The 114,022-nt window shown below is 62.9% G+C and carries 107 protein-coding genes, 5 tRNA genes and 1 riboswitch (1 of these 113 cut by a window edge); of the genes, 32 read left to right on the top strand and 80 right to left on the bottom strand.

Features of this window, described 5'->3' with window-relative positions; genetic code table 11:
- The 4 genes from FQ668_RS07745 to FQ668_RS07730 all read left to right on the top strand — a co-directional run.
- Positions 1-738, top strand: the 3' portion of a protein-coding gene (locus tag FQ668_RS07745; protein ID WP_014592066.1) for an MFS transporter. Its footprint begins 603 nt before the window's first position; only the last 738 of its 1,341 coding nucleotides appear in the window; the start codon falls outside the window, past its left edge; the stop codon is at positions 736-738.
- Between the two features lie 220 nt (positions 739-958).
- On the top strand, positions 959-1,669 hold the full coding sequence (locus tag FQ668_RS07740; RefSeq protein WP_019436772.1) for a fumarylacetoacetate hydrolase family protein: 711 nt from the start codon (positions 959-961) through the stop codon (positions 1,667-1,669).
- Positions 1,670-1,687: 18 nt separating this feature from the next.
- A complete protein-coding gene (locus tag FQ668_RS07735) occupies positions 1,688-2,446 on the top strand; it encodes an SDR family oxidoreductase (RefSeq protein ID WP_019436771.1) in 759 nt (252 codons plus the stop codon).
- A gap of 24 nt (positions 2,447-2,470) precedes the next feature.
- Positions 2,471-3,421, top strand: coding sequence for a 2-hydroxyacid dehydrogenase (locus FQ668_RS07730; RefSeq protein ID WP_014592069.1), 951 nt, complete (start codon positions 2,471-2,473; stop codon positions 3,419-3,421).
- Between the two features lie 127 nt (positions 3,422-3,548).
- On the opposite strand, the gene nirD is transcribed toward FQ668_RS07730, so the two are convergent.
- The 3 genes from nirD to FQ668_RS07715 all read right to left on the bottom strand — a co-directional run bounded on the left by nirD (position 3,549) and on the right by FQ668_RS07715 (position 10,769).
- Positions 3,549-3,911 (bottom strand): nitrite reductase small subunit NirD, encoded by a 363-nt coding sequence (gene nirD, locus FQ668_RS07725; protein WP_014592070.1) that lies wholly within the window; start codon positions 3,909-3,911, stop codon positions 3,549-3,551.
- A complete protein-coding gene (nirB, locus tag FQ668_RS07720) occupies positions 3,911-6,463 on the bottom strand; it encodes a nitrite reductase large subunit NirB (protein ID WP_014592071.1) in 2,553 nt (850 codons plus the stop codon). The genes nirD and nirB overlap by 1 nt, the downstream gene beginning before the upstream one ends.
- A 280-nt stretch (positions 6,464-6,743) precedes the next feature.
- Positions 6,744-10,769 carry a bifunctional nitrate reductase/sulfite reductase flavoprotein subunit alpha gene (locus tag FQ668_RS07715; protein WP_019436770.1) on the bottom strand — a complete coding sequence of 1,342 codons (4,026 nt, stop codon included), beginning with the start codon at positions 10,767-10,769 and terminating at the stop codon, positions 6,744-6,746.
- Positions 10,770-11,036: 267 nt separating this feature from the next.
- On the opposite strand from FQ668_RS07715, the gene map reads away from it, so the two are divergent.
- Entirely contained in the window at positions 11,037-11,885 is an 849-nt protein-coding gene (gene map, locus FQ668_RS07710; RefSeq protein ID WP_014592073.1) for a type I methionyl aminopeptidase, read from the top strand.
- A 191-nt stretch (positions 11,886-12,076) separates the two neighbouring features.
- Here map and FQ668_RS07705 read toward each other — a convergent pair.
- From FQ668_RS07705 to FQ668_RS07685, 5 genes are all read right to left on the bottom strand, one after another.
- A tRNA-Asp gene (locus FQ668_RS07705) sits at positions 12,077-12,153 on the bottom strand.
- A gap of 13 nt (positions 12,154-12,166) precedes the next feature.
- A tRNA-Val gene (locus tag FQ668_RS07700) sits at positions 12,167-12,242 on the bottom strand.
- Between the two features lie 170 nt (positions 12,243-12,412).
- A tRNA-Asp gene (locus FQ668_RS07695) sits at positions 12,413-12,489 on the bottom strand.
- A gap of 4 nt (positions 12,490-12,493) precedes the next feature.
- Positions 12,494-12,567: transfer RNA gene (locus tag FQ668_RS07690), tRNA-Asp, on the bottom strand.
- A gap of 13 nt (positions 12,568-12,580) precedes the next feature.
- Positions 12,581-12,656, bottom strand: a tRNA-Val gene (locus FQ668_RS07685).
- 217 nt (positions 12,657-12,873) lie between these two features.
- Here FQ668_RS07685 and rdgC point away from each other — a divergent pair.
- Both rdgC and sugE read left to right on the top strand, forming a co-directional pair.
- The gene (rdgC, locus tag FQ668_RS07680; RefSeq protein WP_003252510.1) at positions 12,874-13,794 is read left to right on the top strand and encodes a recombination-associated protein RdgC; all 921 of its coding nucleotides are present in this window, start codon (positions 12,874-12,876) and stop codon (positions 13,792-13,794) included.
- 313 nt (positions 13,795-14,107) lie between these two features.
- Entirely contained in the window at positions 14,108-14,425 is a 318-nt protein-coding gene (gene sugE, locus FQ668_RS07675) for a quaternary ammonium compound efflux SMR transporter SugE (protein WP_010952753.1), read from the top strand.
- A 3-nt stretch (positions 14,426-14,428) separates the two neighbouring features.
- On the opposite strand, the gene FQ668_RS07670 is transcribed toward sugE, so the two are convergent.
- The 4 genes from FQ668_RS07670 to FQ668_RS07655 form a co-directional block, all read right to left on the bottom strand.
- Positions 14,429-16,306, bottom strand: a complete 1,878-nt coding sequence (locus tag FQ668_RS07670) for an MFS transporter (protein WP_019436769.1) — start codon at positions 16,304-16,306, stop codon at positions 14,429-14,431.
- 157 nt (positions 16,307-16,463) lie between these two features.
- The gene (locus tag FQ668_RS07665; RefSeq protein ID WP_144179954.1) at positions 16,464-17,297 is read right to left on the bottom strand and encodes an amidohydrolase; all 834 of its coding nucleotides are present in this window, start codon (positions 17,295-17,297) and stop codon (positions 16,464-16,466) included.
- A 24-nt stretch (positions 17,298-17,321) separates the two neighbouring features.
- The gene (locus tag FQ668_RS07660; protein ID WP_019436767.1) at positions 17,322-18,596 is read right to left on the bottom strand and encodes an MFS transporter; all 1,275 of its coding nucleotides are present in this window, start codon (positions 18,594-18,596) and stop codon (positions 17,322-17,324) included.
- 94 nt (positions 18,597-18,690) lie between these two features.
- Positions 18,691-19,422: a GntR family transcriptional regulator gene (locus FQ668_RS07655; RefSeq protein WP_014592076.1), complete on the bottom strand. Its 732-nt coding sequence runs from the start codon at positions 19,420-19,422 to the stop codon at positions 18,691-18,693.
- A gap of 231 nt (positions 19,423-19,653) precedes the next feature.
- On the opposite strand from FQ668_RS07655, the gene FQ668_RS07650 reads away from it, so the two are divergent.
- On the top strand, positions 19,654-20,832 hold the full coding sequence (locus tag FQ668_RS07650) for an MFS transporter (protein WP_010952748.1): 1,179 nt from the start codon (positions 19,654-19,656) through the stop codon (positions 20,830-20,832).
- A gap of 126 nt (positions 20,833-20,958) precedes the next feature.
- A complete protein-coding gene (locus tag FQ668_RS07645) occupies positions 20,959-24,438 on the top strand; it encodes a PAS domain-containing hybrid sensor histidine kinase/response regulator (protein ID WP_019436766.1) in 3,480 nt (1,159 codons plus the stop codon).
- Here FQ668_RS07645 and rmuC read toward each other — a convergent pair.
- Together rmuC and FQ668_RS07635 are read right to left on the bottom strand one after the other, a co-directional pair.
- On the bottom strand, positions 24,410-25,783 hold the full coding sequence (rmuC, locus tag FQ668_RS07640) for a DNA recombination protein RmuC (protein WP_162470269.1): 1,374 nt from the start codon (positions 25,781-25,783) through the stop codon (positions 24,410-24,412). The two genes, FQ668_RS07645 and rmuC, sit on opposite strands and share 29 nt — an antisense overlap.
- A 410-nt stretch (positions 25,784-26,193) precedes the next feature.
- Positions 26,194-26,613 carry a tetratricopeptide repeat protein gene (locus FQ668_RS07635; RefSeq protein WP_019436764.1) on the bottom strand — a complete coding sequence of 140 codons (420 nt, stop codon included), beginning with the start codon at positions 26,611-26,613 and terminating at the stop codon, positions 26,194-26,196.
- Positions 26,614-27,563: 950 nt separating this feature from the next.
- Between FQ668_RS07635 and FQ668_RS07630 the strand changes: the two genes are divergently transcribed.
- The 3 genes from FQ668_RS07630 (at position 27,564) to FQ668_RS07620 (ending at position 29,947) form a co-directional block, all read left to right on the top strand.
- Positions 27,564-27,788 carry a hypothetical protein gene (locus FQ668_RS07630; RefSeq protein WP_010952743.1) on the top strand — a complete coding sequence of 75 codons (225 nt, stop codon included), beginning with the start codon at positions 27,564-27,566 and terminating at the stop codon, positions 27,786-27,788.
- A 234-nt stretch (positions 27,789-28,022) separates the two neighbouring features.
- Complete coding sequence (locus FQ668_RS07625) at positions 28,023-28,520, top strand: hypothetical protein (RefSeq protein ID WP_144179967.1); 498 nt, start codon at positions 28,023-28,025, stop codon at positions 28,518-28,520.
- 146 nt (positions 28,521-28,666) lie between these two features.
- Positions 28,667-29,947, top strand: coding sequence for an OmpP1/FadL family transporter (locus tag FQ668_RS07620; RefSeq protein ID WP_014592083.1), 1,281 nt, complete (start codon positions 28,667-28,669; stop codon positions 29,945-29,947).
- A gap of 42 nt (positions 29,948-29,989) precedes the next feature.
- On the opposite strand, the gene FQ668_RS07615 is transcribed toward FQ668_RS07620, so the two are convergent.
- The gene (locus tag FQ668_RS07615; protein WP_014592084.1) at positions 29,990-30,919 is read right to left on the bottom strand and encodes a LysR family transcriptional regulator; all 930 of its coding nucleotides are present in this window, start codon (positions 30,917-30,919) and stop codon (positions 29,990-29,992) included.
- 114 nt (positions 30,920-31,033) lie between these two features.
- On the opposite strand from FQ668_RS07615, the gene FQ668_RS07610 reads away from it, so the two are divergent.
- On the top strand, positions 31,034-31,294 hold the full coding sequence (locus tag FQ668_RS07610; RefSeq protein ID WP_014592085.1) for a DUF2798 domain-containing protein: 261 nt from the start codon (positions 31,034-31,036) through the stop codon (positions 31,292-31,294).
- Positions 31,295-31,437: 143 nt separating this feature from the next.
- Here the strand turns inward: FQ668_RS07610 and FQ668_RS07605 are convergent, their stop codons facing one another.
- The 20 genes from FQ668_RS07605 to FQ668_RS07515 form a co-directional block, all read right to left on the bottom strand.
- Positions 31,438-31,989, bottom strand: a complete 552-nt coding sequence (locus FQ668_RS07605; protein WP_014592086.1) for a glutathione peroxidase — start codon at positions 31,987-31,989, stop codon at positions 31,438-31,440.
- Between the two features lie 46 nt (positions 31,990-32,035).
- Entirely contained in the window at positions 32,036-32,158 is a 123-nt protein-coding gene (locus tag FQ668_RS28960) for a hypothetical protein (protein ID WP_010952738.1), read from the bottom strand.
- Positions 32,155-33,348 (bottom strand): MFS transporter, encoded by a 1,194-nt coding sequence (locus FQ668_RS07600; RefSeq protein WP_172830959.1) that lies wholly within the window; start codon positions 33,346-33,348, stop codon positions 32,155-32,157. The genes FQ668_RS28960 and FQ668_RS07600 overlap by 4 nt, the downstream gene beginning before the upstream one ends.
- A 71-nt stretch (positions 33,349-33,419) precedes the next feature.
- Positions 33,420-33,824, bottom strand: a complete 405-nt coding sequence (locus FQ668_RS07595; protein ID WP_014592088.1) for a MarR family winged helix-turn-helix transcriptional regulator — start codon at positions 33,822-33,824, stop codon at positions 33,420-33,422.
- A 62-nt stretch (positions 33,825-33,886) separates the two neighbouring features.
- Positions 33,887-35,002, bottom strand: coding sequence for a glycoside hydrolase family 5 protein (locus tag FQ668_RS07590; RefSeq protein ID WP_019436762.1), 1,116 nt, complete (start codon positions 35,000-35,002; stop codon positions 33,887-33,889).
- A gap of 226 nt (positions 35,003-35,228) precedes the next feature.
- Positions 35,229-35,951 (bottom strand): adenosylcobinamide-GDP ribazoletransferase, encoded by a 723-nt coding sequence (locus FQ668_RS07585; protein WP_019436761.1) that lies wholly within the window; start codon positions 35,949-35,951, stop codon positions 35,229-35,231.
- A gap of 1 nt (position 35,952) precedes the next feature.
- The gene (locus FQ668_RS07580) at positions 35,953-36,519 is read right to left on the bottom strand and encodes a histidine phosphatase family protein (protein ID WP_019436760.1); all 567 of its coding nucleotides are present in this window, start codon (positions 36,517-36,519) and stop codon (positions 35,953-35,955) included.
- Entirely contained in the window at positions 36,516-37,571 is a 1,056-nt protein-coding gene (gene cobT / locus FQ668_RS07575; protein ID WP_019436759.1) for a nicotinate-nucleotide--dimethylbenzimidazole phosphoribosyltransferase, read from the bottom strand. The genes FQ668_RS07580 and cobT overlap by 4 nt, the downstream gene beginning before the upstream one ends.
- The gene (gene cobU / locus FQ668_RS07570; protein WP_014592093.1) at positions 37,568-38,089 is read right to left on the bottom strand and encodes a bifunctional adenosylcobinamide kinase/adenosylcobinamide-phosphate guanylyltransferase; all 522 of its coding nucleotides are present in this window, start codon (positions 38,087-38,089) and stop codon (positions 37,568-37,570) included. Before cobU ends, cobT begins: the two co-directional genes overlap by 4 nt.
- Position 38,090: 1 nt before the next feature.
- Positions 38,091-39,545, bottom strand: coding sequence for a cobyric acid synthase (locus FQ668_RS07565; protein ID WP_019436757.1), 1,455 nt, complete (start codon positions 39,543-39,545; stop codon positions 38,091-38,093).
- Entirely contained in the window at positions 39,542-40,537 is a 996-nt protein-coding gene (gene cobD, locus FQ668_RS07560) for a threonine-phosphate decarboxylase CobD (RefSeq protein ID WP_019436756.1), read from the bottom strand. The genes FQ668_RS07565 and cobD overlap by 4 nt, the downstream gene beginning before the upstream one ends.
- Complete coding sequence (cbiB, locus tag FQ668_RS07555) at positions 40,530-41,438, bottom strand: adenosylcobinamide-phosphate synthase CbiB (RefSeq protein WP_019436755.1); 909 nt, start codon at positions 41,436-41,438, stop codon at positions 40,530-40,532. The genes cobD and cbiB overlap by 8 nt, the downstream gene beginning before the upstream one ends.
- Positions 41,435-42,085, bottom strand: coding sequence for a 5,6-dimethylbenzimidazole synthase (gene bluB, locus FQ668_RS07550; RefSeq protein WP_019436754.1), 651 nt, complete (start codon positions 42,083-42,085; stop codon positions 41,435-41,437). The genes cbiB and bluB overlap by 4 nt, the downstream gene beginning before the upstream one ends.
- A complete protein-coding gene (locus FQ668_RS07545; protein WP_010952727.1) occupies positions 42,082-43,377 on the bottom strand; it encodes a cobyrinate a,c-diamide synthase in 1,296 nt (431 codons plus the stop codon). Before FQ668_RS07545 ends, bluB begins: the two co-directional genes overlap by 4 nt.
- Positions 43,374-43,985: a cob(I)yrinic acid a,c-diamide adenosyltransferase gene (gene cobO, locus FQ668_RS07540; RefSeq protein WP_003252448.1), complete on the bottom strand. Its 612-nt coding sequence runs from the start codon at positions 43,983-43,985 to the stop codon at positions 43,374-43,376. The genes FQ668_RS07545 and cobO overlap by 4 nt, the downstream gene beginning before the upstream one ends.
- A 119-nt stretch (positions 43,986-44,104) precedes the next feature.
- Positions 44,105-44,326, bottom strand: a riboswitch (cobalamin riboswitch).
- 122 nt (positions 44,327-44,448) lie between these two features.
- Positions 44,449-44,982, bottom strand: a complete 534-nt coding sequence (locus FQ668_RS07535; protein WP_014592098.1) for a C40 family peptidase — start codon at positions 44,980-44,982, stop codon at positions 44,449-44,451.
- Positions 44,983-45,122: 140 nt separating this feature from the next.
- Positions 45,123-45,761: a C40 family peptidase gene (locus FQ668_RS07530; protein ID WP_003252444.1), complete on the bottom strand. Its 639-nt coding sequence runs from the start codon at positions 45,759-45,761 to the stop codon at positions 45,123-45,125.
- 127 nt (positions 45,762-45,888) lie between these two features.
- Positions 45,889-46,596, bottom strand: coding sequence for a DnaA regulatory inactivator Hda (hda, locus tag FQ668_RS07525; RefSeq protein ID WP_003252443.1), 708 nt, complete (start codon positions 46,594-46,596; stop codon positions 45,889-45,891).
- A 168-nt stretch (positions 46,597-46,764) separates the two neighbouring features.
- On the bottom strand, positions 46,765-47,838 hold the full coding sequence (locus FQ668_RS07520) for an AI-2E family transporter (protein WP_019436753.1): 1,074 nt from the start codon (positions 47,836-47,838) through the stop codon (positions 46,765-46,767).
- A gap of 12 nt (positions 47,839-47,850) precedes the next feature.
- Entirely contained in the window at positions 47,851-48,918 is a 1,068-nt protein-coding gene (locus FQ668_RS07515; RefSeq protein ID WP_014592101.1) for a DUF2066 domain-containing protein, read from the bottom strand.
- A 320-nt stretch (positions 48,919-49,238) separates the two neighbouring features.
- On the opposite strand from FQ668_RS07515, the gene purM reads away from it, so the two are divergent.
- The 4 genes from purM to FQ668_RS07495 all read left to right on the top strand — a co-directional run bounded on the left by purM (position 49,239) and on the right by FQ668_RS07495 (position 52,053).
- A complete protein-coding gene (gene purM, locus FQ668_RS07510) occupies positions 49,239-50,297 on the top strand; it encodes a phosphoribosylformylglycinamidine cyclo-ligase (protein ID WP_003252437.1) in 1,059 nt (352 codons plus the stop codon).
- Positions 50,297-50,950, top strand: a complete 654-nt coding sequence (gene purN / locus FQ668_RS07505; protein WP_019436751.1) for a phosphoribosylglycinamide formyltransferase — start codon at positions 50,297-50,299, stop codon at positions 50,948-50,950. Before purM ends, purN begins: the two co-directional genes overlap by 1 nt.
- 8 nt (positions 50,951-50,958) lie before the next feature.
- Positions 50,959-51,669, top strand: a complete 711-nt coding sequence (locus FQ668_RS07500; protein WP_010952720.1) for a DUF3108 domain-containing protein — start codon at positions 50,959-50,961, stop codon at positions 51,667-51,669.
- A 201-nt stretch (positions 51,670-51,870) separates the two neighbouring features.
- The gene (locus tag FQ668_RS07495) at positions 51,871-52,053 is read left to right on the top strand and encodes a hypothetical protein (protein WP_003252431.1); all 183 of its coding nucleotides are present in this window, start codon (positions 51,871-51,873) and stop codon (positions 52,051-52,053) included.
- A gap of 100 nt (positions 52,054-52,153) precedes the next feature.
- On the opposite strand, the gene FQ668_RS07490 is transcribed toward FQ668_RS07495, so the two are convergent.
- From FQ668_RS07490 to FQ668_RS07445, 10 genes are all read right to left on the bottom strand, one after another.
- Positions 52,154-54,412: a GMC oxidoreductase gene (locus FQ668_RS07490; RefSeq protein ID WP_014592104.1), complete on the bottom strand. Its 2,259-nt coding sequence runs from the start codon at positions 54,410-54,412 to the stop codon at positions 52,154-52,156.
- Positions 54,409-54,900: a sorbitol dehydrogenase gene (locus tag FQ668_RS07485; protein WP_014592105.1), complete on the bottom strand. Its 492-nt coding sequence runs from the start codon at positions 54,898-54,900 to the stop codon at positions 54,409-54,411. Before FQ668_RS07485 ends, FQ668_RS07490 begins: the two co-directional genes overlap by 4 nt.
- A 4-nt stretch (positions 54,901-54,904) precedes the next feature.
- Complete coding sequence (locus FQ668_RS07480; RefSeq protein WP_019436750.1) at positions 54,905-56,245, bottom strand: hypothetical protein; 1,341 nt, start codon at positions 56,243-56,245, stop codon at positions 54,905-54,907.
- 310 nt (positions 56,246-56,555) lie between these two features.
- A complete protein-coding gene (locus FQ668_RS07475) occupies positions 56,556-57,095 on the bottom strand; it encodes a DUF2058 domain-containing protein (protein WP_003252424.1) in 540 nt (179 codons plus the stop codon).
- A gap of 26 nt (positions 57,096-57,121) precedes the next feature.
- Positions 57,122-57,955, bottom strand: coding sequence for a nucleoside triphosphate pyrophosphohydrolase (gene mazG, locus FQ668_RS07470; RefSeq protein WP_014592107.1), 834 nt, complete (start codon positions 57,953-57,955; stop codon positions 57,122-57,124).
- A 123-nt stretch (positions 57,956-58,078) separates the two neighbouring features.
- Entirely contained in the window at positions 58,079-60,319 is a 2,241-nt protein-coding gene (gene relA / locus FQ668_RS07465) for a GTP diphosphokinase (protein ID WP_019436749.1), read from the bottom strand.
- 96 nt (positions 60,320-60,415) lie between these two features.
- Complete coding sequence (gene rlmD, locus FQ668_RS07460; protein WP_019436748.1) at positions 60,416-61,774, bottom strand: 23S rRNA (uracil(1939)-C(5))-methyltransferase RlmD; 1,359 nt, start codon at positions 61,772-61,774, stop codon at positions 60,416-60,418.
- A complete protein-coding gene (gene cysM, locus FQ668_RS07455) occupies positions 61,775-62,674 on the bottom strand; it encodes a cysteine synthase CysM (RefSeq protein ID WP_014592110.1) in 900 nt (299 codons plus the stop codon).
- 141 nt (positions 62,675-62,815) lie between these two features.
- Complete coding sequence (locus FQ668_RS07450; RefSeq protein ID WP_014592111.1) at positions 62,816-64,207, bottom strand: cell wall metabolism sensor histidine kinase WalK; 1,392 nt, start codon at positions 64,205-64,207, stop codon at positions 62,816-62,818.
- Between the two features lie 3 nt (positions 64,208-64,210).
- The gene (locus FQ668_RS07445) at positions 64,211-64,930 is read right to left on the bottom strand and encodes a response regulator transcription factor (RefSeq protein ID WP_019436936.1); all 720 of its coding nucleotides are present in this window, start codon (positions 64,928-64,930) and stop codon (positions 64,211-64,213) included.
- A gap of 193 nt (positions 64,931-65,123) precedes the next feature.
- Between FQ668_RS07445 and FQ668_RS07440 the strand changes: the two genes are divergently transcribed.
- The 4 genes from FQ668_RS07440 (at position 65,124) to FQ668_RS07425 (ending at position 69,813) form a co-directional block, all read left to right on the top strand.
- Complete coding sequence (locus tag FQ668_RS07440; RefSeq protein WP_014592113.1) at positions 65,124-67,877, top strand: response regulator; 2,754 nt, start codon at positions 65,124-65,126, stop codon at positions 67,875-67,877.
- Positions 67,878-67,953: 76 nt separating this feature from the next.
- Positions 67,954-68,943 carry a 2-hydroxyacid dehydrogenase gene (locus FQ668_RS07435; protein ID WP_014592114.1) on the top strand — a complete coding sequence of 330 codons (990 nt, stop codon included), beginning with the start codon at positions 67,954-67,956 and terminating at the stop codon, positions 68,941-68,943.
- A gap of 31 nt (positions 68,944-68,974) precedes the next feature.
- A complete protein-coding gene (locus FQ668_RS07430) occupies positions 68,975-69,412 on the top strand; it encodes a hypothetical protein (protein WP_014592115.1) in 438 nt (145 codons plus the stop codon).
- Positions 69,409-69,813 (top strand): META domain-containing protein, encoded by a 405-nt coding sequence (locus FQ668_RS07425; RefSeq protein ID WP_014592116.1) that lies wholly within the window; start codon positions 69,409-69,411, stop codon positions 69,811-69,813. The genes FQ668_RS07430 and FQ668_RS07425 overlap by 4 nt, the downstream gene beginning before the upstream one ends.
- A 117-nt stretch (positions 69,814-69,930) precedes the next feature.
- Here FQ668_RS07425 and FQ668_RS07420 read toward each other — a convergent pair whose 3' ends face one another.
- Positions 69,931-70,395 carry a peroxiredoxin family protein gene (locus FQ668_RS07420; RefSeq protein ID WP_010952706.1) on the bottom strand — a complete coding sequence of 155 codons (465 nt, stop codon included), beginning with the start codon at positions 70,393-70,395 and terminating at the stop codon, positions 69,931-69,933.
- 85 nt (positions 70,396-70,480) lie between these two features.
- On the opposite strand from FQ668_RS07420, the gene arsC reads away from it, so the two are divergent.
- The 3 genes from arsC to FQ668_RS07405 are packed head-to-tail and all read left to right on the top strand — an operon-like array spanning position 70,481 to position 71,842.
- On the top strand, positions 70,481-70,834 hold the full coding sequence (gene arsC, locus FQ668_RS07415; protein ID WP_014592117.1) for an arsenate reductase (glutaredoxin): 354 nt from the start codon (positions 70,481-70,483) through the stop codon (positions 70,832-70,834).
- A complete protein-coding gene (wrbA, locus tag FQ668_RS07410; RefSeq protein ID WP_014592118.1) occupies positions 70,831-71,436 on the top strand; it encodes an NAD(P)H:quinone oxidoreductase in 606 nt (201 codons plus the stop codon). Before arsC ends, wrbA begins: the two co-directional genes overlap by 4 nt.
- Positions 71,429-71,842, top strand: coding sequence for a DUF2069 domain-containing protein (locus FQ668_RS07405; protein ID WP_014592119.1), 414 nt, complete (start codon positions 71,429-71,431; stop codon positions 71,840-71,842). Before wrbA ends, FQ668_RS07405 begins: the two co-directional genes overlap by 8 nt.
- Positions 71,843-71,945: 103 nt before the next feature.
- Here the strand turns inward: FQ668_RS07405 and FQ668_RS07400 are convergent, their stop codons facing one another.
- Entirely contained in the window at positions 71,946-72,617 is a 672-nt protein-coding gene (locus FQ668_RS07400) for a DNA-3-methyladenine glycosylase I (protein ID WP_014592120.1), read from the bottom strand.
- A gap of 4 nt (positions 72,618-72,621) precedes the next feature.
- A complete protein-coding gene (gene ttcA / locus FQ668_RS07395) occupies positions 72,622-73,446 on the bottom strand; it encodes a tRNA 2-thiocytidine(32) synthetase TtcA (protein ID WP_014592121.1) in 825 nt (274 codons plus the stop codon).
- 263 nt (positions 73,447-73,709) lie between these two features.
- Between ttcA and FQ668_RS07390 the strand changes: the two genes are divergently transcribed.
- Positions 73,710-74,309 (top strand): Yip1 family protein, encoded by a 600-nt coding sequence (locus tag FQ668_RS07390; protein ID WP_003252385.1) that lies wholly within the window; start codon positions 73,710-73,712, stop codon positions 74,307-74,309.
- A gap of 131 nt (positions 74,310-74,440) precedes the next feature.
- Positions 74,441-74,935: a SprT family zinc-dependent metalloprotease gene (locus FQ668_RS07385; RefSeq protein WP_003252383.1), complete on the top strand. Its 495-nt coding sequence runs from the start codon at positions 74,441-74,443 to the stop codon at positions 74,933-74,935.
- Between the two features lie 186 nt (positions 74,936-75,121).
- Here FQ668_RS07385 and fpr read toward each other — a convergent pair whose 3' ends face one another.
- Positions 75,122-75,901, bottom strand: coding sequence for a ferredoxin-NADP reductase (gene fpr, locus FQ668_RS07380; protein WP_003252381.1), 780 nt, complete (start codon positions 75,899-75,901; stop codon positions 75,122-75,124).
- A gap of 117 nt (positions 75,902-76,018) precedes the next feature.
- Between fpr and finR the strand changes: the two genes are divergently transcribed.
- Positions 76,019-76,945 (top strand): LysR family transcriptional regulator FinR, encoded by a 927-nt coding sequence (gene finR / locus FQ668_RS07375; protein ID WP_003252379.1) that lies wholly within the window; start codon positions 76,019-76,021, stop codon positions 76,943-76,945.
- Here finR and FQ668_RS07370 read toward each other — a convergent pair.
- The 3 genes from FQ668_RS07370 to FQ668_RS07360 form a co-directional block, all read right to left on the bottom strand.
- Complete coding sequence (locus tag FQ668_RS07370; protein ID WP_010952700.1) at positions 76,942-77,307, bottom strand: diacylglycerol kinase; 366 nt, start codon at positions 77,305-77,307, stop codon at positions 76,942-76,944. The genes finR and FQ668_RS07370 overlap by 4 nt on opposite strands.
- 73 nt (positions 77,308-77,380) lie before the next feature.
- The gene (erdR, locus tag FQ668_RS07365) at positions 77,381-78,031 is read right to left on the bottom strand and encodes a response regulator transcription factor ErdR (protein ID WP_010952699.1); all 651 of its coding nucleotides are present in this window, start codon (positions 78,029-78,031) and stop codon (positions 77,381-77,383) included.
- Between the two features lie 179 nt (positions 78,032-78,210).
- Positions 78,211-78,921, bottom strand: coding sequence for a tRNA-uridine aminocarboxypropyltransferase (locus FQ668_RS07360; protein WP_004574842.1), 711 nt, complete (start codon positions 78,919-78,921; stop codon positions 78,211-78,213).
- 216 nt (positions 78,922-79,137) lie between these two features.
- Here FQ668_RS07360 and FQ668_RS07350 point away from each other — a divergent pair, with 216 nt between their 5' ends.
- The gene (locus FQ668_RS07350; protein ID WP_012053469.1) at positions 79,138-79,557 is read left to right on the top strand and encodes a quorum-sensing-regulated virulence factor family protein; all 420 of its coding nucleotides are present in this window, start codon (positions 79,138-79,140) and stop codon (positions 79,555-79,557) included.
- Positions 79,558-79,571: 14 nt separating this feature from the next.
- On the opposite strand, the gene FQ668_RS07345 is transcribed toward FQ668_RS07350, so the two are convergent.
- On the bottom strand, positions 79,572-79,781 hold the full coding sequence (locus FQ668_RS07345) for a hypothetical protein (RefSeq protein WP_012053470.1): 210 nt from the start codon (positions 79,779-79,781) through the stop codon (positions 79,572-79,574).
- 160 nt (positions 79,782-79,941) lie between these two features.
- On the opposite strand from FQ668_RS07345, the gene FQ668_RS07340 reads away from it, so the two are divergent.
- Positions 79,942-81,060: an LOG family protein gene (locus tag FQ668_RS07340; protein ID WP_019436650.1), complete on the top strand. Its 1,119-nt coding sequence runs from the start codon at positions 79,942-79,944 to the stop codon at positions 81,058-81,060.
- 270 nt (positions 81,061-81,330) lie between these two features.
- On the opposite strand, the gene recX is transcribed toward FQ668_RS07340, so the two are convergent.
- The 4 genes from recX to FQ668_RS07320 form a co-directional block, all read right to left on the bottom strand.
- The gene (gene recX, locus FQ668_RS07335; protein ID WP_019436651.1) at positions 81,331-81,801 is read right to left on the bottom strand and encodes a recombination regulator RecX; all 471 of its coding nucleotides are present in this window, start codon (positions 81,799-81,801) and stop codon (positions 81,331-81,333) included.
- A gap of 21 nt (positions 81,802-81,822) precedes the next feature.
- Positions 81,823-82,890 carry a recombinase RecA gene (gene recA / locus FQ668_RS07330; protein WP_003252365.1) on the bottom strand — a complete coding sequence of 356 codons (1,068 nt, stop codon included), beginning with the start codon at positions 82,888-82,890 and terminating at the stop codon, positions 81,823-81,825.
- A gap of 103 nt (positions 82,891-82,993) precedes the next feature.
- Positions 82,994-83,476: a CinA family protein gene (locus FQ668_RS07325; RefSeq protein ID WP_010952695.1), complete on the bottom strand. Its 483-nt coding sequence runs from the start codon at positions 83,474-83,476 to the stop codon at positions 82,994-82,996.
- 55 nt (positions 83,477-83,531) lie between these two features.
- Positions 83,532-84,599 (bottom strand): hypothetical protein, encoded by a 1,068-nt coding sequence (locus tag FQ668_RS07320; RefSeq protein WP_019436652.1) that lies wholly within the window; start codon positions 84,597-84,599, stop codon positions 83,532-83,534.
- Positions 84,600-84,785: 186 nt separating this feature from the next.
- On the opposite strand from FQ668_RS07320, the gene mutS reads away from it, so the two are divergent.
- Both mutS and fdxA read left to right on the top strand, forming a co-directional pair.
- On the top strand, positions 84,786-87,359 hold the full coding sequence (gene mutS, locus FQ668_RS07315; protein ID WP_010952693.1) for a DNA mismatch repair protein MutS: 2,574 nt from the start codon (positions 84,786-84,788) through the stop codon (positions 87,357-87,359).
- A 140-nt stretch (positions 87,360-87,499) separates the two neighbouring features.
- The gene (fdxA, locus tag FQ668_RS07310; RefSeq protein ID WP_003252355.1) at positions 87,500-87,823 is read left to right on the top strand and encodes a ferredoxin FdxA; all 324 of its coding nucleotides are present in this window, start codon (positions 87,500-87,502) and stop codon (positions 87,821-87,823) included.
- Positions 87,824-88,357: 534 nt separating this feature from the next.
- On the opposite strand, the gene rpoS is transcribed toward fdxA, so the two are convergent.
- The 8 genes from rpoS to FQ668_RS07270 form a co-directional block, all read right to left on the bottom strand.
- Positions 88,358-89,365, bottom strand: a complete 1,008-nt coding sequence (rpoS, locus tag FQ668_RS07305; protein WP_003252351.1) for an RNA polymerase sigma factor RpoS — start codon at positions 89,363-89,365, stop codon at positions 88,358-88,360.
- 108 nt (positions 89,366-89,473) lie between these two features.
- Positions 89,474-90,331 carry a peptidoglycan DD-metalloendopeptidase family protein gene (locus FQ668_RS07300; RefSeq protein WP_019436655.1) on the bottom strand — a complete coding sequence of 286 codons (858 nt, stop codon included), beginning with the start codon at positions 90,329-90,331 and terminating at the stop codon, positions 89,474-89,476.
- Between the two features lie 237 nt (positions 90,332-90,568).
- The gene (locus FQ668_RS07295) at positions 90,569-91,207 is read right to left on the bottom strand and encodes a protein-L-isoaspartate(D-aspartate) O-methyltransferase (RefSeq protein WP_003252348.1); all 639 of its coding nucleotides are present in this window, start codon (positions 91,205-91,207) and stop codon (positions 90,569-90,571) included.
- Positions 91,208-91,242: 35 nt separating this feature from the next.
- Complete coding sequence (gene surE / locus FQ668_RS07290) at positions 91,243-91,992, bottom strand: 5'/3'-nucleotidase SurE (RefSeq protein WP_010952690.1); 750 nt, start codon at positions 91,990-91,992, stop codon at positions 91,243-91,245.
- The gene (gene truD, locus FQ668_RS07285) at positions 91,980-93,038 is read right to left on the bottom strand and encodes a tRNA pseudouridine(13) synthase TruD (RefSeq protein ID WP_003252344.1); all 1,059 of its coding nucleotides are present in this window, start codon (positions 93,036-93,038) and stop codon (positions 91,980-91,982) included. The genes surE and truD overlap by 13 nt, the downstream gene beginning before the upstream one ends.
- Positions 93,035-93,508: a 2-C-methyl-D-erythritol 2,4-cyclodiphosphate synthase gene (ispF, locus tag FQ668_RS07280; RefSeq protein WP_014592129.1), complete on the bottom strand. Its 474-nt coding sequence runs from the start codon at positions 93,506-93,508 to the stop codon at positions 93,035-93,037. Before ispF ends, truD begins: the two co-directional genes overlap by 4 nt.
- Positions 93,509-93,620: 112 nt before the next feature.
- Positions 93,621-94,475 carry an S-formylglutathione hydrolase gene (gene fghA / locus FQ668_RS07275; RefSeq protein WP_014592130.1) on the bottom strand — a complete coding sequence of 285 codons (855 nt, stop codon included), beginning with the start codon at positions 94,473-94,475 and terminating at the stop codon, positions 93,621-93,623.
- An 8-nt stretch (positions 94,476-94,483) separates the two neighbouring features.
- Positions 94,484-95,596, bottom strand: coding sequence for an S-(hydroxymethyl)glutathione dehydrogenase/class III alcohol dehydrogenase (locus FQ668_RS07270; protein WP_014592131.1), 1,113 nt, complete (start codon positions 95,594-95,596; stop codon positions 94,484-94,486).
- 107 nt (positions 95,597-95,703) lie between these two features.
- On the opposite strand from FQ668_RS07270, the gene FQ668_RS07265 reads away from it, so the two are divergent.
- The gene (locus FQ668_RS07265) at positions 95,704-96,600 is read left to right on the top strand and encodes a LysR substrate-binding domain-containing protein (protein ID WP_014592132.1); all 897 of its coding nucleotides are present in this window, start codon (positions 95,704-95,706) and stop codon (positions 96,598-96,600) included.
- Positions 96,601-96,733: 133 nt separating this feature from the next.
- On the opposite strand, the gene ispD is transcribed toward FQ668_RS07265, so the two are convergent.
- The 15 genes from ispD to bamA form a co-directional block, all read right to left on the bottom strand.
- Positions 96,734-97,441, bottom strand: a complete 708-nt coding sequence (gene ispD / locus FQ668_RS07260) for a 2-C-methyl-D-erythritol 4-phosphate cytidylyltransferase (protein WP_014592133.1) — start codon at positions 97,439-97,441, stop codon at positions 96,734-96,736.
- Positions 97,438-97,719 carry a cell division protein FtsB gene (ftsB, locus tag FQ668_RS07255; protein ID WP_004576849.1) on the bottom strand — a complete coding sequence of 94 codons (282 nt, stop codon included), beginning with the start codon at positions 97,717-97,719 and terminating at the stop codon, positions 97,438-97,440. Before ftsB ends, ispD begins: the two co-directional genes overlap by 4 nt.
- 168 nt (positions 97,720-97,887) lie before the next feature.
- A complete protein-coding gene (gene eno / locus FQ668_RS07250; RefSeq protein ID WP_003252333.1) occupies positions 97,888-99,177 on the bottom strand; it encodes a phosphopyruvate hydratase in 1,290 nt (429 codons plus the stop codon).
- A gap of 154 nt (positions 99,178-99,331) precedes the next feature.
- Positions 99,332-100,177 carry a 3-deoxy-8-phosphooctulonate synthase gene (kdsA, locus tag FQ668_RS07245; RefSeq protein WP_010952685.1) on the bottom strand — a complete coding sequence of 282 codons (846 nt, stop codon included), beginning with the start codon at positions 100,175-100,177 and terminating at the stop codon, positions 99,332-99,334.
- A gap of 3 nt (positions 100,178-100,180) precedes the next feature.
- Complete coding sequence (locus FQ668_RS07240; RefSeq protein WP_012270851.1) at positions 100,181-101,809, bottom strand: CTP synthase; 1,629 nt, start codon at positions 101,807-101,809, stop codon at positions 100,181-100,183.
- Positions 101,810-102,076: 267 nt separating this feature from the next.
- Positions 102,077-103,360 carry a tRNA lysidine(34) synthetase TilS gene (tilS, locus tag FQ668_RS07235; RefSeq protein ID WP_019436656.1) on the bottom strand — a complete coding sequence of 428 codons (1,284 nt, stop codon included), beginning with the start codon at positions 103,358-103,360 and terminating at the stop codon, positions 102,077-102,079.
- A gap of 171 nt (positions 103,361-103,531) precedes the next feature.
- Positions 103,532-104,479, bottom strand: coding sequence for an acetyl-CoA carboxylase carboxyltransferase subunit alpha (locus tag FQ668_RS07225; protein ID WP_003252323.1), 948 nt, complete (start codon positions 104,477-104,479; stop codon positions 103,532-103,534).
- Between the two features lie 106 nt (positions 104,480-104,585).
- Entirely contained in the window at positions 104,586-108,110 is a 3,525-nt protein-coding gene (gene dnaE, locus FQ668_RS07220) for a DNA polymerase III subunit alpha (RefSeq protein ID WP_014592135.1), read from the bottom strand.
- Positions 108,111-108,295: 185 nt separating this feature from the next.
- Positions 108,296-108,919 (bottom strand): ribonuclease HII, encoded by a 624-nt coding sequence (rnhB, locus tag FQ668_RS07215; protein WP_003252319.1) that lies wholly within the window; start codon positions 108,917-108,919, stop codon positions 108,296-108,298.
- Between the two features lies 1 nt (position 108,920).
- A complete protein-coding gene (gene lpxB, locus FQ668_RS07210) occupies positions 108,921-110,048 on the bottom strand; it encodes a lipid-A-disaccharide synthase (RefSeq protein ID WP_014754275.1) in 1,128 nt (375 codons plus the stop codon).
- Between the two features lies 1 nt (position 110,049).
- Positions 110,050-110,826 carry an acyl-ACP--UDP-N-acetylglucosamine O-acyltransferase gene (gene lpxA / locus FQ668_RS07205; RefSeq protein ID WP_010952681.1) on the bottom strand — a complete coding sequence of 259 codons (777 nt, stop codon included), beginning with the start codon at positions 110,824-110,826 and terminating at the stop codon, positions 110,050-110,052.
- Positions 110,823-111,263: a 3-hydroxyacyl-ACP dehydratase FabZ gene (gene fabZ, locus FQ668_RS07200; protein ID WP_003252314.1), complete on the bottom strand. Its 441-nt coding sequence runs from the start codon at positions 111,261-111,263 to the stop codon at positions 110,823-110,825. Before fabZ ends, lpxA begins: the two co-directional genes overlap by 4 nt.
- A gap of 114 nt (positions 111,264-111,377) precedes the next feature.
- Positions 111,378-112,433 (bottom strand): UDP-3-O-(3-hydroxymyristoyl)glucosamine N-acyltransferase, encoded by a 1,056-nt coding sequence (gene lpxD / locus FQ668_RS07195; RefSeq protein ID WP_014592137.1) that lies wholly within the window; start codon positions 112,431-112,433, stop codon positions 111,378-111,380.
- A gap of 1 nt (position 112,434) precedes the next feature.
- Positions 112,435-112,938, bottom strand: a complete 504-nt coding sequence (locus FQ668_RS07190) for an OmpH family outer membrane protein (RefSeq protein WP_003252311.1) — start codon at positions 112,936-112,938, stop codon at positions 112,435-112,437.
- Positions 112,939-112,982: 44 nt separating this feature from the next.
- Positions 112,983-114,022 (bottom strand): outer membrane protein assembly factor BamA (bamA, locus tag FQ668_RS07185; protein ID WP_144179951.1); only part of this gene is annotated, 1,040 nt, incomplete at its 5' end.

The following is a 114,022-nucleotide window of genomic DNA, read 5'->3' as shown; positions in this document are numbered from 1 at the left end:
CTGGTGCTGTACCGCGACCCGCTGAACTGCAAGAAGGTCAGCAAGGAGGAACTGGCCTACATCGAGAACGGCGGTGGCCTGGTTAAGAGCAGCCAGCAACGTACCCGCTTCGACTGGCGCCAGGTCGCCGAACTGTTCCGCTATCGCCAGGTCTGGGCGATCTGCCTGGGCAAGTTCGCCAGCACCTCGGCACTGTACTTCTTCCTTACATGGTTCCCCACCTACCTGATCGAAGAACGCCAGCTGACGCTGATCAAGGTCGGCATCTTCGCGGTCATGCCGTTCATTGGTGCCACGGTCGGGATCCTCCTGGCGGGCATCATCTCCGACCTGCTGATCCGCAAGGGCTACTCGCTGTCGTTTGCCCGCAAGCTGCCGCTGGTGGTGGGCTCGATGCTGGGGATGTCGATCGTGCTGGTGAACTTCACCGACTCCAATGTGCTGTGCATCGCCGTGCTGACCCTGGCGTTCTTCGCCCAGGGCATAGCCTCGTCGTCGTGGGCTGCCGTGTCGGAAGTGGCGCCAAAGGAGCTGATCGGCCTGACCGGCGGCATTACCAGCCTGGCGGCGAACATCGGCGGCATCGTCACACCGATCGTGATCGGCGCGATCGTGCACGCCAGTGGCTCGTTCGCCATGGCGTTCTGGTTCATCGGTGGTGTGGCGTTGATGGGCACACTGTCTTACTCGCTGCTGCTTGGGAAGCTGTATCGCATCGAGCTGAAGACTGCGGGCTGAGCCTGGGAGTGTATTGACGGTACCGGCCTCTTCGCGGCTAAAGCCGCTCCTACGGGGGGACGGTATTGGCCCTGAGTTTGACGCTATCCCTGTAGGAGCGGCTTCAGCCGCGAAAGGGCCGGTACAGGTGCCTTGGATAGTCCAACCCAACCCCGCTTTCGTCCAACTTTGCCGGCCAGCCGCTGGATACGCTGACCACTCCAGTACGGAGGATCCACCCATGACCTACCTGTTCAACCCGCCGGCCATCGTCAGCCTGCCAATCCGCGGCAGCGATGCGCGCTTCCCGGTCGGCCGGGTGTTCTGCCTCGGCCGCAACTACCCGTGGCCGGAATCCTACGGCGCGGCGCCGCAGGAGCCTGTGTTTTTCATGAAACCGGCAAGCAACGTGGTCGAGGCCCTGGGCGAACTGCCCTTCCCGCCGCAGACCGACGAGTTCTGCCATGAGATCGAGCTGGTCGCGGCCATCGCCAAAGGCGGCGCCAACATCGCCCGCGAGCATGCCCTGGAGCACGTGTTCGGCTTTGCCGCCGGTCTAGACATGACCCGTCGCGATCACCAGCGCAAGGCCAAGGCCGAGGGCCTGCCATGGGAAGGCGCCAAGGTGTTCGAGGCTTCGGCACCGATGACCGCCATCGTCCCCGCCAGCGAATGCGACTGGCCGCTGGATGCGTCCCTTTGGCTGCAGGTCAATGGCCAGGAGCGCCAACGTGCACACCTCAGCCAGCAGACCTGGGCATTGACCGAAGTGATCAGCAGGCTGTCTCGCCAGCTGCCGCTGCGCCCGGGCGACCTGATCATGACCGGCAGCCCGCCCGGTGTGGCACCGCTGAACCCGGGCGACACGATACACGCCGGGATCGACGGTATCGGCGAACTGCACCTGCACGTCGGTCCTCGCCCTGCCGGGCATACCGTCAACGCCGCCTGAACCTGTTGGAGCCTATCGATGAGCCAAAACAAGAAAGTCGCGCTGGTCACCGGTGCTGGCAGTGGCATCGGCCGTGCCGTCGCCCTCGCCCTGCTCGAGGACAACTTCAGCCTGGTCCTCGCCGGGCGCCGCGCCGAACCGCTACAAGCCGTCGTCGAGCAAGCGCAAGCAGCGGGTGGTGAGGCCTTGGCCGTTCCCACTGACGTGCGCGATGAGCAAAGCGTCGCGCACTTGTTCGCCACCATCGAGGAGGTGCATGGCCGCCTCGACGTAATGTTCAACAATGCCGGCATCAACGCCCCCGCTGTACCCGTCGACGAGCTTCCGTTGGAGAACTGGCGCAACGTCATCGCCACCAACGTCGATGGTGTATTCCTGTGCGCTCGCGCCGCCTTCGGCCTGATGCGCCGCCAGCAGCCGCAAGGCGGGCGGATCATCAACAACGGCTCGATCTCGGCGCACACCCCACGCCCGTTCACCGCACCTTACACCGCCAGCAAGCATGCGGTGCTGGGCCTGACCAAAGCGCTGGCGCTGGATGGTCGGCCTTACAACATCGTGTGCAGCCAGTTGGACATCGGCAACGCCCTGACCGAGTTGTCCGAGCGCATGACCCGGGGTGTGCGTCAGGCCAATGGCGAGATCGCCGCCGAGCCGATGCTCGACGTGCGCCATGTGGCCGATGCGGTGCGTTACATCGCAGCGCTGCCGCTCGACGCCAATGTACTGAACATGACCGTGATGGCCAGCAACATGCCGTTCGTTGGCCGTGGCTGATCCCTGTTTATGATGGAGTGACCGATGAAACCAGAAATCCTGCAACTGAGCCCTATCCTGATCCCGCAGATACGTGAGCGCCTGGAACAGCTGTTCACCGTACACCGTTACTACGAACAGGCCGACAAGGATGCCTACGTCAGCCAGTATGCAAACAACATTCGGGGCGTGATTACCGGCGGCCACACCGGCATCAGCCAGGCGCTGATGGCGCGCCTGCCCAACCTCGAAGTGATCGCCGTCAATGGCGTCGGCACCGACGCGGTAGACTTGGCCTATGCCCGCGATCGCGGCATCCAGGTGACGGCGACCATCGGTGCGCTCACCGAGGACGTCGCCGATCTTGCCATCGGCCTGCTGATCGGCTTGTGCCGGGGGATCTGCACCGGTGACCGCTTCGTTCGCGCCGGCCGTTGGGCCACCAGCACCACGCCGCTGGCACCGCTGCCACTGGCCCGGCAGGTGTCGGGCATGCGCGTGGGCATCGTCGGCATGGGCCGGGTCGGTCGGGCGGTAGCACAGCGGGCGGCAGCCTTCGGTTGCCCAATCCGCTACACCGATCTACAGGCGCTGGATGTGCCCTACGGGTTCGAGGCAGATCTGCTGCAGTTGGCTAAGGACAGCGATGCGCTGATCCTCGCGGCGGCGGCTGACAAGGGCGAGGCGCTGATCAATCGCGACGTGCTTCAGGCGTTGGGCAGCGAGGGGTACCTGATCAACATCGCACGCGGCAAGCTGGTAGATGAGCCTGCGTTGATCGCCGCGCTGCAGGCCGGCGAGATCGCTGGCGCGGCGCTGGATGTGTTTGCCGATGAACCGCGAGCGCCCGAGGCGTTGTTCGAGCGCGAAGATGTAGTCCTGCAACCGCATCGAGCCAGTGCCACGGTACAGACACGCACGCGCATGGGCGAGATGGTGGTGGCCAGCCTGGTGGATGTATTTGCCGGGCGCACGCCGCAGGGGTTGGTTATCTAGTCGGCTCGTGCTGGCCTCCTCGCGGGAAAGCCCGCTCCCACAGGTGCAGCGCCGTATTTGAAGGCGGTGCAGATTCCGTAGGAGCGGGCTTGCCCGCGAAGAGGCCGACACAGGCAGCAAAGGGTTGTCAGGCCAAAGCCAGCTCCACCGCCTCCCCCGTCAACCGCACCGGCCACACCCGCAACCTCTGCCCGGCATCCTCCAGGCACTCCCCACTCAGCAGGCTGAAATGCTGCTTGTACAACGGCGCCGCCACCACCAGTTCGCCCTGCACGCTGCCCACCAGCCCACGGCCGATGATATTGGCGCCGGAGCGCGGGTCACGGTTGTCCACCGCGTATAACGGCTGCGCCTGCCCCGGCAGGTAGAACAACGCCACCTGGGCCCCATCGAACCAAACCACGACCCCGGAATCGGCCACCAGGTCTTGCGCCTGGCACACCGTCTGCCAGTTTTCTTGCGTGTTCACAGCAGCATTGGCCAGGTTCATCAGACAGCCTCCTCGACAGTTGGGATCAGGTGCAGCGGTGCAGCGGGCCGGCGTTGTTCGCGTTCGCGCACGAAGTGCACGTCCGGGTCGGCGCGTCGGTCGTTGACGAAGGTACGGAAGCGCTTGAGCTTCTCCGGATCGTTGAGGGCATTGGCCCATTCGCATTCATACTGGTCGACCACATGCTGCATCTGCGCTTCCAGCTCGCTGGCCAGGCCCAGGCTGTCGTCGATGACCACCTGCTTCAGGTAGTCCAGCCCGCCTTCCAGGTTTTCACGCCACACCGAGGTGCGCTGCAGCTTGTCGGCCGTGCGGATGTAGAACATCAGCACGCGGTCGATCAGGCGTACCAGGGTTTCGTCGTCCAGGTCGGTGGCGAACAGCTCGGCATGCCGCGGGCGCATGCCGCCGTTCCCGCACACGTACAGGTTCCAGCCCTTGTCGGTGGCGATAACGCCGATGTCCTTGCTCTGCGCTTCGGCGCATTCACGGGTGCAACCCGATACCGCGAACTTGAGCTTGTGGGGGCTGCGCAGGCCCTTGTAGCGGTCTTCCAGGCGCAGGGCCATAGCGACACTGTCCTGCACGCCGTAACGGCACCAGGTACTGCCCACGCACGACTTTACCGTGCGGGTCGACTTGCCATAGGCGTGACCGGTTTCGAAACCGGCCTCGATCAGTTCGCCCCAGATCAGCGGCAGCTCGTGCAACTGGGCGCCGAACAGGTCGATGCGCTGGCCACCGGTGATCTTGGTGTACAGGTCGTATTTCTTGGCCACCTGGCCGATGACGATGAGCTTGTCGGGGGTTATTTCACCACCGGGAATGCGCGGCACCACCGAATAGGTGCCGTTTTTCTGCATGTTGGCCATGAAGGTGTCGTTGGTGTCCTGCAGCGGCACCAGCGCCGGGTCCATGATCGGCTGGTTCCAGCACGAGGCGAGAATGTTGCCCACCGCCGGCTTACAGATGTCACACCCCAGATGGCCCTTGCCATGGCGCTGGAGCAGTTCGCTGAAGGTGCGGATACCCTCCACCCGCACCAACCCGTACAGCTCCTGCCGAGTGTAGGCAAAGTGCTCGCACAGGCTCTTGTCCACCGCCACGCCGCGGGCCGTCAGCTCGTGCTCGAAGACTTGCTTGAGCAAGGCCGCGCAACCGCCGCAGCCGGTCGCGGCCTTGGTGCAGCCCTTGACCGCAGCCAAGTCGCTACAGCCACTGTCGATCGCGGCGCACACCGCCCCCTTGCTGACGTTGTGGCAGGAGCAGATGGTCGCGCTGTCAGGCAGCGCATCGGCGCCCAAGGCCGGCGCACCACCGCCTTGCGGCAAGATGAGCGCTGCCGGGTCGGCCGGCAGGGCGATGCCGTTCTGGGCGTACTGCAACAGGGTGTCGTAATAGCTGTTGTCGCCGACCAGCACCGCGCCGAGCACGTGCTTGCCGCTGGCATCCACCACCAAACGGCGGTAAGCGCTGTTGGCTTCATCGATGAAGCGATAGCTGCGCGCGCCCGGCGTGGCACCGTGGGCGTCGCCGATCGAACCGACATCCACACCCAGCAGCTTGAGCTTGGTCGACATGTCGGCGCCGGTGAACGCCACCGCCGCCTCGCCCATCAGCAGCCCAGCCAGGTTGCGCGCCATGCTGTAGCCCGGGGCGACCAGGCCGAACACGCTGCCGTTCCACGAGGCGCACTCGCCGATGGCGAAGATACGTGGGTCGCTACTGCGGCAGTGGTTGTCGATGACCACGCCACCGCGCGCGGCGATGTCCAGGCCGCAGCCCCGGCCCAGTGCATCCTGTGGGCGGATACCGGCGGAGAACACGATCAGGTCGGTTTCCAGGTGCTCACCGCCGTCGAAGTTCATGCGGTAGCGGTAGGTTTCACCGGCACTGACCGACTGGGTGGCGCGCGACAGGTGCACCCCCACACCCAGCGCTTCGATCTGCGCCTTCAACGCGGCACCGCCCTCGCCGTCCAGCTGGACCGGCATCAGCCGTGGGGCGAATTCCACCACGTGGGCTTCCAGCCCCAGCGACTTGAGGGCGTTGGCCGCTTCCAGGCCAAGCAGGCCACCGCCGACCACCACCCCTCGGCGGGCACCGGCTGCGGCAGCACGAATGCCATCGAGGTCGTCCAGGGTGCGGTAGACCAGGCGGGCATTGCCGCTGGAGCCTTCGATCGGCGGCACGAAGGGATAGGAGCCGGTGGCCAGCACCAGCTGGTCGTAGCCATAGCGACCTTCGGCAGTGACGACTTCGCGGCGCTCACGATCGATCTCCAGCACGGCCTCACTCAGGTGCAGGTGCACGCCATTGGCGTCGTAGAAATCGTGCTCACACAGGGCCAGGGTTTCGGCACAGCTGCCGCCGAAGTACTCGGACAGGTGCACGCGGTCATACGCGCGTTGGCGCTCTTCGCCAAATACCCGCACCTCGAAGCGCTGCAGGGCGCCGCGACTGACCAGTTGTTCGACGCAATGGTGGCCGACCATGCCGTTGCCGACGATGACCAGTCGCTCTCGTTGCCCGCTGCTCGCTGTTGCCTTCATAAGCCGATCCTCGATCAAAAAAAAAGCGCCTGGAGCCGAAGCTCCAGGCGCCTTTGCCTGTATTCATCACGGTAGGGGCCCGGGTTGATCGCCGTTGATCAGTGGGCTTTGTTGTATCCGAGGTTAAGCAGGGAGCGTGCCAATCGGGTTGCCTGGGTTGCCTGTGTCGGCCTCTTCGCGAGTAAACCCGCTCCTACACTGGCCTCCACTGGTTCACCAGCGAAGGGGGCCGCCCAGCCAATGCACATTCAAAGTGCACAGCACCCCATCTTGGAGCACTTCAGTACACATCGCGCCGATAACGCCTGGCCTTGCTCAAGCCTTCGACATAAGCCGCAGCCGCCGCCGCATCCATCCGGCCATGCTCGGCGACGATCACCCGCAACGCCGCATCCACGTCCCTGGCCATGCGCTGCGCATCGCCACACACATAGAAATACGCCCCCGCCTCCAGCCACTGCCACAGCAGCGCACCCTGCTCGAGCATGCGCTGCTGCACATAGATCTTCTCGACCTGGTCCCGCGAGAACGCCGTGTCCAGCCGCAGGTGCCCCGCCGCCTGCCAGGCCTGCAACTGCTCCTGGTAATAAAAATCGGTCGCTGCGTACTGCTCACCGAAGAACAGCCAGTTGCCGCCTTTTGCCCCCCGTGCCTCTCGCTCCTCGAGGAACGCACGGAACGGTGCAATGCCAGTACCAGGGCCCACCATGATCACCGGCACTCTGTCGTCCTCGGGCAAGCGGAAGTGCTTCGACACCTGCGGGAAGATCGCCACTTTCTGTACCTGCGCACGGTCAGCAAGGAAGCTTGAGCACACGCCTTTACGTTCGCCATAACGCACCGTCGACACCGTCAGATGCACCTGGCCTGGGTGCGCCAGCGGGCTGGAGCTGATCGAATAGAGCCGCGGCTGCAATGGCTTGAGCAGTTCCAGCCAGCTGGCCAGCGACAACTGCTGGGGGAAGGCGCGCAGCACATCGACCAGTTGCCGGCCCCACAGCCAATCTTGCAGCTCGGCCTTGCATTCAGGCTGCAGCAAACGCTGCAGGTCAGGCGCATTGCTGGCAAATGCCTGCAGTTGTTGCGCAGTGACCTTGGCAATTTCCAGGTGTGTTTGCAGGGCTTCGGCCAATGGCATGGCGCAATGACCTTTAAGCTCGACCATCGCCTGGCCGTCGAGCTGCATCAGCGTCAGCAGCTCTTCTACCAGGGCCGGGCAGTTGCGCGGCCATACGCCCAGGGCATCGCCGGCAGCATAACTGAAGCCGCTGCCGCCCAGGTCGAAGACCAGCTGGCGAGTTTCCTTGCTGGCGCCGGGGCCATTGAGCAGGCGGTTTTCCAGTACGGTGGCCATCCAGGGTTGCTGCTTGCTGAACGCCGATACGGGTGCAGGTTCACTCGCCGGAGGTGGCGCCGCGGCACTGCCCAGTGCAGGCAATAACGCTTCGAGCCAGCCGGCAAAGGCCTCGTCGAAGTCAGGCTCGCAGTCCACCCGTGGCAGCAGGCGCTGCCCTCCCAGCTCGGCCAGGCGCTGGTCGAGCTTGCGGCCAAAACCGCAGAACTGGTCGTAACTGGAGTCGCCCAAGGCCAGTACGGCATAGGGCAGCCCGGCGCAGTGGGCGCCCTCCTCGCCCTGCAAGGCCTGCCAGAATGCCGCGCCGCTGTCGGGCGCGTCGCCATCGCCAAAGGTGCTGGCGATCAACACCACACTGGCAACACCCTGCAGCTGGCTTGGGCTGACCGCCTCCAGGCAGCTGAGTTGCACGTTCAGACCAGCACCGCGCAGGCGCGCGGCACAGCGTTCGGCCAGTTGCTCACCATTGCCGGTCTGCGAGGCCCACAACACCTGATGCCATGGCGCGGCCTGTGCCGCGATGGGCGCAGTTACAGGCTGGGCGAACAGCCCGGCCAGCAAACCGTCGACAAACAAACGACGGCTGGCAGCCAGCGGCGCACTGGCGGGCAAGCGGGGTACGCCCTCGGCGCGGGCCTGGTCCAGACCCAGCAGGAAACCTTGCAGGTAATGTCGCTCTTCTTCGGCCAGCACCGGAACCGGCAGGGTGTGGAGGCCAAGCAGACGGGACAGGGTGGCGGTCGGCATGCGGACAGGCTCTACAGTGGCAGTGTTCAGATCAAGGGCGTCGATGCGCTCGCCTGCGACCCGCTCCAGGGCTACGGCGCAGTGTTTGAAGGCAGGCTGCAGCGACAGCGGGTCGACCGCATCGCAGGTCGCGGCATTGATCGCCAGTTGCTCGCCGATCAGGTCATTCCAGTGAAACGGCGCAAAGCAGTTGCCCGGCATGACCCGGTCACTGATGCGCGCCGGCAACACGGCGTGCCCCCGGCGCGAGCGAACGGCCACCTGGTCCTTTTCAGCGACACCCAGCCGGGCGGCATCCTCGGGGTGAATCTCAAGGTAGGGGCCGGGCTCCAGCTTGTTCAGTGCCGGCACCTTGCCGGTCTTGGTCAACGTGTGCCATTGGTGCTGCACGCGACCGGTGTTCAGCACCATGGGGTAGTTATCGTCCGGCACTTCCGCTGCCGGTAACCAGGGCCGCGCAAAGAAGCGCGCCTTGCCGCTGGCGGTGGGAAAGGCCAGTGCCGGCCGCCTACCCCGGGCATCGAGCAGGAACGCCTGGCTGCTGCCGTCGTTGAGGTAGCGCAGCGGGCTACGATGCTGCTCGCTGCCCGGTGCACAAGGCCACTGGCGCGGCTGTGTACGCAATTCGGCATAGCCGATACCGCGCAGGTCATAACCGGTAACAGGGTTGTGGAAGCGGCGTATTTCCTCATACACCGCTTCGGCATTGGGGTAGTCGAAGGCGTCGGCATAGCCCATGGCACATGCCACGCGGGCAATGATCTGCCAGTCCGGCAAACTTTGCCCGGGGGGCTCGACAGCGCGTGGCATCAGGGTGAGGTTGCGCTCGCTGTTGATCATCACACCCTCGCCTTCGGCCCACAGCGCGGCCGGCAGCAGGATGTCGGCGTAACGGTTGGTTTCGGTGTCGAGGAAGGCGTCCTGGGTAATGACCAGCTCGGCCTTGCGCAGGCCGTCGATCACTTGCTGGCGGTTGGCGACACTGGCCACCGGGTTGCTGCAGATGACCCAGCAGGCTTTCACTTCACCGGCTTTCATCTGCCCGAACAGCGCCACCGTACCCTCGCCGCCCTCGCTTCGCAGGCTGCCGGGTGGCAGTTGCCACTGTCGTTCGACGAACGCGCGGTCGTCGTCCACCAACGCAGAGCGCTGGCCTGGCAAGCCGGGGCCCATGTAGCCCATGTCGCGGCCGCCCATGGCATTGGGCTGGCCGGTCAGTGAGAACGGGCCGCTACCGGGGCGGCAGATGGCACCCGTGGCCAAATGCAGGTTACAGATGGCGTTGCTGTGCCAGGTGCCGTGAATGCTCTGGTTCAAGCCCATGGTCCAGCAGCTCATCCAGTTGTTGGCGCTGCCGATCCATTCGGCGGCCTTGATGATATCGGCCTCGGCCAGCCCGGTGATGGCGGCTACGCGCTCGGGGATATAGTCGTCGAGGAAGGCCGGCAGTTCGTCCCAGCCTTCGGTGTGGCGGGCGATAAAATCGGGGTTGGTGTGGCCGTTGCGATGCAGCAGGTGCAAAAGGCCGTTGAGCAAGGCCATGTCACTGCCGGGGCGCACCTGCAGAAACAGGTCGGCCTTGTCGGCGGTTGCGCTGCGCCGCGGGTCGACGACGATCAGCCTGGCGCCGGCCTTGACCCGATCAAGCAGGCGCAGGAACAGGATCGGGTGGCAGTCGGCCATGTTGGCGCCGATCACCAGAAATACGTCGGCGTGCTCGAAGTCCTGGTAACTGCCAGGTGGGCCATCGGCGCCCAGCGAAAGCTTGTAGCCACTGCTGGCGCTGGCCATGCACAGGCGCGAGTTGGACTCGATGTGGCGCGTACGAATAAAACCCTTGGCCAGCTTGTTGGCCAGGTACTGGGCCTCCAGCGACATTTGCCCGGACACGTACAGCGCCACGGCATCTGGGCCGTGCTGGTCGATGATGCCGCGCAGACGCTCGGCGGTGGCAGCGATGGCCTGGTCCATGCTGGTGCGCACTGGCGGCTGGCTGCGTTGCTGGCGCACATAGGCGTCGGCCATGCGCCCGCTCGCACTCAGTGGCAGATGTGCGGTGAGGCCTTTGGTGCATAGGCGGCCAAAGTTGCTCGGGTGCAGCTTGTCGCCGCTGATCTTGCCGACCTTGCCATCGGCAACGCTCATGACGATGCCGCAGCCCACGCCGCAGTAGGGGCAGACGCTGCGTACTTCGCTGTTGGCCATGGGCGGGCTCCTGTGGAAAACGCAAAAAGGCGCCGGCTGCCCCGGCATGCTGATGCAAGCGGGGCAACACGGCGCCTTTGTCGTGAAATGGTGAGGGCTGTCGACGTTGATAGCCCGGGATGAGGGTAGATCAGCAATTTATGGGCCAGTTATACCGGCCCTTTCGCGGGCATGCCCGCTCCCACAGGGATATCGCAAGGCCTGAGGGCGGCCCCGTACCTGTGGGAGCGGGCGTGCCCGCGAAGAGGCCTGCACAGGTTACGCACCATGCGGTGGCAAGCCGGTACCCGCTGGCGCTATGCTGGGGCAATTTTCAGCATGAGCAACTGCCCTCCCCCCATGTCCCAGGTGATCCTCAAGACCCCCGCCCAACTCGACCTGATGCGCCGCGCCGGCCAGCTACTGGCCCAGGTGTTCACCGAACTCGACAGCTTCATCCGCCCCGGCGTGACCACGATGCAGATCAACGACCGCGCCGAGGCGTTCATCGTCGATACGCTCAAGGCACGGCCAGCAAGCAAAGGCCAGTATGGCTTCCCTTACTCGCTCAATACTTCGGTGGACCACGTGGTATGCCACGGCATACCCAAGGTCGATGAGGTGCTCAAGGAAGGCTCGATCATCAACGTCGACATCACGCTGGAACAGGGCGGCTACATTGCCGATTCGTCGAAGATGTATTGCATCGGCAAGATCAGCGAAGAAGCCCGGCGCCTGGTCGACACCACCTATGACGCGTTGTGGAAAGGCATCGAGCAGGTGCGCCCTGGGGCAACGCTGGGTGATATTGGTCATGCCGTGCAGGCCCATGCCGAGGCGGCGGGTTACAGCGTGGTGCGCGAGTATTGCGGCCACGGTATTGGCCAGCAGATGCATGAAGGGCCAGAGGTACTGCACATTGGCCAGCGCGGCATGGGCATGAAGCTGAAACCGGGGATGGTGTTTACCATCGAGCCGATGATCAACCAGGGTGGCCGCGGCACGCGCGAGTTGAAGGATGGCTGGACGGTGATCACCCGGGACCACAGCTTGTCGGCGCAGTGGGAGCATACCGTGGCGGTGACTGAGGGTGGGTATGAGGTGCTGACATTGCGGGAGGAGGAACGTCGTGGCTGAAGCTGCGGCAAACGCGTGCAGGTATGGATACAAAATGCAGGCACAAAAAAAGCGACCCTAGGGTCGCTTTCTTTGTTACTTCCGGGTGTTCAGTGGGCCCTGGAAGTGGAATATGGCGCAGCGGACGGGACTCGAACCCGCGACCCCCGGNTGTTACTTCCGGGTGTTCAGTGGGCCCTGGAAGTGGAATATGGCGCAGCGGACGGGACTCGAACCCGCGACCCCCGGCGTGACAGGCCGGTATTCTAACCGACTGAACTACCGCTGCGCTATACATCGAGTGGTGGGTGATGACGGGATCGAACCGCCGACCCTCTGCTTGTAAGGCAGATGCTCTCCCGGCTGAGCTAATCACCCATGTCTCTCGGTGTGGCGCGCATTCTACGGGCGACTTGGCGCTCTGGCAAGCACTTATCGAAGTTTTTTCACACTTCGGTCAAACACCAAAAATCAGGCACAAAAAAAGCGACCCTAAGGTCGCTTTCTCTGTTACTTCCGGGTGTTCAGTGGGCCCTGGAAGTGGAATATGGCGCAGCGGACGGGACTCGAACCCGCGACCCCCGGCGTGACAGGCCGGTATTCTAACCGACTGAACTACCGCTGCGCNGCGCAGCGGACGGGACTCGAACCCGCGACCCCCGGCGTGACAGGCCGGTATTCTAACCGACTGAACTACCGCTGCGCTATACATCGAGTGGTGGGTGATGACGGGATCGAACCGCCGACCCTCTGCTTGTAAGGCAGATGCTCTCCCGGCTGAGCTAATCACCCATGTCTCTCGGTGTGGCGCGCATTCTACGGAGCGCCCCGCACCCTGGCAAGCACTTTTTAAACTTTTTGCAAAAAAAACCTCAGGCCTTTCAAAGACCTAGCGTTATCGGGCGATTCTTTCATGCATAAGCCACTGCTGGCCCTCTGACAGGGCTGGCCTGAATTCACCGCTCGGAGAATAATGCCCGCCTTATGCATTAAGGAGAGATTGCCCCTCATGTGGTTCAAGAACCTGCTGACCTACCGCCTGACCCAGGAAGTTCCGTTCGAGCCTGAAGCGCTGGAAGCCGCCCTGGCCAGCAAACCGGCCCGCCCCTGCGCCAGCCAGGAGCTGACCACTTATGGTTTCGTCGCGCCGTTCGGCAAAGGCGAAGACGCTCCCCTGGTGCATGTCAGCGGCGAGTACCTGCTGATTGCCGCGCGCAAGGAAGAACGCATCCTGCCGAGCAGCGTGGTCAACGACGCGGTCAAGGAAAAGGTCGAAGAGATCGAGACCGAGCAAATGCGCAAGGTCTATAAAAAGGAACGCGACCAGATCAAGGACGAAATCATCCAGGCGTTCCTGCCGCGTGCGTTCATCCGCCGCTCGATGATCTTCGCTGCCATTGCCCCGCGCCTGGGCGTGATCCTGGTCAATTCGGCCAGCGCCAAGCGCGCCGAAGACCTGCTGTCGACCCTGCGCGAAGTGATGGGCTCGCTGCCAGTGCGCCCGGCCACGGTGAAGATTGCGCCAGTGGCCACCATGACCGACTGGGTCAAATCGCAGCAAGCCGCCGAAGGCTTCTATGTGCTGGACGAGTGCGAACTGCGCGACACCGCCGAAGATGGCGGTATCGTGCGCTGCAAGCGCCAGGACCTCACCGGCGAAGAGATCCAGCTGCACCTGAGCACCGGCAAAGTGGTGACCCAGCTGGCCCTGGCCTGGCAAGACAAGCTGTCGTTCATTCTCGACGACAAGATGGTCATCAAGCGCCTGAAGTTCGAAGAGCTGCTGCAGGAGCAGGCCGAGCAGGACGGTGGCGATGAGGCTGCGCAACAGTTCGACGCCAGCTTCCAGCTGATGATGATGACCTTTGCCGAATTCCTGCCGGTGCTGTTCGAGGCGCTGGGTGGGGAAGAGATTCCGCAAGGGGTCTGACGGGTATGAGATGCGGTGCTGGCTTGAATCGTTTTCTGCCAGCACCGGCCTCTTCGCGGGTAAACCCGCTCCTACGACGGCCTGTGTCCCACCTCCGATGTATGTCCACCACCAATCTGTGTAGGAGCGGGTTTACCCGCGAATACGGTGGCGCCGGCACCGGTGAACGGCGGGTGGAAATTGGCCAGCAGGCGCGGACTTGCCCGGAAGGCCGCAGCCAGGCACCATGGTGCCCACTGTGAGGACGACCTCACGACGCACCGCGTGACCACTCCGGGGACGGCCCCATCATTCAAACGATGGAGACACGCTCATGTCCTGGATCATTCTGTTTTTTGCCGGCCTGTTCGAGGTCGGCTGGGCCGTCGGCCTCAAATACACCGACGGTTTCACTCGACCGCTACCCACTGTCCTTACCGTCGGCGCCATGGTCATCAGCCTGGGCCTGCTGGGCCTGGCCATGAAGGAGTTGCCACTGGGCACCGCCTATGCCATCTGGACCGGCGTAGGCGCAGTCGGTACGGTCATCGCCGGGATCATTCTGTTCGGCGAATCCATGGCCCTGGTGCGGCTGGTCAGTGTGGCGCTGATCGTCTGCGGCCTTGTCGGCCTGAAAGTCAGCGCCAGCTAACCCCTATCGCAGATGGCCGCGCAGGCGGCTGACCTGTTCGCGCAACACCTCGGGCTGCGCCGCCTCCACCGGGACGGCGGCGCCTGCCACGATGGTCACCCTCGACCACAAGCGCTTGAAGAAGCCCTTGGCCGGGTCACGGCTGAAGAAGCTACCCCACAACCCCTGCAAGGCCAGCGGAATCACCGGTACCGGCGTTTCTTCGAGGATGCGGCTGACCCCTCCCTTGAAGACATCGATTTCGCCATCGCCCGTCAGCTTGCCTTCCGGGAAGATGCACACCAGCTCGCCATCAGCCAGGTACTCGGCAATCCGCGCGAAGGCCCGCTCGTAAGTCGCCTGGTCTTCGTTACGCCCGGCAATCGGGATGGCACCGGCAGTGCGAAACACGAAGTTGAGTACCGGCAGGTTGTAGATCTTGTAGTACATGACAAAGCGGATCGGCCGGCGTATAGCCCCGCCCAGCAGCAACGCATCGACGAACGACACGTGGTTGCACACCAGCAACGCTGCACCTTCGTCTGGGATGCGCTCAAGGTCTCGGTGCTGCACGCGGTACATCGAATGGCTGAGCAGCCAGATCAGGAAACGCATGGTGAACTCGGGCACGATCCTGAAGATATAGGTGTTGACCGCGATATTGAGCAGCGACACCACCAGGAAAAGCTGCGGGATGCTCAGCTTGGCCACGCCTAGCAGGATGATGGTGAGCACCGCCGACACCACCATGAACAGGGCATTGAGGATGTTGTTGGCCGCGATCACCCTGGCTCGCTCGTCCTCGGCCGTGCGGGCCTGGATCAACGCATACAGCGGCACGATGTAGAAGCCGCCGAACACACCCAGGCCGACGATCGACAGCAAGATCCACCACGCCTGGCTCATGCCCAGCAATGCCAGCCAGTCGTGCGGCGCTGCTGCAGTCGGTACATCACCGGAGTGCCACCACCACAGCAGGCCGAACAGGGTCAGGCCGAACGAGCCGAACGGCACCAGGCCGATTTCCACCTTGCGTCCACTGAGCCGTTCACACAGCAGCGAGCCGAGGGCAATGCCCACCGAGAACAGGGTCAGCACCAGGGTCACCACCGTGCCATCACCGTGCAGCCAATCCTTGGCATAGGCCGGGATCTGCGTGAGGTAGATGGCGCCGACAAACCAGAACCACGAGTTGCCGACGATCGAACGCGACACCGCCGGCGACTGGCCCAGGCCCATGCGCAAGATCACCCACGACTGCTTGAAGATGTTCCAGTCCAGCGGCATTTGCGGCGAGGCGGCAGCCGCCCGAGGGATCCAGCGGCTGGCGAGGTAGCCGAGTACCGCCGTGCCGACCACGCCACCGGCCACCACCGTTGCGTAGCTGTCGGCCGACATCATCACCCCCGCGCCGATGGTGCCGGCGAGGATGGCGAGGAAGGTGCCGGTTTCCACCAGCCCATTACCGCCCACCAACTCTTCCTCGCGCAGGGCCTGCGGCAGGATCGAATATTTCACCGGGCCGAACAGCGCCGAGTGGGTCCCCATACCGAACAGCGCCACCAGCATCAGGCCCAGATGGTCAGTGACAAAGCCCAGCGCACCAATCGCCATGATCACGATTTCGGCCAGTTTGATTGCCCGGATCAGCGCATCCTTGGCGAACTTCTCGCCAAACTGCCCGCCCAGCGCCGAAAACAGAAAAAACGGCAGGATGAACAGCAAGGCACACAAGTTGACCCAGATCGATCGGTCACCATCGCCCAGGCTGAGCTTGAACAAAATCGCCAGGATCAGCGACTGCTTGAACAGGTTGTCGTTGAAGGCACCCAGCGACTGAGTGATGAAAAACGGCAGGAAACGCCGCTTGCCGAGCAAGGTGAATTGCGAAGAGTGACTCATCGTCCTTGGTCCTGAGGGCTTTTCAATTGGAGGCTCGCCAAGCGCGCCGGGCCACAAATCTGCATGGGAAATGCGCTGGCTGGCAAGCACCGGCTCAGGCATGACCACGCAAGATTGCTTTCAAGGACCTGCTTGCAGTTGCAGCACTGGCGCTACGTCACTCGAAGCCAAACAACGCCTGCGCGGTATCCAGCAACAGTGCCTGGCGCAACTGCGCTGAACAACCCAAGGCCTCGAACTGTTCGACAGCGCTGCCGAAACTGACCTCCGACTCATGCTGGGTATGCGGCCAGTCACTGCCCCACATCAACCGCTCTGCGCCGTAATGGGCTTCCAGCGCGCACAGCGCCTGACGGGCGAATGCCAGGTTCTCCTCCGGCGAGCCCTGCAGCCTGTAGATGCCGGACACCTTCACCCACACCTTGCCCCGACCGCTCAGGGTCAGCAGTTCGGCAAACCCCGGCTGGCTCAGGCCAAGGCGGGCATCTGGCCGGCCGAAATGGTCAATCACGATGTCCAGCCCATAGGGCTGCAATGCCCGCACCAGCACTGGAATGTCCGGCACCTGACGGTGCAGTTCCACGTGCCAACCCTGCTCGCCGATGCGCTCCAGCAGGGGCCGCCACTGCGCGCCGGTCAGGTCAGGCATGTCTTGCCCCATGAGGTTGAGACGTACCCCCCTGACTCCCAACCGGGCCATTTCCGTCAAGGTCGCCCGCTCGACATCCCGCTCCAGCATCACCACCCCGCGCAGTTGCCCTGGCACGGTCTGCAAGGCGCTGAGCAGGTAGCGGTTGTCGGTACCCAGGAAGCTGGGCTGGACCAGTACGCCATGGCTGAAACCATGGGCCCGCAGTTGGCCCAAGTAGTCGCCCAGCGGCGCATCGTAGTTGGGCGCATAACGCCGCTGGCTGGCCAGGTTCAGCCCACGGCTGAACACGTGGGCGTGGCTGTCGATGGCAGTCAGGTGCAAAGCGGGTGCGTCGGGCATGGTTCTCATACAAACACGTTCAGGTTACTTGGCGACGGCACCGGCCGTTTCCGGCGCAGGTGCAGATTCAAGGTTGCGGCCACGGGTTTCGGGCAGGCACAGGGCTGCGATCACCGCAACGCCATAGGCGATGCCGGCATCAATGCCGATGGCACTGCCCAGCGACATCGACTCGCTCATGTGCCCGACCAGGAACGGGAACACGGCCGACAGCACGCGACCGAAGTTGTAGCAAAAGCCCACCCCGGCGCCGCGCACGTCAGCCGGGTACAGTTCATTGAAAAACGCACCCAGGCTGGCCGGGATGCCGGCGGCGAAAAAACCCAGCGGGAAGCCGAGGAACAGCATCTGGGTATTGGTCAGCGGGAAGAACACGTAGGCCTGCACGGTCAGTACACAGCACAGGGCGAACAGCAGGATGTTCTTGCGCCTGCCAATACGGTCGATCAGCAGGCCGCTGACCACGCAGCCGCACCAGAAGGCCAGGATGATCACCGCCAGGTAACCGCCCGAGTTCAGCACCGAAAGGTTGCGCTCTGTCTTGAGGAAGGTCGGCAACCAGGTCATCACCGCGTGGTAGCCACCGTGGGCACCCAGGCCGAGCAAGCCGCCCAGCAGGGTCACACGCAACAGTTCAGGGCGGAAGATGCCAGCCATCGACTGCAAGAAGCTGGAAGGGATGGCCTTTTCTTTCTGCAGGCGCTGGAAGCTGTCCGGCTCGGGCACGTTGCGGCGTACCCAGATGATCAGCAGCGACGGCAGCAGACCGACGAAGAACATCACCCGCCAGGCAAACTCCTGCGGCACCAGCGAGTAGATCAGCGTAAACAATGCCACCGCCAGGCCCCACCCCACAGCCCAGGCACTCTGCACCGTGCCCATGACCTTGCCGCGATACTTCGGGTTGATGGTTTCGGCCATCAGCACAGCGCCGGCTGCCCATTCGCCACCGATGCCAAAGCCTTGCATGGCCTTGACGAACAGCAACGGGTAGAAGCCGGTGACGAACGCCGAAAGGAAGGTGAAGAACGAAAACCAGAGAATCATCCATTGCAGGGTACGCACGCGGCCATAGCGGTCGGACAGTGTGCCACCCAGCCAGCCGCCGATTGCCGAGGTCACCAGGGTCAGGCCACTGATCAGGCCGGCATCGCCCTTGGTCAGGGAGAACGCAGCGATCAGCGCGGGGATGGCCAGGCCGAACATCTGCACTTCCAGCGCATCGAGCGAGCAGCCGCCGAAACAGGCCCAGAATGTCTTGCGCTCCCGTGAGGTGATCTCGCGATACCAGCTGAACATGATTGTTATCCTTCTAGTCGTGGTGTGACGGGCAGGCGAAGCCACTGCGCCGTGGCAGCACGGCGCAGACAGTTAAAAGGGCGAAGCGACCGGTTTAGCGGATGTCGATGCGGTAGCGGAAGTGCTGCGCATGGCCGCGCGAGCGGCGCCATTCCAGAGGTTTGCCGGCGTAGTCGCGGGCCAGGCGCTCGATCACGACCACCGGGCTGTCGGCCGGCAGTTGCAGCAAGCGGCCATGCACCGCGTCGACCGCTTCGGCGGTCAGGGTTTCTTCGGCGTAGGCGACCACCTGACCGCACAGCGCTTCGTAAATCGGGTACAGCAGCGGGCCCTTGCTGTTCAAATCCACGTCCAGCAGCGGCTGGAAGGTTTGGCGCGGCAGCCAGATCTCTTCGGCCAGCACCGGCTGGGCGCCGAGCAGACGTGTACGAATGATGCGGATCACTTCTGCCTCCCCTGCCAGGCCCAATGCCTCGGCCACCGCGGAAGGCGCCGGCAGCGACTCGATGGAAAGAATGCGGCTTTCCGGCACGATGCGCTCGCCATTGGCGGCCTCGAAACGGAAGAAGCGGAACAGCGACGACTGGAACTGTGGGCGGCGAATGAAGGTGCCGCGGCCCTGCTGGCGCTCCAGCACGCCTTCGGCCACCAGGACATCGACGGCCTTGCGCACGGTACCGATCGACATGTCGAACTCGGTGGCCAAGGCTGCTTCGGTCGGGATCGCTTCCCCCGGGCGCCAGCGGTTGTTGGCAATTTGCGCAACCATGTGGTCTCGCAGTTGTTGGTAGCGGGGCAGTCGAGCATCACCGGTCAATGGGTGCATGGGTCTCGCTCTCGTCTTGTTATATAAACATATATATGAATTCTTCGAGAGTATTCCCTGAGCCTGACGGGCTGTCAATCCTCCGCCTGTCGCCCTTCTGCAGGCGAAGCGGCCTTGTGTCGGGAAGGGCAGTGAAGCCGCCGGATTCACTGTAAGGGTGCCGGTGCTGCTACAAGGACCGCATGTGGCTTATGCTTGTGCTCGGCAAACCCGCACAACAAGGACGTGGCAATGCTCGCCGCCATAAAACGCTACCCGCACACCGTTCGCCTGCTGCTCACCACCACCTTCACGCTTACCGTCGCCCGCGCCCTCACCCTGCCCTACCTGGTGGTTTACCTGGCCGACAATTTCCAGCTGCCGATCAGCCAGATCGGCCTGCTGATCGGTGGCGCACTGATCGTCGCCTCGCTGTTGAGTCTGTACGGTGGCCATCTGGTCGACACCTTGAGCAACCACACGCTGGTCAGCGCCAGTACCCTGCTGTTCGCCCTGGCCTTCGTCGGCGCGGTCGCCAGCCGTTCAGCACTGCCGTTCTTCTTTTGTCTGGTGCTGATCAACCTGGCCCTGGCAGTGGTCGACATCGCTGCCAAGGCGGGCTTCTGCGCGTTACTGCCGGTGGATGAGCGGGCCGAGGTATTCGCCATCAAGTACACCCTCAGCAACGTCGGCTACGCCGCCGGCCCGTTGCTGGGCGTGGCCATGCTTGAACTGAACGACCATGTGCCGTTCCTCGCTTCTGCCCTGCTTGGCCTGGCCATGTGCCTGGCTTACTGGCGCCTGGGTGATCGCAGCCTGCAGGCCAGCGCGCCGGACAAGCCTGCAGCCGGCTTCGGCCAAGTGGCGCTGGGGCTGGCGCGGGATCGCCGGCTGGTGTGCTTTACCGTGGGTGGGGTGCTGAGCGCGGTGGTGTTCGGCCAGTTCACCGCCTACCTGTCCCAGTACCTGGTGGTCACCAGCAACCCGGCCGAAGCGGCACGGCTGATCGGCTATCTGGTCACCACCAACGCCGTGACAGTCATTGCCTTGCAGTACCTGATTGGCCGGCGTATCAGCCGCCAGCGCCTGATGCCGTGGCTGTTGGCCGGCATGGGCCTGTTCATCGCCGGCTTGCTGGGTTTTGCGCTGGCAGGCTCGGTACTGGCCTGGTGCCTGGCGATGCTGGTGTTCACGCTGGGCGAAATCATCGTGATCCCGGCCGAGTACATGTTCATCGACCTGATCGCACCGGAGCACTTGCGCGGGGTGTATTACGGCGCGCAGAACCTGTCCAACCTGGGGGCGGCGCTGGGGCCGGTGATGGTGGGGTTTGCACTGGTACACCTGTGGCCGGGGGCAGTCTTCTACCTGCTGGTGTTGTCGGTGATACTGGCAGGGGTTTTCTATTGGTTGGGTACCCGCAGGGGTTGATGTTGCCTGTTCCGGCCTCTTCGCGGGTGAACCCGCTCCTACAACCATCGTCTGCGCTGACGAAGCGGCACTTGCGTGCCAGACTGATTGATCGGGACCGCGTTACCTTTTTGCTTCGGAGTCTTCATGTCGTTGTCCAGCGGGCTGATCGCCGTGGTCGCCCTGGCCTATATGGCCATCATGTTCGCCATCGCCTTCTATGGCGACCGCCGCAGCACGCCATTGCCGCCAAAGCTGCGTGCCTGGGTGTACAGCCTGTCGCTGGCCGTGTACTGCACCAGCTGGACCTTCTTCGGCGCGGTCGGCCAGGCCGCCGAACAGCTTTGGGCGTTCCTGCCAATCTACCTGGGCCCGGTACTGCTGCTGATCTTCGCCCCTTGGGTGCTGCAGAAGATGGTGCTGATCAGCAAGCAGCAGAACATTACCTCGATCGCCGACTTCATTGCCGCGCGCTACGGCAAGTCGCAGACCCTGGCAGTGGTGGTGGCACTGATCTGCCTGGTCGGCGTGCTGCCGTACATCGCCTTGCAGCTCAAGGGCATCGTACTGGGCGTGAACCTGCTGATCGGCGCCAACGCCGACGCCACCGGCACCCGCGTGCAGGACACCGCGCTGGTGATATCGCTGGTACTGGCGCTGTTCGCCATCGTCTTCGGTACCCGCAGCCTGGATGTGACCGAGCACCACCGCGGCATGGTCCTGGCGATTGCCTTCGAATCGCTGATCAAGCTGCTGGCGTTCCTTGCCGTGGGCATCTTCATCGTTTTCAAACTGTATGACGGTTTCGACGACCTGTTCAGCCAGGCGCGCCAGTCGATCCACCTGCAGGACTATTGGAAAGAGACCATCAATTGGCCGTCCATGGTGGTGCAAACCGCCGTGGCAATGATGGCAATCATCTGCCTGCCCCGGCAGTTCCACGTTACCGTGGTGGAGAACATCGAACCGCAGGACTTGCGCCTGGCGCGCTGGGTATTCCCGATGTACCTGGCACTGGCCGCGCTGTTCGTGGTGCCGATTGCCCTGGCCGGGCAGATGCTGCTGCCCGGCACGGTGATCTCCGACTCGTTCGTCATCAGCCTGCCGCTGGCCGAGGCGCACCCGAGCCTTGCCCTGCTGGCGTTCATCGGCGGTGCCTCGGCGGCCACCGGCATGGTGATCGTCGAGGCCGTGGCGCTGTCGACCATGGTGTCCAACGACATGCTGCTGCCCTGGCTGCTGCGCCGCAACAACGCCGAGCGGCCTTTCGAAGCGTTCCGCCACTGGATGCTTTCGGTACGCCGGGTAACCATCGTGGTGATCTTGCTGCTGGCCTATGTCAGCTACCGCCTGCTGGGTTCCACCGCCAGCCTGGCGACCATCGGCCAGATCGCCTTTGCCGCTGTGACCCAGCTCACCCCAGCCATGCTTGGCGCGCTGTACTGGAAGCAGGCCAACCGTCGCGGTGTGTTCGCCGGCCTGGCCGCTGGCATTTTCCTGTGGTTCTACACCTTGGTGCTGCCGATTGCCGCGCACAGCCTGGGCTGGTCGTTGCAGTTGTTCCCCGGCCTGGCGTGGCTGCACGGCAACCCGCTGAACCTGCCGATCAGTCCACTGACCCAAGGTGTGGTGCTGTCACTGGCGGGCAACTTCACCCTGTTCGCCTGGGTTTCGGTGCTGTCGCGCACACGGGTTTCCGAGCACTGGCAGGCCGGCCGGTTCATTGGCCAGCAGACCAGCGCGCGGCCCAGCAGCAAGCCGCTGCTGGCGGTGCAGATCGACGACCTGCTGACCCTGGCATCGCGCTTTGTCGGGGAAGAGCGCGCACGGCAGAGCTTCATCCGCTTTGCCTACCGCCAGGGCAAGGGCTTCAACCCTAACCAGAACGCCGATGGCGACTGGATCGAGCACACCGAGCGCCTGCTGGCCGGGGTGCTCGGTACCTCGTCGACCCGCGCGGTGGTCAAGGCGGCCATCGAAGGCCGCGACATGCAACTGGAAGACGTGGTGCGCATTGCTGACGAAGCCAGTGAGGTGCTGCAGTTCAACCGCGCCCTGCTGCAAGGCGCCATCGAGAACATCAACCAAGGCATCAGCGTGGTCGACCAGAACCTGCACCTGGTGGCCTGGAACCGCCGCTATCTTGAACTGTTCAACTACCCGGACGGGCTGATCAGCGTAGGGCGACCGATTGCCGACATCATCCGCTACAACGCCGAACGCGGCCTGTGCGGCCCCGGCGAGGCGCAGGTGCATGTGGCGCGGCGGCTGCACTGGATGCGCCAGGGCCGCGCGCACTCCTCCGAGCGGCTGTTCCCCAATGGCCGGGTGATCGAGCTGATCGGCAACCCGATGCCAGGCGGCGGCTTTGTCATGAGCTTCACCGACATCACCCCGTTCCGAGAGGCCGAGCAGGCCCTGCGCGATGCCAACGAACGCCTTGAGCAACGCGTGGCGGAGCGCACCCACGAACTGTCGCAGTTGAACCAGGCGCTGTCCGAAGCCAAGAGCCAGGCCGAAGCGGTGAGCAAGTCCAAGACCCGCTTCCTGGCCGCCGTCAGCCATGACCTGATGCAACCGTTGAACGCCGCACGGCTTTTCTCTGCCGCCTTGTCGCAACAGGCCGAGGGCATGAACGAAGAGGCCCGGCAGTTGGTACAGCACATGGACAGCTCGCTGCGCTCGGCTGAAGAGCTGATCAGCGACCTGCTGGACATCTCGCGCCTGGAAAACGGCAAGATCACCCCGGATGCCAAACCCTTCGCCCTCAACGAGCTGTTCGACACCCTGGGCGCCGAGTTTAAGTTGCTGGCTGCCGAGAAGGGCCTGGCGTTCCGCCTGCGCGGCAGCCGCCTGCGGGTGGACAGCGACATGAAACTGCTACGCCGGGTGCTGCAGAACTTCCTCACCAATGCCCTGCGCTACGGCAAGAGCCCGATCCTGCTAGGCGCGCGCCGACAGGGCGAGCGCCTGTGGCTGGAGGTCTGGGACCGTGGCCCAGGCATTGCTGACGACAAGCTGCAAGTGATCTTTCAGGAGTTCAAGCGCCTGGACAGCCACCAGACCCGTGCCGAGAAGGGGCTAGGACTGGGCCTGGCCATCGCAGACGGTCTGTGCCGGGTGCTGGGGCATCCGCTGGAAGTGCGCTCATGGCCGGGCAAGGGCACGGTGTTCCGCGTCAGCGTGCCGATTGCGCACCAGGCCACCGCGGCACCAAGCGCGCCTGTAGAACAACAGGGCGGCCAGCCACTGGCTGGGCTGCAAGTGCTTTGCGTGGACAACGAAGACAGCATCCTGATCGGCATGAACAGCCTGCTGAGCCGCTGGGGTTGCCAGGTATGGACCGCGCGCAACCAGGCCGAATGCGAAGCCCTGCTGGCCAAAGGCATGCGCCCGCACCTGGCATTGGTGGACTACCACCTGGACGACGGCGAGACCGGTACCGGGCTGATGGGCTGGCTTCGAGCACGGCTGGGTGAGCCGGTACCCGGTGTAGTGATCAGCGCCGACGGCAGCAAGGAAACCATCGCCCTGGTACATGCATCAGGGCTGGACTACCTGGCCAAACCGGTCAAGCCGGCGGCCTTGCGCGCCCTGCTCAATCGCCATCTGAGCCTGGCTCAGTAACCGCTACCTCGGGCAGCGCCTCGTCAGACAGCGCCCGCTCCAGCAGGTCTGCCGGCAAGCTCTTGCTGGCACGGGCGCCCAGCAGCTTAAGCTGCTCGCTGCGGCTGACCAGGTTGCCACGCCCTTCGCACAGCTTGTTGCGCGCGGCGGCATAAGCCTTGTCTACCTGCTGCAAGCGGCTGCCCAGCTCGTCAAGGTCCTGGATGAACAGCACGAACTTGTCGTAGAGCCAGCCGGCACGCTCGGCAATTTCGCGGGCGTTCTGCCCTTGACGCTCCTGCTTCCACAGGCTGTCGATCACCCGCAAGGTCGCCAGCAACGTGGTAGGGCTGACAATCACGATCTGCCGGTCGAAGGCCTCCTGGAACAGGTTCGGCTCGGCCTGCAGGGCCGCCGAAAAGGCCGCTTCGATGGGCACGAACAACAACACGAAATCCAGGCTGTGCAGGCCTTCAAGGCGGCTGTAGTCCTTGCTCGACAAGCCTTTGACGTGGCTGCGCAGCGACTGCACATGCTGCTTGAGCGCAGCTTCGTCGTTGCCGGCAACGAACTGCTGGTACGCAGTGAGGCTGACCTTGGCGTCCACCACCACCTGCTTGTCGCCGGGCAGCATGATCAGCACATCCGGCTGGAAACGCTCACCATCGGCGCTTTTCAGGCTGACCTGGGTCTGGTATTCGCGGCCCTTTTCCAGGCCGGCATGTTCCAGCACACGTTCGAGAATGAGCTCACCCCAGTTACCCTGTGTCTTCTGGCCCTTCAAGGCCTGGGTAAGGTTGGTGGCTTCGTCGGACAAGCGCAGGTTGAGCTGTTGCAGGCGCTCCAGCTCCTTGCCCAGCGAGAAGCGCTCGCGGGCCTCTTGTTGGTAGCTTTCCTCCACGCGTTTTTCGAAGGCCTGGATGCGCTCCTTGAGCGGGTCGAGCAACTGGCCAAGGTGCTGCTGGCTGGTCTGGGCAAAGCGCTGCTCGCGTTCGTCGAAGATCTTGGTGGCCATGTCGGCGAACTGGGCGCGCAAGGTGTCACGGGCCTCCTGCAGGTCTTCCAGACGTTGCTGGTGACTTTCCTGCTGTTCACGCAGCTCTGCGTCCAGGCGCGCGGTTTGCGCTTCCAGGCGACGCAGTTCGGCTTCGCGGTTGGCGCGCTCAAGGCTCCAGGCGTGGGCGGCGTCACGGGCATTGTCGCGCTCGATCTGCAGCAGCTCCAGCTCACGGCCTTGGGCGGCCAGCTGGGCCTGTTTGACGGCGTTGGCCTCACTGAGGTCGCTGACCTCGTCGCGACTGGCGTCCAGTTGCGCCTGCAGGCCAGCCTGGGTCAGTTGGGCAGCGTTGAGGCGCTCTTCGAGCAAGGCCTGCTCACCTTGCCGTGCGCCCTGGCGGCGCTGCACCTGCATGACCCACACCAGGCAGGGTATTGCGCCTGCCACCAAGCCCAGCAGAATGCTGGCCAGATCCACTGTCATGCTTACCCCGAACGCTCTGATGCAAATTGGGTGCAGCTTATCAGCCTGATGGGTGTGTTGCCTGCATCCGCCTCTTCGCGGGCAAGCCCGCTGCGCAAGCCTGAAGGCAAAGGTAATGCCTGCACGGTCGCCCGTAGGAGCGGGTTCACCAGCGAAGAGGCCGGCCCTGCTGGCCAATCCCCACCCGCCGTTCACCGTTGCCGCCGCCACCGTATTCGCGGGTAAACCCGCTCCTACCACGGTGATGGACGAACATCGGTGATTGCTCGCGAAAGGGCCCCCGCAGGCAACAAGGCTCAGGCAGGAAACCACTGTCGCAGCAACCGCCGCGCTTCCTGCGACCCCTGCCCTGCCGCAAGCTCAAGCCAATAGCGCGCCTGCTCCGGCTCGTTGTGCTGACACAGCCGAGCGTACTCCAGCTGCGCCCGCCGATCCCCTGCGCGGGCAGCCTGACGCAGCAGCTCATGGCCTATACGCCGGTCACGGGCGTTCCCACAATCGCGGCACAGCATCTGCCCCAGGCGGCTCTGCGCCACAACCACACCTTGGCGCGCCGGCTGCTTCAACAAGCGCCCGGCCAGGTGCTTGACCTGAGGGTTGCCGCCCAGGCGCGGACTGTCGAGCAACCACAGGGCCACTTTCAGGGAAAAGCGTTTGGCGGGAGGTGCAAGTGTCGATGCAGCGGGGCTGGCGAGGTTTTTACCGCGAAACTTCATGAGCAACAGGTTTGGTAACTCGAAAGGCGCGCCACTCTACTCTTTTTTTTTCGCCCTGGCCCGTCGATTTCTGGTGGATTGAAAAAAAATTCCATGATCTTTTCTTGACGTTTTCAGGTGGATGACCAACCAGTCTGTTGGAGCATGGCAATTGTCGGACAGTCCATCCCATTGCTGGCACGCCCGTGCTAGAGCAAGCGCTCGGGACAATCCACAGTTCCTGTGGATAACTCGGTGGACAACCCCCTCTCACACCCCTCAAACCCCCGTGAATTGGGGGCTTCGGTCAAACTGACGATTTTTTCACCAGCTAAAAATAGTGTTTTTTTTCATTGACTTAACCACGCAGTCAAGGCATTGGCGAGGCTGCCGGGTGGTGTTACCAGGCCGTTACAAGCGCTGCCCCGAATGTGAACAAGTGCACCATAAACCTCCATTTGGGTGCACGAAAAGGGCACATCGGCCGGCATTCGGGCCATTTACCCCCTCTTCCCAGCAACGAAAATTCGCGCCATACTGCGCGGCTCACCTGAACAAACGTAGCGCTTGCCAAACACCTGCACTTGCGGTAAGGTGCCCCTCGTTAGTACCAAGCTGAAAGTCAATTCTGGCCGCAAGCGTCCTTGCAGACTCGCTCCCCCCAAGAGCGTCCCTGCTGAAACAAGGACCGGCCCATTCAATGATTCACTCGCCAGCCTTACGCTGCGCAAGCACGAATCACATGACAGATTGATCAGGATCCCACCTCGACGGCCTAGAACCTTGGCCCCGGCGTGCTGCCTGCCTTCCGAAGTACCTACCAGTCAGCCCAAGCGCCTACATTTGATTGCGCCCCCTCTGGCTGCCCTGTTCCAGTCAGGTTCGTTCGTCCCTTAATAAAGGCGTCACTGGAACGTTTCTATCATGCACGGATCATAACCCCCGTGTTTAAAGCAGGAACCTCCAACAATATGCAAACTCATCATCAGATTCAGGCTGCCATTGGCACCCTCTCCCAGGCCTTCTCGCCGTTGAAGTGCCTTATCGTTGCCCCACGCAAGGGCAGCTTCAGCTTTACCTTGGTAGACGAACACGGCGTTGCCTGCCACACCGAACGCCTGTACCACGAACAGTACAGCCGCCATGAACCGCTGCAGGCGGTGATCGCCCGGACGCGTCAGTCGCTCACCGCGTGACCGGCGAATACCGAGGTATTCAAGCGCTGAATCATCCGATCGCAAGGCTGCCTGAACGCTCTGGGCGTAATTGCCTTAGGGCATATAGCCCGGAGCATCAGGCAGCAATCGATTTAAAAACAGCTCTTTACACCACGATTATCACACTACACTTCAACTCGAGCGGTGCTTTCCGCTCCCGGCGGGCCTGATCATTCACCAGCTGCCAAGCTCCAGCGCCCGTCCGGCCCTTACCTGCTCGAGGGCATCAGGGGTATTGCGGCGAATGAATTGTGTCAGTATGTGATCCGACCCACCCTGGTCTACCTGAACCGTCACTGCGCCAGCGCCGAAGCCTTGCTACTGGGTATAGCCGCCAGCCAGTCAGCACTCGGCTCAGCCCTGCACGACCGACGCGGGCACGGCCTCTACCGCATCGGCGAACATCGTCACCAGGCGCTCTGGGACGAATACCTGGCCCGTGACCCCGACCTCGCCAGCCTGGTCCGCGGCCTGGCCAGCCAGCATGCCTTCCTTGGTGGCCCGCACCTGGAGCTCACCGTCAACCTGCGCTATTCCACTGCCATTGCCTGGATGCTCATCGAAGAGCAGGCCACACCATTGCCTGCGGCGGACGATCTGCTGGCACTGGCGCGTATCTGGCGACAGATTTTCAACCCCCAGGGTCGTCTGCGCGACTTCACCCATGCCTGGCATGCCTGCATAGATCAGAAATTGCCACAGGCATCTTGAGACGCGTCCTACAAGTAACCCGGAAAAAATGGAATTTTGGTCGGATTGTCCTACAAAACCGCTCTAACTCCTGCGATTGAGCCTATAGCGCAGCGCGTGATTTGTTGGTAGCTTTTCGACCCGGAGACCCAAGGAGTTTTCTAATAATGAAAAAAGTAATGCTCAAAACCTCCCTCGGCGTAGCCGTTGCGCTTGCTTCCAGCCAACTGCTCGCCGCCGGGTTCGCGCTGAACGAACAAAGTATCAGCGGCATGGGAACCGGTTTTGCTGGGCGCTCGTCTTCTGCCGACGATGCCAGCACTGTGTATGGCAACCCGGCCGGCATGTCCCGCCTCAAGCGCGAACAATTCACCGTGGGCGGCGCTGCCGTCATCGCCAAGACCGACATATCGGGCCCAGGCAGCAACTTCGGGGGGGAAACCGATGGTGACATGGTGCCTCTCGTTGGCGTACCCATGGGCTATTACGTCAAGCCGATTGATGATCACTGGAGCGTTGGCTTCGGCGTTTACGTGCCATATGGCCTGATCACCGACTACGGTAGCGATGACGCTGCACGCTACTGGGGCAAGAAGAGCAAGGTCGAGGTTGTCACCTTCCAGCCAACCGTCAGCTACGCCTTCAACGACAAAGTGTCGATCGGTTTTGGCCCGACTATAAACCGTATCAAGGGTGAGCTGGGTTCGAACCTGAGCAGCAAGGCCCTCCTGGGGCCCAATGGCCCTGACGGCGAGACCAAGATCAAGGGCGACGACACTGCGATCGGTTACAACATCGGCGTTCTGGTGCAAGCTACGGACCGTACCCGTCTGGGCCTGACCTATCACTCGATGGTCGACTACAAGCTTGAAGGCAATACCCGCGTTTCCTACCCGATTCCACAGCTTGGCCTGAACGGCAGGTTCGACGCCAGCCTGAAGATCAAGACGCCAGAGTCAGTGGACTTCTCGGTCACTCATGAACTGGATGACCATTGGACACTGTATGCGGGTAGCACCTGGACGCGCTGGAGCCGTCTGGAAAGCATCGTCGTCGAGAACGAAGCGCCGGCAGGCTACCCGTTGAAGACCATCACCGAAGAGCAGAACTGGCACGACACCTGGGCCCACGCCATTGGCGCGTCCTACAAGGTGAACAAGGAGTGGACCCTGCGCGCAGGCTTCTCCGTCGACCAGTCGCCCACCAACAACCATGATCGCTCGCCACGTATTCCGACTGGCGATCGTAAAGCGGTCAGCTTTGGTGCCGGCTGGAGCCCGAACGATGACATGACCATCGACGTTGCCTATTCGTATTTGTGGGAAGAGGATACCAAGGTCAACAACCTGCCAAGCTCGCAACAACAAGGGCTGTTGAAAGGCAGCTACCAGGCCAAGTACGAGAACAGCGCTCACGGTATCGGTGCATCCCTCACCTACCGCTTCTGATTCCTGTGCGTTACATGAAAACCGCCTTCGTGGCGGTTTTTTTCATGCCTGCACTTGCCAGCTTTCGCCCAGGGATTCGCGCAGGTAGTCCATGAAAGCGCGCACCTTGGTGGTCATGGCAAAGCGATCGGCCAGGCACAGGTAGATGTCCATGGGCTCGGTCTGGGCATAAGCCTGGCTGCTGTCGCAGTATTCGAACAGCGGCACCAACGCACCCGAGGCCAGGTGCGGCCGCACGATGAACTCGGCCAGACGGGTGATGCCACCATCGTGCAAGGCCATCTGGGTCAGGGCATCGATATCGTCGCTGATCAATACACTGCCGAACTCCGCTTCGAAGCGCAGGCCGTCCCGCATGAAGCCCCAGCGCAGGAAGCGGCCATCCACCGGATAGCGAAACACAAGGCAACGGTGCCCGCGCAAGGCCTCGGGCGTGGCAGGTACGCCAGCACTTTGCAGGTAACCGGGTGAGGCACAACAAATGAACGGGATGCGGGCGATGCGCCGGGCCAGCAGCTGGTCTTCGAGCTGCGGGGCAATGCGCAAGCTCACGTCAACGTCTTCACGGGCATGGTTGACCCGACGATCAGTCGTTACCAACTCTATCGAAAGTAAAGGGTAGCGGGCACTGAAAGCAGGTATCAACGGCGCCAGCACATGACGCCCAAAGGCAGAGGTCGAGGCAATGCACAGCCGCCCCTGAGGCTCGCTGTCGGGTGTTGTCACTGCCTGTTCGGCCAGGGCCAGATCACGCTCGACATGCTTTACACGCTCGTAATACTGGGCGCCAGAGGGAGTCAGGGCCATGCTGCGCGTGGTTCGGCTGAGCAGGCGTACTTGCAGGTGGCCTTCCAGCCGCGCCAGGTTCTGGCTGACGGCCGCCGGACTGAGGCCGAGGATACGGGCACCAGCAGCGATGCTACCGGCCTCGACCACCTTGATGAAGCAGCGAATGGCGTTGAGCAGGTCCATGGTGAGCGCTTGGATTCGTAAGAATTTCTTTATAAAGAACTCAATGCTGCCGGTCTACAGCTGTAGGCGTGCAGGTTGCTAATCTGCGCTTCCACTCAGCTTTCAGGAGTTCGCATGAGCAACCTGTCCCGGTCGCGCAGTCGACGTAAATTGCACCCGGTCGCTACTCCCTACGTTTTCGCGTTCTACATGTCGTCGATCATGGCGCTTTTGATGTGCTTCGTAATCACGGCGGCCAATGCCGGGTTTACCCCTGAGTATCTGGGCAATGTGCTCAAGGCCTATCAGCTGGCGATGCCGGTGGCATTTGTGTGTGTGCTGGTGGTCCGACCGGTGGTGGTGCGGTTGGTGGCGATTACCGTGCATGTACGGTGAAGTGACCCGCAGCCAGCCACTTCCTGTTCTTGATCTTGATCCCGCGACTTCAGGAGGACGGCGTTCGGCCTCCTGAAGTCGCAATCTGCGTCGCCTGAACTGCCTCGCGCTTAAAAGCAAACGCCGCAGCAAGCGCAGCCTGGTTACTGCTGTGAGGCGATGGCCTTTTCGATAGCGGCGCGGAACGCGGGATCATCCGGTTTGGTCAGGCTGGAGAAGTTACCGATCACCTTGCCCTTGCGATCGACAACATACTTGTAGAAATTCCACTTCGGCGCACTGCTCTGGCTGGCCAGTTCCGCAAACAGCGGTATCGCATCCTTGCCCCGCACCGCCTGCGTCTTGGTCATCGTGAAGGTGACACCGTAGTTGGCATAGCAAACCTTGGCAGTCTTCTCACTGTCAGCGTCTTCCTGCTTGAAGTCATTGGACGGCACGCCGAGCATTTCCAGGCCTTGCTCGTGATACTCCTTGTACGTCGCCTCGAGCCCCTCGAACTGAGGGGCAAAACCGCAATAACTGGCAGTGTTCACCACCACGAGCGGCTTGCCGGCAAAGCGCTCGCACAGCTCGACCTGCCCCTTGCCGCGCAATTCCGGCAGGCTGCCCTGCAACAATGCCGGGCAATCTGCAGCCCAGCTCGATGTACTGGCAAGCAGGGCCAGCACCGGCACCGTCAACCAATGTGCACGCATGACTCGTTTCTCCCGCATGACAATCCTTGAGCTTGCAGGGTAGCGCCTAACACACACTCATGCCCAGTTGCATCAGCGCCATCCCACCCTGATGCCAGCCCCACCACACCAGTGCCAGCAGCAACAGGGCGGCAATAGCCAACAGGCCGCGTATCAGGTAGCGGTTCATACAGCCTGGGCCTGAAGGCGTGAAACCGGGCGTTCGCGCACCGGCCAGTTAAGGGCAGCGGCCAGCAAGCTGAGCAGGATGGAAATCTGCCAGACCAGGTCGTAGCTACCGGTGCGGTCATACACTATCCCACCCAGCCAGCCCCCCAGGAACGCACCCAACTGATGGAACAGGAACACGATACCGCCCAGCATGGACAGGTTGCGCACCCCGAACACCGTGGCCACGGTCCCATTGGTCAGCGGTACCGTGGACAACCACAGAAGGCCCATGGCAATGCCGAACAGGTAAGCACTGAACTCGCTCACCGGCGCCCACAGGAACAGCACGATCACCACCGCACGCAGCAGGTACAACCCGGTCAGCAGGCGCGGCTTGGACATACGCCCGCCCAACCAGCCAGCGGTGAAGGTACCGACGATGTTGAACAGGCCGACCAGGGCCAGCACTGTCGTACCGGTGGTCGCAGCCAGGTGCTGGTCAACCAGGTAGGCCGGCAGGTGCACGCCAATGAATACGACCTGGAAGCCACAGACAAAAAAGCCCAGTGCCAGCAACCAGAAGCCGGAGTGCGTGCACGCCTCGCGCAGCGCCTGGCCCAGGGTCTGCTCGGCACCGTGACTGGGTAACGGGCGATCGCGCAGCAGACAGACGAAAGGCACGATGAACGCTACCAAAAGGCCCAGTACCAGCAACGCTGCCGACCAGCCCAGCCACTGAATCAGGCCTTGGGTGCCCGGCAACATGGCGAACTGGCCGAACGACCCGGCGGCGCTGGCGATCCCCATCGCCATGCTGCGCTTTTCGGCCGGCACTGCACGCCCGACCACACCGAGGATGACCGAGAACGACGTGCCGGACAGGCCGATGCCGATCAGCAAGCCCGCACTCAGCGACAACGACCAAGGCGAATCAGCCAAGCCCATCAAGATCAAGCCGATGGCATAGAGAATACCGCCGATGATGACCACCCGCGCCGCGCCAAGCCGGTCGGCCAAGGCGCCAGCGAACGGCTGCGCCAGGCCCCAGATCAGGTTCTGCAGGGCAATGGCGAAGGCAAACACCCCACGCCCCCAGCCAAAATCAGTACTCATCGGCTCCAGAAACAGGCCAAAGCCGTGCCGTACGCCCAGAGACAGCGCCAGTATCAAGGCCGCCCCCACCAACACCCATCCGCTGGTTCGCCACACCGAAGTCATTGTCGTTATCTCCAGCACATCGCAAGGTTTGCGGGTATATACCCGCTTATAGTCGTATCAAATCAGGCCAGTTGTTCCAGCAGTCGCACAAGTTCATCCCGCTGCCCCACCCCGAGCCGTTCAACCAGCTCTTTCTGGGCCTGCTCCCAGGCCGGGTGGGCAACGTGCAACAGTTGCTTACCCGCCGCGGTCAACAGCACCACGCGGTTACGCTGGTCGTCGCCCTCGCCCAGTGCTACCAGCCCATCCGCCTCCAGCACACGCAGGTTGCGGCCCAGGGTACTGCGCTCGAGCCCCATGGCTTCGGCCAATGCTGTGATACTGGGTCGGTCGAGCCGCTGCAGGTGCCGCAGCAGGGAAAACTGGGCGACATTGACCCCGAAGCCGGCAAGGGCTTCGTCGTAATGCCGGCTCACCCCGCGGGCGGCGCGACGCAGGTGGGTACAGATGCATTCACTGGTCAGCATGGATACGTGTATATACCCGCGTACGGAGTGTTGCAAGAAGTTTCACAAGGGATAGAGAAGCGTCAGTCCGGGTTCAAGCGCCTGCGGATCGGCTCGAACTCAACCGTGGCCTTGCGCACCAAGGGGTCTGGCGCGCCCTGCTCGACCGCTTGCCAGTAGCGCCACGGCACCTTCGCCGTACCCAGTTCGTAGTCCATGCCATCCCAGTTGTCTTCACGGAAGCTATAGAACGCCCAGTGCAACCGGTTACGATCAAGCACGACGAGCACATCTTCAAGGTACTGCCGACAACCCGGCAGCCTGCGCATGCAGCCAAACTCGCCCACCACCAGACGAGAAAGCGGTAGCCCCATGGCCTCGGCCCATGCCAGCGGCTGGCGCAAGTAGCCTTCAATTCGCTGCCCATCCCACAGCTGTGTCTGCCCGGCAAAAGATACGGGGCCTGGATAGGCGATGGGCTGTTTGCGCGCCATGTTCGGCGCACTGGTTGCGGCATAGGGCTCATACATGTGCACGCTGTACAGCACTCGCGGGTCTTCCAGCGGCGCCGGCCAGTAGCCGAACGCGTCTGCGCCTGCATACCAGCCGGCATCGACCATGATCGGCGTGTCAGCGTCTTCTTCGCGGATGGCCGCTATCAGTTGCCGGTACAGCAAGGGCAGATCGCGCGCACCGCCCTGCTCTTGCGCATACCACTGCTGCATCTGCCCGAGTTCGGCATGTTCAGCCAGGCCACCCTGTTTCTCCGGTGCGGGCTCATTGATCAGGTTGTAGGCCGCGATGGCCGGATGACTTTTCAGTTCGCGCGCCATATCTCGCCAGAACGCCGCAGCCTGGGACCAGTAGCGTTTGTCTTGCCACAGGCGATCATCGAACTGGCCCAGATTGTTTTGCGACCAGCGCATACCCGGTAGCGAGAGTGGCGCGATGACCACCTTGAGCCCCGCCTGGTGCGCCCGGTCGAGGGTGGCACGCAGCACAGCCAGGTCGGCGTCGGGCAGGCCTTCATAGGTATCGGCGCTGCCGAGGAGGAAATCACGTTTCACCGGTTGCCATTTGTCGTACGACAGCCGCACCCATGTGGCGCCGTACCCCCTCAGGGCATCGAAGTAGGCTTGATCGGGTGGCAGCCGGTTGAAGCTGTTGCCGCCGTGGCGTGGGGTGCCCCAGAACGCCATGAGATCTGCAGCAGTGGCTGGGAGGGTGGACAGGACCAATAGACTGGCAAAGATCCAGTGACGCACGGGAAGCTTACCTGGTTGCTTGGGGGAGGCTGAGGATACGCCGACATAGAAGATGCAGGCGCTACCGGACCGTTGCCGGAAGTTACTGCCGCCTCCACACCTATGGCGTGCTGCGAAAGCACCGCAAAGCAGCCGCTAAAGGGCCGTCCAGGTCAAGCGCTCAAAGCCCCAGGGCCAACCCGAGTACGACGGCCAATTCCAGCAGCTCCAGCAACGCACCGGCGGTATCACCGGTGGTCCCGCCCAGGCGCCGGCACATCAGATGCCGCAACCAGGCAAACACCGCCAGCGCCAGCAGCACGCTCCATCCGCCCAGGAAGAGGCAGAACAGCCCACAAACCAGCAATACCCACCCCGCTGCGCGCCGGGGCATATGTTCGGCCAACGCCTGGCCCAACCCGCCAGGTCGCACATAAGGTGTACAAAGGAACAGGCCCAACATCGCCGCCCGCCCGATCAACGGCGCCAGCAGCAATTGCGCCCCGATGCCCTGCCCGATCAGCACCCACAATGCGCAAAACTTCAGCAACAACACCAGGACCAGGGTAACCACGGCAATCGGCCCACTGCGCGGGTCTTTCATGATCCGCAAGGTGCGCTCACGGTCGCCGAAACCACCTAGCCAGGCGTCGGCACTGTCCGCCAGGCCATCCAGGTGCAAGGCACCACTGAGCAATACCCACAACGTCAGCAGCAAAGCCGCATGCAGCGGCGACGGCGTACCCTGTAGCAGATGACTGGCCAACCACAGCAGCAAGCCGAACAGCAGCCCGACCAGCGGGTAGTACAGCAGCGAACGCCCTACCTCACGCGGTGCCGGCATGCCCGGCAGGCTCACCGGCAGGCTGCTGAGAAACTGCAGGGCGATCCAGAACGGCAACATCTCAGGGCGCCTCGACCAGTTGCCCATCGCCACCCGGCACCATCCGCATCAACGCGCCATGGCCAACCTCGACCTGCAGCAACTGCTCCCTGGGCAAGCCACGGGCACGGGCCAGTAATAGCCGCATCACGCCACCATGGGTGACCAGCAGCACGCGCTTGCCGGCATGCTGAAGGCGCAAACGCTCGACAGCCGCCAGCACCCGTTCGGCAAACGCCTCGACCGGCTCGCCATTGGGCGGTGTGAAGGCGTAAGGGTCGGCCCAGAAACGGCCCAGTGCATCGGCCTGGTGCTCCATGATCTGCGCGGCACTTTGGCCCTCCCAATCACCGAAGTGCAGTTCCTGCAGGGCGGGCTCACGCTGTACTGGCAGGTTCAACTGCTCACCCAGCTCATCGGCGAAACGCCCACAGCGTTGCAGCGGCGAGCTGACCAGCACCTGCCATGGGCCGCCGTCGGCCACCGCGCGGCGCATCTGTGCCCAGCCCTTGTCGGTCAAGGCATCATCAAGGCTGCCACGCAGGCCGCCCTGTTCCGTTTCACCATGGCGCAGCAAGTCGAGGATCATGCCGGGCGGTCCGCCACCGCGGCCTCGGCGAAGGTCGCCATCTGCCCATGCAGTGCACAGGCCAGGCGCAACAGCGGCACTGCCAGGGCAGCGCCACTGCCCTCACCCAGGCGCAAGCCCAAGGCCAGCAAGGGCTCGGCCTGCAGCGCAGCAAGCAAGGCCTTGTGCCCGGGCTCAGCGCCCTGATGAGCGAACAACAGCCAGGCCCGACACTGCGGGTTGAGGCGCACTGCCACGAGCGCAGCGACACTGCAGATAAAGCCATCCACCAGCACCGCGACACCCGCCTGCGCACAACCTATGTAGGCACCGACCAACGCCGCGATCTCGAAACCGCCAACACATGCCAGTGCCTGCAACGGGTCTTCAGCACGCAGGCCATGCAAGCGCAGCGCCCTCTCGATGACTTCAGCCTTGTGCTGCACCCCGGCGTTGTCCAGGCCGGTGCCAGGGCCGCTCAGCTCCGACGCCGGACATCCCAGCAGAACACTGGCCAAGGCTGCGGCGGCTGTGGTGTTACCAATGCCCATCTCGCCACCGATGAACAGATGTGCGCCCTGTTCGGCGCCGCGCCGGGCACTGTCGCGACCGGCCTGCAAGGCCGCTTGCAGCTGGTTTTCGGTCATTGCGGGTTGACGGGCAAAGTTGGCAGTACCGGTGCCCAGGCGCAGATGGCGCACGCCGGGCAGTTCCAGCTGCGCGTCAATGGTGCCCAGGTCGACCACGTCCAGGCTGGCCTGCAGTTGCCGCGCCAGCACACTGATCGCCGCGCCCCCGCCGACGAAGTTACATAGCATCTGCCCGGTTACCGCCTGCGGATAGGCCGAGATGCCCTCTTCGACCACACCGTGGTCGCCGGCAAAAATGGTGATGGCGACCTGATCCAGCGTGGGTCGTTCAAGCCCCTGCAGGCCAGCCAGCTGAATCGCCAGCTCTTCAAGTTGGCCAAGCGAGCCAGCAGGTTTGGTCAGTTGCTGCTGCCGGCCGCGAGCCTGGGCCATGGCGGCGTTGTCGAGGGGTTGGCAGGCGTCACGCCACCAGGCTTGGGTCATAGTGCAGGTCCTTTGAGGATTAGGGGCAGGCCGGCCACGGTCAGCACGACACGCTGACAGCGTTCGGCCACGGCCTGGTGCAGCCAGCCGGCCAGGTCGACATAGCGCCGGGTCAGCTCGCCCATGGGCACGACGCCCAGACCGGTTTCGTTACTGACCAGGATAAGGGTGCCAGGTAACTGTTCCAGGCATGCCAGCAGGGCATCACGCTCCTCGGCCAGACGCTGGTCATCTTCCAGCATCAACAAATTGGTCAGCCACAGGGTCAGGCAATCCACCAGCAGGCAGCGCCCTTCGGCCGCTTCGGCGCGCAATACCGCGGCCAGGGCCAAGGGCTCTTCGATCAACCCCCAGTCATCCGGCCGGCGCTGACGATGCAGCAACACGCGTTGGTTCATTTCGCCATCCAGCGGCTGGCTGGTGGCGATGTAGGTCACCGGCAAGCCGTTGGCGCTGGCCAGTTGTTCGGCCAGGCGGCTTTTGCCAGACCGGGCGCCGCCGAGAATCAGGTTACGCATGTCAGGCCACCCCACACAGTTGGCGCAACTGCGCGGTGTCCAGGTGCTTCTCCACCAGATCGGCCAGGCGCTCGATGTCGTGTTCGCGCAACGCTTCGTAGTCGATAACCTGCACATCCTCCAGCCCGGCCCAGCGCAATAGCGCGGCACACGACTGGCTGCCTTCGAACAGGCCATGCAGGTACGTGGCGAGGATCTGGCCATCGGCACTGACAGCACCATCATGGCGGCCATCAGCCAGTTGGACCGCGGGTTGCGCCAGCGCAGGCCCCGTCGTAACGCCAGCATGAATTTCATAACCGGTTACCGTTGCCGCTTCAAGGCTCAGCGTGCCGGCCACATTGCGCAGTTGCTTCTCGGCTTCGAGCACCGTGGCATAGTCGAGCAGACCGAGCCCCTGGCTCGAGCCCCCGGCCCCCTCCAGCCCCAGCGGGTCATGCACTTCCCGCCCCAGCATCTGCAGGCCACCGCAGATACCGATCAGCTTGCCGCCATAGCGCAGGTGCCGCTCGATGGCCTTGTCCCAACCGCGCTCGCGCAGTTGTGCCAAGTCGCCCCGCACGCTCTTGGAGCCCGGCAAGATGATGAGGTCGGCAGCCGGAATCGGCTGGCCAGGGCCGATGAACTGCAAGTCCACCTGCGGGTGCAGGCGCAACGGGTCGAAATCGGTGTGGTTGCTGATACGCGGCAGCACTGGCACGATCACTTTGAGCACACGCGCGTGCTTGACGCCTTGGCGCACATCGATACCGTCTTCGGCTTCAAGGTGCAGGTCGGTAACGTAAGGCAGGACGCCCAGTACCGGTTTGCCGGTGCGTTGTTCCAGCCAGTCCAGCCCTGGCTGCAGCAGGGCAATGTCGCCACGGAAGCGGTTGATGACAAAACCTTTGACCCGCGCCTGTTCAGTGGTCGACAGCAATTCCAGCGTGCCCACCAGATGGGCGAACACACCACCGCGGTTGATGTCGGCCACCAGGATCACCGGGCAGTCCACCGCTTCGGCAAAGCCCATGTTGGCGATATCGCCGGCACGCAGGTTGATCTCTGCCGGCGACCCCGCACCCTCGACCATGACCACCGGGTACGCGGCACTCAGGCGTTGGTGAGACGCCAGCACCGCTTGCATGGCAGTGGTTTTATAGTCGTGGTAGGCCACTGCATTCATGCTGGTGACCGCCCGACCGTGGATGATGACCTGGGCGCCGGTGTCGCTGTTGGGCTTGAGCAGCACCGGGTTCATGTCGGTGTGCGGTTGTAGCCGGCAGGCCTGGGCCTGCACCGCCTGGGCACGACCGATTTCACCGCCATCAGCCGTCACCGCGCTGTTCAGCGCCATGTTCTGTGGCTTGAATGGCACCACAGCGACGCCCTGGCGCAACAGCCAGCGGCACAATGCGGTCACCAGTGTGCTCTTGCCTGCGTCGGAGGTGGTGCCTTGCACCATGAGGGTCGTCATGCCGCCGTTTCCTTCTGATAAGCCGCCAGGGCCTGGGCCAGGCGCTGTTCGTCCGCCGCGCAGGCAGGCAACCCCAGGCGCACGGCCGCTGGCTGTTCGAACAGCCTTACAAGGATGCCGCGCCGGGCGAGAAATTCATGCAGCCGCGCTGCATGTTCGCTTCGCACGTACTGGAACAGGTCGCAGCCACCACTGGGCGCCAGGCCGGCACTGCGCAACACGTGCGCAAGCCGCTGGCCGGCAGCAGCACAGCGTTCGGCCTGCGCGCGCTGGGCAGTTAGATCGGTCAGGCTGGCCTGGGCCAGCACCCGGGTCGGGCCGTTGACGGTCCAGGGGCCGAGCAGCTCGGCCAGGCGCAGCAGCAAGCTGTGTTCGGCGGCAACGAAGCCCAGGCGCACGCCGGCCAAGCCGAAGAACTTGCCAAACGAGCGCAGCACGATCAGCCCCGAGCGTTCGGCGCAGTCCACCACGCTGTCCGCCGGGGTGTTGTCCATGAATGCTTCGTCGACCAGCAGCCAGCCACCGCGCGCAGCCAGGCGAGCATGCCAAGCCAGCAGGCGTTCGCGCGACACCCGTTGGCCGGTCGGGTTGTTGGGGTTCACCAGCACCAGCACATCGAGGCCGTCGAGCGCAGCTTCGACTTGCGCCTCATCCAGCGCCAGCAGTTGGTGCCCCGCCCGTTGCCAGGCATAAGGGTGTTCGGCATAGCACGGCGTCAGCACGCCTACCCGGGCGGTTGTGCGCAGCAGCGGCAAGGCCTGGATAGCGGCCTGGGAGCCGGCTACCGGCAGCAACTGGCGGGCGCCGTAATACGCGCGCGCGGCGTCCTCCAGGCCGTCCTCGGTTTCCGGCAGGCGGGCCCAGGCGTCGACGGGAATCGGCGGGACAGGAAATGGCCAGGGCGCAATGCCGCTGGACAGGTCGAGCCACTGCTCACGGGGGATACCGTATTGCTGCACCGCGCGTAACAGGCGGCCACCATGTTCAAGCATTGATATAGGCCCCCAGGCAAATCATCAGCAGCCACAGCCACACGCCGCGCTGCACCAGCTGCCAGCCGCGCTCGATGGCATCGGCATCGGCCACTGGCCCCTCGCCCAGACGCGGCCGCTCATGCAGTTCGCCGTGGTACACCGCAGGGCCACCAAGCGTCACGCCCAACGCACCAGCGCCGGCAGCCATCACCGGCCCGGCGTTGGGGCTGTCCCACAGCGGGCCCTGTTTGCGCCAGCAGGTCAGGGCCAGACGGGTCTTGCCCAACAGTGCATAAGTCAGGGCCACCAGCCTTGCAGGTATATAGTTGAGCACATCGTCGATGCGCGCCGCACACCAGCCAAAACGCTCGAAACGTTCGTTACGGTAGCCCCACATGGCATCCAGCGTGTTGCTCAGGCGGTACAGCACCACACCGGGCGCACCGGCCACCACAAACCAGAACAACGCGGCGAACACTGCATCGCTGCCGTTCTCCAGCACCGACTCGGTCGCCGCTCGGGCCACTGCTGGCTCGTCCAGTTCGCGCGTTTCGCGGCTGACCAGGTAGCCAACGCGGTGCCGTGCCTCCGCCAGGTCGCCCTGGCGCAAGGCGTTGGCCACCGGCAGCACATGCTCGCCCAGGCTGCGCAGCCCCACGGCGCAGTAAAGCGCCAGCACGTCAACCAGCCAGCCAATATACGGCAGCCACGAAAGGACCAGCGCCACCAGAGTAAGCGGCACCACCGCCAGAAACCACGCGCTCACGCCGTGGCTGCGCCAGCCGCGCCCGCCCGCATTCAGGCGGCGCTCCAGGTTGCCGGCCATGTTGCCGAACGCCACCAAGGGGTGGCGGCGCTGTGGTTCGCCCAGCAAAGCGTCCAGGGCCACCCCGGCCACGGTCAGCAAGGCCACGCTCATTGACGCTCTCCCCATTGGTTTTCGTAAAGCATTTCACTCAGGGGCCGCTCTTCGGCCCAGCTTTCCTGCACCAACATCGGCACCGGATAGAACTCGGCGACCGGCCCAAGGCACAATACCGCCACCGGTTTGGCCCCGGCGGGCATGCCCAGCAGCGCGGCCAGCGCCTGCGGGTCGAACAGCGACACCCAGCCCATGCCCAGCCCTTCGCCACGCGCGGCCAGCCACAGGTTCTGGATGGCACAAGCCAGCGAGGCCAGGTCCATCTCCGGCAGGGTGCGGCGGCCGAAGATGTGTGGCTCGCGGTTGTCCATCAAGGCCGCCACCAGCAGCTCGGCACAATCGTTTATGCCCTCCACCTTCAACTTCATGAAGGCATCGGATCGCTCGCCCAACGCCTCGGCCGTGCGTACCCGCTCCGCCTCCACCAAGGCCTGGATGCGCCCGCGCAGGTCACGCTGGGTGATGCGGATAAATCGCCACGGCTGCATAAGCCCGACACTGGGTGCCTGATGCGCGGCGGCCAGCAAGCGGCCAAGCAGTTCGGGTGCCACCTGGCCACCCGCAAAATGGCGCATGTCGCGGCGCTCGCCGATGGCCCGGTAAATGGCGGCGCGCTCGGCGTTGCTATAGGCGTGATCATTCATGGTCGCAACAGCGCCGCCGCCGCATCCGGGCAGGAAGGGAAATAGAAGTGCACGTAAGAGGCCGTCAGCCGGCCCAGACGATAAACCGCCTCGTTGCCACGCCCGCCGTTGGGGCTCAGACCCCGGGCAATCGGTTCCAGCGCAGTGCTGGTCAGCGAATGGTGATAGGTGTGACCGCGCAAGGTCCCCTCCGGCAGTTCCACCGCCTGCAGCGCCAGGGCAGCCAGGCGCTTCTGCATGGTGGCCTCCCCCGGCAGCAGGCCGAGCAGTTCGGCACGTTCACCGGCCACGTCAGTCAGGGCATCGAGCAGGTACAGCATGCCGCCGCACTCGGCCAGCAATGGCTTGCCCTGCGCGTGGTGGGCGCGGATCGCCTCGCACATCGGTGCGTTGGCGGCCAGCGCATGGTGATGCAGCTCAGGATAACCACCCGGCAGATACAGGCTGTCTACCGCCGGCAGTTCGTGGTCGTGCAGGGGCGAGAAGAACACCAGCTGAGCACCCAGGTTGCGCAACAGGTCGAGGTTAGCGCCATAGATGAAGGCGAACGCCTCGTCCCGCGCCACGCCAATGCGCACCCCGGCCAGCGAGGCAACGCAGGCTTGCGGTTCCGGCTCGGCAAAACTTACTGGCGGCGGCAACGCCGCATCGCAACTGGCGCCCAGCGCTTCGGCGGCAGCGTCCAGGCGGGTGTCCAGGTCATTCAGCTCGCTGGCCTGCACCAGGCCCAGGTGGCGGCTGGGCAGCTCGATGCCGCGCTCGCGGGACAAGCCGCCATACCAGCGCAAGCCCTCGGTCAGGCTGCCTTCAAGCAGTTGCGCATGACGCAGGCTGCCTACCCGATTGGCCAGCACGCCGGCGAACGGCAGATCGGCCTGGTACCGCGCCAGGCCCAGGGCCAGGGCGCCGAAGGTCTGGGCCATGGCTGTGCCGTCGATCACCGCCAGCACCGGCACGCCAAAGTGGCGCGCCAGGTCGGCGCTTGACGGGGTGCCGTCGAACAGCCCCATCACCCCTTCGATGAGGATCAGGTCAGCCTCGCCAGCAGCTTCCCACAGCAGACGACGGCTTTCCTCGGCACCGATCATCCACAGATCCAGCTGATACACCGGCGCGCCACTGGCCCGTTCGAGAATCATCGGGTCAAGAAAGTCGGGCCCGCATTTGAACACCCGCACCTTGCGCCCGAGGTTGCGGTGCAGGCGGGCCAGCGCAGCAGTGACGGTAGTCTTGCCCTGGCCAGAGGCCGGCGCCGCGATCAACACGGCGGGGCAGTGCCGCGATCGACTCACAGTTCGACGCCTTTCTGTGCGCGGATACCGGCCTGGAAGGCGTGCTTGAGCATGCCCATTTCGGTCACGGTGTCGGCCAGTTCGATCATCTCGGGCTTCGCAGCGCGGCCAGTGACAATCACATGCTGCATGGGCGGGCGGGCCTGAATGTCGGACAGTACCTGGTCCAGATCGAGGTAACCATGTTTGAGGGCGATGTTGAGCTCGTCCAGCACCACGAACTGTACACCCGGGTCCTGCAGCAGCTGGCGCGACACCGCCCAGGCGGCTTGCGCAGCAGCGATGTCACGCTGGCGGTCCTGGGTTTCCCAGGTAAAGCCCTCGCCCATCACGTGGTAGCGCACCTGTTCGGGGAAGCGACGGAAGAACAGCTCCTCACCGGTGCTGTTGCGGCCTTTGATGAACTGCACCACACCGCATTGCATGCCGTGGCCCAAGGCGCGCGCGAGCATGCCGAAGGCCGAACTGCTCTTGCCCTTGCCATTGCCGGTCAGCACCAGCAGCAGGCCACATTCGTTAGGGGAATTGGCGATGCGTTCGTCGATGACCGCCTTCTTGCGCTGCATGCGCGCCAGGTGGCGTTCGTCGCGTTCGGTGGAATCGCTCATCAGGGTTCTCCGCTGGCTGGCACCACGGCAATGCGCGGCGACAGGTAATAGGCAGGCAAACGGAGAACGCGCAGAGGCCATGGCTGGGCGCCACGGTGCACCGCGCATCACCCTCCGTGATGCCGTTGGCAGTATCAGGCCGGTCTCCGGGCTTGTGAGTGGGCCTTGGCCCTGGCCTGCGCGCCTTCCCGGATGCTGGCATCCAGTGGCCCTGCGCGGCCTTTTACTCATCCACCGTTGCGGGGGCAGCGCCGGAATCGCGCCATGCTGGCGCCCACCGGCTTCCCAGTTTCACCCTGCCCAGTCGGGGCTGGCAGGGCACCTGAAACACGCCGCGAAGGTTAGAGGGTTGCACCGGGAGCGTCAATCGAAGCGGGTGGTCTGGCAGGTGAGCAAAACACCTTGAATCCAGGCAGCCGGTATCGGCCCCGAGCTCGAGGGGGCCGCTAAACAGGCATGGATATCAAGGGTTCTGTGCCAGATGCCCTTGCGGAATCACCCGCTTGGCCTGCAGGTAGGCCTTGGCCCAGTAGCTGTTTGACAGGTAGTCCAAGCGTACGGTGCCACCGGTGGAAGGTGCATGCACGAAGCGCCCGTCCCCGACATAGATGCCGGCATGGCTGACCTGCGAGCCCCCACTGGTGGCGAAGAACACCAGGTCACCAGACTGCAGCGAACTGACATCCACCGTCGGTGCGCGCATGACAATCATCTCTCGCGTCGAGCGCGGCAGGCTGATGCCAGCAGCATCACGGTACACATACTTGATCAGACCGCTGCAGTCGAAGCCGGAGTCCGGCGTATTGCCGCCCCAACGATAGGGCGTGCCAACCAGACCAATGGCGCGGATCAACACGTCATCGGCAATCGGTGAAGGACTGGGCTGGCTATAGGTAACCTGCGGCTGTACCACAGGGGCCGGCGCAGGCGCACGGCTGGAGCATGCAGCCAGCAAGGCTGCCAAGGAGAGAAATGCGAAGCGCGCCATCTTTACCATGGCCAGAACATCCTGTCTGAGACCGCTGCGCTGCAGCCGAAAAGAGTTGAGAATTTAGATTAGACGCTTTCTGTAAATGCGCACGGCGGTGTGCTTTTTTTCAAAGCATCACCGCCGCGGCAGGGTACATCATTTTGATATCAGTTGCGCGCGATGTTGGTCGGCGCCATGGCCAAGGCTCGCTTGGCTTCAATGAAGGTCTTGCTCCAGTAACGATCACCGAGGCTGTCGATGCGCACACCACCACTGCGGCGGCTGCTGGAGTGGATGAACTGGTTGTCACCCAGGTAGATGCCGGCATGGCTTACCCGGCCGCGGCCATTGGTGCTGAAGAACAGCAAGTCACCTGGCTTGAGCTTGTTGCGGGCCACTTTCGGCGCATCGACGTTGATCATTTCACGCGTGGAGCGCGGCAGCGTCATGCCCGCTTCTTCGCGGAACAGGTAACCAATGAAGCCACTGCAGTCGAAGCCGGACTTTTCCGAGGTACCACCGAAGCGGTAGCGGGTGCCGATCAACGACATGCCGCGCTCGAGAATGCTGTCAGCCAGAACCGGCAATTGGTAAGGCTTGCTGCCGGAGAAAGACGCCAGGTCATCTTCGGTGGCCAGCTCTTCCGGCTCGCCGAATACCGACGAGGAAGAGGCTTTGGCGTTGATTGCCGATTGTGCAGTGATCGGGGTGTGATCCTGAGGCTGAGATACCGGGCCTTGGGCCGCGCAGCCAAAAAGCAGGGTCACGAGTGCGAGTGGCACGAGGGGTGCGAAGCGCTTCAGCATGGGCACGACCGTGTCTGTAATCCTTTAGAAGGGTGAAACTATGCGCTCTATCATGGCCATTTGCAAATTTTATCGAAAAAGATGTGACTTTTTTGTTTTACCGCTCTGGCCCAGGGTTTTCAGGGGGTTACCAGCCGAGGGTTTCCTTGAGAAACGGAATGGTTAGCTTGCGTTGTGCCTGCAGCGACGCCTGATCGAGGCGCTCGAGCAAGTCGAACAATGCGCTCATGCTCCGCGCGCCGCGGGTGAGGATGAAATGGCCGACCTCGTCGGTCAGGTGCAGGCCACGGCGCGAAGCTCGCAGCTGCAAGGCGCGCAGCTTGTCTTCGTCGGACAGGCCGCGCATCTGGAACACCAGGGCCAGGGTCAACCGCGACTTCAGGTCCGGCAGCTTGATCGGCAGCTCACGCGGTGATGCCGAGGCAGCCAGCAGCAAGCGTCGGCCACTGTCGCGCAGGCGGTTGAACAGGTGGAACATGGCCTCTTCCCAATCCGCCTTGCCGGCGATCACATGCAGATCGTCGATGCACACCAGTTCGTACTGGGCCAGGTAGTCGAGCAGTTCTACGCCACGGTCGAGCAATTGCGCCAGCGGCAGGTAGACAGCGGGCTCGCCACGTTGCTGGAAGCGATGGGTGGCGGCCTGCAGCAGGTGGGAACGGCCAACACCCTGCTTGCCCCACAGGTAGATAAGGCTCTCGGTCCAGCCGGCGTCGGCTTCGCATAGCCGCTCGACGTAACCCAATGCCGCAGCATTGGCGCCCGGATAGTAGTTGATGAAGGTGGCGTCATCGCGCAGGCGCACACCCAGGGGCAACTGGATCGGTGGTTTCATGCTCGCGGGCGGTCGACGGGACCGCTGGGGGCCTTTGGTGAACAATCTGCAAAGTCTATACCCGCAACGCGGGGCGCACAATCTCGACTGCAGATAGGGCAAGCAAAATCAACAAGTTGCGCTGCACAAGCGAGCGGCGGATGCAGGACAAACCACGCTCGGGGGCGTTCAAAGCTCCGGGTCGATATTCCCGGCGTACATATCCGACTCCTTGTACAGGTCATGCACATGCCGCAGCAGCACCATGATCACCGCCGCCACCGGCAGCGCCAGCAGCACACCGGTGAAGCCGAACAGTTCCCCCCCGGCGAGGATGGCAAAGATCACCGCAACAGGGTGCAGGCCGATGCGATCGCCCACCAGCAGAGGAGTCAGCACCATACCCTCCATCGCCTGCCCGACCATGAACACCGCAACGATGCCAAGCATCGGGTACAGGTCGCCACCGAACTGGAACAGGCCGGCCACCAGCGCGGCACCGATGCCAATGATGAAGCCCATGTACGGCACGATGGCCGCAAGGCCTGCAAGCATGCCGATCAGCAGACCGAGTTCGAGCCCCACCAGCATCAGGCCGGCTGAATAGATGACGCCCAGGGCCAGCATCACCATCAGTTGCCCGCGCACGAATGCCCCCAGCACTTCATGGCACTCACCTGCCAGGCCCATCACTTGCGGCTCGCGCTGGCGCGGCAGCAGGCCGCGCAGCTTGCCCATCATCAAGTCCCAATCGCGCAGCAGATAGAAGCCCACTACCGGGATCAGCACCATATTGGCCAACCAGCCCACCAACGCCAGGCTTGAGGCAGTGGCCTGGGACAGCAGCATGCCGACGATATCGGTGGTCTGCCCCATGTGCGCGCCGATGGCTGCCTTGATCTTGTCGAACTTCCAGAAACCATCGGCCAGGCCAAGGCGGCCCTGTACCCACGGCAGCGCGACATGCTCCAGCCAGTCGAGCATCTGCGGCGCCAACTCGTACAGGCGCACCAACTGCTTGGCCAGCATCGGCACAAGCACGAGCAACAACGCCAACAGCAACAGGGTGAACAGGCCGAACACCACCACCACACCCCAGGTACGCGAAAGCCCCAGGCGCTCGAGACGATCGACCAGCGGGTCGGCCAGGTAGGCCAGCATGATGCCGACCAGAAACGGCGTAAGAATATTGTGCAGGCTATAAAGCAGCACAGCGATCAGCAGTGCAGCGCCCAGCCAGATCCAGCGACGCATGTCAGTCACGGTAAGCGCCCCTTACCAGCGAAAACGCAAGCCGTCGAACGGCTTGGGTGCTGGCTGCGCAGGCGCGGGCTGCCCGGCAGCGGCGTCCACTGCCGGTGCTGGCATGGCCGGCACCGGCGGTGCCTGTTCGACCGGCACTTCCTGCAGCTTGGCCAGGCCAAGCTGGGCACGTAGCTGTTCACGATTGCCCGTAACCCCGTAGGTCAGGGTAGTGCCTTCAGCCGCCTGCAAGCGTGGGCCATAGGGCTCCAGCACGCGGGCCAGCTCGGCATAGCGCTGCAGGTTCATGCCCTGCACTTGCACCTGCAACTGGCTGCTGGCTCCCGGCCGGGTAACGTAGCGCGGCGCCAGGCGGCTGCTTACCGCCATCATCACCGCGTCAGCCAAGGCGGCCTGGTCGGCGCCCTCGGCAGTGCCCTGCTCACGCTGGTCGCCCAGCCACAGCTGCCACTTGCCCCGCCACTTGCCGTCGGCTTCCTGGGCATGTACCGCCAGCAAAGCATCGGCGCCGTAGCGCTCGGAAGCGTCGCGCAGCGGCGCCGGATCGTTGCCTTCGATCTGCTTGGCATTGGCGACCAGTTGCTCCTGCAAGTCGGCCAGCGGCAAGCGCAACGGCAGACCACGGTGCTGGGCGGCGCGGCGCAGGGGTTGGGCACTGGCCTGGCCATCACCGACCAGGTTGCTGCCCTCAACGGTGTCGTTCAACCACCACCCCAGTATCGAGGGCCGGTTACTGCCCCACAGCGCCAGGCCAGCCTTGCGCAAAGCCCGCTCGGTGCTACCTGGGTCGAACTCGACCACTACCGACTCGGGCGGGCCGGCTTCGCTGCCTACCTGGTTGATGATTTGCTGTGGGTCCTTGCGCAGCTCGGCCAATGCAGGGCTCTGCACGGCCTTAGGGTCACCGGTCAAACGCTGCACCAACGTGTCCAGGGCTTTGACTGTGGCTGCTGTACGGGCTTCGGCGCCCGGCCCGGTGACCGGTTCGCGCACCTGATAAAGGCCGGGGACATTTTCAGCCAGGGCAGTGGCCGAGATCAGGGCCAGGCAACCGGCTGCCAGAATATTGAACAAACGCATGGAGGATTCCTGTCCAGTCGAGCTTCAAGCCTTAAGCTTGAAGCTGCAAGAAAAAGCAGGCCGAGTGCCAGGCTGCATTGTCGTGCAGCGTGAAGCTCGTAGCTTGCAGCTTATACACATGCAACCGCATCAACCACCCTCCAGCTTTTTTCAACAATTACCGCCCTGCCCGTCGGCCTGAGGATGGCCGCTGCCCGGCAACCCTGATAAAATCGCGCGCCTTCACAGACCACTGACGTTTCAGACCGCCGCCGCTTATCAGCCGGCCTTGGCCGTCATGGTCGTTTTTAAGAATCCCTCCCTCCTAAAGGCCTGGATCAATGAGCAAGCAACCCTCCCTGAGCTACAAGGACGCCGGTGTAGACATCGACGCCGGCGAAGCACTGGTCGAACGCATCAAGGGCGTGGCAAAACGCACCGCACGCCCTGAAGTCATGGGTGGCCTGGGCGGCTTCGGCGCCCTCTGCGAGATCCCGGCCGGCTACAAGCAGCCGGTGCTGGTCTCCGGCACCGACGGCGTCGGCACCAAGCTGCGCCTGGCGCTGAACCTGAACAAGCACGACAGCATCGGCCAGGACCTGGTCGCCATGTGCGTCAACGACCTGGTCGTGTGCGGCGCCGAGCCGCTGTTTTTCCTCGACTACTACGCCACTGGCAAGCTGAACGTTGACGTGGCTGCCACTGTGGTCACCGGCATCGGCGCCGGTTGCGAACTGGCCGGCTGCTCGCTGGTCGGTGGTGAAACCGCCGAAATGCCTGGCATGTACGAAGGCGAAGACTACGACCTGGCCGGCTTCTGCGTAGGCGTGGTGGAAAAGGCCGAAATCATCGACGGCTCCAAGGTTGCCACCGGTGACGCGCTGATCGCCCTGCCGTCCTCGGGCCCGCACTCCAACGGCTACTCGCTGATCCGCAAGATCCTCGAAGTGTCGGCTACCGACATCGAGAACACCCAGCTGGACGGCAAGCCGCTGACCGACCTGCTGATGGCGCCGACCCGCATCTACGTCAAACCGCTGCTGCAGTTGATCAAGAACACCGGCGCAGTCAAGGCCATGGCCCACATCACCGGCGGCGGCCTGCTGGACAACATCCCGCGCGTACTGCCGAAAAACGCCCAGGCCGTGGTTGACGTGGCCAGCTGGCAGCGCCCGGCGGTGTTCGACTTCCTGCAGGAAAAGGGCAACGTCGACGAGCACGAAATGCACCGCGTACTGAACTGCGGCGTGGGCATGGTCATCTGCGTGGCCCAGGACCAGGTCGAAGCCGCCCTGAACGAACTGCGCGCCGCCGGTGAGCAACCGTGGGTAATCGGCCATATCGCCGAAGCCGCCGAAGGCGCTGCCCAGGTCGAGCTGCAGAACCTCAAGGCACACTGATGCCGAGCAAGACCTGCAATGTAGTGGTACTGCTGTCGGGCTCCGGCAGCAACCTGCAAGCCCTGATCGACAGTTGCCAAGGGCAGGACAGCCCGGTGCGTATCCGCGCGGTGGTTTCCAACCGCGCCGATGCCTACGGCCTGCAACGCGCCGCAGCGGCCGGCATCGACAGCGTCGTGCTCGACCACACCCAGTTCGACGGCCGTGAAGCCTTCGATACCGCGCTGATGGCGCGCATCGACGGCTTTGCCCCGGACCTGGTCGTGCTGGCCGGTTTCATGCGCATCCTCAGTGGCGACTTCGTGCGCCACTTTCAGGGCCGCCTGCTCAACATCCACCCGTCGCTGCTGCCCAAGTACAAGGGCCTGCATACGCATCGCCGGGCATTGGAAGCTGGCGACGCCGAGCATGGCTGCAGCGTACACTTCGTGACTGAGGAACTCGATGGCGGCCCACTGGTCGTACAGGCTGTGGTACCGGTGGCGTCTGATGACACCGTCGAAAGCCTGGCACAGCGGGTACACCATCAGGAACACCTGATCTACCCACTGGCGGTGCGCTGGTTCGCTGAAGGGCGCTTGCGTCTTGGCGAACAGGGTGCATTACTGGACGGCCAGCCACTGGCGGCCAGCGGTCACTTGATTCGATCCTAGGAGAATTTATGCGTCGCGCCCTGCTCTTGGCTCTCGCCGTGCTCGCCCTGCCCCTCCAGGCAGCTGATCTGAAGCCGTTCTCGGCAAGCTACACCGCCGACTGGAAGCAGCTGCCCATGAGCGGCACCGCCGAGCGCAGCCTGGTCAAAAATGCCAACGGCACCTGGGACCTTAACTTCAAGGCTTCCATGATGATCGCCAGCCTGACCGAGCAAAGCACCCTGCGCCTGGAAAACGACACCCTGCTGCCGCAGAAGTATCACTTCGAGCGCGGCGGCCTGGGCAAGGCCAAGAAGGTCGACCTGGACTTCGACTGGAGCACCAAGAAGATCACCGGCAGCGACCGTGGCGATGCCGTCAGCCTGCCACTGAACCGCGGTGTACTGGACAAGTCCTCCTACCAGTTGGCCCTGCAGCACGACGTGGCCGCAGGCAAGAAGAGCATGACCTACCAGGTGGTGGACGGCGACGAGATCGACACCTACGACTTCCGCGTGCTGGGCACCGAAAAGGTCACCACCAAGACCGGCCAGGTCGATGCCGTGAAGGTCGAGCGCGTGCGCGATCCCAGCCAGAGCAAGCGCATCACCGAGCTGTGGTTTGCCAAGAACTGGGACTACCTGCTGGTGCAACTGCGCCAGGTAGAGACCGATGGCAAGGAGTACGTGATCGTGCTGCAGGATGGCACGGTCGATGGCAAGCCGGTGAAGGGCAACTGATCGCGCACCGCCTGCAACACCCGAAGCCCCGCCCTGTGCGGGGCTTTTCTTTGTTGCGAAGAAGCCCCCCCCGGGCAGCATCCCTTCGAGCTTCATGAAACTTGTTTCATGCCTGTTTTACTTACTTAGTCTGCTAACAAACTCTATAAAGAAGACGTGCGACACACTGTCGCAGCCATCTTGAAGAAGTGGAGTTTACCGATGACTGTCCAAGTAACCGAACGCGACGAATCGAGAATGTCCCACGAAGGCCTGGCCGCTGGCGTGCGGATCTGGGATGTGTACCAACAAGGTCAACTGGTGGGCATGTTCCATAACGAACACGAAGCACACCAATACCGCGTTGAGCTTGAAGACCTGGAAAACCAGCGCGCCACACAATGACCCTGCCCATTGCGGCGAACCCCTGACTCACCAGGGCTGAGTGAGCAACCCCACAATACTGCGGCATTGCCGGAGCATTGTGGGGTTGCCATGTCAGGGCCTACACCGCCCCGAAACGCACCTCTACCGACAGGCTGCCCAGGTTATCGCTCAGGCCAGCCCCGTAACGCCCGTCCAGGTCGTCATTGATGCACAGCTGCAACTCACCTTGCTGGCCGCGCGGCAATTGCACCTGATCGCCGACCAGGAACGGCACGCCGCTGTTACCGATACGCCCGATCAACGCCCCTTCCGGTTGACCAGGCAAGGCATAGCCGGGCTTGGCGATCAACCTTGGGTTGCCTGCCGCGCCAACCATGCCGGTGGCCGGGTTCGCCGTCCACTGCCCGCCCGTGCATACCGCCAACTGCCAGCTCTGCCCATTGACCTGCATGCCCGTGCCCTGCCATGCCTGGTTGGCCTGCACCTGCACGGTGCGTTTGAGCAGGTCGCTGGCCACCACGTCGGCGGCCTGGAACGTCAACGCAGTGATGGTCAAGGTCGGGTTGGCGGTGCCGGTAGTGGGGAACACGCCGTCGCCGACCAGGAACAGGTTGGGGTGGTCCCAGCTGCGCTGGTCCTTGTCCACCACCGACCTGGTACGGTCCGAGCCCATGCGGTAGGTGCCCATCAGGTGGCCTGCGCCGTAGAACGCGTAGTTCTGGCCGTCGTACTCGAACACCGTTTGCGAGCCGGGCTCGAGCTTAGGGTTCAGGTCGGTCAGCTCGGTGGCGCCCATCAGCTCGGTGATGATGTGCGTGGCGGCCAGGCGCGCCTGCTTGAAACCCTCCTTGGTGTAGTCGGACAGTTCGTAGGTGATCTGTGGCCGAGGCAGGCCCAGGCCGTCGGTGAACTCCGTGCTCCTCTCCACCCGGCACAGCGCTTTGTCGGGGTCTTTTTCCACCTGCTCGACCAAGAAGCCCAGACGGAATTGGCGGGTCAGCACGCTGTTCAGCTGCTGCACCAGCGCCTGGCCAGACAACGCCAGCTTGCTGGGGTTAGCGCCGCCGTGGTTGGTGCCGTCGATGAAATCGCAGACCGAGGTGTAGGGGTCGTTCACCGACCAGTTCCAGCCCTCGTTGCCGATTTCGATACGCCAGGCGGCACGCTGGCTGCGGAACGGGCCATCGCGCATGTCCTCGATCCCCGAGGTGGACAACGGCCCCCGGAACGGGAACAGCGGCTTGCCTTCGGGCATCAGGCCCCAGGCCAGGTACACCGGGTGGTCAGCCAATGCCTGGCCGACCTGGCCGCTGCTGTTGGCAACCCCTTTAGGGCTGTTCGGGCCGATGGAGTTGAGCAACAGCTTCGGCGTTTCGATCGCGTGGGCGGCGATCACGTAGCGTTTGCCCTGGGCCGTGCCGTTCTGGCGCGTACCGTTGTTCTGGTACTGGATGAAATCGATGCCCGTGACCCCATTGGCATCGACCTGCACCTGGCTCGCCACAGTCTGGTAAAGGATGCGCACGTTGCCGGTATCCAGTGCCTTGGCCATGGTCACGGTGGCGTCGTACTTGGCCTGGATCGGGCAGATCGGCGTGCAGCTGGTGTTGCCTGCGCACACCCGGCGGCCGTTATCATTCTGCGAGTTGCGCCCGGCCGGGGTCTGCCGGACGTTAAGGGTGACACCTGGGTACGGCTTGCCGTCGGGCCCCTTCTCCGGGCTTTGGTACACGGTGCCCGTGACGTGGTTGCCCAGGCCTTGGTCGACCAGCGACGGCGGGATGCCATGCATGCTGTATTTGTAGCCCTGCGGAAAGGTCACGCCCAGGTAGGTCTGCGAGGCGACATCGGCGGACACGCCCATCTCCTCCTCGGCGCGGCAGTAGGCGGTCTGCAGGTCGTCGTAACTGAGCGGCCAGTCGACCCCGACGTTGTAGGCAGTGCGCATGCGAAAGTCGTTGGGCAACAGGCGCAGGGCCGTGCCCATCCAGTGCCACATGGTGCCGCCGCCTACCCGCTCGTAGGTGCTGGCGAACAGGTGCGGCCCCTTCTGCACCAGGTAGCTTTTCTGCGCCTTGTTCGGGTCTTGGCTACCTGCGGTGATCAGGTCCTGGATGGTCGCCCGTGGCGCGAACTGCGTGGCCGGGGTCTGCTCGCTCTGCTCAGGTGGGTACGGCGACTCGGGCGCCTTGAGCACCGCGGTGTAGAAGCGCTCCAGGTACTCGCTGCGATTCGGTGGAATGGCCGGGCCCGACTCGAGCACCAGCACTTTCAACCCGGCCAGGCCCAACTGGTAGGCCATGACACTGCCGGCCATACCGGCCCCCACCACGATCACATCAGCGGTTTCGATGTTCTGGGTTTGTACATTGCTCATGGCTGCTGCCCTTCCTTGGCGTCGACACCGGTGAATTGCTTGAGGGTCGGTGGCTGCTCACCCCAGTATCCGAAGTGGAACTGGCTGTAGCCCATAGGGTGAGATTGGGCGATCTTCCATGCCCAGCTCTCCTTGTAGGCCTGGTCGGAGACCACACGCGTGTCACCCGTGCGGGCGCTGCCCAGGTCATAGGGTTGGTACCAACTGCCGAGCAACCACAGCTTCATGATCGAGCGGGCGCCCTGGGCAATTTGTGGGTTCGCGTTATCGAGCACGGCGCTGGCGATTTGCGCGGGCGGTTGGCTCTGGATGCTGGCGTACAGCTCCAGCAGGCTGCTGAACGCCTCGAGGCCCATGCCTTGCTGGGCAGTGGCGAAGAACACCGGCGGCAGGTTGATCGGGTCAACGGAAGGCGCCAGCAGCTTGGCCGACAGGCCAGTGAGCACGGCAGACAAGCCGATGAAATTTTGCAGGTTCTGGTCGCTCATGGCATCACTCCTTGGCGCCGGTGGATTGGGCACGTTCAAGCAGGAAAGTGAAATCGGCGAAGCTGGTGCGTGGTGACTGGGTCACGCGGGTGGTCGCGTTGTTGTGGCACTCCATGCAGCTGGACGAGGCCTGCGGGGTGGTGCCCTGGTTGTAGGTCTCCAGGGTGGCGTTGGCCAGGAAGTTCGGCGCAGGCGTACCTAGCGGGTTGGTCGGCGACGGCACCTGGCAATCATCGGCCGGGTCGGTGGGCCACTGGGTGCTGATCAGGTGGTAGTTGGCCCACACCGTGCCCTTGAGCGCGCCTTGCCACTGCGCGTTGAGCTGTTGGGTGGCGGCGGTGATGGGAATTTCACGCACGATCTGCGAAGGGATGGCCTTCTTCGACGGGTCCCAGGGTTGCGCGGGCGGCTCGTTCACCGGGCGGTCGCTGGCCTGGGCGTCGTAGAACAGGTAGGGCCCCTTGCGCTCGTTCATTGGCGTGGTCTTTTCCGGCACGTTGCGCACGTGCTCGAACGTCGACCATACCCACTGCGGAGCGCCCTCGGTCTTGTGCACGATGTGCAGGCCTACCAGCCCGACCTTCTGCGCATTGCACGATTCGGGGATCACCGCCCCCTTGTTCGGGTCGGCGTTGCCGGGGGTGTAGACCAGCGCGTCGACGGCGTGGAACTCCTGCGGGTTGTCGCTGCCATCGAGCACTTTCCAGGCCGACTTGACCATGATCGCGCCGACCTGCTGGGCCTTCTGCGAACCGCAGGCGAAAGCGATGCGGTTGTCGGCCTTGCTCAGGAACGCCTGCTGGCCTTCCTTGCTGTACAGGCCATTGTTGACGATGTCATCGAACATCGGCTGGTTGACCATGATCGCGTTGCGCGTGTAGGTGCCGCTTTGGTCGACCAGCGGGCCGGTCTTGAACGGCTGGATGAACTCATCGAGTACCCCGGCGACCTTGCCCATCTGTTGCAACACCGGCAAGTCACCCTTGCCTTGGCAGGCCTCGGGCACGGGCGCCTGCTGGTCCCAGGCGACGGGTTTCTGACCCTTGGGCAGGAAAATCTCGTAGCTTTCTTTCCACGACTCCCACACCGTCTTGCCGGGCGCGCCGATCTTCGCCGAGGTGTTGGCACTGCCGTCGGCGTTGGCGGGCCAGTTCAGGGCGACGAAGGTTTGCCACGACAGCACGTCGAAATCGTGTTGCAGGTTGTCCAGGGTGAAGGGGGGATTGGCGGTGACATCGAAGGGAATCGCAGGTGACAGCACCGGCGGGCTGGCCGCATCGGCCATGGCGAAAGCACTGGTGAAGCTCGCACCCAGGCACGCCAACCGTTTCAGGGTTATTTTCATTGTCGTCTCCTCAGCAGATAAAGCGTCGGGACGACGAGGCGTACGGGCCCTTCCTGGACCGAATGTTCAGCGCTATCCCTGACGCTAAGCTGGAGGCTAGCCGTTGTGCCGGAAACCTAAGAAATGTCCGACGAACGGATGGAACCAAGACGAGAGTGCAAGTGACTAACTGCGCCGGTTCGGTGAGCGGCGAACCCTTTCGCGACGCAAGGCCAGCGTCTTCTTGAGAACGCGCGTGTCGCGAAAGGGCCGCAGAGCGGCCCTGCGATCTTGAATAAACCGCATTAACGCCAAGGCGGGGTTTTAGTGTTTACCACATCAGGTCATCAGGGATCTTGTAAGCCGCGTACGGGTCGTCTTCGTCCGTTTCCTCGACATGGCTGTTGAGCAGCAGAATACGGCCAGGGTCGCGCTCCTGGATCTTCAAGGCGGCCTCACGAGGGATAACCTCGTAACCACCGGCATGGGCTACCACGGCCAGCGCGCCGTTGCTCAGCTTGGTACGCATCAGGGCGTTGACGGCAATACGCTTGACCTTCTTGTCGTCGACGAAGTTGTAGTAATCCTCGGTGCTCAGCTTGGGCAGGCGAGTGGCTTCGATCAGTTGCTTGACCTGCGCGGCACGGGCCTTCTGCTCGGCCTTTTCCTGCTGCTGGCGGTTCAGTTCCTGGTCACGCCTGGCTTTTTCAGCCATGGCCTCCTTGGCCATGCGCTGCTGGCTGTCGTCGACTTCGACCTGGCCTTTGTGCTCCATGCGCTTCTGTTTCTTTTCAGCTTTGTTGGTCTGCGAGACCTGTTTCTGGTTGACCAGACCGGCTTTGAGCAATTGGTCGCGAAGGGAAAGGCTCATGAATATTCACTCACTTATGCAACAGCTCAGCCGCAGCTGGGCAGGTTCTTTTCCTGACGTTTGGCTTCCCCCCAAAGGGCATCCAGCTCGTCAAGGTCACAATCTTCAATGGGGCGGCCACTGTCGCGCAATGCCTGTTCGATAAAACGGAAACGTCGTTCGAACTTGCGATTGGCGCGGCGCAGCGCATGCTCTGGGTCTTGCTTGAGGTGGCGGGCCAGGTTGACCGCAGCAAACAGCAAGTCGCCGACTTCATCTTCCAGCGCATCGGCGTCGCCGTCGGCCATGGCCTGCAGCACTTCATCCAGCTCTTCGCGGACCTTGTCCAGCACCGGCAACGCCGCCGGCCAGTCGAAACCGACCGTGGCCGCGCGTTTTTGCAGTTTGGCTGCCCGCGATAGTGCCGGCAAGGTTGCTGGCACGTCATCAAGCAGCGACAGTTGTTCGGGCTGGCTCTTCTCCGCACGCTCTTCGGCCTTGATTTCTTCCCAGCGCGACTTGACCTGGGCTTCGCTCAGGCTGGGCGTGTCCAGCGGCGCGTACAGCTCGCCAGTCGGAAAAACGTGCGGGTGGCGGCGGATGAGCTTGCGGGTGATGCTGTCGACCACGCCATCGAACTCGAAACGCCCTTCTTCGCGGGCCAGCTGGCTGTAGTAGACCACCTGGAACAGCAAATCGCCCAACTCACCTTGCAAGTGCTCGAAATCGCCGCGCTCAATGGTGTCAGCGACCTCGTAGGCCTCTTCGATAGTGTGTGGGACGATGCTGGCGTAGTTCTGCTTCAGGTCCCACGGGCAGCCGTACTGCGGGTCGCGCAGGCGGGCCATGAGGTGCAGCAGGTCGTCAAGGGTGTAGGTCATACAGGCAGGTCCTTCGGTGGTGGCTTCTTCGCGGGCTTGCCCGCTCCCACAGGTACGGTGCAGATTTCGAAACCTGCATCCATCCTGTGGAGCGGGCAAGCCCGCGAAGCTGGCGCCCCGGTCTCAAGGGGTACGATTACGCCGCGTCTCGATGATGTTCGGCAACTGCGAGATCCGCCCCAGCAGGCGCCCCAGCGCGTCCAGGCCTGGAATCTCGATGGTCAGCGACATCAGCGCGGTGTTGTCTTCCTTGTTCGAACGGGTGTTCACCGCCAGCACGTTGATCTTCTCGTTCAGCAGCACCTGCGACACATCGCGCAGCAACCCCGGGCGGTCGTAGGCACGGATGACGATGTCGACCGGGTAGGTCTGCACCGGGATCGGCCCCCAGCTCACCTGGATCATGCGCTCTGGCTCCTTGCCCGCCAGCTGCAATACCGAGGCGCAGTCCTGGCGATGAATGCTCACGCCCCGGCCCTGGGTGATGTAACCGACAATGGCATCGCCCGGTAGCGGCTGGCAGCAGCCGGCCATCTGTGTCAGCAGGTTGCCGACCCCCTGGATCTGAATGTCGCCACGCTTGCCGGTACGCGGCCCGGTAGGCTTGCGCGGCACCAGTTCGATCTGCTCGATACGCTCGGGCTCAAGCAACTGCTGGGCAGCGTTGACCAGATGAGCCAGGCGCAAGTCGCCAGCACCGAGCGCGGCAAACATGTCCTCGGCGGTCTTGACGTTGGTCTTCTCGGCCAGGCGTTCGAAATCAACCTGCGGCAGGCCCAGACGACTAAGCTCGCGCTCAAGCAAGGTCTTGCCGGCAGCAACGTTCTGGTCGCGGGCCTGCAATTTGAACCAGTGGACGATCTTGGCCCGCGCCCGCGAGGTGGTCACGTAGCCCAGGTTGGAGTTCAACCAGTCGCGGCTGGGGTTGCCGTGCTTGCTGGTGATGATCTCCACCTGCTCGCCAGTCTGCAGGCTGTAGTTCAGCGGCACGATACGGCCGTTGATCTTCGCGCCGCGGCAGTTGTGGCCGATCTCGGTATGCACGCGGTAGGCAAAGTCCAGTGGCGTGGCGCCTTTGGGCAGGTCGATGGCGTGGCCGTCGGGGGTGAACACATAAACCCGGTCAGGCTCGATGTCGACCCGCAACTGCTCGGCCAGGCCACCGATGTCGCCCAGCTCTTCGTGCCATTCCAGCACCTGGCGCAACCAGGAAATCTTCTCTTCGTAGTGGTTGGAGCTGGGCTTGACGTCGGTGCCCTTGTAGCGCCAGTGGGCGCATACGCCAAGTTCGGCCTCTTCGTGCATGCCGTGGGTGCGGATCTGCACCTCCAGCACCTTGCCCTCGGGGCCGATTACCGCAGTGTGCAACGAGCGGTAGCCGTTCTCCTTGGGGTTGGCGATGTAGTCGTCGAACTCCTTGGGAATATGCCGCCACAAGGTGTGCACGATGCCCAGCGCGGTGTAGCAGTCGCGGATTTCCGGCACCAGCACGCGTACCGCACGCACGTCATAGATCTGGCTGAACTCCAGGCCTTTGCGCTGCATCTTGCGCCAGATCGAATAGATATGTTTCGCCCGACCGCTGATGTCGGCATTTACGCCAGTGGCGAGCAACTCGTTCTGCAACTGGTTCATCACGTCGCTGATGAAGCGCTCGCGGTCCAGCCGCCGCTCATGCAACAGCTTGGCGATCTGCTTGTACTGGTCGGGCTCCAGGTAGCGGAAGGACAGGTCTTCCAGCTCCCACTTGATGTGACCGATACCCAGGCGGTGCGCGAGCGGCGCGTAGATGTCGAACACTTCACGCGCGACACGCAGGCGTTTCTCGTCATCGGCGGACTTGACCGCCCGGATTGCGCACGTGCGTTCGGCCAGCTTGATCAGCGCCACACGCACGTCGTCGACCATGGCCACCAGCATCTTGCGCAGGTTCTCGACCTGCGCCTGTGAGCCCAGCACCAGCGACTGTCGTGGGCTGAGGCTGGCACTGATGGCGGCCATGCGCAGCACGCCGTCGATCAGCTTGGACACCACCGGGCCAAAACGCTGGCTGACCTCGGCGAGGGTGACCTTGCCCTCGCGCACCGAGCGGTAGATGACCGCAGCCACCAGAGAGTCCTGGTCGAGCTTGAGGTCAGCCAGAATTTCGGCGATTTCCAGGCCTGCCTGGAAGCTGGACGTACCATCCGCCCAGGAATGCTTGGCCGGGTTGCCCTTTTTCTCTACCTCAAGAGCAAACTCGCAGGCTTCTTTCAGCGCTGCGCGATCCAGTGCCGAATCGACGCTTACCACATGGTCCAACCATGCTTCGAGATTGATACTGCCGTCGGTGTTGACCGGCTGGTGCACTCTCACCTGTACCATCTTTGTTTTACCTTTCCATGCAGCACACCATACCGGTGTGCTGGCGATCACCGTGCGGCCGCCCTTCCGTGGCAACCGCACCAAGGGGCCAGTCAGCTAGCCCGCTTCGAATAACGCCATGGCCTCGACATGCGCCGTCTGAGGAAACATGTCGAGAATCCCGGCCCTTTTTAACCGGTACCCCTGGCCGACCAGCACTTGGGCGTCTCTCGCCAGCGTGGCCGGGTTGCACGATACGTAGACCAGCCTGCTGGCCTTGAGGCGGGCGATGCCTTGCACCACCTCGAAAGCACCGTCGCGCGGTGGATCCAAGAGTACCGCAGAAAAGCCCTCGGCGGCCCATCCGGTGCCGGCCAAAGGCTGCGATAAATCGGCCTGAAAAAACCGTGCGTTATGCACATTGTTGTTCCGGGCATTGGCCGCGGCCCGATCGACCATGGCCTGTACACCTTCCACTGCCACCACTTCACGCGCCTGGCGGGCCAGCGGCAGGGCAAAGTTGCCCAGACCGCAGAACAAGTCCAGCACACGCTCGTCGGCTTGTGGCGCGAGCCAGGCCAGGGCCTGCTCGATCATCGCTGTATTGACCTGGGCATTCACCTGCACGAAATCGCCCGGGCGCCAGGCCAGCTCCAGCTGCCAGGGTGCCAGGGCAAAGCCCAACTGCGCCGCTGGGTCCACTGGCGCCGGCTCACCTTCGCCTTGCAGCCACAGCTGGGCGTTGGCCTGCTCGCAGAACGCTTGCAACCTGGCCTGGTCCTCAGCCGGCAATGGCGCGACGTGGCGCACCAGAACCGCCTCGGCGGTGCCACTGAACAGCTCTACATGGCCCAGCGCCTGCGGCTTGCTCAACGAACGCAGCACAGTCGGCAAGTGGCGCAAAATGGACTGCAAGGGTTGTACCAGCACTGCACAATCGTCGATGGCAATGATGTCCTGGCTGGCTTCGGCGCGCAAACCCACCTCCAACTGACGCGCCTTGACGTCCCAGCGCACGGCCACACGGGCGCGGCGCCGGTAGCCGAATTCCGGCCCGCTCAGGGGGGCGGCCCACGCCTCGGGTTGCACACCGGCCACCCGCTGCAGCTGCTCGGCGAGGGTGCGCTGCTTCAGCGCCAGTTGCGCGTCGTGCGGCAGGTGCTGCAGGTTGCAGCCACCGCAGCGGTCGTAGTAGCGACATGGCGCCTCACGGCGCTCGGGCGCGGCCTGCAGCAACCGCTCCAGGCGTGCCTCGACCACTTTGCCACGGGCGTTGAGCACCCGCGCCTCCACGGCCTCACCGGCCAAGGCGCCGCTGACGAACCAGGTACGCCCGTCGAGGAAGGCGATGCCACGGCCGTCACCGGCCAGGCGCTCGATGTCCAGGCGCTGCTTCTTGCCCACTGGGACCTGCGGGGTGCGATTGCCGCCGGCCGGCTGGAAGCGCAGGCCGCTGTTGCTTTTTTTCTTGGACATTTAGCGTGGATCAAACAGGCCGGTGGACAGATAACGGTCGCCGCGGTCGCAAATGATCGCGACCATTACGGCATTTTCCACTTCGCGGGACAGACGCAACATGGCCGCGACCGCACCACCAGAAGACACGCCGCAGAAAATGCCCTCTTCACGCGCAAGGCGACGGGTGGTGTCTTCGGCTTCCTGCTGCGACATGTCGACCACGCGGTCGACGCGGGTGGCGTCGAAGATTTTCGGCAGGTATTCCTCGGGCCAGCGGCGAATGCCCGGAATAGCCGAGCCTTCCATCGGTTGCAGGCCGATGATCTGCACCGCGGGGTTTTGCTCCTTGAGGTACTGCGAGCAGCCCATGATGGTACCAGTGGTCCCCATGGAGCTGACGAAATGGGTAATGGTGCCCTGAGTCTGCTGCCAGATTTCCGGGCCGGTGCTGTTGTAGTGGGCGATCGGGTTGTCGCCGTTGGCGAACTGGTCGAGCACCAGGCCACGGCCTTCGGCCTGCAGCTTCTCGGCCAGGTCACGGGCGCCCTCCATACCCTCCTCCTTGGTCACCAGGATCAGCTCGGCGCCATAGGCCGTCATGGCGGCCTTGCGCTCGGCGGTGGAGTTGTCGGGCATGATCAGGATCATCTTGTAGCCCTTGATCGCCGCCGCCATCGCCAGGGCGATGCCGGTGTTGCCGGAGGTGGCTTCGATCAGGGTATCGCCTGGCTTGATCTGGCCCCGCAGTTCGGCGCGAGCGATCATCGACAGCGCCGGGCGGTCTTTCACCGAGCCGGCAGGATTGTTACCTTCGAGCTTGAGCAGGAGGGTATTGCTGGTGTCGCCAGCGATGCGCTGCAGGCGAACCAGTGGCGTATTGCCGACGCAATCGGCGATGGTTGGGTACTGCAAGGTCATGGCGTATTTCGCAATCCGGACGGCGGGGGTGCCTATCATACCGGCAAACCCTTCGCGGCCATATCACGCAATCTGTAGTGCATATAGCTACAAGCTATAACGGTGTGACATGTGCTGGCCTCTTCGCGGGTAAACCCGCTCCTACGGGGATTCGCTAGCCTGTAGGAGCGGGTTTACCCGCGAAGCGGCCGGCACATGCAACGGCAACCTCATCCACAAGCGCAACCCGCGTTTGCCATTCTGCGCCCACAAGGTGCCGCCCTGGCGCTGGATGGCACTGCGGGCGATGCTCAGCCCCAGGCCGAAGCCACCATCCCCGGGCCGCGAACCGTCCAACCGCGAGAACGGCGCGAAGATCCGTTCCAGGTCTTCTTCAGCGACACCGCCACCCTCATCCTCAAGCCACAACCACCAATAGCTACCCTCCCGCTGCCCACCCAACCGCACCACCCCCTCGGCCGGCGAGTGGCGAATGGCATTGCGCAAGATGTTCTCCAGCGCCTGAGCCAGGTGGTTGAGGTTGCCCTGCACCCAGCAGTCGGCCGGTACTTCGCAGCGCAGTTGCGCAGGCGACCAGCCGCTCTCGTAGCTGGCATTTTCGGCCAGCAACTCCCACAAGGCGTGGACCTCGATCGGCTCAAGGTTCATCGGCGCACGCTCGGCGTCCTGCCAGGCCAGTTGCAGGGTGTCTTCGACCAGTTGCTGCATGCAGTCCACTTCACGGATCAGGCGGTCACGCAAACGCTGCAGGTCGGTTTCACCATCGCAGGCCACCCGCAACCGGCTCAGCGGCGTACGCATTTCGTGGGACAGGTCGCGCAGCAACTGCTGCTGCATGGCTACCGTGCCTTGCAGCCGCTCGGCCATCTGGTCAAAGGCACGCGCCAGTTCGCCCAGCTCGTCATGCCGGGCGATGGTGCGCGAGTCCAGCCGGGCCGACAACTGATCGGCCCGCCAGGCATTGGCCTGCTCGCGAAGTTGATTCAGCGGCACGATCAGCATGCGGTACAGGCCTACACACAACAGCAAGGTGAACAGCCCCGGGATGATGCCGTTGGTGACAATGCGCCACAGCAAGCGGTGCTGCCCCGGATTGAAGCGCTGCGGCAGTTCGATCACCAGCATGCCCTGCTCCGGCGCCCCCGGGAACGGTATGCGCACCCACGGCTGGTCGACGCTGCGCCGGCTCATCGGCCAATCGACACCGCGCAGGCGTGTCAGACGCTGCATGATCTGTGGGTTGAGGGTGGCGCTGTCGAGCGGGCGCAGGTTGATGTCGAGCACGCCGACCCAGCCCCGTTCGCGCTGATGCATGGCCGCCACCCACTGGTCCAGCCCTGACCGCCCGCCACTGCGCCAGGCCTGCTCAGCTTCGGCGGCATAACCCCGCAAGGTCTGCCGTGCCGGCTCCGAGAGGAAGGCATTCTGGGTTTCCATGTGCCGGCCCCAGGTATAACTGAGGCCGATCATCAGCAGGCAGAAGCCCACCAGCAAGATGGCCAGCTTCCAGAACAGCGAATGGCGGTCGAGCATGGTTCACTCCGCCTCGCTGGCACTGAGCACGTAACCCTTGCCCCACACGGTGCGGATCTGCCGTTCGTGATAACCGATACCCTTGAGCTTGCGACGGATCTGGCTGACGTGCATGTCCAGGCTGCGGTCATGCCGTGAATAGCCGCGCTGCAACACGTGCTGGTACAGGAATGGCTTGCTGAGGACTTCGTCGAGGTTGCGGTTGAGGATGTCCAGCAGGCGGTATTCGCTGGGGGTCAGGCCTGCCAGACGGCTATTCAGGCGCACGTCACACAGCCCCTCATCGAACTGCAGCTCGCCGCAGCCGGCTTGCTCCAGCGGGCCCTGATGCCGCCGCTCCAGGGCCACGCGGCGCAGAATCGCCTCGATGCGCACCTGCAACTCGGCCATGCTGAATGGCTTGGGCAGGTAATCGTCGGCACCGCGCTGAAAGCCGCTGATACGATCCGCCTCGGCCCCCAGCGCCGACATCATGATCACCGGGGTGGCGCTGTGCCTGCGCAACTGCGCCAAGGCGTCCAACCCATCAAGCCCGGGCAGCAGGATGTCCATGAGCACCACATCGAAAGCCTGGCGGCCAGCCGTTTCCAGGCCCTCCAGGCCATTGCGGCACCAGGTGACCTGGCAGCCGCCACGCTGCAGCTCTTCCTGCAGATAGGCGCCAAGCACCGGGTCGTCCTCGATGGCAAGGATGGTGGTGTTGTAAATAGATACAGGATTCATTGGCAACTGCCATGCATTCTCAATTACGTAATTATTGAGCATTCGCCACCTGCCAGGCAACCGCACTGCAACCAAAGCCCCGGCAACGGCGCATAACACGTACTAAAGAGATGCAATGGTGCGGCAGGCGGAGTAACTTCGCGGCTTGGCCGTTACCACTTGACGGCATCCAGGCACATCAGAGGAGGCGAGTGTGCTCGATCGCTTGGGAATCCGCAGCCGGGTACTGCTGCTGGCACTGCTACCGGCCGGCTTGATGGCCCTGGTGCTGGGTAGCTATTTCACCTGGCTGCAACAGAACGACCTGCGCACCCAGCTGCTGCAGCGCGGCAAGATGATCGCCGAACAACTGGCGCCCCTGGCCGCACCCGCCATGGCCCGGCTCGCGCCTGCGCAACTGGAGAGAATTGCCGCACAAACCCTGGAGCAGGCCGATGTGCGCGCAGTGGCGTTTCTGGCCCCGGACCGCACGCGCCTGGCCCACGCCGGCCCAAGCATGCTCAACCTGCCCCCCAGCGGCGGTACCGGCACCCAACTCCTGCAGCGCAGTGGCAACGACGCCACCCGCTACCTGATGCCAGTGTTCGGCCACCACCGCGACCTGGCCACCGACGCCGTGCCGGCCGAAGCCGAGCGCCTGCTGGGCTGGGTAGAGATCGAGCTGTCGCACGACGGCACGCTGCTGCGCGGCTACCGCAACCTGTTCACCAGCCTGTTGCTGATCCTCGCCTGCCTGGCACTCAGCGGCCTGTTGGCGCTGCGCATGAGCCGCACCATCAACGACCCCATCGAACGCATCAAGCACGCGGTCAATCAGCTCAAGGATGGCCACCTCGAAGAACGCCTGCCGACCATGGGCAGCCATGAGCTGGACGAACTGGCCCATGGCATCAACCGCATGGCCGAAACCCTGCAGAACGCCCACGAAGAACTGCAACACAGCATCGACCAGGCCACCGAAGACGTGCGCCAGAACCTGGAAACCATCGAAATCCAGAACATCGAGCTGGACATGGCGCGCAAAGAGGCCCTTGAGGCCAGCCGCATCAAGTCGGAGTTCCTGGCCAACATGAGCCACGAAATCCGCACCCCGCTCAACGGCATCCTCGGCTTTACCCACCTGCTGCAAAAAAGCGAGATGACACCGCGCCAGCTCGACTACCTGAACACCATCGAGAAGTCTGCTGACAACCTGCTGGGAATCATCAACGAGATCCTCGATTTCTCCAAGATCGAGGCCGGCAAGCTGGTGCTCGACAGCATACCGTTCAACCTGCGGGACCTGATCCAGGACACCCTGACCATCCTCGCTCCGGCCGCCCACGCCAAGCAGCTGGAACTGCTGAGCCTGATCTACCGCGACACGCCTGCTTCGCTGGTGGGCGACCCGTTGCGGCTCAAGCAGATCCTCACCAACCTGGTCAGCAACGCCATCAAGTTCACCCGCGAAGGCACCATCGTCGTACGCGCCATGCTGGAAGACGAGCACGAAGACTGCGCGCAGTTGCGCATCAGCGTGCAGGACACCGGCATCGGCCTGTCACCACAGGATGTGCGCACACTGTTCCAGGCCTTCAGCCAGGCTGACAACTCACTGGCCCGCCAGCCCGGTGGCACCGGTCTGGGGCTGGTGATTTCCAAGCGCCTGATCGAACAGATGGGCGGCGAGATCGGCGTCGACAGTACCCCAGGCGAAGGTTCGCAGTTCTGGATCAGCCTCAACCTGCCCAAGGCTCATGACGATGCCGAAGCGCTGCCACCGCAGCCATTGCTTGGCCGCCGTGCCGCCATTGTCGATGGCCACGAACTGGCGCGCCAGGCACTGGAGCACCAGCTGGAAGACTGCGGCCTCAGCGTGAGCCTGTTCGCCACCTACGACCAGTTGCTGCAGGGGGTGCAGGCCGCCAGCCAGGCCGGCCTGCCCTTCGAGTTCGCGGTGCTCGGGGCCAACCTGGGTAACCTGTCGCCCGAGCAACTGGGCCATTATCATCAGCAGCTCGAGCGTTACCACTGCCAATGCGTGGTGCTATGCCCGACCACCGAGCAGGCGCTGTACCACCCGTACCTGCCCAACGGCCATGGCCAGTTGCTGTCCAAGCCGACCTGCACCCGCAAGCTGCGGCGCCTCTTGCTGGAGCTGGTACAACCTCGCCGTCCGCTGGCCGAAGTGAGCAACGCCAACGGCCAGCGACGACCGAAAATACTCTGCGTCGACGACAATGCCGCCAACCTGCTGCTGGTAAAAACCCTGCTCGAAGACTTGGGTGCCGAGGTACTGGCCGTCAACAATGGTTATGCGGCGGTACAGGCCGTGCAGGACGAGTTGTTCGACCTGGTGCTGATGGATGTGCAGATGCCCGGCATGGACGGCCGCGCCTGTACTGAACAGATCCGCCTGTGGGAAAACACCCAGAGCGGCAACCCGCTGCCGATCGTCGCCCTCACTGCCCATGCAATGGCCAACGAAAAACGCGCGTTGTTGCACAGCGGCATGGACGACTACCTGACCAAACCGATCAGCGAACGGCAACTGGCCCAGGTGGTGATGAAGTGGACCGGCCTGAGCCTGGGCACACCCCAGCAGGCGCAGGCCGAGCTGCTGACCAACGGCGACGAACTGAAGGTACTCGACCCCGAAGAGGGCCTGCGCCTGGCCGCTGGCAAGGCAGATCTGGCGGCTGACATGCTGAGTATGCTGCTGGCCTCGCTGGATGCAGACCGCGAAGCCATACGTGCCGCCCGCGCAGCCGATGACCGCAATGGCCTGATCGAGCAGGTACACCGTCTGAACGGTGCCTCACGCTATTGCGGCGTGCCGCAGTTAAGGGCAGCGTGCCAACGCAGCGAGACCTTGCTGAAGCAGGACAACCCCCAGGCGCAGCAGGCTCTGGATGAACTGGACAGCGCGATCAGCCGGCTGGCGGCACAGGCCAGATTGAGCGCTTGAGGGGATCTGGGCCACGCTGGGTATGCCTTGACAGGCAGCGACCCACCCAAGACATGCATTGCAAAGGAGTTCGACCATGCGCGCCCTGTTGTTCAGCAGCCAGCACTACGATCAGGAAAGCTTCACCAAGGCTGCCAGCGGCACCCCCTTGGAGCTGCATTTCCAGCCCGCCCGCCTGACCCTCGACACCGCCGCCCTGGCAGATGGCTTTGAGGTGGTCTGCGCCTTCATCAATGACGAACTCGACGCGCCGGTGCTGCAGCGCCTGGCTGCAGCTGGCACGCGGTTGATCGCCCTGCGCTCGGCCGGCTACAACCACGTCGACCTGACCGCCGCCCAGCGCTTGGGGCTGGCCGTGGTGCGGGTGCCGGCCTACTCGCCACACGCCGTTGCCGAGCACGCCGTGGCGCTCATCCTGGCACTCAACCGGCGCCTGCATCGGGCCTATAACCGCACCCGCGAAGGTGACTTCACCCTGCACGGGCTGACCGGCTTCGACCTGCACGGCAAAACCGTCGGGGTGGTCGGTACCGGCCAGATCGGGGCCGCCTTCGCTCGCATCATGGCCGGTTTCGGCTGCCAGCTGCTGGCGTACGACCCCTACCCCAACCCAGAGCTGCTGGCCCTTGGCGCCCGCTACATGCCCCTGCCCGAACTGTTGCGCGAAGCCCGCATCATCAGCCTGCACTGCCCACTGACCGAGCACACTCGCCACCTGATCAACGCGCAAAGCCTGGCCCAGTTGCAGCCCGGCGCCATGCTGATCAACACCGGTCGCGGTGCGCTGGTCGACACACCGGCGCTGATCGACGCACTGAAAAGCGGCCAGCTTGGCTACCTGGGCCTGGACGTCTACGAGGAAGAAGCCCAACTGTTCTTCGAGGACCGCTCTGACCTGCCCTTGCAAGACGATGTGCTGGCTCGGCTGCTGACCTTCCCCAACGTGATCATCACCGCTCACCAGGCTTTCCTCACCCGCGAGGCGCTGGATGCCATTGCCGCAACCACACTGGACAACATCAACCGCTGGGCGGCAGGCAATCCACAGAACCTGGTGATGGGTTAATGCTAGGATACGCGGCATTTCTGGAGGACCCATGGTCGAACACGATTTTCGCTACACCCTTTTCAACCCGCAACACACCCTGATCGAGTGCCGCGCTTTGGTGCCGGGCCGCTATCAGGTCACGGGCAACGGCGGTTCGATGCAAAAAGGCGACAGCCTGCTGGTCACGCTCAAGGGCAGCAAGGATTTGTCCATGCGCCTGACCGTGGAAAGCGTGCGCCACCTGATCAACCCACGCGGCCAGTGGGTGGCCGTGGCGAGCGGCCCGGTGTTCAACGAGCTGGAAATCCTCACCTGGCAGGTCGAGTGCGATCGCTGCGATGCGGTGCTGGGCTTCGAGTTCGCAGTAGACGCCAAGCTCGGCAAGGCAGCTCGTCAACCGGCTGCCAGCGCCCGTATCGCAGAGCTGGGCTGGGCCAGCCGTGGCGAAAAACACCTGTGCCCGCGTTGCCAGGAGAGCGCCGAGTGAAGAATCTGCTGACCGGCGTGCTGATTGCAACCGGCCTGCTCGGCTGCGCCACGGAACCTTCCAGGCTGCAGCAGGAACGCAGCTACGTGCTGGAGTGGATTGGTGAACGACCACTGATCGACTACAGCCACCTGACCTTGACCCTGGCCAGCGACGGCCGAGCCTATGGCAACGGCGGCTGCAACCACTGGTTTGCGCCTTACACGCTCGATGGCGAGCACCTGAGCTTCGGCAAGGTCGGCAAGACCCGCAAGCTGTGCGCACCCGCGCTGATGGAACAGGAAAAACGCTTCCTGCAGGCGCTGGAAACAGTAGAGCGTTGGGATGTGTCACCGGTGGGGCAGATGCGCTTCTGGCCAGCCGAAGGCAAGCCGCTGCGCTTCTGGCCCGAGGAAGGCTGAGGATTGCCGGGGCCGCTTTGCGGCCCTTCGCGGGCGCGCCCGCTCCCACAGTTTGTCGCGTCCCCCCTGTGGGAGCGGGCCTGCCCGCGAAGGGCCGCGAAAGCGGCCCCGAATGCATCAGGCGCCTTTCAGGGCCTTGATCTTGGCCTGCAACCCTTCCAGGGTCTGCTCGCCCATCAACTGCTCACGCACCTTGCCCTTGTCGTCGATGATGTAGGTCACCGGCAACGCCTCGCTGCGCGGCAGGTCATAGCGCTCGGCCGGGTCCTGGGCAAGCACGGTGAAACCGATACCCAGGGTTTCGGCAGCCTGCTTCAGGTCCTGCCCCTGCAGGCCATCGAAGTTCACCCCCACCACCTTGACGCCATCAGCCGCCCATTGCTTGGCCGCCGCGTTCAGTTCCGGGATTTCGGTACGGCACGGTCCGCACCATTCAGCCCAGTAGTTGAGCACCAGCCAGTGCCCTTCGATCTGTTCGGCCTTAACCGTATTACCGTGTTGGTCCACGCCGTAATCGGCACCGCAACCACCGAGCAACAGGCTCGCGGTGATGGCCAGTACTGCTGCCAGACGCCTTGCCATGGGTCAATCCTTCTCGAGTTTTAAAGCAAATTGGTCAGTCGCTGCGGTTAGAATAGCCGCCACACCCAGCTGGATGCGACCCGACATGACTGACCTCACGCTCTATCATAACCCGCGCTGCTCGAAATCCCGCGGCGCCCTGGAACTGCTCGAAGCCCGCGGCCTGGCCCCGACCATCGTGCGCTACCTGGAAACCCCGCCCGACGCGGACACCCTCAAGGCCCTGCTCGGCAAGCTGGGCATCGCCCCGCGTCAGTTGCTGCGCAGCGGCGAGGACGAATACAAAGCGCTGAACCTGGCCGACCCGGCACTGACCGACGCGCAACTGATCGAGGCCATGGCCCAGCACCCCAAACTGATCGAGCGGCCGATCCTGGTTGCCGGTGACAAGGCCGTGGTCGGTCGCCCGCCGGAAAAAGTGCTGGAGATCCTGCCGTGAGCGCGCCCTACATCCTGGTGCTGTATTACAGCCGCCATGGCGCAACCAGCGAAATGGCCCGGCACATCGCCCGCGGCATCGAGCTGGCCGGCATGGAGGCGCGTCTGCGCACGGTGCCGGCTATTTCCACCGAATGCGAAGCGGTGGCCCCGGATATTCCGGCCAGTGGCGCGCTGTACGCCACCCTTGATGACCTGCGCCACTGCGCTGGCCTGGTACTGGGCAGCCCGACCCGGTTCGGCAACATGGCAGCGCCACTCAAGTATTTCCTCGATGGCACCAGCAGCCTTTGGCTAGGTGGTGAGCTGGTCGGCAAGCCGGCTGGCGTGTTCACCTCCACCGCCAGCCTGCACGGCGGCCAGGAAACCACCCTGCTGTCGATGATGCTGCCGTTGATGCACCACGGCATGCTGGTGATGGGCCTGCCCTACAGCGAGTCGGCACTGCTCGAGACCCGTGGTGGCGGCACGCCTTATGGCGCCAGCCACCACGCAGGCGCCGATGGCAAGCGCGAACTCGACCCACACGAAATCACCCTGTGCCGCGCCCTGGGCCAACGCCTGGCGACCACGGCCAAGGCCCTGGAGGCGGCGCGTGGCTAGAAAGCCCAAGGCATTGCCGCCGCTCCAATGGCTGGTACCACGCCTGCGCCTGACGCGGGCATTGAGCCTGGCATGCTTCTTCGGCCTGATCGCCCTGCTGGTGGTAAACAACCTGTGGTTCGCCAACCTGCATGGGGCCAGGGTCGAGGTGATCCTGGCGATCGAGCTGGTGCCGTTGCTGTTGCTGCTGCCAGGCATGCTGAAAGGCAGCGCCCGGGCGCATGCCTGGACCTGCTTCGTGGTGAATATCTATTTCATCAAGGGCGTGCTGGCGGCGTTCGACCCGGCGCGGGCGGTATTCGGCTGGCTTGAAGTGCTAGTGAGCCTGGGGCTGTTCATTGCCGGGTTACTGTACGTGCGCTGGAAGTTCCAGCATGAGCGGCGCATGGCGGGCGAAGGCAGTTAGATTTTTCGCGGGCATGCCCGCTGCCACAGGAATCGCACCGCACTCAAGGCCTGTTCGGTACCTGTGGGAGCGGGCGTGCCCGCGAATGGAAGCAACACAAGACTCAATGGTTGACGGTATGCGCCAGCATCACCGACAACTGGCACAGCGGCCGCCCGCTCTCTGCATGCCACTGGTTGAACGCCTGCTGCACCAGAGCCAGGTCGCGCTGGCTGGTGGGCTGCTTGTCGATCACCTTCTGCGCAATCAACGCCGCTGCCATGTCATCGGTCGGGATGAACGTGTCTTTGCCGACCATGCGCAAGAACCGTGGCGCCGACAACCCGCCCAACTGGTTGCCGTGCTTGGCCAGGTACTTCCACAAGCCGACAATGTCGGTCACTGGCCAGTCGGCGATGAATGCTCCAAAACTGCCATGCACCTTGGCGATATCCAGCAACATTTGCGCATTGCGCGGCACGCTCTTGAGCTTGCCCAGGTGGCGGATAATGCGCTCATCCTGCATCAACCGCTCCAGATGCTCGGCGCCCATCAGCACCACTTTCTCCGGGTCGAAGCCAAAGAACACCTGCTCGAACGCCGGCCACTTGGCATCCACCAGGCTGTGCTTGAGCCCCGCGCGGAACACGCGCAGGGCCAGTGTCGACAGGTAGCGGTCGTCACTGATGTCACGCAGTTGCGCCGGCGTGCGCGGCTGCGGCAGGAAAGCCTCCAGCGCCTGGGCCGAACCAAAGCGGTTCAGGCAGTACTCATGCAACCACTGGTAATCGCGCATGGGCTCAGATGTTCAGCACGTCGAGGAAACGCGGGGTAGCGTTTTCGTCGATCTTCAGGCTGGTGAAGTCAAACAGGTTCCGGTCGGCCAGCTGCGACGGTGCCACGTTCTGCAGGGCACGGAAGATGCTCTCGGTACGGCCCGGGTGCTTGCGTTCCCACTCCACCAGCATGTCCTTGACCACCTGACGCTGCAGGTTTTCCTGCGAGCCGCACAGGTTGCACGGGATGATCGGAAATTCCTTCATGTCCGAGTAGGCCTGGATGTCCTTCTCGCTGCAGTAGGCCAGCGGGCGGATCACCACGTTGCGGCCATCGTCGGCGCGCAGCTTCGGCGGCATGCCCTTGAGCGCGCCGTTGAAGAACATGTTGAGGAAGAAGGTTTCGACGATGTCGTCGCGGTGGTGTCCCAGCGCCATCTTGGTAGCGCCGATTTCGTCAGCGAAGGTGTACAGGGTACCGCGGCGCAGGCGCGAACACAGCGAGCAAGTCGTCTTGCCTTCGGGTACCAGTTCCTTTACCACCGAGTACGTATCCTTCTCGACGATGTGGTACTCGACCCCCAGTTCCTTGAGGTAAGCCGGCAGTACGTGCTCAGGGAAGCCCGGCTGTTTCTGGTCCATGTTCACCGCAACGATCTCGAACGTGATCGGTGCCACCTTCTGCAGGTGCAACAGAACGTCGAGCATGGTGTAGCTGTCCTTGCCGCCGGACAGGCAGACCATGACCTTGTCGCCATCCTCGATCATGTTGTAGTCGGTGATGGCTTCGCCAGCGAGACGACGCAGGCGTTTTTGCAGTTTGTTCTGGTTGACCGAGAGGGTGCCCATAGCGCTTGGATCCGCGAGGTGTGACAAAAGCCGGCTATTTTACGCACAAACGCGACGCCGCTGTAGGCATTCCGATAAAGACTTCATTGTAATCAACAGCACGGCTTACAGCGCAATTTGCTCTAAAAAGCGCGGTTTATGTAGGTAACGGCTTCCTATACTGCGACATAAGGCCACATTACCGCTTGCATCGGTGTTAGGGCCTCGGGCCGCTTACGCTCCATATTGGGGGGCGTTTGGCAACATTGAGAGGAGTGATCGGCATGATTCATCACGTTGTGGGGCTGTTTACCCATCCCGATCAGGAATGGCGGGAGATTCGTGGCGAAGAAGAAACCATCAGCCACATGTACCTGACACACACCCTGATCCTCGCGGCGATTCCGGCCGTTTCGGCGTTTATCGGCACTACCCAGGTGGGCTGGGTGATCGGTGACAGGCCAGCAGTGATGCTGACCATGGAAAGCGCAATCTGGATGAGCATCATGTCCTACCTGGCCATGCTCGCCGGGGTGGCGGTAATGGGCGCGTTCATCCACTGGATGGCCCGCACCTACGATGCCAACCCGTCCATGGCGCAATGCATCGCTTTTGCCACCTACACCGCCACCCCCTTGTTCATCGGCGGCCTGGCGGCGCTCTACCCGCACCTGTGGCTGGGCATGCTGATCGGCACTGCCGCCATCTGCTACACGGTGTACCTGCTGTATGTCGGCTTGCCGACGTTCATGAACATACCGTCGGATGAAGGCTTCCTGTTCTCCAGCTCGGTGCTGGCAGTGGGCTTGGTGGTACTGGTGGCTATCATGGCCGCTACCGTGATTATCTGGGGACTGGGCGTGGGGCCCGTCTACACCAACTAGAACAGACCGAACCAACACTGGGGCATCAACCAGGGGCCGCCGCAAGGCGGCCTCTGGCTGTGCGCTGACCGGTGACTCGGCAAGCCACCTGCGCTTGCGGCATAATGCCTGGTCAGGAGAACCGCCCCGCCATGCCCGAGCAGCTCAAACAACGCGTCGAAACCTGTTACCAGCAAGCCGAAGCCTTTTTCAAACGCCGCTTCCCGCGCCCCGAAGTCAGCTTCAAACTGCGCGGGCAAAAAGCCGGCGTCGCCCACCTGCACGAGAATCTGCTGCGCTTCAACCTGCAGCTCTACCGCGAAAACCAGGAAGACTTCCTGCGCCAGACCGTGGCCCATGAAGTGGCACACCTGGTTGCCCACCAGCTGTTTGGCGACCGCATCCAGGCCCATGGTGAAGAGTGGCAGTTGATCATGCGCGGGGTGTATGAACTGCCGCCCAATCGTTGCCACAACTATGACGTGCAACGGCGCGCAGTGACCCGCTACATCTACCGCTGCCCGTGCCCGCAAAGCGACTTCCCGTTTACCGCGCAGCGGCACAAGCTGGTGCACCAAGGGCGGCGATACCTGTGCAAGCGGTGCCGGGAAATCCTGGTGTACAGCGGCGAGACGCGGGTCGAATAGATCGGGGGTCGCCTGCACCGGCCCTTTCGCGGGCAAGCCCGCTCCTACAGGTGCAGCGCACGTCTCGAGAATTGCACGCCCCCCGTAGGAGCGGGTTTACCCGCGAAAGGGCCAGAACAGGCAATGCACAAATCCCAGGTATAAGAAAGGCGACTCGAGAGTCGCCTTCCTGTACCCGCCTGCGCCTTACTTCTCGACGAAGGCACGCTCGATCAGGTAGTCACCCGGCTCGCGCATGCGCGGGGAGATCTTCAGGCCGAAGCTGTCCAGCACTTCGCTGGTCTCGTCGAGCATGCTCGGGCTGCCGCAGATCATCGCGCGGTCGTCTTGCGGGTTGATCGGCGGCAGGCCGATGTCGCTGAACAGCTTGCCGCTGCGCATCAGGTCGGTCAGACGGCCCTGGTTTTCGAACGGCTCGCGGGTCACGGTCGGGTAGTAGATCAGCTTGTCGCGAACCGACTCACCGAAGAACTCGTTCTGCGGCAGGTGCTCGGTGATGAACTCGCGGTAGGCCACTTCGTTCACGTAGCGCACGCCGTGCACCAGGATCACTTTTTCAAAGCGCTCGTAGGTTTCCGGGTCCTGGATGACGCTCATGAACGGCGCCAGGCCAGTGCCGGTGCTCAGCAGGTACAGGTGCTTGCCAGGATTCAGGTCGTCGAGTACCAGGGTGCCGGTAGGCTTCTTGCTGATAATGATCTCATCGCCTTCCTTCAGGTGCTGCAGCTGCGAGGTCAGCGGGCCGTCCGGCACCTTGATGCTGAAGAATTCAAGGTGCTCTTCCCAGTTTGGCGAAGCGATGGAGTAGGCACGCATGAGCGGACGGCCGTTGTCCTGCTGCAGGCCGATCATCACGAACTGACCGTTCTCGAAGCGCAGGCCCGGGTCGCGGGTGCACTTGAAGCTGAACAGGGTGTCGTTCCAGTGGTGCACACTGAGGACACGTTCGTGGTTCATGTTGCTCATCGATGGGGCTCCTGAAGAAAAACGCGCGCGTAAAGCGCACAGTTGCGCAATAGTTTAGGGGCAGCGACAATATCTGTTAACTGGATTATCAAGATATGTGTTATCGGTTATATCGATATGCGATTCACACTCCGTCAAATGCAAGTCTTCGTCGCCGTCGCCCAGCACCAAAGCGTCTCTCGGGCCGCCAGCCTGTTGGCGCTGTCGCAGTCGGCCGCCAGTACCTCTATCACGGAACTGGAGCGGCAATCGAGCTGCCAGCTGTTCGACCGTGCCGGCAAACGCCTGGCCCTCAATGCCCTGGGCCATCAATTGCTGCCACAAGCAGTAGCCCTGCTTGACCAGGCCAAGGAAATCGAAGACCTGCTCAACGGCAAATCCGGTTTCGGCTCGCTGGCGGTCGGCGCCACGCTCACCATCGGCAACTACCTGGCCACCCTGCTGATCGGCAACTACATGCAGACACACCCGGAAAGCCAGGTAAAACTGCATGTTCAAAATACTGCGCATATCGTGCAACAGGTCGCGCACTACGAAATTGATCTGGGTCTAATCGAAGGTGACTGCAATCACCCCGACCTGGAAGTTCAGCCGTGGGTCGAGGACGAACTGGTGGTGTTCTGTGCGCCACAGCACCCACTGGCGAAACTGGGCCGCGCCGATATCGAAAGCCTTTCGCAGGAGGCGTGGATCCTGCGCGAACAAGGCTCAGGCACGCGCCTGACCTTCGACCAGGCCATGCGCCATCACCGCGCCAACCTCAATATTCGCCTGGAGCTGGAGCACACCGAAGCGATCAAGCGCGCGGTGGAGTCGGGCCTGGGCATCGGTTGCATTTCACGCCTGGCCCTGCGTGACGCCTTCCGCCGTGGCAGCCTGGTACCTGTGGAAACACCGGAGCTGGACCTGCTGCGCCAGTTCTACTTCATCTGGCACAAACAGAAGTACCAGACCTCGGCCATGCGTGAATTTCTCGAGCTATGTCGCAACTTCACTGCCGGCTTTACCCGCAGTGACGAGATCGTGCTGCCACCGATCGCTTAAAGCAGGATCACACCCCACACCAGCGCCACCATGGTCAGGGCCACCAGCTGTGCGGCGCTGCCCATGTCCTTGGCATTTTTCGACAACGGGTGGCGCTCCAGCGAAATGCGATCGATGGCCGCCTCCACCGCCGAGTTGAACAGCTCGACGATCAGCCCCAGCAGGCAGACGGCGATCATGATGGCCCGCTCGGCGCGGCTGACCGGCAGCCAGAAGGCGATCGGGATCAGCAGCACGTTGAGCAGCACCAGCTGGCGGAATGCGGCCTCGCCCTTGAAGGCGGCACGCAGGCCGTCCAGCGAGTAGCCAGCGGCGTTGAAGATGCGTTTGAGGCCGGTCTGGCCCTTGAATGGCGATGTCATCTGAGTCACTTCACAGCAGAAAGGCCAGCAGACTAGACCGGCTCGGGTCAAAAAAGCGTGAAGCCACACGCAGTCAGTTGCTGGCAACCGATTCAAGTTGTTGCAGCAGCAGTGCAGCCTGGGTCCGGGTACGCACGCCCAGTTTACGGAAGATCGCGGTCACGTGGGCCTTGATGGTCGCTTCCGACACGCTCAGCTCATAGGCGATCTGCTTGTTCAGCAAGCCTTCGCAGACCATGGTCAGTACGCGGAACTGCTGCGGCGTGAGGCTGGCCAAGCCTTCGCTGGCGGCCTTGGCCTCGGCCGAAACATCGACCTTTTCGAACGCCTGCGGCGGCCACCAGACCTCGCCATCAAGCACCTTGCGCACCGCATCCTGGATCACTTCCAGGGTGCTGGACTTGGGAATGAAACCACTGGCGCCGAACTCGCGGGACTTGACCACCACGGCGGCCTCTTCCTGCGCCGAAACCATCACCACGGGGATCTGCGGGTACTGCCCGCGGAGCAGCACCAGACCGGAAAAACCGTAGGCACCCGGCATGTTCAAGTCCAGCAGCACCAGGTCCCAGTCGGCTTTTTCGCTCAGGCGGGTTTCCAGTTCGGCAATGCTTGCGACTTCGACCAGACGCACATCGGAGCCAAGCCCGAGGGTAACGGCCTGGCGCAGGGCGCCACGGAACAGTGGGTGGTCATCGGCAATCAGGATTTCGTATGTGGCCATCGATCTAAGGATCCTGTTCTGTGCCAGGCACTCGAGTGGAAGGGAAGCGCCCGGCGGGGAATCGGCGCCAAGGAGGCCGAGCACGGTCAAGGGTGATCAAGCCAATCGCCCTGCCGTCTCGCCCGCCCTGGCTGCCAGCTCCGTCATTATGAACCAAAGCAGGGGTTGTGCCCCTTGGACTATAGGAAGGTATGCAAACGCTGGTGGGTGTCGTCCTGCTCGTCAAGCGGCAGCCGCCGCTTGCCGCTCAGGTAATGCAGGCTGAACACATCCAGATAGGCATCCAGCGCCTGCGAAGCCTGGCTATCGCCAGCAAGGTCCAGGCACATGGCCGCAACTTCTGCCGTACAGAAATGATCATCGCGCTTGGAGCGCCGCAGGCGGTAGCGCGACATCTGCTCGGCTTGCAGGCTCAACACCGGGAAGCGGTCCAGGTACGGGCTTTTGCGGAACATCTTGCGCGCTTCGGTCCAGGTGGCATCCAGCAGGATGAACAATGGACGCTTGCCCGGCTCACGCACCACCTCGCTGACCACCCGCTCCTGAGCAACGAACTCGCCCGGAAAAACGATATAGGGCTGCCAGCGCGGGTCATCGAGCAAGGCCAGCAGGCGCTCGTCAACCGCAGTACGCAACCAGCCGAAGGCCCAGGTGTCTTCAATCAGGTCGGCAATCAACCAGCCGGTGTTGGTGGGTTTCAGCGGCTCGGTGTCGTGCATCAGCAGGCACACCCCTGCGTCAGCCTGCACCCTAGGCTTCCAGGCACACAGGCAATGGGTGGCGATGACCCGGCAATCCGGGCAACGCTCGGCACGCGAGCCACGGGCGATGAAAGGCTTGTTGCTGCGGGCCAGGCGTTCGGCGCGCAGACGCGCTACCGCATGGCTCATGCCGGCAGGCCTCTGGACAGATTGAAAATGGGCACAAGGATGACTCGGAGAAAACAAGGCGGCCAGTCTACCAGAACAGGTGGCAATTGCTGTGCAGCCGGCAATGCGCTCCTTATAATCGGGTTTCTACCGTGCCGGTCCTCGCCACGCGCAATTTTACGGAACGCCGTTGACCCGCGCATGTCAAAGCGCCAGTCATCGAACCAGGAGAGATTCATGCTGCGCCTTATCGCCCCCGCCCTGAGCCTGCTGCTCGCCCTGCCTCTGGCAGCCCAGGCGGCATCCAAGCAGGATTACGACCTGAACACCCTGCTGCAGAAGGTCGCCAAAGAGAGCAGCGTCGGCACCCCACGCGCAATCAACGAGGACATTCTCGATCAGGGTTACACCGTTGAAGGCAAGGCACTGGTCAACCATCTGAGCGTACGCCAGAGCCACGCAGCGCGCATGCAGGCCAACCCTGAGCAGGTTCGCAGCCAGCTCGGCGACAGCGTGTGCCGCAACAACGGCTTTCGCAACCTGATGTCCAAGGGCGCCGTCATGGTCTACCGCTTCACGGTCTACAAGACCAACCAGCCAGTCATGGACCAGGCCTTCGACAACGCCAGCTGCCTGGCCGGCAACAAGAAGAAGTAAGCACAGCGTCAACGCTACGCTTTCTCGTCCTCATGAGCGCGCCAGCGCCCTTCAACGGCATCGGCGCGCATCTCCGCCAACAGCGCCTGCAAGTATCGCGACCGACACTCCAGCCCCGACAGCCTGCGGCGGCACTCGGCTTCAAGGCTCAGGTGATGCACCTGGGCCGCGTTCTCCAGCTGCTGGTAGAGCTGCCAGTCCACTTCGATGACCAAGCGATGCATACCGCCACCTCCTGCATCGACACGTTTCACTCTACCAGTTAACCAAACCCGTGCTGCCGATGGCCGCAGGCCGACAGGCGGCTGCGCCGAACACCTCGGCACGATCGGGCGCTAGGGTCTAGATTGAGGTCAGAGGTATTGGTGCAGAAGGAGACGTCGCATGCCTTACCATTCGAATGAACTGCTGTTCAGCCACTTCCGCGACAACAATATCGACCTGAGCAATATCGAAGCACAACTGCAACTGGTTGCCCCCAACAGCCCTAACCTGCCGCTCTACCGCGACATGATGCTGACCATCCTGCGCATGGCCCATGACGACAGCGACCGCTGGAGCGCCAAGATCACCCTGCAGGCCCTACGCGAACTGGACCAGTCGTTCCGCACCCTGCAGCGCTACAAGGGCCGACGCAAAGTGACCGTGTTCGGCTCGGCACGCACCCCGCTGGAGCATCCGATGTACGCCCTGGCCCGCGAGCTGGGCGCCACTCTGGCGCGCTCTGACCTGATGGTTATCACCGGCGCCGGCGGCGGCATCATGGCGGCTGCCCACGAAGGCGCCGGCAGCGAGCACAGCCTGGGTTTCAACATCACCTTACCCTTCGAACAACATGCCAACCCGACGGTGAACGGTACCGACAAACTACTACCGTTCCACTTTTTCTTCATTCGCAAGCTGTTCTTCGTCAAGGAGGCCGACGGCCTGGTGCTGTGCCCTGGCGGCTTCGGCACCCTGGATGAAGCGCTGGAGGTACTGACCTTGATCCAGACCGGCAAGAGCCCACTGGTACCGGTGGTGCTGCTGGATTCGCCGGGCGGCAGCTTCTGGCACGACTGCCTGGACTTCATCAGCCGCCAGTTGGAAGAAAACCGCTACATCCTGCCCAGCGACCTGAAGCTGGTGCGCCTGGTACACAGCGCTGACGAGGCGGTTGAGGAAATCAACCAGTTCTACAGCAACTACCACTCCAGCCGCTGGCTGAAGAGCCAGTTCGTGATCCGCATGCACCATGCGCTCAGCGAGGCGGCGTTGTATGACATTCAGGAAGGGTTTGCCGATTTGCGCCTGAGTGGCAAATATCACCAGCAAGCGGATAGCAGCGCCGAGCACGAAGTTGGCAATTACAGCCACCTGACCCGCCTGTCATTCGCCTTCAACGGCCGGGATCAGGGCCGCTTGCGTGAGCTGGTGGATTTCATCAACCTGCCGGAGAACTGGGCCAAGCCACAACCCATGCATACCACGCAGAGGGCCAGGCAGGCGCTGAAAGTGAGTTGATGCTTTTCTGTAACAGCTCGCGTGATACCTGCAGGATCAACCTTAGGCTGTCTGGTCCTGCACCCGATCGGTTGTTGTACGCAGACCGTCGTAGGAGCGGGTTTACCCGCGAAAGGGCCGGGCCTGCTGCCCAATTTCCCCGATCATTCACCGTCGCAGCCGCCACCGCATTCGCGGGTGAACCCGCTCCTACAATGGAATGGAGACAGCCTGGGGCATTTGGCAAAACAGATTATCCGCTACGGGCACGTGCCACTGTGGTTTCGAGCGTCAATAATCGTCGAGATCACGCCCGTTGAGCAGACGACCGATCATGTCCATAGGGAACCCACGGTAAGCCAGGAACCGGGTCTGCTGGGCGCGGCTGCGCGGATCTTGCGGGCGCTGCCCGGCAAACTTGCGCTGCCACACGTCTCGCATACGCTCGCCCCAATTTACCTCGCTTTCACGCAGGGCCTGGTCGATATCTGCACGCGCCAAACCACGCTGACATAGCTCTTCGCGAATACGCGCAGGGCCATAGCCAGAGCCGGAACGATAGCGAATGAAACTCTCGAGGTAGCGGGCTTCACTAAGCAGCCCTTCTTCGGCGAGCCGATCGAGTTCGGGCTCGATCAACTCGTCCGAAGCGCCACGCTGACGCAACTTGCGCGTCAGCTCGACTCGACCGTGCTCACGTCGTGCGAGCAGGTCCATGGCTGTCCGCCGGATGGCGACGGGGGTGTCGAGTACGGCAGACATATTTGACTATCTACTGCGCAATCAATAACCGGCGTCAGCGTCAGCCATGTCATCGGCATCAGCTTCGGCAGCAGCAGCTTTGCCGGCTTCAGCAGCAGCACCCGCTTTCAGCAACTTCTCACGAATCTGCTTCTCGATCTCGGCACCAATAGCCGGGTTCTCAGCCAGGTACTTGGCAGCGTTGGCTTTGCCTTGACCGATCTTGTTGCCTTGGTAGGCGTACCAGGCGCCGGACTTCTCGACCAAGCCCTGAGATACCCCCAGATCAATGATCTCGCCGTTACGGTAGATACCTTTCCCGTAAAGAATCTGGAACTCAGCCTGACGGAACGGAGGCGAGACCTTGTTCTTGACGATCTTGACGCGGGTTTCGCTGCCGACCACTTCGTCGCCTTCCTTGACCGCGCCGGTACGGCGGATGTCCAGACGGACCGAAGCATAGAACTTCAGGGCGTTACCACCGGTAGTGGTTTCCGGGCTGCCGAACATCACACCGATCTTCATACGGATCTGGTTGATGAAGATGACCAGGCAGTTCGCGTTCTTGATGTTACCGGTGATCTTACGCAGTGCCTGGGACATCAGGCGGGCCTGCAGACCCACATGCATGTCACCCATTTCGCCTTCGATCTCGGCCTTCGGTACCAGCGCGGCAACGGAGTCGACAATGATCACGTCGACCGCGTTGGAACGCACCAGCATGTCGGTGATTTCAAGGGCCTGCTCACCGGTGTCCGGCTGCGAAACCAGCAGGTCATCGACGTTGACGCCCAGCTTGCCGGCGTACTCAGGGTCAAGGGCATGTTCGGCGTCGACGAAGGCGCAGGTAGCACCGTTCTTCTGCGCTTCAGCGATGACAGACAGGGTGAGCGTGGTCTTACCCGACGATTCCGGGCCGTAGATCTCGACGATACGGCCTTTTGGCAGACCGCCGATGCCCAGTGCGATATCCAAGCCCAGCGAGCCGGTGGAGATGGCCGGAATGCCTTGACGCTCATGGTCACCCATGCGCATGACCGCGCCTTTACCGAATTGGCGTTCGATCTGACCCAGGGCCGCAGCCAAGGCGCGCTTCTTGTTGTCGTCCATTGAAATCCTCACGTGTTCGACTTGGCCCTGACGGCCGGAATACCTGTATAAGTAGCCAGTATTATTCCACAGGCAGACGCCCGCGCAAACCCCTGTCGTCGATTTACTCGGCACCAAGCTGTAACAAGCCGTCTAACGCGGCGATCACCGTCTGTCGGCGCACCGCCTCGCGGTCACCGTCGAACTGCCGACGTTCGCTGAACACCCGGTCGCCATCACCCCAGGCCAGCCACACAGTGCCCACTGGTTTGGCTGGCGAGCCGCCGTCCGGCCCGGCCACACCACTCACCGCCACGGCGAAGCGTGCGCCACTGGCGGCCTGAGCCCCACGGACCATGGCTTCGACCACTTCCTGGCTGACTGCCCCCACCTGACCGAACAACGCTTCAGGCACCCCCAGCTGGCGGGTTTTCTGTGCATTGGAATAGGTGACGTAACCGGCTTCGAACCAGGCCGAGCTGCCAGGTATGCGGGTGATGGCTTCGGCAATGCCACCACCGGTGCAGGATTCGGCGGTAGTCACCTGCGCATTGAATCGGCGCAGGTGCTCACCCAGGCGGGTGGCGAGCGTGGTGATCGGGTCCATGTGGGTGCTCCTTGAAGGCGGCTCTCTACCCTATCACCCTGGTTCGGGCTCTGGCTCAGGAAACTTTCAGGCTGGCCCGTGCGATTTCGCTGAACGCCAGTTCGTCACGCTGCCCCAGCCGCGGCAGCCCGTCAGGCCACTCCCGGCTCCAGTCGAAGCCGCCCAGCTTGCGCATGTCCTCGACCGCCGAACGCCACCAGACCACCTTGCACGCGCGCTGGTAGTCATCACCATTCATCACACTGCCGTAGAGCAACTTGCGGCCGATGCCACGCAGCTCCCGGGGTACATGCTTTAGGCTCCATTTCACCGAGAGCCGCGCCAGCCAAGAGGGCACCGGGCGATGCGCCGGCACCTTCAGGGCCAGACCTGGCATCTTCGAATGAAAATGCTCGCCATGCCGGGCAAAGAAGATTTCTAGAATGGCATGCACGTACTGCTTCATCGCAAAGTAATGGCTGATCACGCCGCGCGCCTCGTTGATCGGCGCGCCGTGCAATTCGAAGGAAAAGGCGATCTGCTCGATCGTATGCAAGTCACGAGCATACGGCGTCCAGTCGTCAATCCGGACAATGGCGCGCTCGGCGATGCCAACGTTGTCGCGGGTAAAGCCCATCACACCGCTGTTACACAGCCGCAGGTCATCGGCCGGTGCTTCGCCCGACTCCACAAGCCCCTCGATGAAGCAGCGGTAATAGCTGCTGCGAGAAGCCTCGGCCCAGCTCATTTCCACCTCGTCGACCAAGAATTGCCCGGAATCGACCTGGCTGAACAGCTTTTGCGGCGACTGCAGAAATACCGTATCGGTATCGATGAACACGGTCTTTTCCGCCCACTGCCCGGCCTGGGCAATGGCGCAGGCCTTGCGCCGATGGGTGTAGCCGCCGTCACCGGCCCAGGCCTGCAAGGTCTGCTCGTCCAGTGCGATCACTTCCACCGGCCAGCCGGCAAAAGCCTGTGGCTGGTCGGTAAGCACGCGGATCACCGGCAGCTCAGCCGGCTTGCAACGGGCCAGGGCGGTGAGGATGCTGAGTTTTGCCTCCAGGTGATAGATCCGGCGCTCGCCATAAAGGAGGTAGATCAACTGTTGCGTTACATAAGGGACAGGGCTGGACACATTCATCGTGGAGGTCACGGCTAGGGGCATTCGTCGAGGGGCGCGCATTCTAGAGGGTTACGCGGCGCAGCTCCACCATTGCCCGCCGGACTGCAGGCGCACGCCCCACAGCAGGCGCCTGCAACGCAACGAAAAAGCCTGTACCATTACGGGTTTACCATCGCCAACCAGATCCCCCCTGTAAGGCCCTGAATGTCAGATCTTTCCGCACACACCCCGATGATGCAGCAGTACTGGAAGCTGAAAAACCAGCACCCGGACCAGCTGATGTTCTACCGCATGGGCGACTTCTACGAGATCTTCTACGAAGATGCGAAAAAGGCCGCGAAACTGCTGGATATCACGCTGACCGCCCGCGGTCAGTCGGCCGGCCAGTCCATCCCCATGTGCGGGATTCCTTTCCATTCGCTGGAAGGCTACCTGGCCAAGCTGGTCAAGCTCGGCGAGTCGGTGGTGATCTGTGAGCAGATCGGCGACCCCGCCACCAGCAAGGGCCCGGTGGAGCGCCAGGTGGTGCGCATCATCACCCCCGGTACGGTCAGTGACGAGGCACTGCTCGACGAGCGCCGCGACAACCTGATCGCCGCACTGCTCGGTGACGAACGCCTGTTCGGCCTGGCGGTACTGGACATCACCAGCGGCAATTTCAGCGTGCAGGAGATCAAGGGCTGGGAAAACCTGCTGGCCGAACTCGAGCGCCTGAACCCGGTCGAGCTGTTGATCCCCGACGACTGGCCACGGGACCTGCCTGCGGAGAAACGCCCAGGCGCCCGCCGCCGCGCCCCTTGGGACTTCGACCGCGACTCGGCACGCAAGGCCCTGTGCCAGCAGTTCGCAACCAAGGACCTCAAGGGCTTCGGCTGCGACAAGCTGACCCTGGCCATCGGTGCCGCCGGCTGCCTGCTGACCTACGCCAAGGAAACCCAGCGCACCGCCCTGCCGCACTTGCGTAGCCTGCGCCACGAGCGTCTGGACGATACGGTCATCCTCGATGGGGCCAGCCGGCGTAACCTGGAGCTGGACATCAACCTGGCCGGCGGGCGCGACAACACCCTGCAATCGGTGATCGACCGCTGCCAGACCGCCATGGCCAGCCGCCTGCTGAGCCGCTGGCTGAACCGCCCACTGCGCGACCTCAAGGTGCTGCAAGCACGCCAGGACTCGATCCGCTGCCTGCTCGACAGCTACCGCTTCGAAAAGCTGCAGCCGCAGTTGAAGGAAATTGGCGATATCGAGCGGATCCTCGCCCGGATTGGCCTGCGCAATGCCCGCCCGCGCGACCTGGCACGCCTGCGCGATGCGCTGGGCGCGTTGCCAGAACTGCAGAACGCGATGACCGAGCTCGAAGCGCCGCACCTGGCGCGTCTGGCGGCCATTACCGGTACCTATCCGGAGCTGGCCAGCCTGTTGGAGCGGGCGATCATCGATAACCCGCCGGCGGTGATCCGCGACGGCGGAGTACTGAAGGCCGGCTATGACAACGAACTGGACGAGCTGCTGGCAATCAGCGAGAACGCCGGTCAGTTCCTGATCGACCTGGAAGCCCGGGAAAAGGCTCGCACCGGCCTGGCCAACCTCAAGGTCGGCTACAACCGCGTACACGGCTACTTCATCGAACTGCCAACCAAGCAGGCCGAACAGGCCCCGGGCGACTACATCCGCCGCCAGACCCTCAAAGGCGCCGAGCGCTTCATCACCCCGGAGCTGAAGGCGTTCGAGGACAAGGCATTGTCGGCCAAGAGCCGCGCCCTGGCCCGCGAGAAGATGCTCTACGACGCGCTGCTGGAAACCCTGATCAGCCACTTGGCGCCGCTGCAGGACAGTGCCGCCGCGCTGGCCGAGCTGGATGTGCTCAGCAACTTGGCCGAGCGCGCACTGAACCTCGACCTGAACTGCCCACGCTTCGTCGACGAGCCTTGCCTGCGCATCGAGCAGGGCCGCCACCCGGTGGTGGAGCAGGTGCTGACCACGCCGTTCGTGGCCAACGACCTGGGCCTGGACAACAGTACGCGCATGCTGATCATCACCGGCCCGAACATGGGCGGTAAGTCGACATACATGCGCCAGACCGCTCTGATCGTGCTGCTGGCGCACATCGGCAGCTTCGTGCCGGCAGCCAGCTGCGAGCTGTCGCTGGTCGACCGCATCTTCACCCGCATCGGCTCCAGTGACGACCTGGCCGGCGGGCGCTCGACCTTCATGGTGGAGATGAGCGAAACCGCCAACATCCTGCACAACGCCACCGACCGCAGCCTGGTGCTGATGGACGAAGTGGGCCGCGGTACCAGCACCTTCGACGGCCTGTCGCTGGCCTGGGCTGCCGCTGAGCGCCTGGCCCAGCTGCGTGCCTACACCTTGTTCGCCACCCACTACTTCGAACTGACCGTGCTGCCGGAGAGCGAGCCGCTGGTGGCCAACGTGCACCTGAACGCCACCGAGCACAATGAACGCATCGTGTTCCTGCACCACGTGCTACCCGGCCCTGCCAGCCAAAGCTACGGCCTGGCCGTCGCACAGCTGGCCGGCGTACCGACGGCAGTGATCCAGCGTGCCCGCGAGCACCTTGGCCGGCTGGAAACCACCAGCCTGCCCCATGAGCAGCCTGCGGCCCACAAGGCCAAGGACGCGCCGCAAGTGCCGCATCAGAGCGACTTGTTTGCCAGCCTGCCTCATCCAGCCATCGAGAAGCTGGGCAAGCTGCAACTGGACGACATGACCCCGCGTCAAGCTATCGAAATGCTATATCAACTAAAGAACCTGTTATAACGGCGCCCATTACAAGCTGGTAGAATCCGCCGCGGTTTGCTGGTGCTGCAGGTTATTAGCCTGGCCTGCAGCCACATACCCGTAAACCGCGCGGCCCTGAGAGGAAGGGCCGCCGCCGTCGCCTGAGGAGAGAATTAGAAATGACCTTCGTCGTCACCGACAACTGCATCAAATGCAAATACACCGACTGCGTGGAAGTCTGTCCGGTGGACTGCTTCTACGAAGGCCCGAACTTCCTGGTCATCCACCCGGACGAGTGCATCGACTGCGCCTTGTGCGAGCCGGAGTGCCCAGCGCAAGCCATCTTCTCGGAAGACGAAGTGCCTTCGGGCATGGAAAACTTCATCGAGCTGAACGCCGAGCTGGCGGAAATCTGGCCTAATATCACCGAGCGTAAGGACGCCCTGCCGGACGCTGAAGAATGGGATGGCAAGCCTGGCAAGATTGCCGACCTGGAGCGCTGATAGCGCCCAGACGCGAAAAAGGCCCTTCGGGGCCTTTTTTGTTTTCCTACGGGCAAAAAAAGGGGCGGTTTGACCCGCCCACATTTTTTTCCGTAGTCCCTGCTTGTCCCAAACATCATCCTGATGAAATCGCTTCTTGCGACGTCCTTGGCCTTCATCCTGAAAGCCTGTGCATGTCCCTGTGCACAGTTCGAATACTAGCGGGTTCAGCCCGGCGAGCAAGCGATGGACCTTGCAAGGTATTTCCGCGGACACATTTATTCACCGGTGAATAAACCATGCTTTTCAATGGGTTGTAAAAATGCAGCCTTTGGAAACGACTTTGATTTACTGAAGGTTGCATGGAAAGCTTACACAACGAGTAAGCAAAGGCTTACACGCGGTGTTACTGGGGTGGCGCGGTACACATTTGATATGTGCCTTGCCTGGCAGAGTCTGGGCGCCATGCGCCCCGGCAATCTGAAGGGAAACTGGCTTCTCGCCACAAACAAAAACGCCCCGAGATCATCGGGGCGTCTTTTGTTACAGCGCTAGCTACTGGAACAATGACTCGCTGGACAGACCATTCTTTTCAAGGATCTCGCGCAAGCGCTTGAGCCCTTCCACCTGGATTTGCCGCACGCGTTCACGGGTAAGGCCGATCTCCAGCCCAACATCCTCCAGGGTACTGCTTTCATGGCCGCGAAGGCCAAAGCGGCGTACAACCACTTCACGCTGCTTGTCGGTCAACTCGCCCAGCCACTGATCGATGCTCTGCGACAGGTCGTCATCCTGCAGCAGTTCGCACGGGTCGGTCGGGCGGTCGTCGGTCAGGGTATCAAGCAGGGTCTTGTCCGAATCCGGGCCAAGCGACACGTCTACCGAAGACACCCGCTCGTTCAGGCCGAGCATACGCTTGACCTCGGCGACCGGCTTTTCCAGCAAGGTGGCGATTTCTTCCGGCGAGGGCTCGTGGTCGAGTTTCTGCGTCAGCTCGCGCGCGGCGCGCAGGTATACGTTCAGTTCCTTGACCACGTGGATCGGCAGGCGAATGGTGCGGGTCTGGTTCATGATCGCCCGTTCGATGGTCTGGCGAATCCACCAGGTCGCATAGGTCGAAAAACGGAAACCACGCTCCGGGTCGAACTTTTCGACCGCACGGATCAGCCCCAGGTTGCCCTCCTCGATCAGGTCGAGCAACGACAGGCCACGGTTCACGTATCGACGGGCAATTTTGACAACCAGGCGCAGGTTGCTTTCGATCATGCGCTTGCGGCCGGCAGGGTCACCCTTTTGCGACAAGCGCGCAAAATGCACTTCTTCTTCCGGCGAAAGCAGCGGCGAGAAACCAATCTCGTTGAGGTACAGCTGGGTGGCATCGAGCGCCCTGCTGTAATCGATGTACTTGTGTTGCTTGAGCGAAGAGCCCGATTTGGCCCTCGTCCGAACCGAAGATACAGCAGGTTCGTCTGACACCACATCCGTTTCCAAAACGATACCCGTCTCCATCAGGAGGACGTCATCGTCGATGTCAAACTCCGGCACTTCTTTACTGAGAGCCATTGTTATAATCCTTTGCTGAGTTCGAACTCAGACTCGAGCGGCACCTTTCTCCCTGGCAGCGCTTGAGCCTGTCCCCACTACATCACAGGAACAGGCTGGGTACAACGGTCAACGACGTGGCAGGAACTGGAGTGGATCGACGGGTTTGCCCTGGCGGCGAATCTCGAAATGCAGCTTCACCCGATCTGTGCCCGTAGACCCCATTTCAGCAATCGACTGCCCTGCCTTGACCTGCTGCCCCTCCCGAACCAACAGCCTGCGGTTATGACCGTAGGCACTGACGTAGGTGTCGCTGTGCTTGATGATGATCAGCTCGCCGTAGCCCCTCAAACCACTCCCGGCATAAACCACCGCACCATCAGACGCAGCAAAAACAGGCTGTCCCAAATCACCGGCGATATCAATGCCTTTATTCAAACTACCGTTTGAAGCGAATTTTCCAATCAGTACACCGTTGGCAGGCCAGGTCCAACCACCTACCGCGCGCTCTGCAGCTGGTACGGTAGCGACCACAGGGGCAGGGGCGGAAGGCGCCGCCGTGGCCGGTTTGCTGGTGCTGGCAGGCGCCGTGGCAGTGCTGCCCACAGGCCGCCGCGTGACCGTGGTGCGGCTTGACGAGGACGGGCTGGACACCACCGTGGTGCGGCTGCTGGAACCGCTGCTGAAACGAATCGCTTGGCCCGGGCGGATGGTATAAGGCGCCTGAATGCCGTTGCGTGCAGCCAGCTCCTTGTAGTCCCAGCCATAACGGAAGGCGATGGAGAACAGGGTGTCGCCTGGCTTGACGATGTATTGCCCAGAAGTCACCGCCGGGCGCTTGGGCACGGTGTTGTTGCGGTCGACCACCCGCGCGCTGTTGCTGCTGGTGCTTGAGCAACCCACCAGAAGCGTGCCAATGGCCAATGCAATCACCAGAAGCTTGAAAACCGACCCGTCCTTGCGCTGCCGAATGACTGTGTGACCCACCCGCGCTCCCCTCATGGTGCCGAAAATCGATATGAAGACAAGAAATGCAATATTGTTGCAATTATAACCAAGCCAGCCGGTAATGGCAGACGGGTACGAAAGACGGGCAAAAAACCCCGGTGCACGCTGTGCGTTAGCGCTTCGCACCGCCTGATAGACAGGGCGAAGTGACAAGAATTCGCCACCGGCACAAAAATACACCGCGCCTCATGCCCGCACAGCTCAGATCAACAGGCCTCAGGCCAGGGGACCGTTGAGCAGCGGCACGAAACGCACAGCCCCCAGTACGCGACGGGAGAATCCATGCTCTTCGCGCACGATCAGCATCAGTTGCTGCGCTTCGCCGGCCGGCCCTACCGGGATGACCATGCGCCCACCGGGTGCCAGTTGATCGAGCAGTGCCTGTGGCACTTCCGGCGCCACGGCGGTAACGATGATGCCGTTGTACGGCGCAAGCGCCGGCCACCCCTCACAACCGTCACCCCAGCGGAAAACCACGTTGCGCAGGTTAAGCTCCACCAAGCGCTCTTTGGCCCGGTCCTGCAGTACTTTGATGCGCTCTACCGAAAACACCCGCTCGACCAGCTGGGCCAGGATCGCCGTCTGGTAGCCCGAACCGGTGCCAATCTCCAGCACCTTGTCCAGCGGCCCGGCCTCGAGCAACAACTCGCTCATGTGAGCAACCATGAACGGCTGGGAGATGGTCTGGTTGTGGCCGATCGGCAGCGCGGTGTCTTCGTAAGCCCGATGCGCCAGTGCCTCGTCGACGAACAGGTGGCGCGGCGTACGACGGATCACGTCTAGCACCTTGGTGTTCGAAACCCCCTCTTCGCACAAGCGCTGGATCAGCCGCTCCCGGGTACGCTGAGAGGTCATGCCGATGCCACGCCGCAGCATATCGTCCTCGCGCATCAGAGCAGGCCCTCCAGCCATCCATCGAGCTGCTCGAAGGCATCATTGAAGGTGCGGTCGAGCTGCAACGGGGTAATCGATACGTAGCCTTGCATCACCGCGTGGAAGTCGGTGCCCGGGCCGCCGTCCTCGGCATCACCGGCCACGGCAATCCAGTAGCCTTCCTTGCCACGCGGGTTGACCACCTTGGTGGGCGCCGCCGCCCGCGCCCGGTGACCGAGACGGGTGAGCTGGATGCCACGGATGTGCTCCAGCGGCAAGTTAGGAATATTGACGTTGAGTACGGTGCGTGGCGGCAATACCAGGCGCGACTGTGCCTCGACCAGACGACGGGCAATATAGGCCGCAGTCGGCAGGTTGTCCGGCTGGCGCGACAACAGCGAGAACGCCAGCGAGGTACCGCCGAGGAAGCGGCCTTCCAGCGCCGCAGCGACCGTTCCCGAATACAGCACGTCATCGCCCAGGTTGGCACCGAGGTTGATCCCCGACACGACCATGTCCGGCATCTGCGGCAACAGCCCATTGAGCCCCAGGTGCACGCAGTCGGTCGGCGTGCCGTTGAGGCTGATGAAGCCATTGGCCAAGGTCTGCGGATGCAGTGGCCGGTCCAGCGTCAGCGAACTGCTGGCGCCGCTCTTGTCTTGATCCGGGGCGATCACCGCGCACTCGGCATAATCCGCCAGCGCAGCGTGCAGCGCGGCGATGCCAGGTGCGGTAACACCGTCGTCATTCGAAATCAGAATACGCATGGGCTGTCCGTCTGCCCTGCCGACACCAGATCCACGACTTCACGCACCACCACGGTGGCGAAGCATCCGGCCGGCAGGACGAATTCCAGTTGCAGGATATCAGGCTCGGGATAATGCCACGTCAGGCCGCCAATAGGGAGCCGCAGAATTCGCCGTTCGTGATCCATGCCCGCCTGGGCCAGCCACTGGCAAAGTGCCGGCTGACGTGCGCCGATAGCGTTTTCCAGCTGCGCAGGCGCAGCGCCAGCAGGTGAAGCGCCCTCCCCCCACATCGGGCCGGTTGGATGCAAGTCGAGAATCGCCAGGCGCGGGTCGGCACATTCCGCCTCACCCGCCGGGAAGAAACTGCGGCTGTCGGTGAACGCCAGCAGGTCGCCGACCTGGGCTCGGGCCCAGCTACCGTCAGCCACACGCGCAGCCAGCAACTGATTGAACAGGTAGCTGCGCCCGGCCGAAAGCAGCCGCGAACGCACGTTGCGCTGTTCAGGCAAAGCCTTGCGCGCGGCCCAATCGAGGGCGTCATGGACGTTGCCACCCCCGTGCCCGAAGCGCTGGGTGCCGAAATAGTTGGGCACACCTTGCTGCCTGAGCTGCTCCAGGCGGGCATCCACCGCCTGGTGATCGGCAGCCAGGGCGGTCAGGCGCAAGGTGAACCCGTTGGCCGAATGCGCGCCGCGCTGCAGTTTGCGCTGGTGACGCACCTGTTTGAGCACACGCAGGCTGGCATCCTCGGCACGCGACAGATCCGGGTCGGCCTTGCCCGGCAGGTGCAGGCTGAACCACTGGCGGGTCAGCGCCTGGCGATCCTTCAGGCCGGCGTAGCTGATGCTGCGCACCGGCACGCCAGCGGCGCGGGCAAGGCGCCGGGCGGCTTCTTCAGTGTTCAGATCACGCTTCTCGACCCACAGCCACAGGTGCTCGCCTTGGCCCGATAGCGGTATATCCAGGACTTCGTCAACCTGAAAGTCTTCGGCAACCGCTTTGAGGACGGCGGTGCCCAGCGGTTCGCCCGATGCGCGCGGGCCCAGCAGTTCAAGTTCGGTCATGCTGGTAGCAGCAGGGCGACTGAATGCACGGCAATGCCCTCCTCGCGGCCGGTAAAGCCCAGCTTCTCCGTGGTGGTGGCCTTGACATTGACCTGGTCGAGCTCGACCTGCAGGTCTTCGGCAATCAGCTGGCGCATGGTTTCGATGTGTGGGGCCATTTTCGGTGCCTGGGCGACGATGGTGGCGTCAACGTTGCCGACCTTCCAGCCCTTGGCATTGACGATGGCGACCACATGGCGCAGCAGCGCGCGGCTGTCAGCACCCTTGAACTGCGGGTCAGTGTCAGGGAAGTGCTTGCCGATGTCGCCCAGCGCCGCAGCGCCAAGCAAGGCATCGCTCAGGGCGTGCAGCAGCACGTCACCGTCGGAGTGGGCCAGCAGGCCGTATTTGTGGGGGATACGCACCCCGCCCAGGGTAATGAAATCACCGTCACAGAAACGGTGCACATCGTAGCCGTGGCCAATACGCATAAGAAAACGCCCTGAATGAGTCAGGGCGTGATTCTACCTGCTTTGCAGGGGATTTGTGGGATTGGGGCTGCTGTGCAGCCCTTCGCGGGCACGCCCGCTCCCACAGGAGGCGTTAAACCCGCCCCAGTGCCACCGCATGATGGCGCAGGTGTTCCTCGATGAAGCTGGCAATGAAGTAGTAGCTATGGTCATAACCCGGCTGCATACGCAGGGTCATTTCATGGCCTCCTTTGCGTGCCGCCTGTTCCAGCGCTTCAGGCTTGAGTTGCTTCTCGAGGAAGTCGTCACGGTCGCCCTGGTCCACCAGCAACGGCGGGCATTGGCCAGCAGGGGTTTCGGCCAGCAGCACGCTGGCATCCCACTCACGCCAGCGTCCACGGTCTTCACCCAGGTAGCGGCTGAAGGCCTTCTCGCCCCACGGACAATCCATCGGATTGCTGATCGGCGAGAATGCCGACACCGAGCGGTAGCGCCCCGGATTGCGCAAGGCGCACACCAGCGCGCCATGCCCACCCATGGAGTGGCCGCTGATGCTGCGCTCGCCCGACGCCGGGAAGTGTGCCTCGATCAGGGCTGGCAACTCCTCCACCACGTAGTCGTGCATGCGGTAGTGCTGGGCCCAGGGTTGCTGGGTGGCGTTGAGGTAGAAGCCAGCACCCAGGCCGAAGTCCCAGGCGCCGTCCGGATCGCCCGGCACCTGCTCGCCGCGCGGGCTGGTATCAGGGGCAACGATGATCAGCCCCAGCTCGGCGGCCAGACGCTGGGCGCCGGCCTTCTGCATGAAGTTCTCGTCGGTGCAGGTGAGGCCGCTGAGCCAGTAAAGCACCGGCAGCTTTTCGCCCTGCTCGGCCTGCGGTGGCAGGTACACAGCGAACACCATATCGCAACCCAGCACCTTGGAATGATGCCGGTAACGCTTGTGCCAGCCGCCGAAGCTCTTCTGGCAGGAGATGTTATCCAGGCTCATGGCAGACCTCAGAAGTGGATCACGCTGCGGATGCTCTTGCCTTCATGCATCAGGTCGAAGGCCTTGTTGATGTCTTCCAGACCCATCGTGTGGGTGATGAAGGTGTCCAGCGGGATCTCGCCTTTCTCGGACATTTCCACGTAGCTCGGCAGCTCGCTGCGGCCACGTACGCCGCCGAACGCCGAACCACGCCAAACCCGACCGGTAACCAGCTGGAACGGACGCGTGGAAATTTCCTGGCCGGCACCGGCCACACCGATGATGACCGACTCACCCCAGCCCTTGTGGCAGCATTCCAGGGCGGCGCGCATCAGTTGAACGTTGCCGATGCACTCGAAGGAGAAGTCCACGCCACCATCGGTGAGGTCGACGATCACTTCCTGGATCGGGCGATCGTAGTCTTTCGGGTTGACGCAATCGGTAGCACCCAATTGGCGGGCGATTTCGAACTTGGCCGGGTTGATGTCGATGGCGATGATACGCGAGGCCTTGGCCTTGACCGCACCGATCACGGCCGACAGGCCAATGCCACCGAGGCCGAAGATGGCCACGGTATCACCCGGCTTGACCTTGGCAGTGTTGAGCACCGCGCCGATACCGGTGGTGACGCCGCAGCCCAGCAGGCAGACCTTTTCCAGTGGTGCTTCTTTCTGGATCTTGGCCACGGAAATTTCCGGCAGCACGGTGTATTCGGAGAACGTCGAGGTGCCCATGTAGTGGAACAGCTGCTGGCCCTTGTACGAGAAGCGCGTGGTGCCGTCCGGCATCAGGCCCTTGCCCTGGGTGGCGCGGATGGCCTGGCACAGGTTGGTCTTGCCCGAGAGGCAGAACTTGCACTTGCCGCATTCCGGGGTGTACAGCGGGATGACGTGGTCACCCACGGCGAGCGAGGTCACCCCCTCGCCTACCGCTTCGACGATGGCACCGCCCTCGTGGCCGAGGATCGACGGGAAGATACCTTCCGGGTCAGCACCGGACAGGGTATAGGCATCGGTGTGGCAGACACCGCTGGCGACCACGCGCAGCAGCACTTCACCGGCCTTTGGCATGGCCACGTCGACTTCGACGATTTCCAGGGGTTTCTTGGCTTCGAAGGCTACGGCAGCACGGGACTTGATCATCAAAGGTCTCCAGACAGTGGATCGATTCAGTCTTGCAGTGTAATTCAGCGCCTTTTGATGAATAATCAGGCCAAAGACAAAACATTATTGCCACACAGGGATAATCGATGAGCAGCCGATGGGAAGGCATCGACGAATTTGTCGCCGTGGCCGAATCGGGCCAGTTCACTGCCGCCGCCGAACGCCTTGGGGTTTCCTCATCGCACATCAGCCGGCAGATCGCCCGGCTGGAGGACCGCCTGCAAACGCGCCTGCTGTATCGCAGTACCCGCCGGGTAACCTTGAGCGAAGCCGGGCAGACCTTCCTGCAGCATTGCCAACGCTTGCAGGATGGCCGCGAGGAAGCGCTGCGCGCCATGGGCGACCTGGCCAGCGAACCCAAGGGCTTGCTGCGCATGACGTGCGCTGTGGCCTACGGCGAGCGCTTCATCGTGCCGCTGGTGACGCGATTCATGGCGCTGTACCCGCAGCTGCGCGTGGATGTGGAGCTGAGCAACCACACCCTCGACCTGCTGCATGAAGGCATGGACCTGGCCATCCGCCTGGGCCGCCTGGCCGACTCTCGCTTGGTGGCTACCCGCCTGGCGCCAAGGCGCATGTACCTGTGCGCCTCGCCGGCCTATCTTGAGCGCTATGGCCGGCCACACAGCCTGTCGGAGCTGGCGCGGCACAATTGCCTGGTGGGGAGTTCGGACTTGTGGGCACTACAGCAGGATGGCCGTGAGATCAGCCAGCGGGTACAGGGTAACTGGCGCTGCAACAGTGGCCAGGCAGTGCTGGATGCGGCGCTGCAAGGGATCGGGTTGTGCCAGTTGCCGGATTACTACGTGCTGGAACACCTGAACAGTGGTTCACTGGTGTCGCTGCTGGAGGCGCACCAACCGCCGAATACGGCGGTATGGGCGCTGTATCCGCAGCAGAGGCACCTGTCGCCGAAGGTACGGCGGCTGGTGGATTACCTGAAGGAGGGGTTGGCAGGGTTGCCGGAATATCGTTTCGGCTGACGGGATGTGCTGCAGGTACTGGCCTCTTCGCGGGTGAACCCGCTCCTACGACGGCCTGTGTCCAACCACCGGTGTGTGTCTACCACCGTGTAGGAGCGGGTTTACCCGCGAAGAGGCCGGCCCAGGAGAACGCTCAGCGTTTACCCGCCCAGCGCTGGCGCAACCATTCGAGATCTTCGGGCCGGGTCACCTTTATGTTGTCACTGCGCCCTTCCACCAGCCGCGGCGCCTGACCGGACCATTCGATGGCCGAGGCTTCATCGGTCACCACCACATCCGACACCAGGCACTCAGCCAGCGCCCGGTGCAACGCTCCAAGGCGGAACATCTGCGGTGTGTACGCCTGCCAGATCGTGCTGCGGTCCACGGTAGCACTCACTCGGCCATGGCTGTCGGCACGCTTGAGGGTGTCGCGCGCCGGCACCGCCAGCAGGCCACCCACCGGGTCGTTCGCCAGCTCCGACAACAGTTTGTCCAGATCGCTGCGCGCCAGGTTCGGCCGCGCAGCATCGTGCACCAGCACCCAGTCGCTGTCCCCCGCACCCTGGGCATGCAGCACCAGCAAGGCGTTAAGCACCGAGTCAGCGCGTTCACGCCCGCCCGCCGCGCACTGGATGCGGGGGTCGCTGGCGCAGCGCAGGCCAGGCCAGTACGGGTCGTCTTCGGCAATGCTGACCACCACGCCCTTGAGCGCAGGGTGGCCAAGAAAACAGTCGAGGCTGTGCTCGAGAAGGGTCTGCCCAGCCAGCTCCAAGTATTGCTTGGGGCGGTCGGCAGCCATGCGGGCACCTACACCCGCAGCAGGAATCACGGCCCAGAAGGCCGGCAAGGTATCGATCATTTCTGTGGCAACTGGAAGAGGGTTTCGCCCTCTTTGACCATCCCCAATTCATGGCGGGCCCGCTCTTCAACGGTCTCCATGCCTTTTTTCAGCTCTAGCACTTCAGCATCGAGCACACGATTACGCTCGAGCAAGCGCTCGTTTTCGGCATGCTGATCGGCAATCTGCTGCTTCAATTCGGTCACTTGCGCAAGGCTGCCGTTACCCACCCACAGGCGGTACTGCAGGCCACCCAACAGCAAGAGCAGAACGAGGAACAACCAATAGGGACTGCGCATCACGTTATCCAGGTTAAAAAGGCTGCCGCGTACTTTTTACTTCGGGGCCTCGAATAGCACGAAGCCTGGCCGAGGCCAGGCTTCGTCGACAGAAACCCGTTAGTACGTAGGAAAGTTCAGTACGAACGTTCCTACAACTCCGGCTGCTGCCTTTTTACCATCTCTTGCTTAGCCGCGAAACTCGGCACGACCGCGGTAAACCGCTTTGGCGCCCAGTTGCTCTTCGATGCGCAGCAGCTGGTTGTACTTGGAAACGCGGTCGGAACGGCACAGCGAGCCCGTCTTGATCTGGCCAGCAGCAGTACCCACAGCCAGGTCGGCAATGGTCGAGTCTTCGGTTTCACCGGAACGGTGCGAGATCACTGCAGTGTAACCAGCAGCCTTGGCCATCTGGATGGCTTCCAGGGTTTCGGTCAGCGAGCCGATCTGGTTGAACTTGATCAGGATCGAGTTACCGATGCCCTTCTCGATGCCTTCCTTGAGGATCTTGGTGTTGGTCACGAACAGGTCGTCACCGACCAGCTGGACTTTTTCACCGATCTTGTCAGTGAGGATTTTCCAGCCAGCCCAGTCGGACTCGTCCAGGCCGTCTTCGATCGAAATGATCGGGAAACGCTCGGTCAGGCCTTTCAGGTAGTCGGCGAAGCCTTCGGCGTCGAACGACTTGCCTTCGCCGGACAGGTTGTACTTGCCGTCTTCGTAGAATTCGGAAGCCGCGCAGTCCAGGGCCAGGGTCACGTCGGTGCCCAGCTTGTAGCCGGCTTTTTCGACAGCTTCAGCGATGGCGCCCAGGGCGTCTTCGTTGGATGCCAGGTTAGGGGCGAAACCACCTTCATCACCTACGGCGGTGTTCAGGCCACGGGCCTTCAGTACAGCCTTGAGGTGGTGGAAGATTTCGGTACCCATGCGCAGGCCGTCAGAGAAGGTCTTGGCGCCAACTGGCTGAACCATGAACTCCTGGATGTCGACGTTGTTGTCGGCGTGCTCGCCACCGTTGATGATGTTCATCATCGGAACCGGCATCGAGTACTGGCCCGGGGTGCCGTTCAGGTTGGCGATGTGCGCGTACAGCGGCAGGTCCTGGTCCTGTGCAGCAGCTTTGGCGGCAGCCAGGGAAACAGCCAGGATGGCGTTGGCGCCCAGCTTGGCCTTGTTCTCGGTACCGTCCAGTTCGATCATGGCGCGGTCCAGAGCCTTCTGGTCGGAAGGATCCTTGCCCAGCAGCAGGTCACGGATCGGACCGTTGATGTTGGCGACAGCCTTCAGCACGCCCTTGCCCAGGTAACGGCTCTTGTCGCCATCACGCAGCTCCAGCGCTTCGCGCGAGCCGGTAGAAGCACCGGACGGCGCGCAAGCGCTGCCGATGATGCCGTTGTCGAGCAGTACATCGGCTTCCACAGTGGGGTTGCCACGCGAATCGAGAACTTCACGACCTTTGATGTCGACGATTTTTGCCATTGTTGTAAGCACTCCAGAATTTGACGAAAACAACTTAGCTTAGGAAATTCTTGCCGTTCACCGGGCGAACTTGCTTTGGGCAGGCCTGATGAAGGGAGCCCCTGACCGACTGGTCAGGGGCGGATCGGGCGGTACTTTACCCGAGAAATGAGCTTTACGCGGTTTCTACCGTCGGAAAACTTTTCACCAGGTCGTCCAATTGCTTGAGCTGGACCAGGAACGGCTCCAGTTTATCCAGGCGCAGGGCGCATGGGCCGTCGCACTTGGCGTTGTCCGGGTCGGGGTGGGCTTCGAGGAAAAGCCCGGCCAGGCCCTGACTCATGCCGGCCTTGGCCAGGTCAGTGACCTGAGCCCGACGACCGCCGGCGGAATCGGCGCGGCCACCCGGCATCTGCAGGGCGTGGGTCACGTCGAAGAACACCGGGTACTCGAACTGCTTCATGATGCCGAAGCCCAGCATGTCGACCACCAGGTTGTTGTAGCCGAAGCTCGAACCACGTTCGCAGAGTATCAACTGGTCGTTACCGGCCTCTTCGCACTTGGCCAGGATGTGTTTCATTTCCTGAGGTGCGAGGAACTGAGCCTTCTTGATGTTGATCACCACGCCGGTCTTGGCCATGGCCACCACCAGATCAGTCTGCCGCGACAGGAAAGCCGGCAGCTGGATGATGTCGCATACCTTGGCGACGGGCTCGGCCTGGTAAGGCTCGTGCACGTCGGTGATCACCGGCACGTTGAAGGTGCGCTTGATCTCTTCGAAGATCTTCAGCCCCTCTTCCATGCCAGGGCCACGGTAGGACGTTACCGACGAACGGTTGGCCTTGTCGAAGCTGGCCTTGAACACGTACGGGATACCGAGCTTCTCGGTAACCCGCACGTACTCTTCGCAGACCTTCATCGCCAGGTCACGGGATTCCAGAACGTTCATGCCGCCGAACAGGACGAACGGCTTGTCGTTGGCGATCTCGATGTTACCGACGCGAATGATCTTCTGGGTCATCGATCAGGCCTTGTTCTTCTGGGCCAGGGCTGCCTTGACGAAACCACTGAACAGCGGGTGGCCGTCACGCGGGGTGGAGGTGAACTCCGGGTGGAACTGGCAGGCGACGAACCATGGGTGGTCCTTGGACTCGACCACTTCCACCAGCGCGCCGTCTTCGGAACGGCCGGAAACCACCAGACCAGCGTCCACCAGTTGTGGCAGCAGGTTGTTGTTCACTTCGTAGCGGTGACGGTGACGCTCGGTGATCACGTCCTTGCCGTAGCAGTCGTGCACCTTGGAACCGGCAGCCAGCTGGCAGTCCTGTGCGCCCAGGCGCATGGTGCCGCCCAGGTCGGAAGCCTCGTCGCGGGTCTCGACGGCACCGGTGGCATCGGCCCACTCGGTGATCAGGCCGACCACTGGGTGGCCGCTGTTACGGTCGAACTCGGTGGAGTTGGCGTCTTTCCAGCCCATCACATTACGGGCGAATTCGATGACGGCCACCTGCATGCCCAGGCAGATACCCAGGTACGGCACCTTGTTCTCACGGGCGTATTGCACCGCGGTGATCTTGCCTTCCACACCGCGCAGGCCGAAACCGCCCGGTACCAGGATGGCATCGGCGCCTTCGAGCAGGCTGGTGCCCTGGTTCTCGATGTCTTCCGAATCGATGTAGCGCAGGTTGACCTTGGTCCGGTTGGTGATGCCGGCGTGGCTCATCGCTTCGATCAGCGATTTGTACGCATCCAGCAGCTCCATGTACTTGCCGACCATCGCGATGGTCACTTCGTGCTCCGGGTTGAGCTTGGCATCGACTACCTTGTCCCACTCGGACAGGTCGGCGCCATTGCACTGCAGGCCGAAGCGCTCGACGACGAAGTCGTCCAGGCCCTGCGCGTGCAGTACGCCCGGGATCTTGTAGATGGTGTCGACGTCTTCCAGCGAAATCACCGCACGCTCTTCAACGTTGGTGAACAGCGCGATCTTGCGACGCGACGAAGCATCGACCGGGTGGTCGGAGCGGCAGATCAGCACGTCAGGCTGCAGGCCGATGGAGCGCAGCTCCTTGACCGAGTGCTGGGTCGGCTTGGTCTTGGTTTCGCCAGCGGTGGCGATGTACGGGACCAGGGTCAGGTGCATCAGCATGGCCCGCTTGGAGCCCACTTCGACACGCAGCTGGCGAATCGCCTCGAGGAACGGCTGCGACTCGATATCACCCACGGTACCGCCGATCTCCACCAGGGCCACGTCGGCATCGCCGGCACCCTTGATGATGCGACGCTTGATTTCGTCGGTGATGTGCGGGATGACCTGGATGGTCGCGCCCAGATAATCACCACGACGCTCTTTGCGAAGCACGTGCTCGTAGATACGGCCGGTGGTGAAGTTGTTGTTCTGGGTCATGGTGGTGCGGATGAACCGCTCGTAGTGCCCCAGGTCGAGGTCGGTCTCGGCGCCATCGTGGGTGACGAACACTTCACCGTGCTGGAACGGGCTCATGGTGCCCGGGTCGACGTTGATGTACGGATCCAGCTTGAGCATGGTGACCTTCAGGCCCCGCGCTTCCAGGATGGCCGCCAGGGAAGCCGAGGCAATGCCTTTCCCCAATGAAGAAACAACACCGCCCGTGACGAATATGTAGCGCGTCATGAAAAACCCTAGAAGTCTGCGTTAAGGCGGCCAGCGCCGCCGGAGAAAGCGAAGGAAGGCCGAAGCCCCCGATCACCTGCGTCAATCACAGTGCATCTCGAAAAACTGCCGCGTCTGTACAGCCAGGGTATACCCGGCATGGCGTTCGCTCGTCATTTCCAGAATCAGCTCGGCAAAAAACTGCTTGGTAATCGGCAACTCCTGTGTTTTCGCGGAACCCACAGAAGTTGTATCAAGAAGGGAGGGTAGTCTACCGGAATGTACCCTTCAGCTCAAACCTTGCGCGTTCGTCGGTAACTGCCAGTGCAGTTGGCAATCCGCCTGCACCAGCCCGGGCAGGTTGGCCACCGCCAGCAGGCGTTCGCCGTGATACAGCAACGGCAGGCGCGAGCGCAGGAAATGCGGCACCTGCTGTTCGTTGAGCAGGCGCTTGAGGTCCCGCCGGCCACGGCCGGGAACCGCCAGCATTTCACCACCCTGACGGTAGGCAATGCGCAACCCGCTCGGCACGGCTGCGCCAACAAGACGCACGCAACCATTGCCGGGCAACCGCAACGGCCCATCAGGGTCGGGCCAGGCCAGCGAGCCAGCCGGTTGCTGTAGCCAATCACCGCTCAGCCACCAGATGCGCCCGTGGCTACGCACCAACCGTCCATCGGCAAGCCGCCAGACTGGCCGGGCATCGGCAGCGGCATCGCGCAGGTCTGCCCAGCCGGCCCAGTGCCGGGTATCGGGCAAACGGGTGCGCTGGCTCAGCCAGTACTGCAAGGCATTGCGCTGACGGGCCGGCGATAACGCCAGCAGGGCGGCCAGGTCGAGGGAATCCAGCCCCGGCCAGGCGATGGGCGCCCCCTTGCCCGCAAGCGCCAGATCCTCTTGGGCCAATTCGTCCAGCAAACTCAGCGCCTCGCCCAGATGCTCTGCTGCACGGGCGAAGTTCTGGCTGGCCTGTGGCCAACGTTGCTGCAAGTGCGGCATCACCTCGCCGCGCAGGTAGTTGCGGGCGAATTGTATGTCGAGGTTTGACGGGTCTTCGATCCAGGTCAGCCCTTGGGCTTGGGCATAATCCTGCAAATGTTGCCGGGAACAGGCCAGCAACGGCCTGACCAGGCGGCCCTGCCCCAGCGTCCGCTGCCCCGGCATTGCCGCCAGGCCACGCAGGCCGGCGCCGCGCAACAGGCGGAACAGCAGGGTCTCGGCCTGGTCGTCGCGGTGCTGGCCGGTGAACAGGATATCGCCCGGGCCGAGCACTTGCCTGAAGGCGGCATAGCGCGCATCTCGGGCCGCCTGTTCCAGGCTGGCGCCTGGGGAGATCTGGACGTGGATGACCTGGAGTTCAACGTCGAAATTGTCGCAGATGGCTTGGCAGTGGGCGGGCCAGGCGTCGGCAGCAGCTTGCAGGCCGTGGTGGATATGGATGGCGCGCAGCGGGGGGGATGCGTGGTTGCGGGCGTATTCGGCCAGCAGGTGCAGGAGGACGGTGGAATCGAGGCCGCCGGAGAAGGCGACGTGCCAGGTGGGGGCGTTGAGCCAAGGAGTGAGGTTGATCATCTAGCCCTCGCTCGATTCCAGAAAGCATTCGCGGGCATGCCCGCTCCCACACGTACGGCGCAAGCCTCAAGGGCAGCGCAATACCTGTAGGAGCGGGTTTACCCGCGAACACCGGCGAAGCCGGTGCCATCAATCACAAGGGCCGTAAAACGGCCCCGGGGCAAATCAGAATCAGAGGCCGTAGCTCATCAGGCGCTCGTAACGACGGGCCAGCAGCGCATCGTTGTCGAACTTGCCGAGCATGTCCAGCTGCTGCACCAGATCGGCACGGATGCTTTCGGACATCTTGGCCGGATCACGGTGGGCGCCGCCCAGCGGCTCCTGGATGACCTTGTCGACAATGTTCAGGCTCTTCAGACGCTCGGCGGTGATGCCCATGGCCTCGGCCGCATCTGCTGCTTTATCGGCAGTTTTCCACAGAATCGAAGCACAGCCTTCCGGCGAGATCACCGAGTAGGTGGAGTACTGCAGCATGTTCAGTTGGTCGCACACGCCAATGGCCAGTGCACCACCGGAACCACCCTCACCAATCACGGTAGCGATGATCGGGGTTTTCAGGCGTGCCATGACCCGCAGGTTCCAGGCGATGGCTTCACTCTGGTTGCGCTCTTCGGCGTCGATGCCCGGGTAGGCGCCCGGCGTGTCGATGAAGGTCAGGATCGGCATCTTGAAGCGTTCGGCCATTTCCATCAGGCGACAGGCCTTGCGGTAGCCTTCCGGGCGCGGCATGCCGAAGTTGCGACGCACTTTCTCGCGCACTTCACGGCCCTTCTGGTGGCCAATGACCATGACCGGCTTGCCGTCCAGGCGCGCAGTACCACCCACGATGGCGGCGTCGTCAGAGAAGTGACGGTCCCCGTGCAGCTCTTCGAACTCGGTGAAGATGTGCTCCAGGTAGTCCAGGGTGTAAGGACGACGCGGGTGACGGGCCAGGCGGGCGATCTGCCAGCTGGTCAGGTTGCCGAAGATGCTTTCGGTCAGGGTGTTGCTCTTGTCTTGCAGACGGGCAATTTCATCGCTGATGTTCAGCGAGTTGTCGTTGCCCACCAGGCGCAGGCCTTCGATCTTGGCTTGCAGGTCGGCAATCGGCTGTTCGAAGTCGAGGAAATTCGGGTTCATAGTCATCCGTCTTGGGTCTACGGCCAGGCGGCCGGCCGGTTGATCCGTTTGGCGCCATACCTTAAGGGATCAGGCGCATTCAGGTCGAGATTAAATTTTTGTCGGTTCAACGATATTGCAGGAAGACGTTCTCACGCCCGAACTGGTCACGCAGCGCCTGAATCAGCCCATCGGCCGGGTCGATCGCCCACTGCTCGCCAAACTGCAGCATGGCCTTGGCGTCACTGCCGGTGTACTCCAGCGTGATCGGGCAAGCACCGCGATGGCGGGTGATCAGCTCGCCCAGCCACTTCAGCCGGTCGCCCTTCAGTGCGTCGTGCGCCACCTTCAGGCGCAGGCTCTCGGCCAGCTTGGTGCGTGCGTCTTCCATGGTCATCACCTGCTTCACCCGAAGGCGCAAGCCCCCGGAGAAGTCGTCATTGCTGACTTCGCCTTCCACCACCACCATGGCATCGGTCTGCAGCAAGGACTGTGCCGCCATGAAGGCATCGGCAAACAGCGATGCCTCGATTCGCCCGGAACGGTCATCCAGGGTGACGAAGCCCATCTTGTCGCCCTTCTTGTTCTTCATCACCCGCAGGGCAATGATCATGCCCGCGATGGTCTGGGTTTCGCGCGACGGCTTGAGATCGACGATGCGCTGACGGGCGAAGCGGCGGATCTCGGTCTCGTACTCGTCGATCGGGTGGCCGGTGAGGTACAGGCCAAGGGTGTCTTTCTCCCCCTTCAGACGCTCTTTGAGGGTGAGCTCGCGCACCTTGCGATGGTTGGCATAGACGTCGATATCTGCCGCGTCGAACATGCTGCCGAACAGGTCGACATGACCACTGTCAGCGGTATGCGCAGCCTGCTCGGCGGCCTTGATGGCCTCGCCCAGCGCCGACAGCAAGGTTGCCCGGTTGATGTCGATGTTGGCGTGGTAGGCCTTGATCTCGTCATGGAAGTGCGGGCCAAGGCGGTCCAGCGCGCCACTGCGCACCAGCGCATCAAGGGTACGCTTGTTGACCCGCTTGAGGTCGATGCGTTCACAGAAATCGAACAGGTCCTTGAACGGACCGCCTTGGGCACGCGCCTCGACAATCGCCTCCACCGGGCCTTCGCCGACACCCTTGATGGCGCCAAGGCCGTAGACGATACGGCCGTCGTTGTTGACGGTGAACTTGAAGTCCGAGAAGTTCACGTCCGGCGCGTCGAGGCGCAGCTTCATGCTGCGCACCTCCTCCACCAGCACCACCACCTTGTCGGTGTTGTGCATATCCGCCGACAGGACCGCGGCCATGAACGGCGCCGGGTAGTGGGTTTTCAGCCAGGCGGTCTGGTACGACACCAGGCCATAGGCGGCGGAGTGGGATTTGTTGAAGCCGTAGCCCGCGAACTTCTCTACCAGGTCGAAGATGTTACCGGCGAGGTCCGCATCGATATTGTTGGCTACGCAACCTTCGATGAAACCACCGCGCTGCTTGGCCATTTCCTCGGGCTTTTTCTTACCCATGGCCCGGCGCAGCATGTCGGCGCCACCCAGGGTGTAACCCGCCATCACCTGGGCGATCTGCATCACCTGTTCCTGGTACAGGATGATGCCGTAGGTTGGCGCCAGCACCGGCTTGAGGCCTTCGTACTGGTAGTCGGAGTGCGGGTAGGCCAGCTCGGCGCGGCCGTGCTTGCGGTTGATGAAGTCGTCCACCATGCCCGATTGCAGCGGGCCCGGGCGGAACAGCGCAACCAGTGCGATCAGGTCTTCCAGGCAGTCGGGTTTGAGCTTCTTGATCAGCTCCTTCATGCCACGCGATTCAAGCTGGAACACCGCCGTGGTTTCGGCCTTCTGCAGCAGCTCGTAAGTCTTGCGGTCGTCCAGCGGGATGAAGTCGATGTTGAGGTCGGGCAGGTTCTTCTTGGCCTGCTCGCGATTGATGATCTCCATCGCCCACTTGATGATGGTCAAGGTACGCAGGCCGAGGAAGTCGAACTTCACCAGGCCGGCGGCCTCGACGTCATCCTTGTCGAACTGGGTTACCAGGCCACCGCCCTCTTCATCACAGGCGATCGGCGAAAAGTCGGTGAGTTTGGTCGGTGCGATAACCACACCACCGGCGTGCTTGCCGGTACCCCGGGTCACACCCTCCAGCTTCAGGGCCATGTCCCAGATTTCACGGGCGTCTTCATCGCCCTTGAGGAAGTCACGCAGGATTTCTTCCTGCTCGTAGGCCTTCTCCAGGGTCATGCCCACTTCGAAGGGGATCATCTTCGACAGGCGGTCGGCCAGGCCATAGGATTTGCCTTGCACCCGCGCCACGTCACGCACCACCGCCTTGGCGGCCATGGTACCGAAGGTGATGATCTGGCTCACCGCATTACGGCCGTAGGCCTCGGCCACGTAGTCGATCACCCGGTCACGGCCGTCCATGCAGAAGTCGACGTCGAAGTCGGGCATGGAAACACGTTCAGGGTTGAGGAAGCGCTCGAACAGCAGGTCGTAGGCCAGCGGGTCGAGATCGGTGATCTTCAGTACATAGGCCACCAGCGAACCAGCACCCGAACCGCGGCCCGGGCCAACCGGTACATCGTTGTTCTTGGCCCACTTGATGAAGTCCATAACAATCAGGAAGTAACCGGGGAAGCCCATCTGGATGATGATGTCCAGCTCGAACTTCAGGCGGTCCAGGTAAACCTGACGCTTTTCTTCGTAATTGGGCGTGGTCTCTTTCGGCCACAGTACGGCCAGGCGCTCTTCCAGGCCTTCGTGGGCCACATGCCTCAGGTAGTCGTCGATGCCCATGCCGTTGGGCGTGGGGAAGTCAGGCAGGAAGTACTTGCCCAGCTGCACCTGGATGTTGCAGCGCTTGGCAATTTCGACGGTGTTGGCAATGGCGTCGGGCAGGTCACTGAAGAGCTCGGCCATTTCCTCGGCCGACTTCAGGTACTGTTGGTCGCTGTAGCAACGCGGACGGCGCGGGTCATCGAGGGTCCAGCCCTCGCCGATACAGACGCGGGTTTCGTGGGCGTCAAAGTCCGCCTGCTTGATGAAACGTACGTCGTTGGTAGCCACCAGCGGGGCGCCAAGCTTGTCGGCCAATGCCACCGCCGCGTGCACGTATTCTTCGTCGCGTGCGCGATTGGTGCGCTGCACTTCAACGTAGAAGCGCTCGGGGAACATGCCCATCCAGTCCTGAAGAAGCGCTTCGGCTTCGTCTTGCCGACCCGCCAGCAGCGCCATGCCAATGTCGCCCTCCTTACCCGCGGACAGGGCAATCAGGCCCTCGCTGGCAGGGGCGATCCATTCACGCTGGAGGATGACCAGGCCATTGCGCTGGCCATCGGTCCAGCCGCGCGAGATCAGTTCGGTGAGGTTGCGATAGCCCTTGGGGTCCATGGCCAGGAAGCAGATGCGCGACAGCGGGGCATCCGGGTCGGCACCGGCCAGCCACAGGTCGGCACCGCAGATCGGTTTGATGCCGGCGCCCATGGCAGTCTTGTAGAACTTCACCAGCGAGCACATGTTGCTCTGATCGGTGATCGCGACCGCCGGCATGTTCATCCCGGTCAGCGCCTTGGCCAGCGGTTTGATCCGCACCAGGCCGTCGACCAGCGAGAATTCGGAGTGGACGCGCAGGTGAACGAAGGGAACCGACATGGAAGATCCTGTAGCAGAGCTTAACGACAAGGGCGGGATTGTAGCCTAACTAGGGGCTTTTTTTGGGGCTGCTTTGCAGCCCTTCGCGGGCACGCCCGCTCCCACAGGTACGGCCCCGCTGCTCAGACCGAAGAATCCTGTGGGAGCGGGCGTGCCCGCGAAGGGCCGCAAAGCGGCCCCAATGGTCAGATCAGGGAATCGGTGACGCCTTCGCGCGCTTCCCAGGCCGCCCGCACCGGGGCGAAGGAGCGCCGATGAATGGGCGTAGGCCCAAGGCGCGCCAACGCCTCCAGATGCACCGGGGTCGGGTAGCCCTTGTGCCCGCCAATGCCATAACCCGGGTAGATCAGTTCGAACGCACTCATCTCCCGATCACGGGTCACCTTGGCCAGGATCGATGCCGCCGCAATGGCCGGCACCTGGCTATCCCCCTTGACCACCGGTGCCGCCGGCACCGCCAGCTTCGGGCAGCGATTGCCATCGATCAGGGCCAGTTTCGGCGTAATGTGCAAGCCCTCCACTGCCCGCTGCATGGCCAGCATGGTGGCCTGCAGGATGTTCAGGCTGTCGATTTCCTCGACTTCGGCGCGGGCGATGCAGAAGCTCAAGGCCTTTTCGCAGATCTCGTCGAACAGCGCCTCACGCCTGGCTTCGGTGAGTTTCTTCGAATCGTTCAGACCGAGAATCGGCCGCGCGGGATCAAGAATCACTGCCGCCGTTACCACCGCGCCGCACAGGGGGCCACGGCCCACTTCGTCAACGCCGGCGACCAGGTCTTCTACCAGGTTGAAGTCCAGTCCAATTTGCATGTCAGCGGTCCTTGAGCAGGGCCAGTACCGCCTCGGCCGCCTGATTGGAGGCGTCACGGCGCAGGGTGCGGTGAATTTCGTCGAAACGTTCGGTCTGCTGGCTTCCATCGCGCACCAGCGGCGCCAGGGTGTTGGCCAGCGCTTCGCTGGTAGCGTCGTCCTGCAGCAACTCGGGCACCAGCTCTCGCTGGGCCAGCAGGTTCGGCAATGACACGTAAGGGCTTTTCACCAGGCGCTTGAGAATCCAGAAGGTCAAGGGCGCCAGGCGGTACGCCACCACCATCGGCCGCTTGTACAGCAGCGCCTCAAGGGTGGCGGTACCCGAGGCGATCAGCACCGCGTCACAGGCCGCCAGGGCTTGGTGCGACTGGCCATCAAGTAGGGTCAGCGGCAGTTGGCGCCCTTCAAGCATCTGTTCGATCTGGGCGCGCCGCGTGGCGTTGGCGCAGGGCAACACGAAGCGCACACCGGGCACTTGTTGGCAGAGGCGCTCGGCGGCGTCGAGGAACAGCGCGCCCAGGCGCCCTACTTCGCCACCCCGGCTGCCCGGCATCAACGCCACCACCGGCCCCTCGCCCAGGCCCAGCGCGACGCGCGCGGCCGGGCGGTCGGCTTCAAGCGGGATGGTGTCTGCCAGCGGGTGGCCGACAAAACGCACTGGCACACCCTGCTCTTCGTAGAACCGCGCCTCGAACGGCAGCAGCGTGAGCATCAGGTCGCAGCCTTCGCGGATCTTCAGCACGCGCTTCTGCCGCCAGGCCCACACTGACGGGCTGACATAGTGCACGGTCTTGATCCCGGCCTGGCGCAGCTTCAGCTCGATGTTGAGGGTGAAGTCAGGGGCGTCGATGCCGATGAATACGTCGGGCTTTTCTTCGATCAGGGTCTGGATCAGCAGCTTGCGGCGCTTGAGCAGCTCGCGCAGACGCCCCAGTACCTCGACCAGCCCCATGACGGCCAGGCGTTCCATGGGGAAATAGGATTGCAGGCCCTCGGCCTCCATCAAGGGGCCGCCAACCCCGATGAAACGCACGTCGGGGTGGCGTGCCTTGAGGGCACGCATCAAGCCTGAACCAAGAATATCGCCACTGGCCTCACCCGCAACCAGCGCTACGCAAAGCTGAGCCATATCAGCGCGTGATGCCGCGAGCGGAGCTCAGGATCGACTGACGGAACAGCTCGACCTCAGGGTGTTGCGTGGCCGGTTCGGCCAGCTCCTTGAGCGCGTCTTCGACGGTCAGGCCCTGACGGTAGACAATCTTGTAGCAACGACGCAGCACATGGATCACCTCGTCGCTGAAACCGCGGCGGCGCATACCCTCGAAGTTCATGCTGCGGGCTTCGGCCGGGCTGCCGAACACGGTAACGAAGGCCGGTACGTCCTTGCCAATGGCCGTGCCCATGCCGGAAAACGCGTGGGCGCCAATATGGCAGTACTGGTGCACCAGGGTGTAACCGGACAGGATCGCCCAGTCACCCACATGTACATGACCTGCCAACGCCGTATTGTTGACCAGGATGCAGTGGTTGCCGATGACGCTGTCGTGGCCAATGTGGGCATAGGCCATGATCAGGTTATGGTCGCCCACGGTGGTTTCCGCACGGTCCTGAACAGTACCGCGGTGGATGGTCACCCCTTCGCGAATCACATTGTGATCACCGATCACCAGGCGCGTCGGCTCACCCTTGTACTTAAGGTCCGGGGTGTCTTCACCGATCGAGGAAAACTGAAAGATACGGTTGTGCTTGCCGATGCGGGTCGGGCCTTTGAGCACAACATGCGGGCCGATAACGGTGCCCTCCCCGATTTCTACATCAGGGCCAACGATCGACCAAGGGCCGACCTCGACGCCGTCGGCCAGCTTGGCCGACGGATCGATAATGGCCCGAGGATCAATCGAATTCATAGGGAGCGTTCCGCGCAGGTGATTTCTGCCGAGCAGACCGGCTTGCCATCGACAAGGGCGCGGCACTCGAACTTCCAGATCATGCTTTTACGGCTGAGGAACTTGGCTTCCAGCACAAGCTGGTCACCCGGCAGAACCGGCTGACGGAAACGCAGTTTGTCGGAACCGACAAAGTAGTACAGGGTGCCATCGGCCGGCTTGGCATCGAGCATCTTGAAACCAAGGATGCCGGCCGCCTGGGCCATGGCTTCGATGATCAGGACACCCGGCATGATCGGGTGTGCCGGGAAGTGGCCATTGAAAAACGGCTCATTGATGCTGACATTCTTGTAGGCACGAATGCTCTGGGCCTCGAAGTCCAGATCCGTCACACGGTCTACCAGCAGGAACGGGTAGCGGTGAGGCAGGTATTCGCGAATCTCGTTGATGTCCATCATTTCGGTGGGGAAGCCTGTAATAAGAATAGGGAGCGCAGGTGCTGACCACACGCTCCTTTTGCAATCCAAAGAGGAGCCAGCTAGCGACTGTTCACTCTTGCTCAGGGAATGGTATCAGCCTTCTGATGTCGGCAGGCCACCTGAGGTCACGGTATCGACGCGTTTTTCCAGCTGCTGGAGACGCTTGGCCATGTCGTCCAGGTGGCGGATACGCGCGGCGCTCTTGCGCCAGTCAGCCAGCGGCTGCATGGCAGTGCCGGAAGAATAGGAACCCGGTTCAGTGATCGAACGGGTAACCATGGTCATTCCGGAAACGAAAACGTTATCGCAAATATCGATGTGCCCAACCAGCCCCACACCACCGGCCAGCATGCAGTGCTTGCCGATGCGCGTGCTGCCGGAGATTCCGACGCAAGCGGCCATGGCAGTGTGATCACCGATCTGCACGTTGTGAGCGATCTGGATCTGGTTATCCAGCTTGACCCCGTCGCCGATCCGGGTGTCGGACAGCGCGCCACGGTCAACAGCAGTATTGACGCCGATCTCCACGTCATCACCAATGGTGACGCCGCCGATCTGTGCAATCTTGCGCCAGATGCCCTTCTCGTTGGCAAAGCCGAAGCCCTCGCCGCCGATCACGGCACCCGACTGGATGACCACACGCTTACCGATGGTCACGTCGTGATACAGCGTGACCCGCGGTGCCAGCCAACCACCTTCACCGACCACACAGCGGGCACCGATGAAGCAGTGTGCGCCGATGCTGACGTTGGCGCCGATGCGCGCACCACTTTCGATGACCGCGAACGGCCCGATGCTGGCGCTGGCGTCCACCTGGGCATCTTCCGCCACCACGGCGCTGGGATGTATTCCCGCCTCAGCCTTGGGTTTGGGATCGAACAGGTGGGAAATCCGCGCGTAAGCCAGGTACGGGTCCGCCACGATCAGGGTATTGCCGGCAAAGCTTTCGGCATCCGCAGCCTTGAGCAGCACCGCGCCGGCCTGGCTGTTATCCAGGTACTTGCGGTACTGCGGGTTGGCGAGGAAGCTCAACTGCGTCGGGCCAGCCTCTTGCAAGGTGGCCAGCCCGGTAATCTGCAGCGCCTCGGGCCCCTTTAGGGTAGCTCCGAGTACCTCGGCCAGCTGGCCTAGCGTCATGGTCACACTCATATCAACGGGCTTGGTTCATGCGCTCGATGACTTGGCGGGTGATGTCGTACTGAGGTTTGACATCGATGACCGCACCACGCTCGAGGACCAGGTCGTAGCCGCCCTTCTTGATCACTTCCTCGACAGCACCATCCAGCTTCGGCTTCAGTTGCTTGAGCATGTCGCGATCAGCAACGGCCTTGGCTTCGTTCAGTTCCTTGGACTGGAACTGGAAATCGCGGGCCTTTTGCTTGAACTCGAGCTCCAAGCGCTCACGCTCCTGCTGCTGCATCTTGTCGCCGCCCTTGATCAGACGGTCCTGGATGCCCTTGGCACTGCTTTCCAGGCTTTTCAGCTTGGTCAGTTGCGGACCGAATTTCTTCTCGGCATCAACCGCATACTTCTTGGCAGCATCCGACTCGAGCAGGGCCATCTGGTAGTTCAGGACGGCAACCTTCATTTCGGCGAAAGCCGGGGTGGCGACCAGCGCCGCGGCCACTACGGCCAATTGAGCCAATTTACGCACGATGCACTCCTGGATAAACCGTTGTCATTAAGCAAGGGCCGACCTTAGAAGGTCTGGCCCAGAGAGAATTGGAACACCTGGGTATCGGCATCGTCCGGCTTCTTGACCGGCATTGCCAGGCTGAAGCTCAGCGGGCCCAGTGCGGTAATCCAGGTCACGCCCAGGCCGACCGAACTGGCCATGCCCGAGAATCCGACCTTCTCGCAATCAGGTTTGTTGCCGCAATTGGTGTCGAACACGTTACCCACGTCCCAGAACACGGAAGTGCGCAGTGAACGCTGGTCCTTGACGAACGGCAGCGGGAACAGCAGCTCGGCACCGCCTTGTACCAGCACGTTACCACCAAACGGCAACGGATCCTGATCCGGGTCGGCGATGGTGCCTGGCTTGCCACCTGCGGCCTCGCCGATGCTCGGGGTACTACGCGGGCCCAGGCTGCTGTCCTTGAAGCCACGGACGGAGTTGAAACCACCTGCGAAATAGTTCTCGTAGAACGGCAGACCGGAGGTGCTACCGTAACCATCACCATAGCCCAGCTCGGTATGCAGGCGCAGGGTGTAGTCGCTGGTGATCGGCTTGAACAGCTGGCCACGGTAGTCAAGCTTGAAGAACGACAGGTCGCTGCCCGGAACGGTGGACTCCAGGGTCAGGCTTTGCGAGTGACCACGGGTGGCCAGTACGCCTTTGTTCAGGGTCGACTCGGACCAGCCGATCGAGGCCTTGAAGTTCAGGAAGTTGTCACCTTCCTGCTCGAGGAAGTCGAAGATCTCGTCAACGGTGTACTTGCCGGTCTTGATCTTGTCCTGCTGCACGCTCAGGCCGTAGGTCAGGCGCGAGGTTTCGCTGATCGGGTAGCCCAGGCTGACGCCGGCACCGTAGCTGTCCACCGCATAGCTGGCAACGTCGACGTCGAGGTCGTCGTAATCGGTGCTGCGGTAGAAGGCGTTGTAGCCCAGGCTGACGCCATCGGCGGTGAAGTAGGGATCAACGAAGCCGAAGTTGTAACGGGTCTGGTATTCCGAACGGGTCAGGCCGATGGATACCTTGTTACCGGTACCGAGGAAGTTGCTCTGGCTGATCGAAC

Origin of the sequence: Pseudomonas sp. Kh14 (assembly GCF_900291005.1) — a bacterium.
Taxonomy (GTDB): Bacteria; Pseudomonadota; Gammaproteobacteria; order Pseudomonadales; family Pseudomonadaceae; genus Aquipseudomonas; species Aquipseudomonas alloputida.
The sequence above is the reverse complement of the archived record's forward strand: the minus strand, read 5'-3'. Positions and strand labels throughout refer to the sequence as shown.

Coding starts and splice junctions, on each gene's coding strand:
- rdgC (WP_003252510.1), top strand. CDS start 12,874: ATGTGGTTCAAGAACCTGCTGACCTACCGCCTGACCCAGGAAGTTCCG.
- ttcA (WP_014592121.1), bottom strand. CDS start 73,446: ATGGGCACCCTCTCGGTCAACCAGAACAAACTGCAAAAACGCCTGCGT.
- FQ668_RS07635 (WP_019436764.1), bottom strand. CDS start 26,613: ATGAAGTTTCGCGGTAAAAACCTCGCCAGCCCCGCTGCATCGACACTT.
- FQ668_RS07590 (WP_019436762.1), bottom strand. CDS start 35,002: ATGGCGTTCTGGGGCACCCCACGCCACGGCGGCAACAGCTTCAACCGG.
- tilS (WP_019436656.1), bottom strand. CDS start 103,360: ATGATCAACCTCACTCCTTGGCTCAACGCCCCCACCTGGCACGTCGCC.
- FQ668_RS07485 (WP_014592105.1), bottom strand. CDS start 54,900: ATGAGCGACCAGAACCTGCAAAATTTCATCGGCTTGTCTGCCGTGCTC.
- FQ668_RS07430 (WP_014592115.1), top strand. CDS start 68,975: ATGGTCGAACACGATTTTCGCTACACCCTTTTCAACCCGCAACACACC.
- nirD (WP_014592070.1), bottom strand. CDS start 3,911: ATGAACCTGGCCAATGCTGCTGTGAACACGCAAGAAAACTGGCAGACG.
- FQ668_RS07420 (WP_010952706.1), bottom strand. CDS start 70,395: ATGGCAAGGCGTCTGGCAGCAGTACTGGCCATCACCGCGAGCCTGTTG.
- FQ668_RS07580 (WP_019436760.1), bottom strand. CDS start 36,519: ATGATCCTCGACTTGCTGCGCCATGGTGAAACGGAACAGGGCGGCCTG.
- FQ668_RS07515 (WP_014592101.1), bottom strand. CDS start 48,918: ATGCGTTTGTTCAATATTCTGGCAGCCGGTTGCCTGGCCCTGATCTCG.
- FQ668_RS07340 (WP_019436650.1), top strand. CDS start 79,942: ATGCCTTACCATTCGAATGAACTGCTGTTCAGCCACTTCCGCGACAAC.
- FQ668_RS07535 (WP_014592098.1), bottom strand. CDS start 44,982: ATGGTAAAGATGGCGCGCTTCGCATTTCTCTCCTTGGCAGCCTTGCTG.
- purN (WP_019436751.1), top strand. CDS start 50,297: ATGCCGAGCAAGACCTGCAATGTAGTGGTACTGCTGTCGGGCTCCGGC.
- mazG (WP_014592107.1), bottom strand. CDS start 57,955: ATGACCTACACCCTTGACGACCTGCTGCACCTCATGGCCCGCCTGCGC.
- surE (WP_010952690.1), bottom strand. CDS start 91,992: ATGCGTATTCTGATTTCGAATGACGACGGTGTTACCGCACCTGGCATC.
- FQ668_RS07665 (WP_144179954.1), bottom strand. CDS start 17,297: ATGCCCGACGCACCCGCTTTGCACCTGACTGCCATCGACAGCCACGCC.
- rpoS (WP_003252351.1), bottom strand. CDS start 89,365: ATGGCTCTCAGTAAAGAAGTGCCGGAGTTTGACATCGACGATGACGTC.
- lpxB (WP_014754275.1), bottom strand. CDS start 110,048: ATGGCTCAGCTTTGCGTAGCGCTGGTTGCGGGTGAGGCCAGTGGCGAT.
- arsC (WP_014592117.1), top strand. CDS start 70,481: ATGACTGACCTCACGCTCTATCATAACCCGCGCTGCTCGAAATCCCGC.
- FQ668_RS07435 (WP_014592114.1), top strand. CDS start 67,954: ATGCGCGCCCTGTTGTTCAGCAGCCAGCACTACGATCAGGAAAGCTTC.
- FQ668_RS07320 (WP_019436652.1), bottom strand. CDS start 84,599: ATGAATGTGTCCAGCCCTGTCCCTTATGTAACGCAACAGTTGATCTAC.
- FQ668_RS07670 (WP_019436769.1), bottom strand. CDS start 16,306: ATGAGTCACTCTTCGCAATTCACCTTGCTCGGCAAGCGGCGTTTCCTG.
- fdxA (WP_003252355.1), top strand. CDS start 87,500: ATGACCTTCGTCGTCACCGACAACTGCATCAAATGCAAATACACCGAC.
- cbiB (WP_019436755.1), bottom strand. CDS start 41,438: ATGAGCGTGGCCTTGCTGACCGTGGCCGGGGTGGCCCTGGACGCTTTG.
- lpxA (WP_010952681.1), bottom strand. CDS start 110,826: ATGAATTCGATTGATCCTCGGGCCATTATCGATCCGTCGGCCAAGCTG.
- FQ668_RS07390 (WP_003252385.1), top strand. CDS start 73,710: ATGATTCATCACGTTGTGGGGCTGTTTACCCATCCCGATCAGGAATGG.
- rnhB (WP_003252319.1), bottom strand. CDS start 108,919: ATGCAAATTGGACTGGACTTCAACCTGGTAGAAGACCTGGTCGCCGGC.
- truD (WP_003252344.1), bottom strand. CDS start 93,038: ATGACCGAACTTGAACTGCTGGGCCCGCGCGCATCGGGCGAACCGCTG.
- FQ668_RS07565 (WP_019436757.1), bottom strand. CDS start 39,545: ATGACGACCCTCATGGTGCAAGGCACCACCTCCGACGCAGGCAAGAGC.
- FQ668_RS07350 (WP_012053469.1), top strand. CDS start 79,138: ATGCTGCGCCTTATCGCCCCCGCCCTGAGCCTGCTGCTCGCCCTGCCT.
- FQ668_RS28960 (WP_010952738.1), bottom strand. CDS start 32,158: ATGAACCGCTACCTGATACGCGGCCTGTTGGCTATTGCCGCCCTGTTG.
- FQ668_RS07645 (WP_019436766.1), top strand. CDS start 20,959: ATGTCGTTGTCCAGCGGGCTGATCGCCGTGGTCGCCCTGGCCTATATG.
- FQ668_RS07270 (WP_014592131.1), bottom strand. CDS start 95,596: ATGATCAAGTCCCGTGCTGCCGTAGCCTTCGAAGCCAAGAAACCCCTG.
- FQ668_RS07585 (WP_019436761.1), bottom strand. CDS start 35,951: ATGTTGCCGTTCTGGATCGCCCTGCAGTTTCTCAGCAGCCTGCCGGTG.
- FQ668_RS07740 (WP_019436772.1), top strand. CDS start 959: ATGACCTACCTGTTCAACCCGCCGGCCATCGTCAGCCTGCCAATCCGC.
- fpr (WP_003252381.1), bottom strand. CDS start 75,901: ATGAGCAACATGAACCACGAACGTGTCCTCAGTGTGCACCACTGGAAC.
- FQ668_RS07240 (WP_012270851.1), bottom strand. CDS start 101,809: ATGACGCGCTACATATTCGTCACGGGCGGTGTTGTTTCTTCATTGGGG.
- FQ668_RS07325 (WP_010952695.1), bottom strand. CDS start 83,476: ATGGACCCGATCACCACGCTCGCCACCCGCCTGGGTGAGCACCTGCGC.
- FQ668_RS07630 (WP_010952743.1), top strand. CDS start 27,564: ATGCAAACTCATCATCAGATTCAGGCTGCCATTGGCACCCTCTCCCAG.
- FQ668_RS07345 (WP_012053470.1), bottom strand. CDS start 79,781: ATGCATCGCTTGGTCATCGAAGTGGACTGGCAGCTCTACCAGCAGCTG.
- cobT (WP_019436759.1), bottom strand. CDS start 37,571: ATGACCCAAGCCTGGTGGCGTGACGCCTGCCAACCCCTCGACAACGCC.
- rlmD (WP_019436748.1), bottom strand. CDS start 61,774: ATGTCCAAGAAAAAAAGCAACAGCGGCCTGCGCTTCCAGCCGGCCGGC.
- cobO (WP_003252448.1), bottom strand. CDS start 43,985: ATGAGCGATTCCACCGAACGCGACGAACGCCACCTGGCGCGCATGCAG.
- FQ668_RS07660 (WP_019436767.1), bottom strand. CDS start 18,596: ATGTTCAGCTGGTATCGCGAGATCACCTCACGGGAGCGCAAGACATTC.
- cobD (WP_019436756.1), bottom strand. CDS start 40,537: ATGCTTGAACATGGTGGCCGCCTGTTACGCGCGGTGCAGCAATACGGT.
- FQ668_RS07445 (WP_019436936.1), bottom strand. CDS start 64,930: ATGAATCCTGTATCTATTTACAACACCACCATCCTTGCCATCGAGGAC.
- lpxD (WP_014592137.1), bottom strand. CDS start 112,433: ATGAGTGTGACCATGACGCTAGGCCAGCTGGCCGAGGTACTCGGAGCT.
- FQ668_RS07385 (WP_003252383.1), top strand. CDS start 74,441: ATGCCCGAGCAGCTCAAACAACGCGTCGAAACCTGTTACCAGCAAGCC.
- FQ668_RS07500 (WP_010952720.1), top strand. CDS start 50,959: ATGCGTCGCGCCCTGCTCTTGGCTCTCGCCGTGCTCGCCCTGCCCCTC.
- FQ668_RS07730 (WP_014592069.1), top strand. CDS start 2,471: ATGAAACCAGAAATCCTGCAACTGAGCCCTATCCTGATCCCGCAGATA.
- hda (WP_003252443.1), bottom strand. CDS start 46,596: ATGAAACCACCGATCCAGTTGCCCCTGGGTGTGCGCCTGCGCGATGAC.
- ispD (WP_014592133.1), bottom strand. CDS start 97,441: ATGATCGATACCTTGCCGGCCTTCTGGGCCGTGATTCCTGCTGCGGGT.
- FQ668_RS07370 (WP_010952700.1), bottom strand. CDS start 77,307: ATGACATCGCCATTCAAGGGCCAGACCGGCCTCAAACGCATCTTCAAC.
- erdR (WP_010952699.1), bottom strand. CDS start 78,031: ATGGCCACATACGAAATCCTGATTGCCGATGACCACCCACTGTTCCGT.
- FQ668_RS07495 (WP_003252431.1), top strand. CDS start 51,871: ATGACTGTCCAAGTAACCGAACGCGACGAATCGAGAATGTCCCACGAA.
- finR (WP_003252379.1), top strand. CDS start 76,019: ATGCGATTCACACTCCGTCAAATGCAAGTCTTCGTCGCCGTCGCCCAG.
- FQ668_RS07490 (WP_014592104.1), bottom strand. CDS start 54,412: ATGAGCAATGTACAAACCCAGAACATCGAAACCGCTGATGTGATCGTG.
- FQ668_RS07295 (WP_003252348.1), bottom strand. CDS start 91,207: ATGACCTCTCAGCGTACCCGGGAGCGGCTGATCCAGCGCTTGTGCGAA.
- recX (WP_019436651.1), bottom strand. CDS start 81,801: ATGTCTGCCGTACTCGACACCCCCGTCGCCATCCGGCGGACAGCCATG.
- FQ668_RS07610 (WP_014592085.1), top strand. CDS start 31,034: ATGAGCAACCTGTCCCGGTCGCGCAGTCGACGTAAATTGCACCCGGTC.
- relA (WP_019436749.1), bottom strand. CDS start 60,319: ATGGTACAGGTGAGAGTGCACCAGCCGGTCAACACCGACGGCAGTATC.
- eno (WP_003252333.1), bottom strand. CDS start 99,177: ATGGCAAAAATCGTCGACATCAAAGGTCGTGAAGTTCTCGATTCGCGT.
- FQ668_RS07715 (WP_019436770.1), bottom strand. CDS start 10,769: ATGGCCAACAGCGAAGTACGCAGCGTCTGCCCCTACTGCGGCGTGGGC.
- sugE (WP_010952753.1), top strand. CDS start 14,108: ATGTCCTGGATCATTCTGTTTTTTGCCGGCCTGTTCGAGGTCGGCTGG.
- mutS (WP_010952693.1), top strand. CDS start 84,786: ATGTCAGATCTTTCCGCACACACCCCGATGATGCAGCAGTACTGGAAG.
- FQ668_RS07605 (WP_014592086.1), bottom strand. CDS start 31,989: ATGCGTGCACATTGGTTGACGGTGCCGGTGCTGGCCCTGCTTGCCAGT.
- fabZ (WP_003252314.1), bottom strand. CDS start 111,263: ATGATGGACATCAACGAGATTCGCGAATACCTGCCTCACCGCTACCCG.
- ftsB (WP_004576849.1), bottom strand. CDS start 97,719: ATGCGCAGTCCCTATTGGTTGTTCCTCGTTCTGCTCTTGCTGTTGGGT.
- FQ668_RS07615 (WP_014592084.1), bottom strand. CDS start 30,919: ATGGACCTGCTCAACGCCATTCGCTGCTTCATCAAGGTGGTCGAGGCC.
- purM (WP_003252437.1), top strand. CDS start 49,239: ATGAGCAAGCAACCCTCCCTGAGCTACAAGGACGCCGGTGTAGACATC.
- FQ668_RS07620 (WP_014592083.1), top strand. CDS start 28,667: ATGAAAAAAGTAATGCTCAAAACCTCCCTCGGCGTAGCCGTTGCGCTT.
- FQ668_RS07650 (WP_010952748.1), top strand. CDS start 19,654: ATGCTCGCCGCCATAAAACGCTACCCGCACACCGTTCGCCTGCTGCTC.
- FQ668_RS07480 (WP_019436750.1), bottom strand. CDS start 56,245: ATGAAAATAACCCTGAAACGGTTGGCGTGCCTGGGTGCGAGCTTCACC.
- FQ668_RS07475 (WP_003252424.1), bottom strand. CDS start 57,095: ATGAGCCTTTCCCTTCGCGACCAATTGCTCAAAGCCGGTCTGGTCAAC.
- FQ668_RS07735 (WP_019436771.1), top strand. CDS start 1,688: ATGAGCCAAAACAAGAAAGTCGCGCTGGTCACCGGTGCTGGCAGTGGC.
- nirB (WP_014592071.1), bottom strand. CDS start 6,463: ATGAAGGCAACAGCGAGCAGCGGGCAACGAGAGCGACTGGTCATCGTC.
- FQ668_RS07530 (WP_003252444.1), bottom strand. CDS start 45,761: ATGCTGAAGCGCTTCGCACCCCTCGTGCCACTCGCACTCGTGACCCTG.
- FQ668_RS07225 (WP_003252323.1), bottom strand. CDS start 104,479: ATGAACCCGAATTTCCTCGACTTCGAACAGCCGATTGCCGACCTGCAA.
- FQ668_RS07265 (WP_014592132.1), top strand. CDS start 95,704: ATGAGCAGCCGATGGGAAGGCATCGACGAATTTGTCGCCGTGGCCGAA.
- FQ668_RS07595 (WP_014592088.1), bottom strand. CDS start 33,824: ATGCTGACCAGTGAATGCATCTGTACCCACCTGCGTCGCGCCGCCCGC.
- FQ668_RS07450 (WP_014592111.1), bottom strand. CDS start 64,207: ATGCTCGACCGCCATTCGCTGTTCTGGAAGCTGGCCATCTTGCTGGTG.
- kdsA (WP_010952685.1), bottom strand. CDS start 100,177: ATGACCCAGAAGATCATTCGCGTCGGTAACATCGAGATCGCCAACGAC.
- dnaE (WP_014592135.1), bottom strand. CDS start 108,110: ATGTCGGTTCCCTTCGTTCACCTGCGCGTCCACTCCGAATTCTCGCTG.
- cysM (WP_014592110.1), bottom strand. CDS start 62,674: ATGACCTTGCAGTACCCAACCATCGCCGATTGCGTCGGCAATACGCCA.
- bluB (WP_019436754.1), bottom strand. CDS start 42,085: ATGAATGATCACGCCTATAGCAACGCCGAGCGCGCCGCCATTTACCGG.
- fghA (WP_014592130.1), bottom strand. CDS start 94,475: ATGAGCCTGGATAACATCTCCTGCCAGAAGAGCTTCGGCGGCTGGCAC.
- recA (WP_003252365.1), bottom strand. CDS start 82,890: ATGGACGACAACAAGAAGCGCGCCTTGGCTGCGGCCCTGGGTCAGATC.
- ispF (WP_014592129.1), bottom strand. CDS start 93,508: ATGCGTATTGGCCACGGCTACGATGTGCACCGTTTCTGTGACGGTGAT.
- FQ668_RS07360 (WP_004574842.1), bottom strand. CDS start 78,921: ATGAGCCATGCGGTAGCGCGTCTGCGCGCCGAACGCCTGGCCCGCAGC.
- map (WP_014592073.1), top strand. CDS start 11,037: ATGCGGTGGCAAGCCGGTACCCGCTGGCGCTATGCTGGGGCAATTTTC.
- FQ668_RS07655 (WP_014592076.1), bottom strand. CDS start 19,422: ATGCACCCATTGACCGGTGATGCTCGACTGCCCCGCTACCAACAACTG.
- FQ668_RS07400 (WP_014592120.1), bottom strand. CDS start 72,617: ATGCGCGATTACCAGTGGTTGCATGAGTACTGCCTGAACCGCTTTGGT.
- cobU (WP_014592093.1), bottom strand. CDS start 38,089: ATGCGTAACCTGATTCTCGGCGGCGCCCGGTCTGGCAAAAGCCGCCTG.